Genomic DNA, 113134 nt, shown 5'->3' with positions numbered 1-113134 from the left:
GTCAGGCGGAAACGTCCCCGGGGCTTGCCGAAGCCCGTGGCGTTCTTCGCGCGCACGAGGGTGTCGCCGATCCCCACGCTGCAGTGCAGCCGGGTGCGCGCGAGCACCGCGTGCTGAAGGTTCTCGGCGTATGCCTCGGGATCGGCGGTGGCGACGCCGACGAACGCCTCGTCCCACCCGAGCACCTGCACCACGGCGTCCGGCTGCGCTCGCAGCGTCGCCATCACCTCGTCCGACGCGGCGGTGTACGCCGCGTGATCGACCGGGAGGATCACGGCGTCCGGCACCTTCCGTGCCGCGATCCGCAGCGGCATCCCCGACCCGACCCCGAACGCCCGCGCCTCGTATGACGCCGTCGAGACGACAGCCCGCTCGGTGGGATCGCCCCGCCCCCCGACGATGACGGGCTTCCCCGCCAGATCGGGACGCCGGAGCACCTCGACGGCGGCGATGAACTGGTCGAGGTCGACGTGCAGCACCCAGCGCGGCGTGTCGGTGGCGCGACCGGTCATCGGCGGCTCAGTCCCGGCTGACGGGCGGCGGGAACCCGAGCCGTGCGTGACGTTCGCGGGCGAAGTCCTGCGCCCGGGGTCCGGCGCCGAGGGCCCGGGTGGATGCCGCGAGGGCGACCCGGGCGAGGGTGATCACCGGCAGCGGCAGCCGGCGCAGCCCCAGGAGCTTCCGGTACTCACGGGGGAGGCTCGCCACCGCCGCGGCGAAGAGCAGACGATAACTGACCCCCATAGAGCCCGGGAGGGGCACGCGGCGCAGGAACCGCACCACCTCGTCGACCCGCTCGTCACGGCGGAGCGCACCGGTGAACGCATCGAGGCGTTCCCGCAGCTCCGCCTCGGTCTCGGGGGGTGCCGCGACACGCATGAGCCGCCCGGCCTGCGCCCACTCCCGCACGTAGGCGTCGCTGCCGCCCGGGATCGGCCCGCCCCAGATCTGGTGGGCGCCCAGGAACGCCTCGGTGAAGGCCAGGTGCACCCACTCGACGAGATGGGCGTCGTCGGCGCTGTAGGCGCGCTCGCCGTCCGCGGCGTCGTAGGTGCCCCGTACCCGCTGGTGCAGACGCCCGACCCGCGCGGTCTCGCGCTGCGCCTGCTCGGTCGAGCCGTAGGTGACGCAGAGGATCCAGCGGACCGTGCCCGAGAGGCGCCCCATCGGGTCATCGCGGTAGCGCGAATGGTCATGGACCCCCGCGAGTGCGCCCGGGTGGAGCGCCTGGATGAGCAGCGCCCGGATGCCGGCGATCAGTGTGCTCGTGCCGGCGTGCACCGTCCACACGGCCCCGCCGTCGGCGAAGTACCCCGCGTCGTCACCGTCGGCGAGGGCGCGCACCCACGGGGGAGTGCCGTTGGGGTCACCCGACAGGGCGGTGAGCAGGCGCGACCGCAGCGTCGACGAACGCGGGACGGTGAGCGATCCGGTGCCCATGCTTCCAGCGTGCCACGCCTCGGAAGGTCAGAGACCGAGTCGCGCGAGGTAGTCGCCGACGAACCGCCGGTCGGGGTCCAGGCGCCCCCGCAGGGCGGCGAAGTCGTCGAAACGCGGGTACCGCCGACGGATCTCCTCGCCCGGCAGGGTGAAGACCTTCCCCCAGTGCGGCCGGGTGGACGCCGGCAGCGCCGCCTCGAGCGCCGGGAGGAGAGCCCGGACCGCTTCCTCGTCGCGGTGCCAGGTGAAGTGGATGCCGACGGTGGGGCGGCCGTACGCGGGCGAGAGCCAGAGGTCGTCGGCCGCCATCGTCCGCACCTCGCAGGTGAGGAGGAGCGGGGAGATGCGCTCGGCGAGAGCGCGGACGGCCTCGATGGCGGCGACGGCGTCGGTTCGGGCGACGAGGTACTCCGACTGCAGCTCCTCGCCCGCCGACGGGGTGAAGGCGAGCCGGAAGTGCGGGAGGCGGTCGTACCAGGGCCCCGCGACGCCCTCCTGCGCCGTGCACGGGGTCGGGTCGATGCCGGGGATCGGATGCCGCGGACCGTCGGCCGCTCGCGCGCCGAACGCCGACAGATCGCCCGGGTGCGAGGTCGTCCGCGCCTTGACCCACACCTGATCGATGACGTCGGTGTCGGTCCACCGCGTGAACAGGCTCACGCTGTCGCCCGCGGCGGTGAGCTCGTCGTAGCGCGCCAGCGCGTCATCCCATCGCACCCCCTCGAAGACCGTCTGCGCAACGGTGTAGGCGGGCTCGACGTCGAGGTGAAAGTGGGTGACGACGCCGATCGCCCCCAGCCCGACGACGACGCCGGGGAAATCCTCGTCGCCGCGGCGGAGGATCACGCGTTCGCCGGAGGCGGTGAGAAGCTCGACGGCGGCGACCTGGGTGCCGAGCGCACCCACGCGGTCGCCCGATCCGTGGGTGCCGGTCTGCACGGCGCCGGCGACGGAGATGTGGGGGAGCGAGGCGAGGTTCGCCAGCGCCAGGCTCTCGTCTTCGAGCACCGGCACGAGGTCGCCGTAGCGGATGCCGGCGGGAACCCGCACGCTCGCCCGGTCGGACGCGACGCTCACCCGTTCGGTCGCCGCCAGCCCGGCGAGGGAGACGAGCACGCCGTCGGTGTCGGCGACGTCGTTGAAGGAGTGCCTGCTCCCGAGGACGCGGAGGGTGGTGTCGTCGGTCTGCGCCTGCGCGAGGATGCCGGTCAGCTCGGACTCGTCACGGGGTTCGACGATGCGCGCGGCGCGGTACGTGAGGTTTCCTGCCCAGTTGGTGGTCACCCCACAGGTCTACCCGACATCGGCGAGCGTCAGGGTCAGGTCGAGTGCATCGGCGGCGAGGGCGGCCGATGTGTCCGCGTCCTTCATCCACAGCGGAACCGTGCGGGCAGCGATGCCCGCGGCCTCGATTCCGGCGATCGCCTGGGCGTCCTCCTCCCCGACGAGCCAGCCGTCGAGCACGCCTCCGGCCCCTCGTGCGCCGTAGTGCCGTGCCACGGCACCGGCGTCGGCGGCGACGTCGATGACGGCGAGGCAGGCCTCGGCCATGCCGCGCACCGCAGCTCCGCCGATGATCGGCGAGACCCCGACGATGGGCGCCGACGCCGCGGCGAGCGCGTCGCGGACCCCGGGGATCGACAGCACCGGGCCGATGGAGACCACCGGGTTGGAGGGGGCGAGCAGGATGACGTCGGCGCCGGCGATCGCGGCGAGCGCCGCCGGGGAGGGGCGCGCGGCCTCGATCCCCTGCTGCACGAACTGCTCGACCGGCATTCGGGCGCGGTGCCGGGTCCACCACTCCTGGAAGTGCAGGCGCTCGCCGTCCGGCGTCACGATGTGGGTGTCGATCTCGTCGTCGGTGGCCGGGTGGAGGGTCACCCCGAGGTCCCATCGGGCGCCCAGGCGCCGGGCCACCTCCGTCGGCGTCTCGCCGGCGCGAAGCCACGCCGTCCGGGCGATATGCGTGCCGAGGTCGAGGTCGCCGAGGGTGAACCACTCGGGAGTGACGCCCCAGGTGCGAAGCTCCGCCGACACCCGCTCGCTCTCGCCGCGTCGTCCCCAGCCGCGCTCCTCGTCGTTCTGCCCGGCGAGGGTGTAGAGGATGCTGTCGTGGTCGGGCCAGATGCGAAGACCCGCGAGCCACCAGTCGTCCCCGGTGTTGACGACGACGTCGATGGTGTGTTCCTCGGCGCTGCGGCGAACGTGCTCGCGGACGCCGCGCACGAATCGGGCGCCGCCGACGCCCCCGGCGATGACGGTGATCTTCACCCGTCCACGCTACCCGCGCCGCGGGTCACAGCTCGACGAGCGTGACGTCGCGAAGCGCCCCGCCGTCGGCGATCGCGGTCATCAGGGTGTGGTGCGGCTGGCGCCGACGGTCGGTGGGTGAGCCGGGGTTGAGCAGGCGCAGCCCCGAGTCGGTGGTGGTGTCCCAGGGGATGTGGCTGTGCCCGAAGACGAGGACGTCGAGGGCGGGGTGGCGCTGCGTCATCCGCTTCTCCCGGCTCTTCGCATCCCCGGTCTCGTGGACGACGCCGACGCGGACGCCGTCGATCGTGCGCTCCACATACTCGGGAAGGCGCCCGCGCAGGTCGTCGCCGTCGTTGTTCCCGAACACGCCCAGCACCTCGCCGTGGCGCTCGAGGTCGTCGAGCACGCTCACCGACACCCAGTCGCCGGCGTGGATGATCAGATCCGAGGCGTCGGCCTCCCGCCGCACCGCGTCGGGGAGCGTCCGCGCCCGACCGGGGATGTGGGTGTCGGAGATCAGCAGCAGACGTGTCGGCATGCGTCGATTCTCACCGACCGTCGCCGCCCTCCGGGCGCTGTGTCTACGATGGGCACACCCTCGCCGTCGACATCGAGGAGGTCGGCATGGTCCAGGTCCGTGTGATCGGCGTCGCTCTCGACTCCGCGCGCCAGTACGTGATCCTGCTGCGACCGGTCGCCGACGAGGAGGACGGCGCCCGGATGCTCCCCATCTGGATCGGCGCCCAGGAGGCCACCTCCATTGCCATCGCCGTCGAAGGCGCCGAGCCACCCCGCCCCCTCACCCACGATCTGATGAAGACGCTCCTGGAGACGGTGTCGGCCACGGTCGAGCGGGTGGAGGTCACCCGCATCGACGACGGGACGTTCTACGCCGGGATCACCCTCCGGCTGCCGGGCGGCACGCGCGTGCTCGACGCCCGTCCGTCGGATGCCATCGCCCTCGCCTCGCGCGTCGGCGCCCCGATCTGGGTGGCCGACGAGGTGCTCGACGACGCCGGCATCCCGGTGTCGGCGATGGAGTTCCGGGAGGACGACGCGCTCGACGAGGAGAAGCTCGAGGAGTTCAAGCGGTTCCTCGAGGACGTCGACCCCGAAGACTTCCAGGGCTGACGGACGGGCCCTCACGGGGCCAGGTGGGGAAGGATGCGCGTGCCGAACTCGTGCCGCAGGGCGCTGCGCGCCGCCAGCCATCCCGCCATGCCGTGGACGCCCGGCCCCGGGCTCGTCGACGCGCCGCAGAGGTACACCCCCGGGATCGCGGTTCGCCAGGGTTCGGTCGAGATCGTCGGGCGGCCCAGGAGCTGACGCACGTCGGGGAGCCCGGCGGCGATGTCGCCGCCCGGGTAATTCGGGTTGTGCTGCTCCATGTCGACCGCCGTGAGGGTGGAGGTCGCGACGATCAGATCCCGGAAGCCGGGGGCGAACCGCTCGATCTGCGCGACGACGGCCTCGGTGGTGTCGACCGACGACCCCGCGGGGACGTGGGTGTAGGTCCACAGGGTGTGCATGCCGTCGGGGGCGCGACTGTCGTCGAAGGTGCTCGGCTGGGCAACAAGCACGTACGGCCGCTCGGGGACTCCGCCGCGCGCGACGACGTTCTCGGCTGCGGCCACCTCGGCGCGGGTGCCGCCGACGTGCACCGTTCCGGCGCGACGGACGGCCTCGTTCGTCCAGGGCACGGGTCCGGACAGGGCGAAGTCGACCTTCAGGACGCCGTTGCCGTACCGGAACCGCTCCATCCGGCGGCGGTAGCCGTCGGGCATCCGAGGGCCGGCCAGCCGGACGAGGGCGGCGGGGGTGACATCCAGCAGCACGGTGCGGGCCGGCGGGAGCTCGTCGAGGCTCGTGATCTCGGCGTCGGTGACGATCTCGCCGCCGTGCGCGACGAGGTCGTCGGCGAGGGCGTCGGCGATCGCCTGACTGCCGCCGATCGGAATGGGCCAGCCGCGGGCGTGGGCGTAGGTCGTAAGGGCCAGGCCCGCGGCGGCCGACGCCAGGCTCGGGAGCGGGAGGATCGTGTGGGCCGACACCCCGGTGATCATCGACGGAGCGGCATCCTCGACGAAGGGGGTGTTCCACCAGCGACCCGACTGCGACAGCGCGGCCAGGCCGAACCGCACGGGTGCCACGATGTGCGGGGGGACACGCACGAGGGGGTGGGTGGTGAAGTCGGCGATCTGGTCGGATGCCGCGACGAGGGGCCCGAGCAGAGCACGGTACGCCGCTCCGTCGCGGCCGAGGCCGTCGACGGTGCGCTCGAGGTCGCGATAGGCGACGCCCGCCCGTCCGCCGTCCAGGGGATGGGCGAATGAGATCTCCGGCACCTCGAAGTCGATGCGGTCGCCGAGCCCGAACTCGCGGAAGAACGGCGACGCCAGCGCGAGCGGATGCACCGCCGAGCAGACGTCGTGGCGGAACCCGGGGAGGGTGAGCTCGGATGTCGCGGTGCCGCCGCCGACGGCGCCGAGGCGTTCGTACACCCGGACGCCCAGGCCCGCCCGCGCGAGCGTGACGGCGGCGGCGAGGCCGTTGGGGCCCGCGCCGACGACGACGGCGTCGAGCTCTGCGCGGCCCCTCATCCGCGAGCCGCTTCCGCGGCCTCAGCAGCCTGCGCGGCCTCCTCGGCCTCGTGGTCGTCGGCGACGTCGGGGGAGGACGGGCGGCCCGCCTCCTCGTTCTCCTCTTCGGCGGTGGTCTCGCGGGTGCGGGCGTGGCGTCCTTCGGCCAGGTAGGCCAGCCGGTGGAGGGTCTCGGCGTTCCGGCGGTGAAGCAGCAGATCGAAGAGGAGATCGGGGAGGTACCGGGGAGGGCCGGCGATGGCCTCCTCCTGCAGACGGACGACGCTGCCCTCCCCGCGGGGCTTGACGTCGATGGAGATGCGGGCCTCGCCGATCGGCCACCCGGTGGCGACCATCACCGCACGCCGGGGCGGGTCCCATTCGGTGGAGACCGTCTCATCGTTGATGAGCACCGGCCAGGCGCCGAAGGAGTGGTGCAGGCGCGAACCGACGGCGGGCCAGTCGGCGTCGACGTCCCGCATGCGGGACGCCCCGACCACCCATGTCGGGAAAAGCCATCCCTCCGCCAGCACCTCGAAGACGCTCTCGGGTGCACACGCCATCTCCCGCACGTTGCGCGACATCGCCGCTCCCTTCCGGATGTCTCGACCGTAGAGCCATCGTGGCGTGGCGCGCACCCCGTTGACAGCTCACCTCTTGGGGCGCCGCCACCACCGCCGGGCAGGCGGCGGGTCGGCCGGCGGCGGTGTGCGGGCCACGCGTCGCGCCGTCCACGCCGCCACCTCGGCGTCGACGTCGTGAAGGGCGGTGACCACGGGCGGTCCCCCGAGAAGCTGCATGCGGGCCAGTTTCACCCTGCGGTTGAAGTCCTCCACGGCCTCGCGCACGTCCTCCTCCCGCGCGAGGGCATCCAGCCTGTCCGGCAGCTCGGCGTCTTCCACCCTGAGTGTCAGCGCCGGCGGCCCGAGCCCGGTCAGCTGCTCCCGCTCGATCTTGCGGCGGATCCACCAGTTCGGGTCGTGGGCGCGACCGAGATCGGGCAGGGGTTTCCCCGCACCCGGGAGATCGTCGAACTCTCCCCGCCGGATCGCCTGCTGGATGGCGACCTCGACATACGCGGCGCGCGCAGCAGGGGTGGGGGTCCGCGCCGGGTCGAGGGGCGCCGGCGACTCGGTATGCGACTCGGCATGCGGCCCGTCCGCGGCATCCGCCGCGACCTCGGCGTCGCCCGGCTCCTGCTCCTCAGCGAGGCGTTCCACCCGATACCGCGCCGCCTTCAGGCGAGGATCCTCCACGTCTCACCTCCCGTCATCCACGCTACGCGCGAACGCGGGGTGGTGGACGCGCCTCGTGCGCCCCCCACCCCACGTTCGTGGCGGCTCAGCCGCCGGTGACGTTGTCGTAGGCGCGCATCGCCGCCGCCTGCGCGTCGGCGAGCGCCTCCTCCGGCGTCTTGTCGCCGAGCAGCGCCGCGGTGACGGCGTTGTTCAGCTCGTTCTGGATCTCCTGGCCGACCGGCGACGAGCCGAACGACTGGCCGTAGTCGAGGACGTCGTAGTAGGTCTGGATGACCTGGTCGAAGTTCTCATTGCCCGACGGGACGACGTATTGCTCACGGATCGCCTGGTCGGGGCCGGGCGATCCGGTGAAGAGGCCGGTGTTGATGCCGCCGTCGGCCTCGCGCGTCGCCGCGCGGGCTTCGGCCGCCGCCATCCATGCGTCCTCGCTCGTCACCTGGATGAGCCAGTCGCACGCCGCCGCAGCGTTCTCGGCGCCGGCCGGGATGACGAACGCCTGACCGCCCGCGACGGCGAACGGGTTGCCCTCGCTGTCGAGGAACGGCACCGCCTGGATGTCGATCTCGTCGACATACGGCGACAGGACGTTGGGGTACCACTGCGCGTTCACCTGCGCGCCGACCTGACCGGCGACGAACTGGTTCTGATCACCAAAGGTGTCGAACGAGTCGGTGAAGCTCTTCACCTCAGCGAAGCCGCCCTGGGCGTCGCTGATCTGCTGAAGCATCTCGATGCCGGCGGTGTTGGCCGGGTCGTCCAGGGTGGGGACGCCGTCTTCATCAGTCAACTGCCCGCCCATGCCCAGGATCCACAGGGGCGCCTGGCCGGTGGCGACCGGGTCGAAGCCGAGGCGAGACGGCACACCGCCGGACTCCTGGTAGACCTTCGCGATCGCCTCGAGCAGGACGTCGGGCTGCGAGGTGTCGATCTCCTCGTTGGTCACCCCCGCCTCATCCAGCACTGCACGGTTCACGATGATCGCGGGCGGCTGGTAGAACTGCGGCACCCCCCACACCTGGTCCTCGTAACGCACGTCGTCGACGACGAACGGGTACCAGTAGTCGTCGGGGGTGACGTCATGCTCGGCGAAGCAGTCGTCCATCGGCAGTACGAGGCCCTGCGCCGCGTAGGTGGTGACGAAGCGACGGTCCATCTGCACGACGTCCGGCACGTCGCCGGAGGCGATGCGGGTGGTGAACTTCTGGGCGTCGAAGGCGGTGGCGTCGAGCTCGACCTCCACGTCGCTCAGCTGGTCTTCGGCGTAGTCCAGGCGCGCCTGGCCCACGTCGTCCGCATTCTCGAAGCCCCAGACGCTGAGGGCGCCGGTCGGCTCGGCGCCGAAGTCCACGTCTTCGGCCGTCGCACCGCCTCCGCCGCCACCGCAGCCGGTGAGGACGATGAGGGATGCCGCGCCGAGAACGGCGACGACTGTGCGCTGTCGAATCATGAGGTTCCTTTCCCTTGGTGGCACAGAGGCCCGTGGTGCTTTCGGCGAGGTCGGTTTGGCGTCAGCCCTTGCGCCCCTGAGTGGCGACGCCCTCGATGAAGTAGCGCTGCCCGAAGGCGAAGAGGATCAGCATCGGCAGCGTCACGAGAAGGGAGGCCACCATCACGTACTGGTAGTCGCCCTGGCCTCCCGCGGTGGGGCTGTACTTCGTCATGGCGTAGGCGATGCCCAGTGGCGCGGTGAAGTCCTCCACCCCGCCCGCGTTGAGGTAGATCAGTGCCGCCTGGAGGTTGTTCCAGCTGGCCTGGAACTCGAAGAGGAACACGATGATGAAAGACGGGACCGACAGCGGCATCGCGATGCGCCAGAACAGACCCCAGTTGTTGACGCCGTCGAGCTTGGCCGCCTCGAACAGCTCACGGGGAAGCCCGAGGTAGAACTGGCGCTGCAGGAAGATGTAGAACGCCGAGCCGAACAGGTTCATCCCCCACAGCGGCACCCAGGTGCCGAGGAATCCGGTCTCTTTCCAGATGAGGTAGATCGGGATCATCGTCACCGCACCCGGGAGCATCATGGTCGCGAGGACCAGGCCGAACAGCAGCCCGCGGCCGGGGAAGCGGAAGTACGCGAACCCGAAGGCGACGATCGAGCTCGATATCGCGACGGCGGTCGCCGCGAGGAGGGCGATCGCGATGCTGTTCCACATCCAGCTGAGGAGGGGCAGCTGGTTCCACACCTCGACGTAGTTCTCCGGCACGAAGGTGCGCGGGATGAGGGCGTTGTCGAAGACCTCGCCGCGAGGCTTCAGGCTTGCGGCGACGAGCCAGACGAACGGATACAGGAACAGCAGTGAGAAGAGGATCAGCGCGATGGCGAGGACGGCTCTGCCCGCCAGCGTCTTCGGCTGCGACACCGCGCGGCGCCACCGAGAGCGGGGGGCGGGTGCACCTTCGGCTGCCGCCGCGAGTTCGGGCGTGGGACGAGCGACGCCGGGCGTCTGAAGTGTCGCCGACATCAGCGGTCCCCCTCGTAGTAGACGAATCGGTTGCCGAACTTCACCTGGATGAGCGTGATGACCATGATGATGACGAACAGCAGCCATGCCATCGCCGCGGCGAAGCCGAAGTTGAACTGTCGGAACGCCTGCTGGAACAGGTAGATGGCGTAGAAGAGCGACGCCTCCGGGGAGGAGTTGCTCTGATCACGCCAGAACAGCAGATAGGCCTGATCGAAGATCTGGAACGCCGCGATCGAGAGCACGATCACGTTGAAGAACATCGCGCCCGAGATCATCGGAAGGGTGATCGAGAAGAACTTCCGGATCGGCCCGGCACCGTCGAGCGAGGCGACCTCGTAGAGCTCGACGGGCACGTTCTTCAGAGCCGCGAGGAAGATCACCATGGTGCCTGCGACCGTCCACAGCGTCATCAGGACGATGCTCGGCTTGACCCAGGCGGGGTCGACCAACCACTGCGGTCCCTGGATGCCGAAGATCCGCAGGAACTGGTTGATCGCGCCGGAGTTACCGTTCAGCAGGAGGAAGAACACCGCCGCCGTCGCTACCGCGGGCGTCATCTTCGGGAGGTAGTAGAGCGTCCGGAAGATCCCCGCACCGCGGCTCGCCCGCGCGAGGAGCATCGCGAGGAAGAGCGCGAAGATGATCTCCAGCGGCACCGCCATCACTACGTAGAAGAGCGTGTTGGCGAGCGAGACGCCGACCCTCGGGTCTTCGAAGAGGTTGGCGTAGTTGTCGAAGCCGACCGGCCGGGCGCTGTTCGTGGCGAGGTTGTAGTTACTGAAGGAGATGTAGAGGCTGTACGCCATCGCCCCGGCCGTGAAGATGAGGAACCCGAGGATCCACGGCGAAATGAACAAGTAGCCCGCGATGGCCTCGCGCCGGTTGTACCGGTCTCGCGCCGCAGGCGCGCGGCGGGTGATGAGGCTCATGGCCGCACCCGCGTCATCCGTCGGTGATGCATCGGTCCTCCTCGGGGATCCCTGGGACCGTAAGTGCACCGAAATCACGTCGGCAACGCGGTTGCCAACGAGGAGAAGATGTGTCTAGTTGCCGAACCGTACTTGTCGTCGGGGTCTCGCCACGGTGTCCACGACGCCCGCCAGCAGGACGATCGCCGCGGCGAGGAACGGGAGCGTGAGCGCGGCATCCGTCCCGAGGTATTCCGCGACGACGCCCGCCACCGCGGTCGAGGCCGACTGGCCGACGACGATGCCCGATCCGAGCATCGTCATCACCGTGGCGGAGCGCCCGGTGGGACTGCGATGGGCGGCGAGGCTGTACTGCGTCACGAGCGTCGGACCGATTCCGATGCCGATGACGAGGAGGGTGAGCGTCATCGCCACCACGCTCGTGACGAAGGGCAGCACGAGGGTGCCGGCGACGAGGATCGCGGCGAAGACGATCCAGCGCGCACCGAGGGGGAAACGAGCGGGGAAGGCCGCGACGCCCAGCGCGAGGGCTGCCGAACCCAGACCCATCGCGCCGTAGACGACGCCGGCCTGCTCGGCGACGCCGCGGTCGGCCATGAACGAGGTGAGCGAAGTGAGCATCGTGCCGAAGAACAGGCCCATGCCGAGTGCGCCGACGACGGGCGCAGCCACACGCGTCAGCTCGCGCACCGGAGCCGGTGCGGGGGCACCTTCCCGCACACCGGCCTCGATGCGGGCGGACGGATGCAGCGCGAAGGCCGACACGAAGATCACCGCCAGGGCGGCTGCACCGAGGACGGGTGCGACGGGATCGAGGGTCGCCGCGAGCACGCCCACGATGACAGGTCCGAAGACGAAGACGATCTCGTCCGCCGCCGACTCGTACGCCATCGTGCCGCTGACGACGGCGTTCCGACGGTCGGGATCGATGGCGCGCGCGATGATGCCCACCAGGCGGCTTCGAGACAGCGGCGCCACCTGGGGTGTGGAGGCGCCGATGAGGAAGCCGGCGGCCAGCACCGCCGCATCCGGCACGGGAGCGAATGCCAGCCACGCGATCGCGACGAGCAGCAGGCTGTTCGCGAGCCCCGCGCACAAGAGCACCCGTCGCTGACCGAACCGGTCGGCGGCCGCCCCGAGGAGCGGACCGAACATCGCGGTGCCGAGGCCGGTCACGGCGGCAGTGACGCCTCCGAGGGCCAGGGAATCGCGCGCGGAGACGACGAGGGTCAGAAGCCCGACGACCACCATCGCGAAGGGCAGGCGCGCGACGAGGGCGATGGGAAAGTACGACAGGCCGGCTGCCCGGATCAGAGACGTCGGGCGGGGCGCAGCAGAAGGAGGCATATGCATCAGGTCGATTCGGTCGGCCGCTCGGCTCGTCCGGCGGCGTTTCGTGCCGCCTTTGCGCGAAGCGCGAGGTGATGCACAGAGCGCCTCGAGTCTACCAAGGGCGCTCCGGGATGCCGTCCGAGGCCTTCAGGAAACTTTCAGGATGCCGCGACAGTCGCGAGATCACGGGGATGCGACGGGTCGGAACGGCTCGTCGACCGCGGACGTGCCCATCCGATCGCAGGGGTTCTCCGGATGACCCCACGTGCGGCGGAAGTCGCACACCACAGATGGAAGGAAATGAGAATGCGCAAGAACATCACTCGTGCCGGAGTCTTCACCGCGGGCCTGGGGATCGCCGCGCTGTCCGTGACGGGCCTTGCCCTGCCGGCCAACGCCGACACCGTGTCCAGCACCGACGAGACCCAGACGACCGTGTCGGCGCTGACGACCCTCGAGGCCTTCCGGGACATTCTGAACGACGCGCTGCAGGCCAGCGGCAACGCGGTCGAGACCGGCGACCTGAGCGTCGACGGTGTCGACGGCGGACTGGTCAACGGCCCGATCGTCAGCGGCTCTGTGATCGATGACGTTGCCAACGGTCCGATCCTCTCGGGCAACGACACCCCGATCGTCTCGGGTAACGAGGTGCAGGCGCCCGTCGCCTCGGGCAATGACACCGCCGTGGACGCGCCGATCGGTTCGGGCAACGAGGTCGGCTCGGGCAATGACACCGACCTGTCGATCGGCGACGTCGGGGCCTCGGTCGGCGACGTCGTGGGCGATGTCTCCGGCGAGGTCGACGGCCTGGTCAGCGGACTGCTCGACTGACCTACGGACGGCACGCCCCTCGTGGACGTGACGTTCCCTCGCAACACCGAAGCGGTGCCGGCGATCCCGGCGCCGCTTCGGCGTTTCGTGGGAAGCCTCGCCTCAGCGCGCGTCGCCCCGCCACGAGTGGCGAGGCTCGTAGCCGAGCAGGCGGCGCGCCTTGTCGATCGACAGCAGGGTGTCGTTCTCGCCGACCTCGCCCCGCACCGGGACGTCGGGGAACACCTCCCCGAGCAGTTCGGCGTTCGGGCGGCTCATCACGGTGTCGGCCGCGGCGATGATGAAGGCCTCGAACCCGGGCTCCGCGACCCGCAGGGCGCGTTCGATCGCCTGTGCACCGTCGCGCGCATCGATGTAGCCCCACAGGTTCCACTTCCGCCGTCGGGCATCGGCGTCGAACGAGGGGAACTCGGCGTAGTCCTCGGGAACCATGACGTTAGAGAACCGCAGCGCCGTGACCGACAGGTCGGGGTGCCAGCGGACGAGTTCGCGCGCCATCCGCTCCTCGAGCGTCTTCACGAGGGAGTAGACGCTCTCGGGGCGCGGCTCGTACTCCTCGTCGACCGGGACGTACGGCGGGGGAACGTCGAAGGGGAGTCCGAGCACCGTCTCGCTCGAGGCCGCGACGATCCGGCGCACTCCCACGCGGATGGCGGCGTGGAAGACGTTGAAGCTCGCCGTCATGTTGTTGTGGAAGGTCGCGACATCGCTGCGAAGCCCCGGTGCGGGAATCGCGCCGAGGTGAACCACAGCGTCGACCCCGTCGTGCTGGTCGTTGACCGCTCCGAGCGCGTCGACCACCTGGCCGTAATCGGTGAGGTCGACCTGGACGAAGCCCGGGCCCCGCTCGCCGGCGACATCGAGGCCGATGACCTCGATACCGCCGGCGCGCAGCTCACGGGCGACGACCGTGCCGAGCTTGCCGGAGGAACCGGTGAGGGCGATGCGCGTCACTGACATTGAGACTCCCTCTCGAAGGACTGAGATTCTCAAGGCTATGGGTCCTGGATAGGGGAGACGAACGGGGGTGGTACCGTCAGGCAATCGCCGGGGAGGCAGAGGTGAGCAGAACAGGGCGAACTCGACCCAGCATCTATGATGTCGCGGAGCGGGCAGGTGTCTCGCACATGACGGTCTCGCGTGTGTTGAACGGACATCCCAACATCCGTGACGCAACCCGTGACCGCGTGCTCCAGGCGATTCAGGAACTGAATTACACGCGAAGCGCGATAGCTCGCGCCCTCGCCACGCGCCGTGCGATGCGGATCGGCGTTCTCGTCGACAGCGCAGTGGAGTATGGGCCGAGCAGCACGGCGCGAGCGTTCGAACGCGCAGCCCGCGCTGCCGGGTACGCGATCACAACGGCGACAACACCGGGCGAGCCGGACGCGACGGTCGACGACGCGGCGATCTCCGCAGTTTCCCGCGACGTTGATGCGCTCTGCGTCATTGCCCCCCGGGCTTCCTCCCTTGAACTGGTCCAGCGCCGCGAAGCAGGAGTACCGACCGTGCTCATCACGCCGGAGCCTCATCCGGTGTTCGCGACAGTGGGTGTCGACCAACAGTTGGGTGCGCTCCTGGCGGTGAACCACCTTCTGTCGCTTGGGCATCGGGAGATCGTGCATCTCGGCGGTCCGCTCGATTGGTACGACGCCCGAGCGCGAGCGCAGGGGTGGCGTGTCGCGATGGAGCAGGCTGGACTCGCCCCGAAGCATCTGGCCCAGGGCGATTGGACATCCGATTCCGGGTACGCCTTCGCGCGCCGAATGGATCTCGCAAAGACGACCGCGCTCTTCGCGGCGAATGATCAGATGGCGCTGGGGGCGATACATGGTCTGGTCGACCGGGGCGTGTCGGTGCCACGGGAGATGAGCGTTCTCGGATTCGACGATGTTCCGGACGCTCGTCATTATCTTCCGCCGCTGACGACCGTTCGGCAGGACTTCGCAGCCCTCGGGGCTACTGCGCTCGAGGTTTTGGTCGAGTCCATTTGCGGCGATATTGCGTCGCGGCACGCAGCGGTCGAACCGCATCTCATCGAACGAGGATCCACAGGCCCGGTTCGCCCCGCGTGAATCAATCGCTCATCGTCTGGAGGTTGCGGCTCCATTGTGTTAGCGGACACAATGGAGCCTCAAGACTCCTGCCGACATGATCTCGGCACGACGAAGGGCGTTCCGATGACGGTGTACTCCGAAGATGTCCTCGCCACGATCGACGCGGTGCGGGCGGATGTCGCCGCCCTTCACGCGGAGTTGGTGCGGTACGGGCTTGTGGTGTGGACCGGGGGAAACGTCTCGGGGCGCGTGCCCGGAACGGACCTGTTCGTCATCAAACCCTCGGGGGTGTCGTACGACGATCTGGCGCCGGAGAACATGATCCTGTGCGAACTCGACGGCAATGTCGTGCCGGGGACCCCCGGCAGCGAGCGGTCGCCGTCGAGCGACACCGCGGCGCATGCGTATGTGTACCGCCATATGCCGGAGGTCGGCGGGGTGGTGCACACCCACTCGACGTACGCGGTGGCGTGGTCGGCGCGGGGTGAGGAGATCCCGTGCGTGATCACGGCGATGGCCGACGAGTTCGGCGGTCCGATCCCGGTGGGGCCGTTCGCGATCATCGGGGATGACTCCATCGGTCGCGGGATCGTGGAGACCCTCCGTGGGCATCGCTCGCGTGCGGTGCTGATGAAGAACCATGGTCCGTTCACGATCGGCGTCTCGGCGAAGGATGCGGTGAAGGCGGCCGTCATGGTCGAGGATGTCGCCCGCACGGTGCACATCGCCCGGCAGGGGGGCGACCTCGTGCCGATCGCGCAGGACGCGATCGACCGCCTCTACGACCGGTACCAGAACGTCTACGGCCAGGCCGGCGACGAGCGCCGGGCGGGAGAGACGGATCAGTGAGCGCCGAGGTGATTCGCGCCGGTCGTGCGGCGCTGGGGATCGAGCTGGGCTCGACTCGGATAAAGGCCTGCCTGGTCGATGCGGATGATCCGTCGCGGGTCCTCGCCTCCGGGTCTCACGCGTGGGAGAACCGGTGGGGGGACGGGAACTGGACGTACGCGCTCGACGACGTTTGGACCGGTCTGACCGCGGCGTACGCCGACCTCGTCGCCGACGCCGAACGGCGCCACGGCGTCGCACCCGACACGTACGCGGCGCTCGGCGTCTCGGCGATGATGCACGGGTACCTCGCGTTCGACGCCGACGGCGCGCTGCTGGTTCCGTTCCGCACGTGGCGGAACACCACGACCGGCCCGGCGGCGGCGGCCCTCACCGACGCGTTCAGGGTGAACATCCCGCTGCGGTGGTCGATCGCCCACCTGTATCAGGCGGTCCTCGACGACGAAGCCCACCTCTCCGACCTCGACCACATCACGACGTTGGCGGGCTACGTGCACGAGCAGCTGACCGGTGAGCGGGTGCTCGGCGTCGGCGACGCGTCGGGCGTGTTCCCCATCGCCCCGGACGGCTCCTCCTACGACGAGGAGCTGCTCGACCGCTTCGACGCCCTCGTCGCCGACCGGTCGCCGGCGCTGTCGGTGCGCACGGTGCTGCCCCGCGTGCTGCAGGCCGGCGAGCCAGCCGGGACGCTGACCGAGGCCGGTGCGCGACGGCTCGACCCGACCGGAGCGCTTCGCCCCGGCATCCCGCTCTGTCCTCCGGAAGGAGACGCGGGAACCGGCATGGTCGCCACGGGCGCCGTCGCACCGCGCACGGGCAATGTCAGTGCGGGCACGAGCATCTTCGCCATGGTGGTCCTCGAGCAGCCGATCGCCGGCATCCACCACGAGATCGACCTCGTCACGACCCCGGCCGGGGACCCGGTGGCCATGGTGCACTGCAACAACGGTGCGAGCGAGTTCAGTGCGTGGGCGGGGATGTTCACCCGCTTCGCGGCCGCGGCCGGGACGCCTCTCGATGCGGACGAGGTGTTCCGGGTTCTCCTGGAGGAGTCGCTCGCCGGCGAACCCGACGCCGGTGGCCTGCTGGCCTACAACCATCTCGCGGGAGAGCCGATCGCCGGTCTCGACCAGGGGCGCCCGCTGTTCCTGCGCACGCCCGACAGCCGGTTCACCCTGGCCAACGCCATGCGCGCGCAGGTCTACGGGATCTTTGCCACCCTGGCGCTCGGCATGCGCGTCCTCGAGGCGGAGGGCGTCGCGATCGACCGCATGTTCGGCCACGGCGGCATCTTCCGCACCGCAGGGGTCGCCCAGCGGTTCCTCGCCGGAGCGCTCAACGCGCCCGTCGCGGTCGGCGACACCGCCGCCGAGGGGGGTCCCTGGGGCATGGCGGTGCTCGCCGCATACCTCGGCCATGCCGACCGACCGTTGTCCACCTACCTGACCGATGACGTCTTCGCCGGCGCCGAGGTGACCACCGTCGCCCCGGATGCCGACGACGTCGCCGGCTTCGCCCGCTACCTGACGCGATACCACGACGGTCTCGCGGCGGAGCGGGCAGCCGCCGACGCGATCTGACGTTCCCCGTTCCCCACAAGAGAAGGACCTCATGACCCGCACCACGCTTTCGACGAGCTTCGACGACCTGGAGGTCTGGTTCGTCACCGGCAGTCAGAACCTCTACGGCGAGGAGACGCTGCGTCAGGTGGCCGAACAGTCCCAGCAGGTCGCCGCCGGCCTCGGACACCTCCCGGTCAAGGTCGTGTGGAAGCCGGTGCGGAAAGATCCCGACTCGATCCGGCGGCTCGCGTTGGATGTCAACGCGCGCGACAACGTCATCGGGGTGATCGCGTGGATGCACACCTTCAGTCCGGCGAAGATGTGGATCGCGGGTCTGGACGCGCTGCAGAAGCCGCTGCTGCACCTGCACACCCAGGCGAACGTGGTGCTGCCCTGGGCCGACATCGACTTCGACTTCATGAACCTGAACCAGGCCGCGCACGGTGACCGGGAGTTCGGGTACATCCAGACCCGTCTCGGAGTGGCGCGCAAGACCGTGGTCGGGCACGTGTCCAACCCGGCGGTGCGCCAGCAGGTCGAGGACTGGCAGCGCGCCGCGGCCGGATGGGCGGCGGTGCGGTCGCTGAAACTGGCCCGGTTCGGCGACAACATGCGCTACGTCGCGGTCACCGAGGGGGACAAGACCGAGGCGGAGCTGCGCTTCGGGGTGCAGGTGAACACCTGGGGTGTCAACGAGCTCGTCGAGGCTGTCGACGCCGCCGCCGACGGCGACATCGACCTGCTGGTGGAGGAGTACATCGACCTCTACGACATCGCCCCTCACCTGCGCCCGGGAGGCGAGCGTCACCAGTCGCTCCGCGACGGCGCCGCGATCGAGCTGGGGCTTCGCGCCTTCCTCGAGGAGGGCGGGTTCGGTGCGTTCACCACGAGCTTCGAAGACCTCGGTGGGCTCAGGCAGCTGCCCGGGCTCGCCGTGCAGCGGCTCATGGCCGAGGGCTACGGGTTCGGAGCCGAGGGCGACTGGAAGACCGCGATCCTCGTCCGGGTCGCGAACGTCATGGGCACCGGGCTCCCCGGCGGGGCCAGCCTGATGGAGGACTACACCTACGACCTCGTGCCGGGGGACGAGAAGATCCTCGGCGCGCACATGCTGGAGGTCTCGCCATCGCTGACGACGGCGCGACCGCGCCTGGAGGTGCATCCGCTGGGCATCGGGGGGAAGGACGACCCGGTGCGGCTGGTCTTCACCGCCGACTCGGGGCCCGCACTCGTCGTGGCGATGAGCGACATGCGCGACCGGTTCCGCCTCGTCGCCAACGTCGTGCAGAACATCGACTCTCCCACCCTCCCCAAGCTCCCGGTGGGGCGCGCGGTCTGGAAGCCGCAGCCCGACTTCGCCACCAGCGCCACCTGCTGGCTGGCCGCCGGCGCCGCGCACCACACCGTCATGACGACCCAGGTGGGCATCGAGGTCTTCCGCGACTTCGCCGACATCGCCGCCACCGAACTGCTCGTCATCGACGAGGACACCACCGTCCGCGGGTTCCAGCGCGAGCTGCGCTGGAACCAGGCGTACTACCGGCTCGCTCAGGGCTTCTGAACGAGCGCATCCCCCACCCGAGGAGGAACTCACCGATGAGTCCACGTCCTGTCGCGTCCGAACGGCCGCGGCGCTCCCTCCGACGCGCGGTCGCCGGCGGTGTCGCCGGCGTGCTCGCCGTGTCGATGCTGGGTCTGACAGCCCCCACGGCGGCGCTCGCCGCAGACGTGCCCGCCCCGACCGCCCACTACGACATGTCGCACAGCGGACAGACACTGCTGGATGTGTCGGGCAACGGCCGCAACGCCACGCTCACCGGCCTCACCGAGGCATCCTTCGTCGACCTCGCCGGCGATGACGCGCTGCGGTTCAAGGCGGACGGCTACGCGGCGCTGCCGAAGGGTCTGGTCACGGGAACGGACAACGACTTCACGGTGGAGTACACCGTCACGACCCAGACGGGGGCCAACCACTTCGGGTGGGTCATCGGCGACGGCGTCGGGCCGTGGAACACCACGCAGCTCGGCAACCACGTGTTCCTCAGCCCCCGCAACGCTCAGGGCGGATACACCAACCAGGTGCTCGCGGCCATCCGCGTGAAGGACTCCGGCAACGGCGAGTCCCGGATGCCCGCGGGCGGGGGTCTCAACCCCGGCTTCACCACCCTGACGATGGTCGGAAGCGGAAACACGCTGACCCTGTACCGCGACGGCGTCGTCATCTCGACCCTCACGCACTCCAAGTCGATGGCCTCGATCATCCCCAGCGGCTCGGTGCTCGGCTACCTCGGCCGCTCGCTCTATCAGGGCGACCCGCTGCTGCGGGCAGATGTGTCGGACGTGAAGTTCTGGGATGTCGCGCTCACCGGCGACCAGGTGTCGTCGAGCATGCCGACGGCCGAGCAGAAGGCGGCCTCGACCGCGGAGCTCATCCGTCTGGACATCGAACCCACCGTGCGCGCGGCCAACCCGTCGCTCGACGAGGTCACCAGCACGCTGACCCTGCCCTCCTCCCTGTACGGCGTGAGCCTGGCGTGGGAGTCGTCGGACCCCGACGTCGTCTCGACCGACGGCGAGGTCTCGCGGGCGATCACGGAGGACGCCCGCGTCACCCTCACCGCGACGACGGGCCTCGGATCGACCCTCACGTTCGAGGTGACGGTGCTCGCTCCCGTCGTGGGCGCCGACCTCGATGCGATCGTGCTGAAGCCGCGCACCACCGAGAACCTGCCGCTGGTGACCACCGGCACCGTCAACGGCGCGGAGATCACCTGGACCTCGTCCGACCCCGCTGTGGTCACCGCGACCGATCCGGGGTACGTCGCGCCCGCCGCAGGTGCCGCAGACCCCTTCCGCGGGGGTGGCATCGTCACCCGCCCCGGCTACGGCGAGGGTGACCGGGAGGTGACCCTCACGGCGTCGGCCGAGCTCAACGGGCAGACCCAGACCCGCGAGTTCGTCATCACCGTCGCCGAGCTCGGCCGCTCCGCGCCCGACGCGGGGTACGCGGCGGCGTACTTCAGGTCGGACTCCGACGAGAAGATCTACCAGGCCGCGACCTCCGGCAACGATTTCTTCACCTTCTCGCCCGTCAACGGCGGGCAGCCCACCATCACCTCCACCACCGACACGACGGGTCTTCGCGACCCGTACATCCTGCGCTCGGCGAACGGCGACAAGTACTACATGATCGCCACCGACCTGTGCATCGGGTGCGGCACGGGGTGGGGTCCTGCCCAGTCGAACGGCAGTCTGAAGGTGGAGGTCTGGGAGTCCGAAGACCTCGTGGAGTGGACGCGCACCAACGGCGAGAACACCGGCATCACCATCAACCAGCCGGCGGCCGGCATGACCTGGGCGCCCGAGGCGTACTGGGACGACGACCTGCAGTCGTACGTGGTGTTCTTCGCTTCGCGCCTGTACTCCGACGAGACGAAGTCGAACTCCGACAACCTGTACGCGCGGATGTTCTACGTCCTGACCCGCGACTTCACCACGTTCACGTATCCGCCGGCCAGTTGGCAGGACACCGGCTTCGCGCGGATCGACTCGACCGTGCAGAAGATCGGCGACTACTACTACCGGTTCACCAAGAACGAGGAGGGCGGCGGAGCCGACGGTCTCGAGGCGGGGAAGGACATCTTCCTCGAGCGCTCGACGGTGCTGACCGCGCCCACGTCGCGCTCGGACTGGAACGCCGACCCCGCGACATCCTGGCAGCTGACCGACACCCGCATGACGACGCTGGAGACGGGACAGGCGGGTGAGGGCCCGCAGATCATCAAGCTGAACGAGGGCGATCCGAACAACACCCCGGATGACGACGGCTACGTCTTCCTCGTCGACAACTACGGCGCCGGCGGATACCGGGCCTTCGTGACCACCGGCGACGAGATCGCCTCGAGCAGGCAGAGCGACCGCCTCTCGCAGCGATCGACCTGGAACGTCCGGGCCCCCGGCGGGCTTCCCGCCAGCCCCCGGCACGGGTCGTTCGTGAGCGTGTCGCAGCAGGTGCTCACCGCGATGCAGCAGTGGACGTCGGTGGCGGCAGCGGCCTCCGAGACCGCGCTCGTCGTCGACGACGGTGTGGCCACAGCGACCGTCACCGCGGCCGATGAGGGACAGGTCGCAGGGACCGTCACCTTCTCGGGCGACGACTGGACCGAGACCGTCCCCCTCGTCGCCGCCGACCAGGGCGTCGCCTCGATCGAGGTGCCGGCCGGGGTCGGCAGCGTCACCGCGAGCTACGACGGGTACCGCGACGGACTCGTCAGCGCCTCGACCTCGGAGGCCGTATCGCTCGGACTCGATCTGACGCTCACCACCGCCACGCGGTGCGTGGTCGGCAAGGTGGTGCAGGTCGTGAGCGTGACAAACGCCGACGATGTCGCCGCCACGGTGACACTGTCGGGCGCCTACGGCGGCAAGACGCTCACGGTGCAGCCGGGCAAGACGGTGGCGAGCTCGTTCTCGACGCGCCTGGTCTCGGCGCCCGAGACGCCTGTGACCGTCACGGCGACAGGCGCGGACGGCCGCACCCTCGCCACCACGGCGACGGTCGCCGCCGCCACCTGCGGCTGATCCACGCACGTGGGGGCCCGCGCATCTGTTGCGTGGGCCCCCACGTCTTGGGTCATACTCGAACGTCACCACACCCCAGGAGCATCGACATGGTCTCGCATCCCGTTTCCGGCACGCAGCACTCCCTTCGCGCGGGCGATTACGAGGCGTGCATCGCCAGCGTCGGCGCGACGCTGCGGTGCCTGACCTTCCAGGGCCGCGACCTCGTCGTCCCCTTCGGCGCCGACGAGGTGCGGCCGTCCTACCGCGGGGCCACGCTCGCACCCTGGCCGAACCGGGTCGTCGACGGCGTCTTCACCTTCCACGGCGTCGAGCGTCGCGTCGCGCTGACCGAGCCCGCGCGAGGGCACGCCCTGCACGGCCTGGCGTCGTGGCTCGACTTCGAGGCGATCGACAAGGGGCCGAGCCACGTCACCCTGGCAGCGACCGTCGTCGCGCAGACCGGCTACCCGTGGGAGCTGGGGATCGAGACGACCTTCCAGCTCTCCGCCGAGGGTCTCACCCAGACCGTCCGCGTGCACAACCACAGTGGCGAGCCCGCACCCTGGGGGACCGGACCGCACCCGTACCTCGTCGCCGGCCCCGGCCTCGTCGACGAGTGGACCCTCGAGCTTCCGGCCGATGAGGTGCTCACCGTCACCGACGACCGACTGATCCCCATTTCGCTCGAACCGGTCGACACCGCCGGCGCGGAGCGCTTCGACTTCCGTCGCGCGCGGCGGATCGGAGCGGTCGAGATCGATCACGCCTACACCGGCTTCGCCCGCGACGACGACGGCTTCGCCACGGTGCGCGTGACCGCCGCCGACGGCACCGGCGTCGCGATGACGTGGGACACCGCCTGCCCCTGGGCGCAGATCCACACCGCCGACAAGCCCGACCGCGCGGTCTCCCGGCTGGGGCTCGCGGTCGAGCCGATGACGTGCGCTCCCGACGCCTTCAACGACGGCCGCTACGACTTCGACACCGGCCTCATCGAGCTGGAGCCGGGCGCGTCGGCCGAGGCCTCCTGGCGGATCTCGGCGATCGCCTGAGCCTGGAGCCGGGGCGCCCGCTCACCGGCCGGTAGCCTGGAGGCGAGGGGGTGACGATGGGCAAGACCGCCGAAGCCATCGGCGAGGGGGTCTCGATCGCCGCCGCCGCCGCGCGCCTGACGGTGCGCAATCGCATCCTCGTCGAGACGATCGCCAACAACGAGACGTTCCAGTACGAACCGTTCGAGCACTTCGCGCGCGCCACGCTGCTCGCGCTCGCCGACGAACAGGACGCCGCCGCCGACCTCGCCCGCCGCCAGCGCAAGAAGGCGTGGGGCAAGTTCTCCGATCCCGACGGCACCCACGATTACCGCGACCGCGACACCCGCAATCTGCGTCGCCGGCGCCGCCAGTACGAGGGCGTCGCCAAGCGACTTCGCGAGATGGCCGAGGATCCCGAGGCGGTGCGCGACCTGGTCGAGAAAGCTCGGGATGCCGCGTGGGGCGACGTGGAATCGAACCTGCAGCGACGCCTGCGGGTCGAGGCGATGCGTCCCGACCTCGACCCGGATTACGAGACGATGCGAAGTGCGCGCATGCAGGCGCTGCGACTGGTCGACCTCCCGCGGCTGTCCGCACATCGACGGGCGCGCCGGCGGGAGAGCGATCCCTCGTGACCCGGCCCGCGCTCGATTCGCGGCGCCGCCCCCGGTGGGGTATTCTCATGTGGTGCTCGCGCGCCGGATTCGGCAGGGAGCGCGGGCGCCCGTAGCTCAATGGATAGAGCATCTGACTACGGATCAGAAGGTTAGGGGTTCGAGTCCCTTCGGGCGCGCACTGTGTTGAGACAGTGAGGAAGAGGTCCCCATCGGGGGCCTTTTCTGTTTCCCCGGGTGATATCCCCGGGTTGCGCGCGTTAGAGCGGGTCGGCGAGGTCAGTTCGGGGCGGATGCTGCGGTGCGGCCGTCGGCGAAACGGGCGCGGGCGCGATCATGCCGTCCCGTGACCGGGACGAGCGCGGTGGCAGCGGCCAGTCCCATCGGCTTCGTCGAGACGTACATGCTCTCGGCGCGATCGACGAGGAATGTCTCGTGCCAGATGCCGACCGCCCCGGGCGCCTTCCGCGCACGCTGGTTGAACGCCGTCCACGCGGGCCGGTGCAGATGGTCCATCGACGATGCGTAGGCGTAGAGCCTGTCGATCGACGACCAGTACTGCACGACGAACGGGCCGCCGGCGCCGAAGAGCAGCTGCGAGCCGAGCATGCCGGACTCCTCGTCGCTCATCTGCTCGCGGAGCATCCGCGGCATCGCGAGGAAGACCGGGAGCCACTGATCCACGCGCCACCAACGGTTGATCTGCATGCCGATGTGGAAAACGACGAGTTCGCCCTCGTGGTGGTGCGTCATCCGTCCCGCGACGATCCTGCTCATGATTCAGACCTCTCTGGATAGTGTCACTATCCAGTATGGATAGCGGTACTATCCAATGCAAGGGGGGCGATGAGGATTTCCGAGCTGGCCGCCGCCGCGGACGTCGCGGTGCCGACCATCAAGTACTACCTGCGCGAGGGACTGCTGCCCGAGGGGGTTCGCACGGCCGCCACGCAGGCGGAGTACTGCCCACGACACGTCGAACGACTGCGGGTGATCCGCGCGCTCATTGCCGCTGGGGTGAGCGTCGCCGAGATCCGCAAGGTGGTGACCGCGCTCGACGCCCCGCCGGCAGGTGCCTACGACCTGCTGGGGGTCGCCCATGCGGCGGTCACGCCCGCTGCACCGGAGGGCGCTGATACCGGCTCGGCGGAGGCGCTGTACGAGCGGCTCGGCGGGCGACCCGGCACGTGTGAGCCGGGTCTGCTCGGAGGTCTCGCGGTGGCGCTGGCAACCCTCGAGCGAGCCGGGTTCACCGTGCCATCCGCCGTCATGGACGAGTACATCGTCGCGGCGCGTCGGATCGCCGAGGCCGAGATCGCGGGCATCCCCGGCGACTCGCTCGAGGACGCGGTGCGATACGTCGTCCTCGGCACGGTCCTCACCGAGCCTCTGCTGCTGGCGCTGCGCCGGGCCGCGCAGCAGATCGTGTCATCGGAACGGTTCGCCGGCGACCCGTGAGCTCTCAGGCGGTGTCGGAATCGGGGAAACCGGTCGACTCGCGGCGCACCACCCGGAAGTCGGGCTTGTAGGTCTCGGGCGGGCGTCGCTCGCCCTTCTCCTTGATGCGCTCGATGAGCCGGTCGACCGCGATCGCGGCGATCTCGTCTCGACCCGTGTCGATGGTCGACATCGACGGAACCGAGTACTGGCTCTCGTCGATGTTGTCGAAGCCGATGACCGCGACGTCCTCGGGCACGCGCAGTCCCTCTTCGCCGAGCGCTCGCAGGACGCCGAGCCCGAGGGTGTCGGTGAGGGCGAACACGGCGTCGAAGTCCACCCCGTCGGCGACGAGGCGGTGCGTGGCCGCGGCCCCGCCCGCACGGTTCCAGTCAGACATCACCGCGGGCCGTACGAGGTCGGGATCGAACGCGATGCCCGCCTGCTCCAGGGCGCGCCGGTAGCCGCGCAGCCGCAGGTTCGCCGAGTTGGCCTCGTCGTCGCGGTGACGGGGATCGGCGCCGATGAGCGCGATGCGCCGTCTGCCGATTTCGATGAGATGCTCGGTGGCCGCCTGGGCCGACGACATGTTGTGCATCGTCACGTGGTCTGTGGGGCCGCCGAAGATCCGTTCGCCGAGAAGCACGAGGGGGCCGTCGACGGCGAGGAGCTCGGCGTCCTCCTGCCCGAGGCTGACGGGACTGAAGAGCAGTCCGTCGAGGAAGCGCGGACGACTGCGCGAGACGGCCCGCATCTCGGCATCCCGCTGGCCGCCGGTCTGCTCGACCATGACCCCGAGTCCGCGCTTCTCGGCGGCGCGGATCACCGCGTCGGCGAGCTCGGCGAAGTAGTTCTCACGGAGCGAGGGGACGGCCAGTCCGATGACGCCGGTGCGGCCCGACCGCAGGCCTCGGGCCGAGAGATTCGGTCGATAGTCCAGCTGCTGGATGGCGAGGTTCACGCGGTCCCGGGTGCCCGGGCGCACGTGCGGGTAGTCGTTGATGACGTTCGAGACCGTCTTGATGGACACGCCGGCCACCCGTGCGACGTCGTGCAGCGTGGGTCCCATCGTCGGTCCCGCCTTCCGTTCTCGATCTTCCTCCCACATCTTGACACGTCGCACGCGGAGTGCCATCGTTTGTGCAACGTTGCAAATACAACGTTGTAGTGCTCCCGGCGACGACGCCGACATGCGGCGTCGCCCGCACGGGAGCCGGTCGCGCACCGACGAAGAAGTCCCGCAGAACCGAAAGGAATCTCCAGTGAAGACGAAGCGAGTCCTTGCTGTCACAGCCACGATCGCGCTCGCCGCCGGGCTTGCCGCCTGTTCCAACGACGGCGGCGGGGGAGGAGGCACCGACGGCGGGAACGCCGACGGCGGCGCCGGCGCCAGCAATTGCGAGAACACCATCCCCAAGCCCGATCTCCCCGTCGTGACCCTCTGGGCGTGGTACCCCAACATGGAGGACGTCGCCGACAACTTCAACGAGGCCAACGACGAGGTCCAGGTCTGCTGGACGAACGTCGGCGCCGGCGGGCCGGCGTACGAGCGGATCCAGACCGGCGTCTCCGCGGGCAGCGGCCTCGCCGACGTGGTGATGGTCGAGGCCGACCGCATCCCCACGTTCCAGATCCAGGGCGCCCTGGTCGACCTCCGCGACCTCGGCTACGAGGACGTCCGGGACAACTTCAGCGAGGGCGCGTGGCAGGATGTCTCGGTCGGAGACGGCATCTACGGGGCGCCGATCGACGGCGGTCCGATGGGCATGATCTACCGCACCGACATCTTCGAGGAGTACGGCATCACTCCGCCGACCACATGGGAGGAGTTCGAGGCCGTCGCCCGCTCCACCCGAGAGGCCGGGGGGCCGTTCTTCGCCTCCTTCGCAGCCAACCAGCCGGCCTACGTGACGGCGCTCATGTACCAGACGGGTGCTCAGCCGTTCACCTACAGCCCCGATAACGAGGGCGAGATCGAGATCAACCTCGACGACCAGCGGATCAAGGACATGCTCGACTACTGGGCGAACCTCGTCTCCGAGGACCTGGTCGGCACGCAGGACCAGTTCACCCCCGAGTACATCTCGGGTGTGATCGGCGGCGACTACGCGACCTACCTCTCCGCCGCGTGGGCGCCGGGGTACCTGCAGGGTGCCGGTGTCGGCGAGGGTGCCGACGCCGGGGTCTGGGCCACGGCCCCGATGCCGCAGTGGGACACCGCCAACCCCGTCGCCATCAACTGGGGCGGCTCGGCGTTCGCGGTGACCAGCCAGGCCAGCGATCCCGAACTGGCCGCGCAGGTGGCCTTCGGGGTCTACGCCGACCAGGCATCCCTGGATCAGGGCTGGCAGGAGCAGATCATCTTCCCGCTGAACGTGAACGTCCTGGACTCGCCCGAGTTCCTCGACTACGAGGTGCCGTTCTTCAACGGGCAGCAGGCGAACAAGGACGTGTACGTCCCCGCGGCCAACGCCTACACCGGCATGGTCTACACCCCGATCGGGCAGTACTACTACTCCGCACTGACGGAGCAGATCGCCGCCATCAACGAGGGATCCATCACCGGCTCCGAGGCCGCCGACCGGCTGCAGGCCGACGTCGTCGCCTATGCCGAGGAGCAGGGGTTCACCGTCGTCGAGTGAGGTGGAGGGGGCCGGCCCGCGGCTCAGCCTCGGGCCGGCCCCCTCGCACCCGCGTACGGGAGAGAGACAATGACTGCCACACTCGCCACCTCCACACGTGAGAAAGCGACGCACGACAAGAAGGGTCGGCGTCGCTCCACCGCGACGCGTCAGAACCTGATCGGATGGCTCTTCGTCGGGCCGTTCGCGATCATCTTCCTGACGCTGCTCGTGCTGCCCATCGGGTTCGCGTTCTACCTGAGCATGTTCCAGTCCTCGCTGATCGGCGGGGAGCGGTTCGTGCTCTTCGACAACTACATCAAGGCCTTCCAGGACCCCTCGTTCCTCAGCGGCGCCTGGTTCGTCATCAGCTTCTCGCTGGTGCTGATCCCGCTGCAGATGGCGGTGTCGCTGGCGGTGGCCCTCATCCTCGACATCGTGACGACGCGGTTCGCCCGCTTCTCGCGACTGATGATCTTCATGCCCTACGCCATCCCCACCGTGATCGGCGCGCTGATGTGGGGATTCCTCTACAGCAGCAACTTCGGCCCCCTGGCGGAGATCTTCGGGCTCTTCGGCGCAGACGCCCCGAACTTCTTGAGCAGCAGCCTGATCTTCTACGGCCTGCTCAACATCGTCACCTGGCAGTGGGCCGGCTACTACATGATCATCCTCTACGCCGCCCTCCAGGGCGTCGATCCGGCGCTCTACGAGGCCGCGCGGATCGACGGGGCATCGCAGTGGCAGATCGTCCTGCGCATCAAGATCCCGCTCATCGCCCCGGCGCTGCTGCTCATCCTGGTGTTCGCGCTGATCGGCACGCTGCAGTTCTTCAACGAGCCGAAGATCCTCCAGCAGCTCGCGGCCGGCGCGATCCCCAACGACTTCACGCCCAACATGTACGCATACCAGCAGGCCTTCTCGCTGGCCAATTACAACTACGGCTCGGCGATCTCGTTCGCGCTGGGTGCGGTGGTCTTCATCTGCGTCTACATCTTCCTGTTCGCGACCCGCAAGCGAGGGAGCTTCTTCTCATGAGCGTCACACCGGTCGAACGACCCCCCGCGCAGCGTGCCCCCCGCAAGCTCGTCGAGCGCCGGTCGGACCCGAGACGGATCGGCGGTCGCATCCCGCTGAACATCGTCCTCGCGGGGTTGATGATCTACTTCCTCATCCCGTTCTGGTGGCTGATCGTCAACAGCTCCAAGGACGCTGCCAGCCTCTTCGGCGGCGGGAGCGCACTGTGGTTCAGCGGCGACATCGACTACGTCCAGAACTTCACCGACCTGTTCACCTACAGCGGGGGCATCTACGCCCGCTGGCTCGGGAACTCCGCGCTCTACGCCATCGCTGGCGGTGTGGGCGCGACGGTGCTCGCCGTGCTCGCGGGCTACGGGTTCGCCAAGTACAGCTTCGCCGGCCGTCGGGTCGGGTTCGCGGTGATCCTCGGCGCGGTGATGGTGCCGACGACGGCGCTGGTGATCCCCACCTTCGTCCTCTTCGCCGAGGTCGGCCTCACCAACACCATCTGGGCGGTGATCCTGCCCACCCTGCTCAATCCCTTCGGCGTGTATCTGATGTGCGTGTACGCTCGGGACGCGGTTCCGGACGAGCTGCTGGATGCCGCGCGCGTGGATGGGGCGGGGGAGTTCCGCACGTTCGTGACCGTCGCTCTGCCGCTGCTGCGCCCCGCCATGGTGACGGTGCTGCTGCTGTCGGTGGTGGCGTCGTGGAACAACTACTTCCTCCCGCTGGTGATGCTCTCGGACAACCGCCTGTTCCCCGTCACGGTCGGCATCGGCCTGTGGCAGTCCACGGCGTCGTCCTACGGCGCGGCGGGCGGGCAGACCCTGTGGAGCATCATCATCCTCGGCTCGCTCGTCTCGGTGATCCCGCTGATCATCGCGTTCCTCACCCTCCAGCGGTACTGGCGGGGCGGGCTCGCGATCGGAAGCCTGAAGTGATCCCGATCTCGCGCCGCACGTCCTGCTGAACCCGCGTTCCCCGAAAGAGAAGAATGATCCGCGCACATCTCACCATCGACCCGCACTTCACGGTCGGTCCCATCAACCGGCGCCTGTTCGGCTCGTTCGTCGAGCACCTCGGGCGGTGCGTCTACGACGGCATCTACGAGCCGGGCCACCCGGCCGCCGACGCCGAGGGCTTCCGCACCGATGTCATCGAGCTCGTACGGGAGCTCGGGGTCTCGACCATCCGTTACCCGGGCGGCAACTTCGTCTCGGGGTACCGGTGGGAGGACGGGGTCGGACCTCGGGAGGAGCGACCCCGGCGCCTCGACCTGGCGTGGCACTCCACGGAGACGAACGAGATCGGACTCGACGAGTTCGCGTCGTGGATGAAGAAGGTCGACGGCGAGCTGATGTACGCGGTGAACCTCGGCACCCGCGGGGTCCTCGAGGCGCTCGACGTGCTCGAGTACGCGAACCTCCGCGCGGGCACCCGCCTCTCCGATCAGCGCGTCGCCAACGGGCACCCCGAACCCCACGACATCCGCATGTGGTGCCTGGGCAACGAGATGGACGGTCCGTGGCAGCTGGGCTACAGCACCGCGGAGAACTACGCCCGACTGGCGGCGACGACGGCGCGCGCGATGCGGCAGTTCGATCCCGACCTCGAGCTCGTCGTGTGCGGAAGCTCGGGAGCGGGGATGCCGACCTTCGGCGAGTGGGAGCGAATCGTCCTGGAGGAGACGTACGAGAACGTCGACTACATCTCCTGCCACGCCTACTACGAACCGGAGGGCGATGACCTCGGCAGCTTCCTGGCATCGGGCGTCGACATGGACCGGTTCATCGAGGCGGTGGTGGCGACAGCCGATCACGTGAAGGCTCTGAAGCGCAGCGACAAGACCATCGACATCTCCTTCGATGAGTGGAACGTCTGGTACCAGTCCCGCTACAACGACGTCGACAAGATCACGGATGTCGCGGACTGGCCGGTCGCGCCGCGCCTGCTGGAGGACAGGTACTCGGTGCTCGACGCCGTCGTCTTCGGCAGCCTGATGATCTCGCTCATCCGCCACGCCGACCGGGTCACCTCGGCCAGTCTTGCGCAGCTGGTGAACGTGATCGCGCCGATCATGACCGAGCCGGGCGGTCCGGCTTGGCGCCAGACGACCTTCTACCCGTTCTCCCTGACCTCGCAGCTGGCGCGGGGGATCGCCCTCGAGCTGAAGCTCGACAGCCCCACCTACCAGACGTCGAAGTTCGGCGAGGTGCCCGTCGTCGACGCGGTCGCCACGCACGACCCCGACAGTGACGCGATCACGGTGTTCGCCGTCAATCGCAGCACCACCGATGCCGTCACCCTCGACATCGACGCCGCAGCGCTCGGGAAGGGGATCGCCTCCGCCGCCGCCACCTCGGTCTTCGACGACGACATCCACGCGGCGAACACGCTCGAGCAGCCCGACCGGGTGACGCCGAAGGCCAACGACTCGGTGACGGTCGCCGACGGCGTCGTCTCCGTCACCCTGCCGCCCTGCTCCTGGACGGTCCTCACCGCTGAATAGATCGATGCGTCGACTGCCCGCCCTGTTCGCTCACGGCGAACAGGGCGGGCATTAGCACTCTCTATGCCTGAGTGCTAATCTGGACCTACTTGAGTCGACGTGGCTCAAGTTCAGGAATTTCATCCAGTGAAGGAGACCGAACATGGCAACGTACGACCCGTTCCGTGACCTCGACCGTCTGGCGACGAGCTTCTTCGACGTGCGCCGCGGCCCGCGCCGCATGCCGATGGACCTCTACCGTGACGGCGATCACTACGTCCTCACCGCCGACCTTCCCGGGATCGACCCGGGCTCGGTCGACATCGACGTGGACGGCCAGCTGCTCACCATCCGCGCGGAGCGCACCCTCAGCGCCGGCGAGGGTGTCAAGTGGATCACCCGCGAGCGGGAGGCGGCCAGCTTCGTGCGGCAGCTGAACCTCGGTCAGGGCATCGACACCGACCGCATCTCGGCCAGCTACAGCAACGGTGTGCTCAGTGTCACCATCCCCGTGAGCGAGAAGGCCAAGCCGCGCAAGATCGAGGTCGCCACCGAGAACGGTGCGCAGGTGCTCCAGGCGCACGAGACCGCGTCGGCCTCGCCGTCGGCCGACCACCCGCAGCCGGTAGAGCAGTAGCGCTCAGCGGCTGAGAGAAAGCACTCGCGACCCCCGTCGGACTCAGCCGGCGGGGGTTCGCGCTGCGCGGAGCTTGGCTGTCAGCTCGCGCAGCTGCCTGAGCTCGTCCTCACTGAGCGCCGACATCCGCTCCGCGATGTGGGCGGCGTGAATTCGTGCCACCTCGCGAAACGCCCGCGCCCCGGCATCCGTGGCCCGGACGAGGGAGCCGCGACCGTCATCGGGGTCGGGGCACTTCGTGACGAACCCGCGCGCGACCATGCGGTCGACCAGTCGCGACACCGACGGCTGACTCACCAGCATCAGACGCGTGATGTCGCGCAGCCGCGCCGTCATGTCGGGTGCCCGGGTGACGGTCAGCAGCACGTCGTATTCGCCCTGCTGGAGCGGTGAGTCGGTGAAGTCGCGGCCGAGATCGGCGAACAGCTCATGCTGCGCACGGAAGAGGCTCTCCCACGCCTCCACGGCAAGGCGACGATCGTTCACCGCCCCAGGGTATCCGGTGACGACGGCGCCGCACCCTAGGCTGAGCGCATGCCGCGAACGCGTCGGATCACCGCCACCGTGCTGACGCTCCTCCTGGGGGTCCTCGCCCTCGCCGGTCTTCTCGTGCCGGGGCCGTCCGCGTCGGCGTCCGCGGCGGCACCGGCCTCGGCATCGGCCGCGGGCGATCTCGACGACTTCGTCTTCGAGCGCATGGACGCCGAGTTCACCCTCGGTCGCGAGGAGGACGACACCAGCACGCTGCGCGTCGTAGAGACCTTCGTCGCCGTCTTCCCCGAGAACCAGAACCGGGGGCTCCGCCGCGAAATCCCGACGGAGTACAACGGGCAGCCGACCTTCCCCGAGCTCGTCTCGGTCACCGACGAGGCGGGGAACCCGCGACCGGCCGAGGTCGAGACCGAGGGCGAGTGGATGACCGTCACCTCCCGCGCGGACGACTTCCTCTCGGGCCGCCAGACGTTCGTGTTCACCTACACCCTTCGAAACGTCACCGACTCGTTCGCCGACACCAGCGACGAGTTCTACTGGGACGTCAACGGCAACGGGTGGCGTCAGCCCTTCGGGGAGGTCACGGCGACGCTCATCGTCCCACCCGAACTCGCCGACGCGCTCACCGGCGCCGAGGCCTGCTACGTGGGCGCCTTCGGCGAATCCACCACCTGCCGGATCGAAGCGGCTGACAGCCCCGCCGGCGCCGTCATCACCGCGGGCGCACAGGATCTCGCGCCGACCGAGACCCTGACCATCGCGGTGGGTTTCGAGACCGGCACCTTCGCCCGCTTCGACGATTCCTACCTGGCGTCGGGATGGGGCTGGGCCCAGGGCGCGGCGGGCATCGCCGGGCTCGGCATGCTCGGCGCGGCGATCGCGGTGAACCGCCGATCGCTGCGCAACGCGCCGGGACGCCCGACGGTCATCGCGGAGTTCACCCCGCCTCCGGGTATCGATGCCCTTGAGAGCGCACTGCTGCTGGGCAAGACCGCCAAGGCGATCCCGGCCGAGGTGCTCGAACAGGCGGTGGTCGGCAGCATCCGGATCCTCGAGGGCGAGAAACGCTGGTTCGGCGGGGCGAAACTCCAGGCCGAGCTGATCGATGCCGGTCTCGCCGACCGGGATGGCCGGATGCTGCTGGAGGGCCTGTTCACGGACGGTCTCCGTCCCGGCGAGATCTACGAGTTCGGCGGCAACGACACCCATTTCTCCCGGACGGCCCAGAAGATCCTCGCCGCCGGGCGCGCGGAGCTGAAGAGCCGCGGGCTCTACCGCACCATCCCCGCGCGCGTCAGGGCGTGGCCGATCGTCGGCGCGATCGCCGTCGGGGTGCTGATCGTGCTCTTCGGTGCGTTCGCCCTCGCGGCGTCGGTCGACCCCCTCCTGCCGATCCTGCTCATCGTGCTGGGATCCGGCCTCACGATCGTGACGGTCGGCGTGCTGTCGGTCCAACCGCTGAGCGCGAAAGGTGCGGAGGTGCGCGATCACCTCCAGGGCTTGAAGATGTTCATCGAGTGGGCGGAGGCGGATCGCATCCGGATGCTGCAGTCCCCGTCGGGCGCCGAGCGCCGCCCGATCGACACCGCCGATCCCCGGGAGATGCTCCACCTGTACGAGCGCCTGCTGCCGTACGCGGTGGTGTTCGGCCAGGAGAAGGAGTGGGCGCAGCACCTCGCCGTCTACTACGGCGACCACACCCCCGGCTGGTACGTCGGCACCTCCGGCTTCAACGCGGCGGCCTTCTCGGCGGGGATCGGCAGCCTGTCGGCCACCGCGGCGTCGTCGTCGAGCTCCGGCGGATCCAGCGGCGGCGGATCGGCCGGGGGCGGCGGGGGCGGCGGTGGGGGCGGCGGCGTCTGATCCCGCGACGGCGGCCACCCGGCCCTAGCCGATCGTGAGGCGCAGCGGAACCCCTCCCGGTTCTCCGCTCGGGCGGGCACGGTGGAGTCATGGTCGTCATCGGATTCCACGCCTCGCACGAACAGATTCCGCCCAGCGCGCTGCTGCGCGATGTCCAGGGCGCCGAAGCCGCGGGCTTCGACGCCGCCATGTGCTCCGACCATCTGTCGCCGTGGGGCGTGAGACAGGGGGAGTCCGGCTACGCCTGGTCGTGGCTGGCCGCGGCCCTCGCGACCACCCGCATGTCCTTCGGCGTGGTGACGGCGCCGGGTCAGCGGTACCACCCGGTCGTCCACGCACAGGCCATCGCCACCCTCGGCGAGATGTTCCCCGGCCGCTTCTGGGCGGCGCTCGGCAGCGGGGAGGCGATGAACGAGCACGTCACCGGCGACCCGTGGCCCGAGAAGGATATCCGCAACGCGCGCCTGCTCGAGAGCGCGACGGTCATGCGCCGGCTCCTCGCGGGCGAGGAGGTGAGCCACGATGGTCTCATCCGCGTCGACCGCGCCCGCGTCTGGTCGCGGCCCGAGGCGCCGCCGCCCTTCTTCGCCGCTGCGGTGAGCACGCAGACTGCGCGGTGGGCAGGGTCGTGGGCCGACGGGTTCGCCACGGTCGCCCAGGCGCCCGACGTGCTGCGCGACGTGATCGACGCCTACCGCGAAGGAGGCGGCACCGGGCCCCTCGTGCTGCAGGTGCACGTCAGCTTCGCCGACACCGACGCCGAGGCGATCGCCCTGGCGAAGGACCAGTGGCCGAACGGCCTGGTCTCGCCGCCGGAGGCGTGGGACTTCGAGCAGCCCGAAGACTTCGATCGTGCCGTCGGTGATCCCGACGAGGCGGAGCTGCGCAGGGCGGTGCTGGTCGATCATGATCCTCGGGCGCTCGCCGGGCGGGTCGCCGAGCTCGTCGACATCGGCTTCGACCGCGTGTATCTCCACCACGTCGGGCGCGACCAGGCCGACTTCCTCGCGGCGTCCGAGCGCAGCATCCTTCCTCGCCTCCGGGAGCTCGTATGAGAATCACCGACACCAGCGACCTGTGGTGGAAGAGCGCGGTCATCTACTGTCTCGACGTCGAGACCTACCTCGACTCCGACGGCGACGGCATCGGCGACCTGCAGGGGCTCGCCGCCCGCATCGACTACCTGGCGCAACTGGGGGTGACATGCCTGTGGCTCATGCCGATCTACCCCACCCCCGACCTCGACGACGGCTACGACGTCGCCGACTTCTACGGCATCGACCCGCGCCTGGGCTCGTTCGGCGACTTCGTCGAGGTCGTGCGCACTGCGCGCGATCGGGGGATGCGGGTGATCGTCGACCTCGTCGTCAACCACACCTCCGACCGTCACCCCTGGTTCCTCGCCGCCAAGCGCAGCAAGAACTCGCCGTTCCGCGACTTCTACATCTGGCGGAGCGACCCGCCGCCGAAGAACCAGAAGAACCCGGTGTTCCCCGGCGAGGCCGACGGCATTTGGGAACTCGAGGAGAAGACGGGGGAGTGGTATCTCCACAGCTTCTACCCGCATCAGCCCGACCTGAACATCGCCAACCCGAAGGTGCGCGATGAGATCGCCAAGACCGTCGGGTTCTGGCTGCAGCTCGGGGTGTCGGGATTCCGCGTCGACGCGGTGCCCTCCCTCCTGGAGATCCCCGAGATGACCGACCCGCATCGTTACCTGCGGAACGTGCGGCAGTTCCTCCAGCGTCGCTCGAGCGAGGCGATCCTCCTGGGAGAGGTGAACCTCCCCTACGACGAGCAGGTGGTGTACTTCGGCGGTGAGGACGGCGACGAGCTCACCATGCAGTTCGACTTCGTCGCGATGCAGCGGCTCTACCTGTCCCTCGTGCGGCACGATCCCGCCCCGCTCATCGAGGCGCTCCGGTCGCGACCGGAGCTGCCGGTGGAGGCCCAGTTCGCCAACTTCGTGCGCAACCATGACGAGCTGACCCTCGACCAGCTGAGCGACGACGAGCGCCAGGAGGTCTTCGAGGCGCTCGCGCCCGACGAGAGCCAGCGGATCTACGGGCGCGGCATCGTGCGGCGGCTGCCGACGATGCTGGGCGGCGATCCCCGTCGCATCCGCATGGCATACAGCCTGCTGTTCACCCTCCCCGGCACCCCTGTCCTCTTCTACGGTGAGGAGATCGGCATGGGCGAGAACCCCGACGACAAGAGTCGCGAGGCGGTGCGGACGCCGATGCAGTGGTCGAGGGAGCGCAACGGCGGATTCTCGGATGCCGCGCCGTCGCGTCTTCCCGCGCAGCTGCCGGGCGACGGATACGCCCCCGAGCACGTCAATGTGGCCGATCAGATCGAGGACCGCGATTCGCTGCTGCACTTCGTCCGCGACCTCATCGCGCGCTACCGGATCTCGCCCGAGCTCGGGTGGGGCACGTTCGAGGTCATCGAGCACGACGTGCCTGCCGTCCTGGTGCACAGGCTCACCGCCGAGGTCGGGGCGATGGTGGCCGTGCACAACTTCGCCGACGTGCCGGCGACGATCTCGTTCGCCCTCCCCGACGAGCCGGACGGGACCCAGCTGGTCGATCTGCTGGCGGCGGACCGGATGCCGCTGGGGGAGAAGGGGCGCATCGGGATGGAGATCGCACCGTACGGCTTCCGGTGGCTGCGGGTGTCTCGGCCCGGCGACGGGCGGGTCAGCTGACGACGCTGGGGAGCGCGAGAGCGGAGTCATAGCTCTCTCCAAGGTGACGAGGACATGGTCGACACATCCGTGGCGGCGCATCGAGAACCGGGGAACACTATGACCATGACGGCACCCGCATCGCTGACCCGACCGGACGGAACGCCGATCCGCGCCCTCATCGTCGACGATGAGGCGAATCTGAGCGACCTGCTGCGCATGGCCCTGTCCCACGCGGGATGGGACGCGCGCACCGCCGGGAACGGTCAGGAGGCCTTGAACCTGGTGCGCGAATTCGGCCCCGACATCCTCGTCCTCGACATCATGATGCCCGGCCTGGACGGGATGGAGGTGCTCGCCCGCGTGCGCGCGAGCGGCAACGACGTGCCTGTTCTCTTCCTCACCGCGAAGGACGCCGTCGAGGATCGCATCGCCGGCATCGCCGCCGGCGGCGACGACTACGTCACCAAGCCCTTCAACCTGGAGGAGGTCGTGGTGCGACTGCGCAACATGGCCCGCCGGCACGTCGCGGTGGTGGCGGCGAACGACCCGCGACTGACGGTCGGCGACCTCACGCTCGACGAGGAGACGTACGAGGTCGAGCGCGGCGGCACCGCCATCAGGTTGACCGCCAAGGAGTTCGAACTGCTGCGCTACCTGATGCAGAACCCGCGGCGCGTGCTGAGCAAGGCGCAGATCCTCGACCAGGTCTGGAGCTACGACTTCGGCGGGAACTCCAGCGTGGTGGAGATCTACATCTCCTACCTGCGCAAGAAGATCGACACCCTCGGCGAACCGCTCATCCACACCGTGCGGGGGGTCGGCTACACGATCAAATCCGCGTCATGACGCGGCGTCGCTGGACGCTCCGGCGCACCCTCGTCGTCGGCACGGCGGGTGTCGTCGCCGCGGGGTTCATCGTCACCGGTGCCACGACGGTCGTCGCGCTCCAGTCGTTCGTGTACGAGCGACTGGATGCGCAGGTGCTGGAGGGACTCGATTTCGCGGTCGGCCGCAGCGACGAGGCGGTGCCGGAGGATTCCCGCACGCCGGGCCCGACCGACGGGCGGCCGGCCCCGGCGCCGCGCGCGGGAACGCTGCAGCTGGTCCTCGACGCCGACGGCGCCGTCGTCAGCTCGCAGTACGTCACACCGTCGGGAACCGACCTCGCGCTGACCGAGACGCAGATCGACATCATCGAAGCCGCCGATCTCTCCCCGCGGACCCCGACCACGGTCACCCTCGCCGACCTGGGCGCCTTCCGTGTGGCGGCCGACACGCATCGCGGAACGACGGTGGTCGCCGGGCTCCCCCTGGAGGAGGTCACCGCGACCACGTCCGCGTTGAGCGTCATCCTCGTCGCGGTCGCCGGCGGGTCTCTCGTCGTCGTCGTCATCGCCCTCTCGGTCTTCGTGCGCCAAACGCTCCGACCCCTCGACCGGGTCGCCGACGTCGCGCAGCGAGTGGCTTCCCGGCCGCTGTCGGAGGGTGAGGTCGACATCCCCGAGCGCGTCCCGTCGGGAGACGTCGACACCCACACCGAGGTGGGCCGCGTCGGGGCGAGTCTGAACACCCTTCTCGGCCATATCGAGGCCGCCCTGGCCGCACGCCATCAGAGCGAGGAACGGCTCCGCCGCTTCATCGCCGACGCCAGCCATGAGCTTCGCACGCCGCTGGCGTCGATCCGCGGATACGCGCAGCTCTCCCTCGGGGAGGCCGCGCCGATGACGCCGACCCAGGCGCGGTCTTTCGATCGGATCGCTGCAGAATCGGAGCGGATGGCATCGCTGGTCGACGACCTCCTCCTTCTCGCGCGGCTGGACGCCGGACAGCCGCTGCGGCGCGAGCCGGTGAGCCTCACCCTCCTCGCCATCGACGCGGTCAGCGATGCGCACGCCGCGGACCCCGCGCGTGAGTGGCGCCTGGACATCAGTGAGGATCAGATCGAGGTCCGCGGAGATGAGAATCGGCTGCGACAGGTCATCCTGAATCTGCTTCGGAACGCGCGCACGCACACCCCGGAGGGCACGATCGTCACGACGAGGCTGGCACGCGACGGCGATGAGGCGGTGCTCGAGGTCGAGGACGACGGCCCCGGCATCGACCCTGCCGTCCGCGAGGTGCTCTTCGAGCGCTTCGTGAGAGGCGATTCCTCCCGCAATCGGGATGCCGGGAGCACGGGCCTCGGGCTCTCGATCGCGCAGGCAATCATCGGTGCGCATGGCGGGACGATCGGCGTCCGCAGCGCGCCGGGTCGGACGGCCTTCTCGGTGCGGCTTCCGCTCTGACCGTCCGCCGGTAAGGGCCGCGCACAGCGGCATCCGCCGACCGCACCGGGGGAGGCGATCGACGGATGCCGGTCTGAGGGTCAGAGGCGCTGGCCGCCCCCTCCGGGTCCGCCGGCACCGCCGCCGGGCTGGCCGCCCGGGCCGCCCTGACCGATCGTCGCGGTGCCCTCGGTGACGGTGGTCACCGACTCGCCGGCCACCATGACGGTGTATTCGGCGTCGGCGACGAGATCGGGCGACGAGATGACGATCGTGCTGAAAGACACCTCCGCCGTGAGGGATAGCACGGTCTCGCCAGCGTCGTCGACGAGCTCGATGAGGTCGCCCGCGCTTCCCGATGCGGTGGCCGAGAGCCACGGCTGGGTCGAGCTGTCGCCCGATGCCTGTGCGACGCCCGCGCCGCCCACCGTCACGAGGGTCCCGCCGGTCACGGCGAAGGCGCCGTTGGCGTCCAGCGCGCCATCGCCCCGAGCCCCCTGCGGACCGAAGACCGTCAGCGAGCCGCCCGACATGGTCAGCGAGCCGTTCGAATCCAGTCCGTCGCCGCCCGCCCGGACGACGACGGTGCCCCCGTTGACGTCGATCGTCTCGCCGGTGTCAGCCATGCCGCCGCCGGTCGAGGTCGGGCTGGCGGCGTTGATGCCGTCGTCCGAGGCGGTGATGTCGATCTCGCCTCCTTCGATCGTGACGGCCGGGGCTTCCAGTGCCTCGTAGGACTCGGTGACGATGACCGTCCCACCGGCGACGACGAGCACGGAGTCGGCGTGCGCGCCGTCGCCCGATGCCGCCACCGAGAGCGTGCTTCCGGTGATGACGATGTCGGTGTACGCGTCGAGACCGTCGTCACCCGCCGTCAGATCGACCGCGCCGTCCTCGAGGAGGATGTAGCCGCGGGTGTCCTCCTCTTCGTTGTCGCTCTTGATCGCGTCCCCGCCGGCGTCGATGGAGACGGTGCCGCCCTCGATCGAGACCGAGTCCTCCCCCCGCAGACCGTCGTCGACGGCTGTGACGGTGATGGTGCCCGACAGGACGGCGAGATCGTCGGTGCCGGCGATGCCGTCGTTGCCGTTCCCCGCCACCGTCAACGAGCCGGTGCCGGTGATGGTCAGGTCGGCGGCGCTGTACAGCGCCGCGTTGGCATCGGCGTCGTCGGCGTAGGACGAGGCATCCGAGAGGGTGTTCGTGCTCCCCTCGGCGAGGGAGACGGCGACGTCGTCGGCGGTGACCACCTCGATGGCGGGTCCATCGGCGTTGGTGATGGTGACGCCGTCGAGGATCAGCACGACCAGAGCGTCGTCGGGGGCGGCGACCACCACCGAGCCCGTGAGGTCGCCGCTCAGGCGGTACACCCCGGATTCGGTGATCGTCACCGTGCCTTCCTCGGTGGTGACGCCGGAGGCGGAGGTCGTCGCCCCGTCACCGGTGAGGGTGATCTCGGACGCATCGCTCGCCGACCATTCGTCGTCGCGCACGACTGTCGCGTTCTCGTTGGCCGCGAGAACGGCCTCGGCGGTGGTGTCCGTCGTCGTGGCGACGGTCGTCTCGCTCTGGCTGGTCTGAGATCCTCCGGAGGTGTCGGACGTCTCAGTCGGAAGCGCGATGGTGGTCGCACAGCCGGCGAGGACGAGTCCGGCGAGGCTCAGCGGGATGAGGGGCAGGATCAGGCGGCGGGTGCGCATGGGGTCTCCTTCTGTCGGGTCGGGTGGTGGCGGATCGCGTCGGCGAACGGCCCGCGCAGGAGACGCGCCCACCGATTGCGGGGAAGGCCGGGGTGGAGCGCGGCGAGCCCCGTGGCGTACTTGCTGATGCTCACGGGACGGTGCCCGGCGCGCCAGAGCGCGCGGTCGAAGGCGGATGCCGCGGAGCCCGACTTCGTCTCGATCACCGCCAGGCGGGGGGTGAGGAGCGTCATCCCCTCGACGTCGACCCAGCGCAGCTCGGTGTCGAGCGTGCAGCGGGCCGAGCCGTCGGGAGCGACGAACGTCGCCCGCCGGTAGGTCGTGGTGAGCCGTGAACCGAGGTCGTCGGCCCGCTCCTCGGCGACACCGATGGCGGAAAAGCCCTCGGCGGCGTAGCTGCGGGCAAGGTCGGTGAGCGTGGTGCGCTCCGTGTGGGGGTATCGGACGCGCTCCTTCACGGTGGCGCTCCGCGCCCCGCGCGTCTTGAGCTCGAGGAAAGCCGCCTGCGCGTCGAGGTAGGTGCGGGTGCGGAGCTTGAAGCGACGTCGTCGCGGGTGCGCCGCCATGCGGAAACTGAGCAGGTCGGGGGTGTCGAAATACACCGATTCGTATCGGAAGGAGCGGATGCCGTGGGTGTCCAGAACGCGTGTGGCGTCGTCGAAGCCGGCCACAACGTGGCGTGCCGACTCCCGGCTGAGGACGTATTTGCGGTCGATGCGGGTCTGCAGCGACGCCTCGGCGATCAGGCTGTCGAGGTCGATCCCCTCGAAGCGGGCGAGGTCGAAGGACGTGGTCATCGTGCGCGCTCCAGGGTGGGGGAGTCCGCCGCTGTGCGCGTCGCCGTCGCCATCGGTCTCGTGTCGGGGTGCAGGCGGTAGCGGACGTCGACCAGCGTGGTGTCGTCGACCAGGTCGAGATGCTGAACGGTCAGGGATGTCACGGTGGCGCGCAGGCGGGACTCCAGCACGCGGCGGAGCTCGGCCTCGTCGGCGATGGCGCGATCGATCTGCACGGTCTGCTGGCGCGAGTGGCTGAGAAGCCGGGGGTGGTCTGCGACGGCCATCACGAGGAGGACAAGGCCCATCAGGGACACCGGGATCCACGGCTCGGTCGCGGGCAGGCCGCCGACGAGTCCGAGCGCGAGCGAGGAGAAGTAGTACGCGACTTCGCGTTGAGAGATCTCCGACGAGCGGAGCCGGATGATCGACAGCACGCCGAACAGCCCGAGTCCCAGTCCCACGGCCACCTCGGAGCTGCCGAGCACCACGGTCACCGCCAGCACTCCGACGTTCACCCCGAGGAAGGCCACGACGAGATCACGGCGGCGGTGACGCCGGTAGTAGAGGGCCAGGCTCAGGATGACGGCCGCGACGATGTCGGCGGCGATGAGCAGAAGGGTGGCGTTCATGGTGTCCTCTCACGGCAGGGGATGGTCAGATCCATCCGATCGCCGGGCGCTTCGGCGCTCCTTTGCCGTTCCTGTGACGGTGCCAAGCGTCGCCGACCATCCGGACCGGTCCGTCGGCCGGCGAAGACCACGCGGCGCTGCACCTGGTAGCTGGTGACCGCCAGCACCGTCTCGGTGACGACCTTCGCCGCGAGGAGGGGTAGGCCCAGGTCGGTGAGGAAGGTCATCCAGACGACGTTGGAGCCGAGCAGCAGCAGGGCGAGGGTCGTGTAGCCGAGTCCCTGCGCGACCAGCCGCTGCCGCCCACGTCGGCGGAAGACGAATCGTCGATTCACGACGAAGTTCACCGAGGCGCTCAGCACGCGGGCCCCGACGATCGACCCGATCAGCGAGCCGGTCAGCGCGGTGAGGACGAGGAGCGCGATCGTGTCGACGAGGAACGCCAGAAGCGAAGACGCGGCGAAGATCACGAGGGGAGCGGTCACCCGCACCGAGTCGACGAGGGGGCGGAAGTGGCTGGAGGCGTTGCTCTCGAGATAGAGCGTGTCGACGGCGACCTCCCGCGCCTCGAAACCCGCGCTCCGAAGGCGGAGCAGCATCTCGGTCTCGTACTCGAAGCGCTCGCCCGGCACGTTCAGGAGCCACGGGAGCATGTCCGCGGGGATGCCGCGAAGCCCGGTCTGGGTGTCGGACACCTTCCAGCCCGCGGCGATCTCGAACAGCCTCCGCGCGACGGAATTGCCCAGGCGGCTGCGCAGGGGCACGGTGCCGTGGAAGGCGCGGGCACCGAGCACGAGTGTCGGCGGGTGCGAGACGTCGGACGCGAGGGCGTCGGCGACGCGCTGGATGTCGTGGACGGTGTGCTGCCCGTCGGCGTCGGCGGTCACCACGTCGTGTCCGGGGAAGCGGGCGAGGATGTCGCGGATGCCCGTCTTCAGCGCCGCGCCTTTGCCGCGGTTACGCGAGTGGGTGATCACGGTCGCACCCTCTCGGGCTGCCTCGTCGAAGACCCCCGAGAAGGCGGAGCCGCTGCCGTCGTCGACGACCACGACGTCGGACCCGACATCCGCTCTTCTCAACCGACCCACGAGAACGGGCAGCGCCGCGCCGGGCTGATAGGCCGGCACCAGGACGATCATGCCCTCACCCCGCCACGTAGAGGATGTCGGAGGTGCCGCGCTCGCCGCCGTTGGAGGGCTGGTTCACGACCTCGCCGTTGAAGTAGAGCGTCGACGACCCGCCACCGTCGAGGTTGTAGGCGGTGGTCGCGCCGAGGCTCGTCATGATCTCGGCAAGCTCGGTGAGGGTCACGCCCGCGCTGTACCCGGGGGAGCGGCCGTCGACCACGACGAACAGGTAGTGATTGTCGTCGATGATGCCGACCGCGGTGCGCGGCTGGTCGCCCTGGATGGAGTGGTTTCCGACGTTGGTGTCGACCTCGACATCCTCGATGCCGGCGACCGTCTCGCCGTCCTCGACGATCGCCGGACCGAACGAGACGGTGTTCCAGACACCGGCGGCCAGCAGTTCCTCCGCGGTCGTCGTCGTCTCGTCGTACACCTCGACGTGCCCATCGAGGAAGAACGCCAGCCCCTCGCGCACTCCCTCGTCGCGGTAGATCACGCCGTTGCGGATCAGGATGCCCGTCGAGCGGAAGCCGTAGTAGTCGCCGTTGACGGCGAGGATCGCGTCGTTATCGGACGCGATCCGGCTGGTGGTCTCGGTGATGTTCTCGCCGAACTGGTCCTTCGCGAACGCGGAGCGCAGCTGCGTGGCATCCGTCACCGTCACGTCGGCGACGTAGTAGGTGACCGTGTCGTCCCCTGTTCCCGTCGTCACGGTGGAGATCGTGATCGAGCTGTCGTCGTCGGTGTAGGACGTGTCGGTGACGACCGCCGTCGCGGTGTCCGTGGCGGCGCTCCCGTCGGTGTCGGCGCCGTCGGTGCTGTCGTGGAGAGGGGAGTTCGCCTCCTCGTACGCCGAAACGTCGGCGATCTCGACGTGCTCGATGAGGAACCGGTCGACCGCCCAGGCGGTGGTTCCGCCGAGCGCCAGCGCCACGACGAGGACGGATCCGGTGACGGCGTTCCGCCACCGGCGCCTGCGTCGTACCCGATCGTCTGCCTGAGGGGCGGAGGGGGTGCGGAGTGGGGCGGTGACGGTGTTCGGCGAGCGCATGCTCCCAGGAATAGGGGCGGGGCATTGTCCGCACGTTCACGGACCCTGAGGATTTCCGAAGAGACGACGCGGCAGGACGGGCTCGGCGGCTAGCGTGGCCGGGTGGGAACAACCCGTCGCCGCCGTTCGAGATGGGTCTGGACCGGGGCCGCCCTCGCGATCGCGGTCGTGGCGGTGGCGCTCCCGCATCTCGACGTCCTCGTCGGGGGTCTGATGCCGGCAGCGCAGGCGCTCGTTCCGCTCGGAGCCGTCGGGCTGGTGGTGCTCGCCGTGGTGCCGCTGATCTTCCGGGCGTGGGCGGCCGCGGCGATCCTCGTCGTGGGTGCGGTGCTCGCGGGCCTTCCCACCCTCACCCCGCTGCGCGCGGACGCGGGGTGCGTCGAGGGGGCGCCTGTGACCGTCGTCGCCTTCAACGCCAAGTTCGCCGGGGCCGACCCGGGACTGCTCGCGGAGCGGATCGATCGGGCCCACGCTGACATCGTCGTACTCGTCGAGACCGACGAGGCGCACATCGCGGCGGTCCTGAGCGAACGAGGGCTGGCGGAGGCTCTGCCGCACCGCACCCGCGAGACCAGCGAGGGCGGGGTGAACGGCAGCGTCATTCTCTCCGCCTTCCCGCTCAGCGACGAGGAGGACATCGAGGGGAGCGTCTTTGATCAGGTCACCGCGGTCGCCGCCCTCCCCGGCGGGGAGGAGTTCCGGGTGGCGGCGGTGCACCCGCCGCCGCCCATCGGCCAGCCCGCCGATTGGCGGGCTGGCCTCCGTGCGCTCGAGCAGTGGATCCGGGAGACCCCCGATGAGCGTCTGATCGTGGCGGGTGATCTGAACGCGTCGTATGCGCACCCCGCGTTCCGCCACCTCGCGTCGACGCTGCGCACCGCGGCCGAGGCGGCGGGGCCGGTCCCCTGGCCGACCTGGCCCGAGGAGCGCCCGGTGCCGGCGTTCACCGCCATCGACCACGTCCTCGCCCGCGGTGCCGTCCCGACGGCGTGGGACAGCTTCGCGGTTCCCGGGAGCGATCACCGGGGAGTGGTGGGCGAGTGGTCGGTGTGCGCACCGTGATCACGCGCGCAGCGTGATCGCGGGCGCGCCGGGAGCGGGCACAAGTAAGGGCCGGTCGGAGAGGCTTCCGACCGGCCCTTGTCCCTTGCACCAAGAGTGTCCTGCAATCACATGTCGGCAGCTGCCACAGCAAAACAACTACCGTGCGAGCACTCTATAACGGGGAGATAACGAAAGGGAAGGGCTCGTCGTTACCTTTTCGTGATTCTCAGGGGATGTATAAGCCGAGCGGGCGCCGGCACAGAGTAAGGGCCGGTCGGTGAGGCTCCCGACCGGCCCTTGTCCCTTGCACCAAGAGTGTCCTGCAATCACATGTCGGCAGCTGCCACAGCAAAACAACTACCGTGCGAGCACTCTATAACGGCGAGGTAACGAAGGGAAGTGTTTCCGTTACCTTTTCGTGATCACCGTGAGCCGCGCGTCACGACAGCACGTCCTTCGTCGCGAATCGGAGGACCGCGGCGGCTCCGAACACCACGACGTACCCGGCCTGCAGGAGGGTGTTGGCCGCGAACGAGTCCCAGACGACGGGCGATCGGAGGAGGTCGCCGAAGTCGAGCCACCGATCGGTGAAGAGCCAGGGATGCAGGGCGTCGAGCTGAGGGATGGCCCCGACGATCTGCGCGGTGACGGCGAGGATCGCGGTCGCCGCCATCGCGCCGACCGGCACCGAGGTCAGCGTCGAGAGGAAGAGGCCGATGGCCGACAGGCCGATGAGCGAGATGGAGGCGTACGCCCCGACTGCGAGAAGTCGCAGCATCCCCTCGCCGATCGAGACCTGCGCCCCCGAGAGCAGTGTGATCGGCCCCACCGGGAAGAGGGCTGCCCCGACGATCGACCCGACGGCCACCACCGTGAGGGTCGCGGCGAGGCAGAACACGACGGCGCTGAGGTATTTGACCAGCAGCAGGCGGATGCGACCGGCCGGCGCGATCAGCAGGTACCGGAGTGTCCCATGGCTCGCCTCACCGGCGATGGCGTCGCCGGCGGTCACGCTGACCGTCAGCGGCAGGAAGAGCGGGATGGCGACGGTGAGGGCAGCCAGTCCGACGAACAGCCCATTGCCGGTGATCTGGTCGAGGAACGCCGGACCGCGTCCGGGGTCGGAGCCACCGAAGAAGCGGATCGCGACGCCGAGGAGGAGGGGGATGAGCGCCAGGGCTCCGAGCATCGCCCAGGTCCGCCACCGCCGGAACTGAACGGACAGCTCGTTGCCCAGCAACCGCAGCGTCCCCCATCCGGTGGGGCCCGCCGATCGCATCACGGCGTCCTCACGCGACGACATCGAAGCCCTCCCCGGTGAGCTCCACGAAGCGCTGCTCGAGGCTCTCGGTCAGGACGGCGAATCCCCGCACCCGCACGCCCGCGGAGACGAGGGCGGCCACGATCGCTTCCGGCGAGACGCCGGCGGGCATGACGCCGGTCGCGGTGTCACGGTCGTCCGCGGCCTCCCGACCTTCCGCTTCCACTCCGAAGGAGGCGAGCACGGCCCAGGCCGACTCGACGTCGGGGGTGCGCACCTGCACCCGCGACCGCGAACCCGAGCGACGGAACTCGTCGAGCGTGCCCTGCGCGACGAGGCGACCCCCGCTCATCACACCGACGTGCGTGCAGAGCTGCTCCACCTCGGCGAGCAGGTGGCTCGAGACGAAGACGGTCGTCCCGTCGGCGGCGAGCGACCGGATCAGCGCACGCACCTCGCGGGTTCCCTGCGGGTCGAGCCCGTTCGTCGGTTCATCCAGCACGAGGAGGTCACGGGGCATGAGGAGGGCCGTCGCGAGCCCCAGGCGCTGCTTCATCCCGAGCGAGTACGCGTGGGCCTTCTTCTTCGCCGCGTGGCTGAGGCCGACGCGCTCGAGCGCCCGGGCGACCCGCTCGCGGCGGGTGCGGCCGGACGAGTGCCTGTCGGCGGCGTCGAAGCGGAGGAGATTCTGCTCACCGGTGAGGAAGGGGGAGAACGCGGGACCTTCGACGAGGGCGCCGACCCGCGGCAGGACGCTGTCGAGCGAGCGCGGCATCGCCTCCCCGAGCACCATCGCCTGACCACCGCTCGGGCGGATGAGTCCCAGCAGCATCCGGATCGTCGTCGTCTTTCCCGACCCGTTGGGCCCGAGGAATCCGAACACCGCCCCGCGCGGCACCGCCACATCGATCCCGTCGACGGCGGTCTGCGTGCCGAATCGTTTCGTGAGGCCGTGCGTCTCGACGGCCAGGTCCGTCGTGCGGTCGGCGTCAGAGGGGATCGTCACCGGCGGGTGTCAGCGTCCGGCGACGTCGACCAGGCGCTGCGTCGGGACGGCGCCGACGAGGATGCGCCCGTCGTCGGCGATCATGACGCTCACCAGCGATGTCTGCAGCGCCCGGCCGCCGTCGACGGCGGTGGTGAGGCCGTCGATCATCGCCTGCTGTTCGGCGTCGATCCCCGGGGTCGGCAGTTCGACGACGGCCGACCAGCCCTCACCGATGACGGTCGGCGCGGCCGCATCCGGCGCGGAGGCGGAGCCCCGGTCGTCCTTCGCGGGCAGGGGCACGTCCTTCTCGGTCACGGTGATGTCGGCGCCGGGTGCGAAGGCGAAGACGGCGGGGTCGGGGGCGGAGAAATCGACCTCGGTGAAGGCGATCTCGAAGGCGGGTGCGGTGGCGGCGCGGGAACTGACGGATGCCGCGAGGGCGACGCCGGTCTCGCCGTCGACGGCGAATCGTACATCGCCGACCAGGGTGTCGTCGGTGCGGGGGGTCAGGATGAGTTCGTAGACCTCGCGACCGGCGACACGCGCGTCGGTGCCGACGGTCACCTCGGTGCTGTCATCCAGACGGGCGAGGGCCTGATCGAGCATCTCGTCGGGGGTCGGCAGAGCGCCTGGTCGGGGGGCCGTCGCGTCGCGTCCGTAGGCGTCCGCGAGATCGTCCTCGCTCGGGAGGATGAGCTTCGTCGCCGACAGGCTTTCGCTGTCGACGTACCAGACCTCGTCGGCAGCACCGTCGACGTAGACGTTCCGCTCGCCGAGTCGGTCGAGCACCTGAAGGCGCGCGCTGTCGCCGTCGAGATAGACCTTCGCCGTGTGCGATCCGGTGACGAGGGAGATGAGATCGTCGAGCTGCGCCGCCGATGCGTCGTCGTCGTCGCCGTCGGGGGAACCGGTGAGGGCGTCGAGATCGGGGAGGCCGAGCTCGGACGTCTGCTCGATGGTGCCGCTGAGGGCGTCGACGTCGCTCGCTTCGGCGAACGCGATGAGCTCTGCCGGGGTCTTGTCGGGGAGGTCGACCGCGCCGCTGGCTGCCATCGGCGCCGCGATCGCGGCACCCGCCAGGAGCGGCACCGCGATCACCGAGGTCCAGATGAGGGGACGACGGACGCGTGCGCCGGGGGCGGGCTTCATGCCACCAGGCTACGCCGGTCGGGCTCTCGCGACCCGGGTCACGGTGAACCCTCAGGATGCCGCGCGTCGCGGAGCGGTGAGACCACGACGACGAGGGCCGCGGCGGCGAAGATGACGGCGGCCACCCCGATCGTGGCCTGGTAGCCGAGCCAGGTCATGAGGATGCCGGCCAGGAGCGCTCCGACGAAGAAGACGACGCGATTCATCGTGCGGATCGTGGCGTTCATCCGGCCCTGGATGTCGTCGGGGGCGACGGCCTGACGGTAGGAGATGTCGTTCGCGTCTTCGAGTCCCATGCCGAGACCGTAGAGAAGCTGGGCGAGGCCGACCACGACGAGGATCGGGCCGGTGCCGCTGGCGGCGGTCAGCGGTGCCGCCGCGAGGACGAGCCAGGGGATGACGACCAGGGTGCGTCCGAGGAGGATCGCCCGTCCGGCGCCGAGGCGGGCCCCGACGCGCGGGGCGATGAGCGCGCCTGCGAAGCCGCCGGCACCACCGATGGCGAGGGCGAGACCGAACGCCCACGAGGGGAGCGCGAGCTCGCGGAGGACGTAGACCGCCAGCACGGTGGCGATGATGCTGTTGGCCAGGAACCACACGTGGATCGAGATCGCCAGGGGGCGGAGCGTGCGGTGCCGGTAGGTGTAGCGCATGCCGTCGGCGATGTCGTGTCCGACATGTCGCGCCGGTGCCCGCCGGGTGCTCGGCGGCTCGGAGACCGCGATGCGGGTTTGCAGCAGCGCGGCGAGCGCGTGGATGACCGCTTCGATGGTGAACAGGATCGTCGGCCCGACGAGGTTCAGCAGGAAGCCGCCGAGGGCGGGCCCCGCCGTTCCCGCGACGGTCTCGCTCTGTGCGAGGCGGGCGTTGGCGTGCACGAGGGAGCGGCGCGGGACGATCCGGGGGAGGAGCGGTTGTGCGGCGGAGTCGGCGAACAGGGTCAGCACTCCGACGACCAGCGTGACCGCGGCGAGGGACCAGAAGTCCAGGGCGTCGGTGGCGAGGAGGACCGCGACGACGGCGAAGGCGATGACCCGTCCGACGCTGGTGAGGACGAGGGTGCGCTGTCTCCGCCACCGATCCATGAGCGCACCGACGATGAGCCCGAGGAAGAGGTAGGGAACGACGCTGAGGGCACTGAGGATGCTGATCTGTGCGGGTGTCGCCTCGAGGACGGTGACGATGATGACCTGGAAGGCGATCGTCGCCATCGCGCCCCCGACCGCCCGCAGCGTCGACGCGCCCCAGAAGAAGGCGAAGGGTCGCAGCCGCAGGATCTCGCCGTCCCGACCGGCTCCGTCGCGCATCCCCACAGACTAGGCCGTGCCCGGAATGTCATCCTTTCGGGGGACGCGGACCGCTCCGGCCTCCTTCTAGCCTGGTTCGCATGACTGATGTCCTGGGCTGGGCAACCGTCGCGCTCGTGCTCTGCATTCCCGTCGTCTTCGTCGGCGTCGGGGTCGCCTCGCTGCGGCACCGAGATCAGACGGACGGCTCGACGCCGTCATCCGGGGGGCTTCTCGGTGTCGACGAACTGTTCCACCCGGCCGCGCACGAGGCGCGGCTGGCGTGGGAGACCGAGCAGCAGATCCCCGTTCCCGCACCCACGCCCGACAGGGGGCCGGGTGTCATCGCCGACGGGACGTCGATCGTGATCGAGGTCCGGGACTGATCTGCAGTTCCGGATGTCCGACCCGCGGACTACCGTGCCGTGCATGACGATCGATGAGCGCACTCTGGCGTGGATGCTCGACACCGACCCCGCACTGCGTTGGCAGGTGGAGAGGGATGTCGCGCACGCGCCTCCCGCGATTTGGGAGGCGACCCGCGAGCGCGTCGCTCACGAGGGCTGGGGGGCCCTGCTGCTGTCGAGGCAGGACGCCGACGGCCAGTGGGCGGGCGGGGCGTATTTCCCCGCGGGGTACTTCGACAGTGAGGAGGCGCAGCAGCCGGGTCAGCCTTGGAATGCGACGACCTGGACGCTGAAAGACCTGCGCGAGTTCGGCGTGCCCGCCGAGGCCCTCGGCGACACGGCCGAGAAGCTCGCGCGGAACAGCCGCTGGGAGTACGACGACCTGCCGTACTGGGGTGGGGAGGTGGATGTGTGCATCAACTCCTTCACGCTGGCCAACGGGGCATGGCTCGGTGTCGACATGTCCGGACTCGCCGCGTGGTTCCGCGAGCATCGCCTCGCGGACGGAGGGTGGAACTGCGAAGCCGAGGAGGGAGACTCGGTGCGCTCGTCGTTCCACTCGACGCTCAATGCCCTGCGCGGACTCCTGGCGTATCAGCGGCTGACCGGTGACCGGACGCTCACCGAGGTGCGTCGCACCGGTGAGGAGTACCTCCTGTCTCGCAGGCTGCTGTACCGGGCATCGACCGGCGAGCTCGTCGCCCCGTTCGCCACGCAGTTCCTCTATCCGAACCGGCACGTCTACAGCGCGCTCGCCGCCCTCGACTACTTCCGGGATGCGTCCGAGTTCGACGCTCTCCCCCCTGATGAGCGTCTCGACGAGGCCATTCAGGTCGTGCGCGACCAGCGTCAGCCCGATGGCACCTGGGTCCAGTCGCGTCGGCTGCCCGGCCGCGTCTGGTTCCACATGGATGTGCCCGAGGGCGAGCCCTCACCCTGGCTGACACTCATCGGCACGCGGGTGCTGGAGTGGTGGGATGCCGCGCACGACGTCGCGGTCGCGTGAGCCCGTCAGGTCTTCGAGCCCGTGAGGGCGAGCGTTCCGCCGAGGCCGATCATCATGACGCCGCCGGTGCCCGACAGCGTCGCCATCCGGCGGGGTGAGGTCGCGAACCACGCCCGCGCCGTCCCGGCCGCGAGCGCCCACGCGCTGTCGCGAAGCAGACGCGCCGTGCCGCCGCTCGGCGTCGAGGTCCGCCCGACGACGTCGTTGCGGTGCCGTATCGCCTGCACGCCGAGGTAGACGAGATAGAGGGCTCCGGCGATCTTCAGAACGGTGAACGCGACGACCGATGACGCCACGATCGCACCGACGCCGAACGCGACGGCGACGACCGCGGGCACCGTGCCGAGTGCGTTGCCGATCACGCTGAGCGCGCCGGCTCGACGCCCCAGGGCGATCGAACGGCCAATGACGAAGAGCACACTGGGCCCCGGGATGAGGATGATGGCGACCGAGGCGACGACGAAGGCCGCGACGTTCTCCCAGGGCATCATGCGCACACCCTAGCGCTCGGTGCGCGACGACCGTCGATCGCCGACACGCACGGCACCCGTCTCGTAGGCGACGACGACCGCCTGCACGCGATCGCGCACACCCAGCTTGCTCAGCAGACGAGTCACATGGGCCTTCACCGTCGCCTCGCTCAGGAAGAGCTTCCGACCGATCTCGAGGTTCGACAGCCCCTGCGCGATCAGCAGCCAGATCTCCGTCTCCCGCGGTGTCAGGTCGGTGGGGCCGGGGAGCGGCTGCGCCGGGGTCTCGAGGTACTTCTCGATCAGTCGCCGGGTGACGGTCGGGGCGAGCAGCGCTTCCCCCGCCGCCACGGTCTTCACGGCGTCGACCAGCCGGTCAGGCGGCGCGTCCTTCAGGAGGAACCCCGACGCTCCCGACTGCAACGCCCGGTAGACGTACTCGTCGAGGTCGAAGGTGGTGAGCACGAGCACCCGGGGCGGGTCGTCCGACGCCGTCAGGGCGGCCGTGGCCTCGATGCCGTCCATCCCCGGCATCCGGATGTCCATCAGCACCACGTCGGGTGACAGCTCCCGCGCGAGGGCGACGGCCTCCTGGCCGGTTCCCGCCTCACCGACGACGTCGAGGTCGGCTGCCTCGAGCAACGCGATGATCCCCGACCGCACCAGGGCGTGGTCGTCCGCGACGACGATCCGCGGGGACGCGGGGGACGCGGGGGACGGGGGAGGTGTCCCGATCATCTCGTCACCCCCAGCGGGAGGGTCGCGTGTACGCGCCACCCTCCCTCGGGTGTGGCCTGAGCGTCCAGGAGACCGCCGTAGAGTCGCACCCTCTCCCGCATGCCGGGCAGTCCGTTGCCGCTCCCGGTCGTCAGGGGCCGCGCATGCGCACTCGTCGGAGGTCCGTTGGAAACGGTGACCTCGACGAGGCGGTCGCCGCAGTCGACCACCACGTCGACCGCGGCGCCGGGGGCGTGCCGGCGGGCATTGGTCAACGCCTCCTGCACGAGTCGGTAGACCGTCAGCGCGGCGCCGTCGGGCAGCTCGTCGCCGCGCTCGGGGTGGGTGATCGTCAGGCGGCACGGATGACCGGCCGCCTCGGTCTCGGCGACGAGGTCGGGCAGCGCGGAAAGGCCGGGCTGCGGCTCATAGGTGGCGTCGTCCTCGCGCAGCACCTCGAGAAGGTGGCGCATCTCGTCGAGCGCGCTCTGGGCGGTGCGTCGCGTGTGATCGAGGTGCACGCGCGCGCGAGCCGGGTCGCGGTCCACGAACCGCTCGGCCGCCGCGGCCTGAAGCGCCACGATCGACAGCGAGTGCGCGACGATGTCGTGGAGCTCCCGGGCGATCCGTCGTCGTTCAGAGGCCGCCGCCTCGGCCGCACGTTGCGCGGCACCGGCTGCGGATGTCTGCGCAGACAGCGACCGGAGCCGGACGATACGGCCCGCGGCCCAGGTTCCTCCCACGAAGAAGAGCAGGAACACGACCCCCGCGGCCTCGATGCCCGGTGAGCCGAAGTAGCCGAGCTCTTCGGCGCCCAGCATCGCGGCGATCGGCACCACGCCGAGAAGGGCGGCGAGCCACCATCGAGCGACACGCTCGGCGACCGTGAACGTCGCCACGAGAAGGCTCGGGAACGGGTTGAACGTCGCGTCGGCGCCCGCCGTGGCGGCGTGCGCGACGAACGCCGCCGCGACGACGAGGAGCACGACCTCCGGCAGCCGTCGGCGCACGATCAGCGGCGCGGAGATCGCCACCGCGAAGGCCAGCTGCGCGATCGGCGAGTCCGAGGGGACGAGGAGCGCCTCGAGGATCGCCCAGACGCCGATCCCCCCGGCGATCGCGAGGTCGAGGGGTGTGGTCCAGCCGCGCCAGAGCGTCCCCCGAGCGGGGCGCGGGACCGGCGGCGCGGATGTCACGGCTCGATCGTAGGGGCCGGGCAGGCGCGCCCGACAGCGACCAAAGTCGCTATCCGACGTCGACCGTGGTGGGTGAGGTCCGCGACGAGCGGCGGATGCCCGCCGGTGCCCGGCCGCCATAGTTTCGCAGTCGTCGCCTCGGTGTCGGGGTGACCTGACCACGACTCGAAAGGCCTGACAATGGCTACCTCCACCACCTCTCCGGTCTCCGCCAGGGCGGAGACCGTCCCCGCGCCGCGCGACGGTCGACTCATCGGCGCCGTCAGCGCACGTTTCGCCGGCACGGCGGCGATCCTCGCCGGCGCCCTCTCGCTGATCACCGGGGTGCTCCAGATCGTCTTCCCGCAGGACGAGAATCCCGAGATCGATCCGCGCACGCGCATCATCCTGCTGATGTTCACCGTGTCGCTGTGGGCGCTCGCGGTGCTGTTCCTCGGACTGGCCCGCTACGGCCGATCGAGCTGGGGCGCCTTCGTCGGCGCGGCCGGCACCGTGCTCCTCACGACGGGTACGGTCACCAGTGCGATCAACGGCATCGACCTGGCGTTCTTCCCCATCGTCGCGATGGCCGCGAACGCCCTCTGGCTGGTGGGGGCGATCGGGCTCACGGTGACCCTCGCCCGCGCGCGCCGGGTGAGCCTGTGGCTCGTGCTGCCGCTCCCCTTCATCCAGCTGACCCTGGTCTTCTTCAGCCAGATGGGCGGGGGCGTCCTCAGCGGTGCGTTCCTGATCGCCTTGGGCGCGGTGCTCCTCGCCGGCCGCATCCAGTCCCGCGCCACGGCGCGTCTGCGTCGAGGCTGAGATCCGGCGCGGCCAGGCCGTCCGGCGGGTGATCTGTCGGGCGGCCTCGCCGTGCTCGGACGCCGCTTAGGGCGACAGGGGAGACCCGACGACGTCGAACCGGAATCCACCGAATTCGCCCGAGAGCAGGGGTCGTGCCTCGCCGATCTGCGCCTGCACCTCCGGAAGGGCCAGCGACGCACGGTGCGCCTCCGCACTCTCCCACAGCTCCATCACGAAGACCGTGTCGGGTTGGCTGTCATCGATCCCCACCTCGTAGGCCAAACAGCCGATGTCGCCGAGGCCGCTGCTGGGTCGGGTCAGCAGAGCGATCAGCTCATCGCGTCTGCCGGGCAGCGCACCCAGTGTTCCCACGTTCACGAAGGTCATGGCGGGGACGATACCGGCGACCACCCCCACGGGCCCCGACACGACCGGGGGTCCTCAGCTTCCCGCCGCCACCGCCCTGCGGATCAGTCCGCGGATCTTCGTCTCCGCCGCCTCGGTCATCTCGAGCAGGGCGAAGGAGACGGCCCACATCTCGCCGTCGTCGATCATCGCGTCCTCGGCGAAGTTCACGGTGCCGTAGCGGGTGTCGAACTTCGACGCCGGCTGGTAGAAGAGGATGTTCTTGCCGTCCTTGGCGTAGGTCGGGAAGCCGTACCAGGTCTTCGGGTCGAGGTCGGGCGCCTCCTCGCTCACCATGACGTGCAGGCGTTCGGCGATGACACGGTCGCCCTCGGGCAGCTCGGCGATGGCGGCGAGGCACGCCTCGAGCTCCTTCGCCTTCTTCGCGGCGCCCTTCACGCCCTTCATCGATCGCAGCTCCTCGGCGCGCTGCTGCATCGCCGCGCGCTCGGTGTCGCTAAACCCCGACTTCGTCTGAGACTTCTCCGGCGCCATCTCAGGCACCCCCCTTCTGCTGCAGGCGGATCAGATTGCCCGCCGGGTCGCGGAACGCCGCATCGCGGACGCCGTAATCCTGCTCGATCGGTTCTTGGACGATATCGGCGCCGGCCGCCTCGATGCGTTCGAAGGCCGCGTCGAGGTCGTCCGTCGCGAGATTCACCCCGAAGTAGCTCCCCTTGGCGATGAGGCCGAGCAGCATGTCGCGCTCGTCGTCGGAGATGTCGGTGCCGACAGCCGGCGGATGCAGCACGATGGCGGTGTCGGGCTGGCCGGCGGGTCCGACGGTGATCCAGCGCATGTCCTCGTAGCCGACATCCATCCGGACCTCGAAGCCGAGCACGTCGCGGTAGAAGATCAGGGATGCCTCGGGGTCGGTGTGCGGCAGGAAGCTCGAGTGAATCGTGATGTCCATGGCTTCACGCTAGGCCTGCCGTCACCGGCCCGCTTCTCGATTCCTGATCGGTCTGGTCACCTGTCGGGCGATGCAGGGGAGCATGCCGGGGCGGAACGGGGCGCCGCGCTCGCGGTAGACGCTCGGCGGAACGCCGACCAGCTCGGCGAAGCGGGTGCTGAAGGTGCCGAGAGACTGGCATCCGACCTCGAAGCAGACCTCGGTGACCGTCAGGTCGCCGCGGCGCAGGAGCGCCATCGCCCGTTCGATGCGCCGCGTCATGAGGTAGGCGTAGGGCGACTCGCCGTAGGCGCGGACGAACTGCCGGCTGAGGTGCCCTGCCGACATGTGCACGCCGCGCGCGAGCGAGGCGACGTCGAGCGGCTGAGCGTAGTCGCGGTCGATCCGATCACGCACCCGTCGCATCAGGACGAGTGTGTCGAGGTCGGGTGGCTTCCCCACGCCCCGATCATGCCACGCGGGGTTCACCGCGCCTACGCTGGCCGTAGACCCGATGAAGGAGCCTCATGAGCGCGAATGCCATGCCGAGCCGGCACCCGACACCTCAGCGGGGGACGTGGATGCCGACGAGCCGCTCGGATTCGTCCCAGAGGCGGCGGGCGTCATCGAGGCTTCGCAGCGGTTCCCACAGCTCGGTCTTCGTCGGTGCCCCGCCGATGAGGCGCTTCGGCCCGAAGAACTCGTCGCCCTGGGACTCGGGCCCGGTTGCGGCGAGAAGCGCCGGGAGCGCTGCGCTCTCGGGCGTCCCGGTCACCCCGATCCGGGCGAGGAGACCGATCACGCGGCGCTCGGGCGTCACGCGGGCCCGGCCCATCCCGGGCTGGGCGGCGAGCAGGTTGGTCGGCGAGACGCCGGGGTGCGAGAGGTTGCTGCTGATCCCCCACCCGCCGGTGCGGCTGCGCGCGTCCAGCTCGCGGGCGAAGAGGCCGACGGCGATCTTCGACGCGACGTAGGCGCGCATCGCGTCGTAGTGGTGCTCGGAGTTCAGGTCGCTCCACGCGATCTCACCGCTGCGCGCGGCGATGCTCGTCTGGTGGGTGACGCGGGCTGCGCCGGCTCGAAGCAACGGGAGGAGTCCGAGGGTCAGGGCGAAGTGCCCGAGGTGGTTCGTGCCCCACTGCAGCTCGAAACCGTCGGCCGTCACCTGACGGGTCGGCGGGCGCATGACACCGGCGTTGTTGATGAGGAAGTGGATCGGGCTGCCCTCGTCGCCCAGCTGTGCGGCGAGCGCGGAGACCGACGCCAGAGACGAGAGGTCCAGGGAGCGCGTGCTCACGGTCGCGCCCGGGACGGCCGAGCGGATGCGGCTGACCGCCGCGTTTCCCTTCGCGGCCGAACGCACCGGCAGGATGACCTCGGCACCGGCGTCGGCGAGACGCCGCGCGATGATGACGCCGATGCCGTCGCTGGCGCCTGTGACGACGGCGAGCTTTCCGGTGAGGTCGGGGATCGAGAAGTTCTGCGTGCGTGTCATGTCTTCGGCCCTTCGTTCCGTGGCCTCGTCCGAGGTCGTGAACCCATGATCGATCGGCCGCGCCGCGGCATCCAGGACCCGGCGATCAGCGGCTGAGCGGTCCACCCCTGCCGGATCCGGGGCCTCAGGTGGTGAACGCTTCGCTGCCCAGGACGGCCAGCAGTTGCAGCTTCTCGTGGGATTCGGTGCCGGGCTCGGCGGTGTAGACGAGCAGGCGGTGGGACTGATCGGGATCCAGGAGCGTCTGGCACGCCAACTCGAGGTGTCCCACCGACGGGTGGTGGAAGCGCTTGACCTCGGTCGGACGGGCGCCGACCTCGTGGGTGTCCCAGACCTCTCGGAAGAGGTCATTGTCCTGTAGCAGCGAGACCATCGCGGCCGCCCGCGACTGCGGGCCTCGGCGAGCGACCAGTTCACGCAGCCCCGAGGCGTACACCCGCGACAGGTGGCGCTGCTCGTCGGGGGAGTAGGCGGCCCGCGCGGCCGGAGCGGTGAACCAGCGGTACCCGATGCTTCGCGCGGGGCCGGTGCGCCCTGTGGCGTCGCCGAGCAGCGCGACGCCGAGGGGTGTCTGTCGAAGGGTTTCGCCGAGCTCGGTGACGATCTCGGCCGGGGTGTCGGTCAGGCGGTCGAGGATGCGCAGGAGCCCGGGACTGATGTGCTCGCTGGTGGTGTCGCGCAGGGGTGGTTGGTGGCCGGCGAGTCGGAACAGGTGATCGCGCTCGTCGAGCGTGAGGTGCAGGCCCTGGGCGATCGCGGCGATCATGTGCTCGGACGGGTGGGGGCCGGTGGCGCGTTCGAGCCGCGCGTAGTAGTCGGTCGACATGTGGCAGAGCGCGGCGACCTCCTCGCGCCGCAGGCCCTCTGTGCGCCGGCGGGGTCCGCGCGTGAGCCCGACGTCCTCGGGTTGCAGCGCTTCACGTCGTCGGCGGAGGAACTCCGCCAGCCCGTCCCGATCGATCACCGATCACCCCTTCCGACCGCCCCTTTCTACGCGAGAGTCCGCATCGTAGCCAGGACCTGTCAGTCCGCCCCTCTCTCGTTCCCGGGCAGCGACATCCACATTTCCGCCCACTGCGGCGCCGTCAGATCGCGCGGAAGCATCCGGTGCGCCACGCCCGCGCGCGCGAGCGCGTTCCGCGCGAGCCGCCGGTCGATCCTCGCGGCGCCGGCGACGATGTGGTCGAGGCTGCGCCCCCGGCCGGAGAACACCGCCGCCACGAACCGCTCGTAGCTCCGACGTGCTCGGGCAGGGAGCAACGGGTCGTCACGGCGAGTGATCGTGAGGATGCCGCCGTCCACGCTCGGCGCCGGGGTGAAACCCGACCGGGGGATTCTGCCGTGGAGCCCGAAGGAGAACCACGGGCCACTCTGCGCGGTCATCATGGTCTGCCCGCCGACGCCCGCCCGTTTCCGTGCCACCTCCCACTGGGTCACGAGCACGGCATCTCGCCAGTGCCGCTCGCCGAGCAGGCGTCGCAGGATCGGGGTGGTCAGGTGGAAGGGGATGTTGCCGACGATGACGGGGTCTGTGAGCGGATGCCGCAGGGCGTCGGCGTGACGGACGGAGACGCTCGGCAGGGACCGCGCGAGACCGCGTGCCCGGTGCTCGTCGATGTCGATGGCGGTGACCCGTCGACCGGTGGCTGCGAGCCGCCGTGTCAGGGCGCCGTCGCCGGCGCCGATCTCGAGGATGGGGCCTTGCGTCCTGCGAACGAGGGCGTCGATCCGGTCGATCGACGGCGTGTGGGTGAGGAAGTTCTGGCCGAGCTCATGGCGGCCGCCGTGGAGAGAACGAGGCATGGGCGTGCTCCGATGAAGAGGGGAGCACCCGGTGCGGGACGCGGAGAAGTGGAGAGAGCCCGAGCGTCCGTCCGAGTGCAGGAGGACTCGGAGGAGACGGCGCGATGCGACGGGAGCGGCGCGCCGTCAGGCGCGGCGGTCGCGGACCAGTGCGGTGAGCGCCATCACGGGCGCCACGTTTATCGTTCCCACGCGTCGACGGTAGCAGAGGGTGTCACTCGGGAGCGGCGCCGGTGACGATCTCGTCGGCGTGCTCGCCGATCCACGCCATGAGCGGCATCATCCGGGCCATCAGTTCTTCGCCGCGAGGAGTGAGGGAGTACTCCACGCGCGGAGGCACCTCGGGGTAGGACACCCGCAGCACGAGGCCGTCGCGTTCCAGCGTGCGCAGGGTCGAGGCGAGCATCTTCTCGCTGATGCCCTCGACGGTGCGGCGCAGCTGTGCCCACCGGGTCGTGCCGTCGGTGAGAGCGAGGAGGACGAGGACCCCCCACTTGCTCATCACGTGGTCCAGGACGACCCGGCTCGGACATGCCGCTTCGAACGCGCCCGGCGCGCGCTTCCGGATCTCCGCAAGACTTACGTCCACGTGGGTACCTTACCTGAAAGTGGGTACCCATCGAGGGGAATGCGAGCTCGGCCCGGGGTCTTCTCTCCCGTGTCGGCACAGCGCGTGCCGGTATCGAAAGGAACTCCCATGACCATCCTCGTCACCGCCGCGGGCGGACAGTTCGGCCACCTCGTCATCGACGCCCTCCTTCGCCGGGGTGTCGCGCCGGAGGAGATCGTCGCTGGTGCCCGCACCGTTTCGAAGGCCGACGACCTGGCGGCCCAGGGCGTCCGCGTCGTCCCCTTCGACTACGACACCCCCGAGAGCCTTGTTGCGGCGCTCGATGGTGTCGACACTCTCCTGCTGGTGTCGGGGTCGGAGCCCGGTGCGCGCCTGGCCGGTCACCGCAACGTGATCGCCGCCGCGAAGGAGGGCGGCGTGGGAAGGCTCGTTTACACGAGCCTGGCGCAGGCCGACACCAGCACGCTCGTCCTCGCCCCCGATCACGCAGCCACCGAGGAGGCGATCGCAGAATCCGGCATCCCGTCGACCATTCTTCGGAACAACTGGTACATCGAGAACTACCTCCCCAATGTCAGCCGAGCGGCAGAGACCGGCGTCATCGCCTCATCGGTCGGCGACGCCCGCGTCGCCGCGGCGGCTCGCGCCGACTACGCCGAGGCGGCAGCGGTCGTGGTGACCGAGGAGGGGCATGAGGGTCGCGTGTATGAACTGACCGGTGACAGGGCGTTCACCTATGCCGAGCTGGCCGCCGCAGCCTCGCAGGTGGTGGGGCGTGACGTCGCCTTCGTGTCGATGGACCGCGAGGCGTTCGAGAAGGCGATGACCGAAGCGGGACTCGACGCCGGCACCGCCGGGTTCGTCGGCGAGCTGGAGGCGGGGATCGCGCGGGGAGACCTCGCGCAGGTCGACCCGACCCTTGCTCGTCTGCTAGGCCGTCCGACGACGGGGCTCGTGGAGGCGCTGCGCGCGGCTCTCCCCACCCGCGCCTGATCCTCCGCCCCGCGAGGGTGCACTCCCCACCCGCGAGGGTGCACTCTCGCGGTGGGGAGGTGGGGACCCGGGGGCGCGGGAGGGCGGGGATGCGCCCGCTCAGCGCTGCGCGAAGCGCAGCCCCGCCGCGTCGAGCGCGCCATCGAGCGCGCGAAGCGCCGCTGGGCCGACGCCGTGCAGCGCGGCGACCTCGTCCCGGGGCCGGCCCGCGACATCCGCGAGTGTCTGGAGGCCGGCCGCGTTCAGAGCGCGCAACGCGGGCCGCGAAAGCCCCGGTGGAAGATCACCGTGAGCCGCCGACGACACCTCCTCAATCCCGGTGGCCGGACCCGGCGCCGTATCGAGCGGCGATCTCACTCGGGTCGATCCAGCGGGAGTAGGTCGGCTCCTGCGGCCAGCCGTCGGGGGAGTCCTGCCAATCCTCCTGTCGCCCCCAGGGCAGGAGGTCGACGAGCGCGAAGGTGTGACTGAGCTGCTCCGTGCCTCGCCCGTTGGTGTGCCACGTGCGATACACCGTGTCGCCGTCGCGGAGGAACACGTTCACCGCGAACCCGCCGCCGGCGGGCGCATCCATGTCGGCCCCGAAGGGGCTGTTCGCCGTGGAGTACCAGTCCATCCGATTGCCGACCTTCTCCCGGTAGGCCAGAGCTTCGTCGATCGCGCCCTGGGTGACGATGACGAACTGCGCGTCGTAATGGTCGAGGAACCCCATTCGCGTGAACTGGGAGGTGAACGACGTGCAGCCGCCGCATTGCCACTCGGCCCCCGGGTGCCACATGTGGTGGTACGTGATCAGCTGAGACCGGCCCGCGAAGATGTCGACGAGGCGGACAGGCCCGGCGGGCCCCTCGAGAACGTAGTCGGGCAGCTCCACCATCGGCAGTCGTCGGCGCTGCGCGGCGATCGCGTCCAGCTCGCGGGTGGCGGCCTTCTCCCGCACGCGCAGGGCGGCGAGCTCGCGCCGCCACTCGTCCTCGCTGACGACGGGCGGAAGAGCGGAAGTCACGGCGCTCACGGGGTGTTCCTTTCCTTGTGGGTCGGATGCGACGGTTCAGCGCACCGCCGAGCGCAGGTCTTCGCCGGCTTCGCCGAGGGCCGCCGCCCGCTCCGCGTCCGTCGCGGCCGACTCGGCCGAGAGCGGCGCCGGCGCGGCGGCGTACGCGCGCGACAGTCGTCGGTACGGCGCGGAGAAGAACGCCAGCAGCACGACGACCAGCAGGATGGCGCTCGCGGCGACGAAGACCAGCGCGATGCCGCGCGCTTCGCCCGGCCCGAGCAGCCACCCGAGCGATGATCGGCCCGCCTCGGAGTCCATGAACGGGATGAGCCAGAACTGCGCGAGCGGTCCGACGATGAATGCCGATACGGGCGCGGCGGCCGACTCGACGCTCGCGGCGAAACCGAAGACACGCCCCTGCGTCTCGTAGGGCACGACCCGCTGGATGATGGTCTGCTCGGAGGCCTCGGCGATCGGCATGAGGCACATGAAGACCAGCAGCCCCAGGGCGTACAGCCACCACCACTCGCGGATCGCGAACGTCATGCCGAGGATCGCGATGGCGACGTTGACGAGCAGGAGGGTGCGCACCGGATTCCTGCCGAGGCCGAACTTCGCCACGAGGCCGCCCCCGATGATGAAGCCGAAGCTCGTGATGCCGAGGATGATGCCCCACACCTCCACGGAGAACAGCTCAAGGCCGTACGGGTCCATGAGCGCCATGAACACGCCGCCGACGAGGTTGTTGAAGGTGGTGAACAGGATGAGGGCGAGGAGCCCGGGAACGACGATCACCGCCGGGATGACACCCCGGAACCCGGTCTGCGGAACCACGCCCTCCACGTGCACGACGCCTCGCTCGGGGATCGGCACGAAGAGGAGGTGGGTGAGGGCCACGGCGGTCGCCGCGATCGCGATCACCACCGTCCACCCCATTCCGAGCAGGCCGACCGACAGGCCCGAGAACACGCTCGTGACCATGAACGCGATTCCGTGGACGGCGCCGACGAGTCCGTTGGCGCGATCGCGCCGGTCGCCCGGGATCAGGAGGGTGACGGTGGTCGACAGCGCGATGTTGCGGAGGTTCTCCACCACTCCGCCGATGAGGATGACGCCGGCGAACAGCCAGAACCAGGGCCCGCCCCAGTCGACGAGCACGCTCTCGGGGAAGGACAGGTACAGCGCGCCGGCGAGCAGGTAGGTCACGAGCGTCACGGTGCTCGAGAGCAGCATGACCGCCTTCTTCTTCATGCGGTCCACGAGCACGCCGAACACCACGCCGAGGAGGGCGACGAGCAGCATGTACGACCCGCCGATGATCGAGGTCGCGAGCACCGACCCCGTCTCGAGATACGCCCAGAACGTCAGCGCCCACCACAGATAGCTCGATGTGACATTCGCGACGGCGGTGTTGACGAGCACCTGGTAGAACGCGCGGATCGTTCGAGGGCTCGGTGCGTACGCCGCGGCATCGGTCGTCTGCGCGCTCATCGTCCTCGTTCCCGTCGTGCTTGTTCCGTCGATCTTGGGCCGACCGTTCCCGGTGCTGCGGTAGACTAATGTTCACACCGTGAACATCGGTGGTGGCGCCAATCTACACACCCTGGGCGGAGGAGGCAATGGCCGCTTCCGCACGCACGTATCATCACGGCGACCTCCGACACGCGCTGGTGCAGGAGGGTCTCGCCCGCGCGCGGGAGGGCGGTCCGGGCGCGGTCTCGCTCCGTGAGATCACGCGGGCGGTCGGTGTCTCTCCGAACGCCGCGTATCGTCACTTCGCCGACCGCGACACGCTCGTGCGTGCCGTGGCGGGCCACGCGCAGCGCCTGCTGGCGGAGGCGATCGCCGCGCGGGTCGCCGACACACCGTCCGCGCTCGGCCGCGCCGCGGCATCCATCGAGCGACTGCGTCGCGTGGGCCTGGCCTACATCGCTTTCGCCGTCGACGAGCGCGGCTGGTTTGAAACCGCCTTTTTCACGCAGGACACCCGCGCCAGCGAGGGCATCGTCACCCTCGATGACGAGATCGTCGCGCCCTTCCGACTGCTGATGGACGTGCTCGATGAGATGGTGGATGCCGGTGCGCTCGCCCCCGAGCGGCGGAGCCTCGCCGAGTGGCCGTGCTGGTCCGCCGTCCACGGCTTCGCCGACATCGCCGTCCACGGTCCGGTGCGCTGGCAGTCGCGCGAGGTCATCGACGCCCTTGCGGCCAGCGTCGTCGACGCGGCCATCGTGGGTGTGCGCGGCACCACCGACCCCGCCGACGGAGCATAGGCGAAGATGCGCGTGGCGTCACCCCGGTGCACGGCCCCTGCGATCCGCGGTGTACTCGGGTGTCACCACCGAGGAGAAGAGGATCACGATGAGCGGATTCAGCGAGACCACCCCCGACCGCGATGACGCACCCGGCCTCGAGGTGGTCGGCGAGACGAGCCCCGGTGTCGCCGACACCACCGTGGGGGGAGAGGACGACCTTGCGCAGCTCGAGTTCGAGGGGCGGCTGCCCGACGCCGACACCGTCGCCGCCGGCGCACCCGAAGAGGCCTATCCCGATGAGGTGCTTCAGCCCGAGACCCAGGGTGAAGACCCTGTCGCCGCCGAGCTCGGCGACGAGGGACAGGGCGATCTCGCACCCGAGGACCTCTGACTGCGCCGCCTGAAGAGGCGGAAGTCAAGAGCGGGAGGGGATGCCGCGCCGCGGCCAGAATGGGGACATGATCTCCATCCCCACCGTGACCCTCAACGACGGCGTGTACTTCCCCCAGGTGGGACTCGGCACCTACAACCTGCGCGGAGCCGCGGGATCGGACGCGATCGTCGCCGCCCTCGACACCGGCTACCGCCTCCTGGACTCCGCGGTCAACTACGAGAACGAGCGCGAGGTCGGCGAGGCCGTGCGGCGGTCATCCGTGCCGCGTGACGAGATCCTCGTCACCTCCAAGATCCCCGGTCGCGAGCACGGCCGCAGGGAGGCGGTGCAGAGCATCCGGGACTCTCTGGACCGCCTCGGTCTCGAGCGCATCGACCTTCACCTCATCCACTGGCCCAATCCGAGCGTCGGGAAGTACGTCGACACGTGGCGGGGCATGATCGAGGCGCGGGAGGAGGGTCTCGTCCGCTCGATCGGAGTGTCGAACTTCACCGAGGAGATGCTCACCGAACTCGTGGAGGCGACCGACGTGATCCCGGCGGTCAACCAGGTCGAGCTGCATCCCTACTTCCCCCAGGCGAAGCTTCGCGCCTTCCACGCCGAGCTCGGCATCCGCACCGAAAGCTGGAGCCCGCTCGCGCGCCGCAGCGAGCTGCTCACCGAACGGGTGATCGTGCGCCTGGCAGAGGCTCACGGCAAGACGCCGACGCAGATCGTTCTGCGGTGGCACGTCCAGCTCGACAGCACGGCCATTCCGAAGTCGGCCGACCCCGAGCGCCAGCGCGAGAACGCCGACCTGTTCGACTTCTCCTTGAGCGCCGACGAGGTCGCCGAGATCAGCGGGCTCGAGCGGGGCCGGCTCTGGGACGGCGACCCGCTCACTCACGAAGAGATGTGAGCCACTCCGCATAGGTCTGATACCCGCGTCGGGGCTCGCCGACGGGGAGTCCGAGACCATCGCGCAGGGCCTTCATCTGCTTTCCCGGCAGGCTCACGGACGGCGTCCACACCCGCTCGCCGCGCGTTCGGGCGTAGTCGGCGACCATGCGATCCAGCGCCTCCTCGAGCGGGCCGGCGATCTCCTGCGCCCGCCCTCGGGGGGCGCCGACGGCGACCTCCGCGAGGTAGCCGCCGACCTCGGCCGCGGCGACCGGCTGCAGACGTGCCCGCGGCGCGAGGTGTATCGGGCCGATGGCGGCCTGCCGAAAGATCTGCGCCGCGAACTCGTGGAACTGGGTCGCGCGGACGATGCTCCAGGGCACCTCCCCCGCGGCGATCAGGCGCTCCTGCGTCACCTTGCCGGCGTAGTAGTCGTGGGGCATCCGATCCACCCCGACGATCGAGAGGATCACCAGGTGCGACACCGCGGCGCGCTCGGCCGCGGCGAGGAGGCGCCGGGTGCCGCCCTCGAAGAACGCCACCGATGCCCTGGCCGACAGGGTCGAGAGGTTCGTGGTGTCCACCACCGCATCGACCCCGGCGAGGGCCTCATCCAGTCCGTCGCCGGTGGTGACATCCACCCCGCTCGCCCGACTGAGCGCGACGGCGTCGTGCCCCTTCTCGCGCAGAGCACGCACGGTGTGCGCGCCCACGGTTCCCGTTCCTCCGACGACGGCGACCAGCATCGGCACCCCTCTCCTCGTCCACAGCATGCCGCACCCCACAGGCCGCGTCCGCGAGGCGCTCGGTTAGCGTGGGGGGATGCCCACCCCCTTTGATGTCCTCGACGACTTCATCGCCCTTCCTCGCGTGGAGGGGCTCGCCCTCTCGCCCGACGGCACGACCGCCGTTCTCACGGTGGCGGCGCTGAAGAAGGATGCCACGGGGTACGAGCGCTCGCTCTGGGCGGTGCCGACCCGCGGAGACGGTGCTCCCCGGCGCCTCACCCGGTCGGCGAAGGGCGAGAGCGGGGCGGCGTTCACGCCGCAGGGCGACATCCTTTTCGTCTCGGCGCGCGATGACATCGAATCGGATGTCGACGACGAACCTGGCCAGCTCTGGCTGCTCCCCGCGCGCGGTGGCGAGGCCCGCCCGGTCACTCGGCTCGCCGGCGGCGTGAGCGGCATCGCTGCGACGGCGGAGCAGGCCGGCCGCGTCATCGTCTCGGCACCGCTTCTCCGATCGGCCGCGTCGATCGAGGACGACGCGGCCCGGCGCGCGGAGCGGACGAAGAAGAAGGTCTCCGCCATCCTGCACGACACGTATCCGGTGCGCTTCTGGGACCACGATCTGGGTCCCGCTGAGCCGCACCTTCTCGACATCGACCTCACCGGTCTCGCCGACACCCTCGCCGCGGCCGTGGAAGACACCGCGATCGAGGAAGCCGAGGCCGCCGCCGACGCGGCGGGGGAAGCGGCGCCGGCCCCGTACCCGGCGACCCTGCCCCGGCCCGTCGATCTCATGCCCGCCCCCGGTCGCGCTCTCCGCCACGCCTCGGCCGCCCTGAGCCCCGACGGGGCCACCCTCGTGGTCTCGCTCGACCGCCCCGAGTCACGCGGCGGTCGCCGCATCCTGGTGCGCATCGACACGTCGACCGGGAGCTCCACTGTCCTCCGCGACGAGGACGGATACGACATCGAAATGCCCGCGTTCAGCCACGACGGCACGCGCATCGCCTACGTCCGTACGGCGATCCGCACCCCGGAAGGCCCGACACCCGAAGAGCTCTGGGTCTCGCGGGTCGACGGGGCCGATGCTCGGCGGGTCGCTGCGGGCTGGGACCGCTGGCCCTCATCGATCGCCTTCGCCGCAGCGGATGACGCGCTCATCGTCACTGCCGACGACAACGGAAGGGGCCCGATCTTCCGGGTATCCCTCGACGCCCGCGAGGAGGACGAGACGGGTGTCACACCGATCGTCTCGGACGACTTCACCTACTCCCACGTCCGCGTCGACCGTTCCGGCGGCGGATTCGTCGCACTGCGGTCGTCGTGGCTCGTGCCGCCGCACCCGGCGAGGATCGACGCCTCCGGTGAGGTGACCGCCCTGGCGACCCCCGCACCCGCGCCCGCTCATCCGGCACGGATCACCGAAGTCGAGGCGACCGCCGACGACGGGGCGCGTGTGCGCTCCTGGCTTGTCCTTCCCGAGGGCGCGTCGCCGGACGCCCCCGCTCCACTCCTGCTGTGGATCCACGGTGGGCCGTTGAACAGCTGGAACGCGTGGAGCTGGCGGTGGGCTCCGCTGGTGGCAGCGGCGCGCGGTTATGCCGTGCTGCTTCCCGACCCGGCGCTGTCCACCGGCTACGGACTGGACTTCATCGCCCGCGGCTGGAACAGCTGGGGCGGGAAGCCCTACACCGACCTCATGGCGATCACCGACGCCGCCGTCGCCCGTGACGACGTCGACGCGTCGCGCACCGCGGCCATGGGCGGATCGTTCGGCGGGTACATGGCGAACTGGGTCACCGGGCACACCGACCGGTTCCGCGCGATCGTCACCCACGCGAGCCTGTGGGCCCTGGACCAGTTCGCCGGCACGACCGACAGCTCCGACTACTGGCAGCGCATCTTCACACCCGAGGCGATGATCGAGCACTCCCCGCACCGCTTCGTCGCCGACATCCGCACACCGGTGCTCGTCGTTCACGGCGACAAGGACTACCGGGTGCCGATCGGCGAGGGCCTCCGGCTCTGGTCGGATCTCGCCGAGCACCACGCCGACCCCGACGGGCGCATGCCGCACCGCTTCCTGTACTTCCCCGACGAGAACCACTGGGTCCTGAAGCCCCAGCACGCCGTGGTCTGGTACGAGACGGTGTTCGCGTTCCTCGCCGAGCACGTCCTGGGCGAAGACTCCGCACCCCCGGCCGTCCTCGGCTGACGATGGGGCCCGGTCGCGCTCGACCTTCGATGCTGCCCGGAGCAGCCGCCTACAGGCGGGCGCCGTCGTCGTCGGGGTCGTTCAGCCCGACCTTCTGACCGCGCCACGACTCGTAGGCGATGAGCCAGCCGATCGACACAGCCGCCGCGACGGCGAGCCCGAGACCGACGGAGCCCCAGATCAGTCCGAACAGCGCCCCGCCGGCGAAGATGAGAATGCTGCCGATCACCCAGTTGGTGCGGCCGCGGGGCCAGCCGGTGCGAGAAGCCATGCGCTCAGCCTACGGCGGTCGAACAGGGACGGGAGGGCGTGCGACGCCTGAGCGTCCACCTCTGAGCGTCGGCCCCGAGCGTCCGCACTCGAGCGTCGTCCGCGACCGACATCGGCGGCCGACGATCACTCCTCGTCAGGCCCCCGCGAGAGCATCCAATCGATGCCGAAGCGGTCGGTGAGCATCCCGAACCGTCCGCCCCACGGCGGAGTCTCGAACGGGGCCGTCACGGTGCCGCCGTCGGCGAGCGCGTCCCAGTATCCCTACAGCTGCGCCTCGTCGCTGCCGCTCACAGACACCGCGATCCCGGCGGGCTCGCGGTACGGCATGCTGGTCGGGGTGTCGGAGGCCATGAGGACCAGACCGTCCGGTGTGCGCAACTGGGAGTGCATGACCAGGTCGGACTCGGCCGGGTCCTGGGTCATCCCCTCCCACTGGCCGAACGTGTCGATCGACAGGTCGCCCCCGAAGACCCCGTGGTAGAACTCGATCGCCTCCCGGGCGTTGCCGCGGAACTGCAGGTACGGGTTGAGTGTGGTCATCGCTGATCCTCCGTAGGGTTCGCAGCCCCAGACCCCCGGAGTCGCCCGATGCCAGTGTGCCCATCCCCTCCGACATCGCGCCCTCACCGGTCGCGGTGGTCTTCGGGGTGCACCCGCGGGCCGCGCCGCGGCTCGTGCACCCCGCTCAAGCCGATGAGGCGGATGACCCGCTGGCGGTGGCCCTTCCAGGGCGCGAGCAGTTCCAGCATCCCCTCGTCGTCCGCCCGCGTGCCGGTGAGGGCGAAACCGACCTCGTGGGCGACGTGATAGTCGCCCACGCTCACGGCGTCCGGGTCTCCGAAGGCGCGGATGCGCGTCTCGGCAGCGGTCCAGACACCCACCCCGGGCAGACTCGTGAGCACGCGATCGCGCTCATCGCCGGTGGCCGCGGCGTGGGTGGCCCGTTCGATGCGCGTCCCCCGCTGCGCGGCGGCGACGAGGGTCCGGGCCTGCGGAGGTTCGAGTCCGGCGCGATGCCACGCCCAGGACGGCACGTGTCGCCAGCCGTCGACCGAGGGCGGCGCGTACATCGGCGCCGGGGTGGGACCGGGAGCGCGCTCGCCGAAGCCCCGGACGATCCGCCGCCAGGCGGCGAAGGCCTGCTTGCCGGTGACCTTCTGCTCGATGATCGCGCCCGCGAGCGCATCGAAGACCAGGTCGGTGCGGCCGAGGCGGAGTCCCGGGTTCCGCCGATGCGTCTCGGCGATGAGCGGGTGCAGTGACGCGTCGAACCCCTCGAGGTCGTCGTCCCTGCCGCAGAGCGCCGGCAGCTGCGCGATCGCCCACTCCGCTCCCGGTCCCCATGCGGCCCCGCGCACCGCACCGCCGGCGACCTCGCGGATCGCGATCGTCGCCACGCCCTCGGGTGTGCGACATGCGCGCCAGATGACCGGCTGGCCGTCGATATGGGTCGGGTCGCCGTAGCCGCGGCGCTGGAACAGCAGCACGCGGCGGAGGTCGAGCGGATGGCGCGGGCGATACTCGGTCTCCCGCGGCGGACCGCTCGGCACGCCGCCGGCAGCCGCCCGCGCGTCGCCAGGAAATCGCATGCCCGATCGCCGCGGAAGCCGGGGTGGAACGGGCGAGGTCACCCCTTCACGCTACGCGCGTCCACCGACATCCGTCGCCGTGTCCGGGAGGGGTCCGACGTCGCTTATGCTCGCCCGAGGAAAGGAAGGTGTCAGTGATCACTCCCGTCGTACCCGCAGTGAGAATCGTCATCCCCTGGCGTCCGGCGCCGTCGCGTCTGGACGCCTTCGACCGGGTCGTCGCCTGGTATCAGCAGAACCTCCCCGGGGTGCCGATCCTCACCGTCGACACCGGCGATGATCCGTTCGTGCTGGCGGCGTGCCGCAACGCCGCGATGCGGGATGCCGCGGTCGACGAGGTGGTCGTCATCGGCGACGCCGACACCATCCCCGAGCGTGAGCCCCTGCTCGCCGCGATCCGTGCGGCGGCGACGAGCAACCTGGTGCATCTGCCCTATGACGAGTACCGCTGGCTCGGCCGCACCGGGTCGGCGGACCACGCCGCGGGCACGGCCCTCGAACACTGCACCGTCGAGCAGCTCGTCGACGGGGCCTGCTCGGGCATCTACGTGGCGACACCTCGCACGTGGGCGGCGCACGGCGGTCAGGACGAGGGCTTCCGCGGCTGGGGCTTCGAGGATGCCGCGTGGTACCTCGCGCACACGACGCTCCTGGGCGCGCCGCCGCGCCGCCACCGCGGCCGGGTCTATGCGCTGCACCACGTCGGTGAGGCCCGCGCCGGCTCCGCGTATGACGCCAATGCCGCGCGCATGGAACGCTACCGCGACGCGGCGGGCGATCCCGAGCGAATGGCCGCGCTGGTGTTCGGCTACGAGGATCTGGATGCCGCGGTGCTCGCCGAACTGGACGGCGAACCCGGCCCTGTGCCTGACGCTGTCAGCTGAACACCGCGCCACCAGCGGAATCAGCCGGCGTTGGGCGCAAGGGTCGCGTAGGCGATCCGCGGTCCCGGGTGCGTGCGCTGCGCCTCCGCGATGCGGCGGAGGAGCGCCCGACCCGCGAACGCCGGATCGGCGACCTCGCGCAGCGCCTCCGCGAGCCCGTCCACGTCGTCGCGATTGGGATCGAGCGCGCGGCCGACGCCGGAGCGCTCGATGGCCGCCGCGCCGGCGAACTGGTCGGTCGAGAACGGCAGCACCACGAGCGGCACGCCCTGACCGACCGCCTCGGTGACGGAGTTGTTCCCGCCGTGGGTGACGGCCGCCGCGGCGGAGCCGAGCAGGCGGACCTGGGGAAGGTAGTCGGCGACGAGCCATCCCTCCGGCAGGTCGCCGAGGGCTGAGGCGGGCGTGGTGCCGGTCGCGATCGCGGCGCGAAGACCCGCCGCGCGAAGGGCGTCGGCGACGCGTGCGAGCACGTCGTCGCGCACCGACAGGAAGCTTCCGAGACTGACGTACACGAAGGGCTCGCCGCGCGCGATCCACGCGTCGACACCGGCGTCAGCCGGCTCCTCGCGGGGTGTAGACCCGAGGAAGCGGTGGGGCGGCAGCATCCGGCCATCGCCGGCGGCGAGCTCGGCGGGGTAGTTGAACAGCACCGTGTCGCCGTGAACCATGAAGGCGTCGTCGACGGTCACGGCATCGGCGTCGAGGGTAGCGGCCGTGGTGTTCCACTGATCGGTGAAGCGGCGCGCGACCTCGTCGCAGAGCGCTCGCAGGTCGACGAGTTCGTCGGCGCGCGGCTGCAGTGCCGCCGGCCATGCCGGCGGGTAGCCGTACACCTCGCCGGGCACCGGGAGGGCGCTCGGGTGGCCGAGCACGACATCGCCGTACGCGATGCCGGCGGTGTGCAGCGCGAGCCGCGCGCTGAAGGCCAGGTGATCCACGAGGATCGCGTCGGGCGCCACCTCGTCGACCACCGCCAGCGTCGCGCGCGCACGGTCCACCGGCTGCCACATGAGGTCGGTCAGTCGCTCACGTGCCTGGTAGGTCAGCGTCGGCACCATGCCCCGCCGGGTGGCGGCGAAGAATCCCTCCAGAGACGCCGCCTCCGCGGCATCCTGTTCGGATGATCGGATGACGCGGGCGTTGGCCCCGCGCCCGAGGGGGAGGTCGACACGGCGATAGCCGAACTCCGCCACGATCGGCGCCGTCGCGGGGCCCGTGGCCACCACGACGTCATCGCCCGCGTCGCGCCACGCCGTCGCGAGGGCGGCGAGGGGGAGGAGGTGCGAGGCGTAGTCGGGACTGATGACGAGGAGCGTCACGTCAGCAGTCCCGCGGTGCGCCGCAGCTCCGCCTCGTGCCGGGCGACGTTCAGGTACATCGGGGTGAGAGTGGCCGCCATTCCCTGGATCGTGAAGCGCTCGGCCACGAGGGTGCGCGACCGTTCGGCCCGGCGCGGGTCGCCGTCGGCGGCGGCGTCGAGCGCCCGGCCGATCGCGGAGACGAGGGCCGCGGGATCGGCGGTGTCGGTGAGGAAGCCGGTGTCGCCGTCATCGACGTAGGTGGCGGGCCCGCCGCTGTCGGGGGCGACCACGACGAGCCCCGTGGCCATCGCCTCGAGGATCGCCAGGCCGAACTCCTCCTTCACGCTCGCGCAGACGTAGGCCCCACCCGGCGCGATGGTGCCGGGGATGCCGAACCGGGCGGCGGCGAGCCAGGCGGCTGCGACGTCGTTCGAGCGGTGCCCCGCGATGACGAGGCCCCGCTCCGCGCGCTCCGGCGCGGGAACCGCGGCGTCGATCAGATCGAGCTGGTGACGCTCATCGCTCGACGGATCGGCGAGATCCCCGCCGACCACGAGCAGGTTCGCACGATCGGCCAGGTCGGAACCCGCCCAGGCGCCGACGAGCGCCGCCATCCCCTTGATCCGGTGCATGCGGCCGACCGTGACGAGCAGCGGGAGCTCCCGGCGGGCGGGGGAGAGACCGTCGATGAGGGCCGCCAATTCGGCGAAGGGGCCCTCGGGTCGGGCGCCGGCGGCCACGGCGACAGCGCGGCTCAGGGCATCGTCGACGATGGCGAGGTCGACGCCTTCGGCGACGACCGTGTGGCGTTCGGGGTGGGAGGTGATGTCGATGCCGATGAGCGCGCGCATGTCGCGCTCGAGCTCGGGACGGGGGAAGAACACCGAGTGCGCTGCCGACGCCGCGAGGCTCTGCACGAGGTGACTGCGGAACCAGAAGTGCTCGGTGCGGTCGACCTCGCCGAAGTCCTCGCGCGACAGTCGTCCCGATCGCTCGAGCGAGGCGATGACACTGTGCGGATCGGGGGCGACGGTGAACACCGTCGGGATCCCGAGTTCCCGTGCCACATCGGCGGCGGCCAGGCTCCCGACATCCGCCATCCTCAGGTGCAGCACGTCGACGCGCCCCGCGGCGCGCAGAAGACGGCGGATGCCACGGCGCACGGTCACGCGCAGATGCCAGGCGGTCGCCGACGACGCCGGGATGCTCGTCAGGGGGACGTGTCCGTAGAGGTGGCCGCGTTCGCCGCCGGCCATCTGCAGGAGGTCGGGGCCCGCCTGGGCGACGGTGCCGCGCGAGAGGGTCAGCACGCGGTCGACCACCGAGCCGTCGGAGATGAGGGCGTCGCCCAGACGCACCAGCAGGGTCGCGATGCCACCGTTGTCACCGGCGCCGGACGCCGAGAGGGCGGGGTCGATGTCGGCGTGGAGGAAGAGCTGCGCGACCGTCAGGCCGCCGTCGCCCCCGGCATCGTCCGCCGTTGTGCGGGTGCGCGGCGGGTCGGCGTCGATGAGAGCGAGCCGAGCGAGATCGCCGATGAGGCCTCCTTCGGCGACGAGGTCTTCGAGGTGGGCGATGACGTCCGCATCCGCGCGCTGCCCGAGCGCGGCGACGGCCGCTTCGCGGACGGCGGGGGGAGCTGTCGTGTCCGAGGCCAGGGTGCACAGCGGTGCGGTCGTGAGCGGATGGCGCACCAGCCCGAGCGTCTCGGCGAGGCGCACGCGTGCCTCGACGCCCACCTCGCCGGTGGCGGCGCTCAGGAGGGCGACGGCGAGGAGCTCGCCGCTGCCGGCCGCCCACTTCTCCAGGGTGTGCTGGGCGAGCATTCCGGTGAACCCGCCGGCGATCACAAGCGAGATGAGCGGCGCGATGGCGGCGGGGCGGGCCGGTCGGCGGCCGAGCGCCCACGCGGCGTGCTCGACGATGAAGCGGCGCTCGTCGTCGAGGAGGGTCACCAGCAGCGCACCCGCGGCTTCGTCGTTCATCTCGGCCAACGCGTGCACGGCGGCGATCGCCGCGATGTCGTCGGAGCCGACGAGCGCTGCGGAGAGGACCCGGAGGGTGCGCACACCGGGATCGCGCCCGGCCTCGAAGGCGACGTCGTCGGCGGCCTGGAGAGCCTGCACGATGGTGGGTGCTTCGGTGATGCGGTCCATCGCCGTCTGGATGCCCATCGCTGCCTCCGATGCGGTCACCGCCCGACCGGCGATCGGACGAGGTGCGGCGACCCGTTCGGAAGTCTACGGTTGTCCGGGTGCCGGAGGACCGGCTTGACGTGAAGGGACCGCGTGTGAACGTACTGACCATCGGCGACATCGGGGTGCTCGGCGGCATCATCCACATCGGTGATGAGGCGATGTTCGAAGCGGCGGCCGACGAACTGTCGGCCCGTGGAGGGCGCGTGGTCGGGGTGTCCTCCGCTCCGGATGAGTCGGCGGCGCGGTACGGCGTCGACGCGGTCGGTCGCCTGGGCTTCGTGGGCCTCGACCGCGAGGCTGCGCGGGAGCGCGCGGCCATGCTGCGCGCGGCGGCCGCGGGGGAGATCCGACTCGCCGAGGGCGATCCCGCGCGCGGGGCGCTCGACGCGCTGGATGACGCTTCCGGCGTGCTCATCGCGGGCGGGGGCAACCTCGCCTCGCGTTGGCCGGTGCACGTCTATGAGCGCACCACCCTCGCGGTGATGGCCCGCGCGCGGGGGCTCCCGGTGGTGGTGAGTGGGCAGACGTTCGGCCCCGATCTCGACGACGAGGATGCGGAGCGGGTCGCCGCCATGACCCGGGACGCGGCGTGGACGGGAGTGCGGGAGCACGACTCCGCCGCACTCGTCCGGGGGTGGGGCGCACGGGTGCACGACGGTGTCGACGACGCCTCGTTCCTCGCCGGCAGTGACGACGCACCCGCCGAGCCGTACGTTCTGGTGAGCCTGTCGGGATGGTTCGCGGGACGGTCCGCCGACGTGGTCGAAGCGGGCATCGCGCGGCTCCTGGACGCGGCTGCCGACACCGTCGGCCCCGTGGTCTTCCACGCGCATTTCGGCCCGGTCGCCGCCGGCGCCGAGCCGATGGGCGACGCGGCGCTGCACGAGCGGGTGCGGGAGCGGATGACGCGCGAGAGCAGCGTGCTGCCGAGCGGCGACTCGCGGAGGGCGGCGGCGCTCGCGCGCCGCGCTCGGCTGCTCGTCACGAGCAGATACCACCCGGCGGTCTTCGCCGCGCCGGCCGGGGTGCCGATCCTCGGTCTCGCCGCCGATGACTACACGCGCATCAAGCTCAGCGGTGCTCTCGGGCACTGGGGTCAGGAGGGGGTCGTCGACCTCGACGACCTCGGCGGCGCGCCGGATCGCCTCCGCGAGCTCGACGCGCGGCGTGGGGCGATCGGAGAGGGTGCGGCGGCCCGGTTCGAGGCGCACCGCGCCGATGCGGCGGGGTGGTGGGACACGGTCGCCGAGAGCCTCCGATAGGAGAGTCGGCCGCGCCGGTTCCCGGAGCCCGGGGTCAGAAGCGGTCGGGCGAGGGCGTGCCGTGGCCGAAGCGGATGACGACGTCGGCGTGACGGTCGAAGCGGTAGCCGACGCCGCGGACGGTGCGGACGATGTCCTCGTACCGACCGAGCTTGGCGCGCAGACGCCGCACGTGCACATCGATGGTGCGCTCGCCCGGGGCATCCTGCTCCTCGGCACCCTGCCAGAGCGACGAGACCAGCTCGGCGCGCTCGATCGTGCGTCCCTCGCGAAGGACGAGGTACTGCAGCAGCTCGAACTCCTTGAAGGTCAGCGCCGCTGATTCGCCGTCGATGACGACGCGCTTGCGGGAGATGTCGACGACCACGCCGCGGGCGGTCTCGTCGTCCTCCTCCGGCTCCTCGGGCTTGGTGCGGGCGACGGCGGCGGGCTCCTGCAGCGCCAGACGCACCACGTCGACATCGCGCCCGCCGGCGCCGGCCGGCGCCAGCGCCACGGTGGCGTAGGTCTCGGCGTCGGGGGCGAGCTCGGCGAGCGTGCGGCGCAGGGCATCGACGAGGACGGGGAGGCTCACCCCCGAGGCCTGGGCCTTGGCCTCGTCGAAGCCGACGTAGAGGGCGAAGCCGCGGGGCGCGGTGCCGGGGGGAAGGTGGCGCTGGGGTGCCGGGGCGGCGGGCTTGGTGGCGGCGGGTTCGGCGGCGGCAGGGGCCACGTCTTCGGCGGGTCGCGGAACGGCGCGGAGGTGACGGGCGGGGGCGGGGCGGTCGAGAAGGGCGGTGGTCGACATGATGATGTTCCTCGAGGGAGCGGAACCCGCGGAGTCGGGGTTCGGGGAGTGCTGCGAAATCGGCCGGTGAGGCCGGGCTCGAGACATCCGCTGCGCATCGTGGTGCGCGAGAACGGCGGCGTCTCGGGGGACGTGTCGGGCGTCGCCTGCGCGGGTAAGCGGAGCGGCGACGCTGATGTCCGGCGGGATTACCGAGTCAGCGGCACATTCGACAACACATGACAACGCGGCCGGCCACCATCATGCCGGCAGTCCTGTTCGCCTCCCAGGCGGACAGAGAGCGTGCGTCGTCAGTCATGCGGCTGATTATGGCCGATGGCCCCTGTCGTTGGCAAATTCGCCGCGGCGCGGCATCCGTTCTCGCGGTTCTTCGCTCGTCTCGCCTGCACGCATCGGCGGGTCTCAGAGCCGACGCGCCGCGGTGGCGGCGGAGGTGCCGGCGCGTCATCCCGCATCCCCGCGGTTGCGTACACGGCGCGGCGCGAAGGCGAGGGGAGCGGATGCGGCAGGGCGACGGCACAGGGGTTTGTTGCGAATTGCACCAAACCCCTTGTGTGAGTCGGAACCATGTGTCACCATCGTCGAAACGCTTCCGCGAAGCGCTTCGACAACCCGAACCAGACACCAACCAGACGACGGAGTCCCGATGGCGAAGATCGATGAGGTGGCCAAGGCCGCCGGTGTCTCGATCAGCACCGTGTCGTACGCCCTCAGCGGCAAACGGCCCGTCTCGGCCGACACCCGCCGACGCATCGAAGAGGCGGTCGAGCGCCTCGGGTACAGCCCGAACGCCGGAGCCCGCATGCTCGCCGGCCGGCGCACCCGCATCTTCGCCCTCACCGAGCCGCTGCGGAAGGACACGCACGCGCCCACCCACATGGCGTTCGTGCTCGCCACGGCCGTCGCCGCGCGCCGCAACGACTACGACGTCCTCCTGCTCACCGACGAGGACGCGCAGGCGGGCATGCGCCGCGTCGCCTCCAATCGTCTGGTCGATGCGATCCTCGTGCTCGATGTCGCCCCCGACGACCCGCGCGTCGCGCTGGCGCGCGAGATCGAGACGCCCACCGTCTTCATCGGCGTGCCGAACGACAACGAGGGACTCGTCTGCGTCGACCTCGACTTCGAAGCCGCGACCCGCGAGGCGGTCGGACGGATGGCGCGGGCCGGCCACTCCCGCATCGGGCTCGTCGGTCAGCCCGAGGTGTCGTACTCGCGTTCCAACTTCCCCCCGCGCGTGCGGGACGAGTTCTTCGCCGCGGCGGGGATGTTCGCCGTCGCCGCCGAGTTCCGCGCCACCGGGCACGAGCACGCCACCGACGCGAGCGTCCGCGCGGCCGCAGCCGAGCTCCTCGACGCCGGCGCCACGGCCCTCGTGCTGCACTGCCCCGAGGAATCGCACCGCGCGGTCCTCGCCGAGCTCGACGCCCGCGCACTCCGCGTCCCCGACGACGTCTCGGTGATCTCCGTCGCGCCGACCTTCGACACCGCCGCGCTCCCGCGTCCCCTCGACGCGCTGCCGCTCGTCCCGCAGGCCTCGTGCGACCTCGCCGTCGACCTCGCCCTGACGTTCTTCGACGGGGACCGCCCGGCCCCCGGCATCCGCTTGATCCCACCCGCCTATCTCGACCACGGCTCGCTCGCGCGCGTTCCCGACGCTCCCAGAGCGGCCGTGGCCGGTCCCGTCGTCGACTGACGCCGAACCTCCCGTCCGTTTCCGCTCGCGCGATTTCGAAGCGCTTCGACAGCTCCACGCACCACTCACATGCACATCCGACCGACGAAGGTCACCGAGAAAGGAGTGCCACCGATGGCACGCATCACACGTAAGACGACGGCGCGAGCGGCCACGGCCGCCGGCGCGCTCGCCGCGACCGCGCTCGTCCTGTCCGCCTGCGCGGGAGGTTCGGGGGGCGAATCCGACGACACCCTGACCCTCTGGCACTACGAGGGCGAGAACAGCGCCATGGGCATCGCCTGGGACGAGGCGATCCGCATCTTCGAAGAGGAGACCGGTGCGACGGTCGAATTCGAGGAGCGCAGCTTCGAGCAGATCCGCTCCACCGCCAGCCAGGTCCTCAACTCCGACGAGGCGCCCGACCTCATGGAGTTCAACAAGGGCAACGCCACGGCCGGGTTCCTCGCCAGCCAGGGCCTCATCACCGACATCACCGAGGCCGTCGAGGAGTACGGCTGGGACGACCAGCTCGCTCCGGCGCTGCAGACCACCGCGCGCTACAGCGAGGAGGGCGTGATGGGGTCGGGTGCCTGGTACGGCGTTCCGAACTACGGCGAGTTCGTCACGGTCTACTACAACAAGGATGCCTTCGCCGAGGCGGGGCTCGAGGTCCCGACGACCTACGACGAGTTCATCGCGGTGCTCGACGCCTTCGTCGCGCAGGGCATCACCCCGCTCGCCGAGGGTGGGCTGGAATACCCGCTCGGGCAGCTCTGGTACCAGCTGGCCCTCAGCCAGGCCGACCGCCAGTGGGTCAACGACTACCAGCTGTACGAGAACCCGGTCGACTGGAGCGGCGAGGAGATCACCTACGCGACCGAGACGCTCAAGGAATACCTCGACGCGGGCTACTTCTCGCCCGACGTGACGGGCATCGCGGCGGAGGACGCGGGCCTGTCGTTCATCAACGGCACGTCGCCGATCTTCGTGTCGGGCAGCTGGTGGTACGGCCGCTTCGTCGACGAGATCACCGATTTCGAGTTCGGCGTCTTCCCCTTCCCGGGCAGCGACCTGAGCCTCGGCTCGTCGGGCAACATCTGGGTCGTGCCCGAGCGCGCGGCGAACAAGGAGCTCGCCTACGAGTTCATCGACATCACGTTGCGTCCCGAGGTGCAGGCGCTGATCGGCAACAACGGCGGGCTGCCCGTCGCCGCCGATGAGGCCGACATCACCGATGAGAAGAGCCTCGAGCTGATCCAGGCGTTCAACGCCGTCAATGAGGCCGACGGACTGTCGTTCTACCCCGACTGGCCCACGCCCACCTTCTACGACGCCCTCGTCGCCGAGCTCCAGGAGCTCGTCAACGGCACGAAGACGCCCGCCGAGGTGCAGCAGTCGCTCGGCGAGGAGTACGACTCCTACGTGGCGGACTTCCGCTGATCGAACCGGCCGGGGTGCCGTCTGCCACACGGCGGCGCCCCGGCTCCCACCCCGGCACACACCAGGAGTCCCCGCGATGTCCGCTGTCCCCTTCGTCCGCGCTCCGCGGACCAAGCTCCCTCCCGAGGAGCCGCTGATCCCGCAACGGCGGGGCGGCGGCACCGCCGGCTACTGGCTCTATCTGATCCCCGGCCTGGTGCTGGTCACCGTCATCGTCGTGGTGCCGCTGGTGTGGAACATCTACCTCAGCTTCACCGACTGGCGCGGCATCCGTCCGCCGGAGTTCATCGGCCTCGAGAACTGGATCGAACTCTTCGGCGACGCGACGTTCTGGACCTCGTTCATCAACAGCGTCTGGATGATCGTGGCGATGGTCATCTTCCCGACCCTCATCGGCCTGGTGCTGGCGGCCCTGTTGTTCGACGTGATCGGTCGGAAGTACGGCGGGCGCCTCGCGAGCTTCCTGCGCGCCACCTATTACCTCCCTCAGATCCTCCCCGCCGCGATCGCCGGCATCGTGATCGGCTGGATCCTCCGCCCGCAGGACGGGGCGCTGAACACCATCCTCGAGAGCATCGGCCTCGGCTTCCTCGCCCAGAACTGGCTCGGCTCTCCCGTCACCGCGCTCGGCAGCATCATGGTGGTGCTCGTCTGGATCCAGATCGGCTACCCCGTCGTGGTCTTCATGGCCGCGCTCCAGCGGGTCGACCCCGAGCTCTACGAGGCCGCCGAGCTCGACGGCGCGAACTGGTTCCAGCGGTTCCGGGCGATCACCGTCAGCATCATCCGCCCCGAGATCTACGTCGTCACCCTCACCTGCACGATCGCGGCGCTGAAGGTCTTCGGCCCCGTCTACGTGCTCACCCGCGGCGGCCCCGGCGATTCGACGATCGTGCCGGCGTACTACGCCTACAGCGAGTTCTTCCAGTCGCAGCAGGTCGGCTACGGCGCGACCATCGCCACCGCGCTGACGGTCGTGATCGCGGTCGTGTCGATCCTCTTCATCCGCGCGCAGAACGCCGCGGAGCGCAAAGAAAGGGCGGGACTGTGATGGCCACGACCCTCGCCGTGACGACGGCCCCGAAGACAGGACGCCGTTCGAATCGTCCGCCGAAGGCGCGCGGTGGAATGACCCGCAAGAACGGTGTCGACTGGCTGATGCTCGCCTTCGCGATCGTCGCTGCGATCCTCATCGCCGCACCGTTCTACCTGATCCTCATCAACTCGTTCAAATCGCCCGCCGACTACTCCACGGGTGGTCCGCTCGCGCTTCCCTCGGCGATGTACCTCGACGGAATCGCCGCGTTCTGGGAGCGGGTCAACTTCCCCCAGAAGGTGTGGAACTCGGTGTTCATCTCGGGCACCGTGGCGATCCTCGCCGTGCTGATCTCGGTGCTGAACGCGTTCGCGATCGGGATCGGGCGGGTGCGCGGCCGCTCCTGGATCGTGCTGCTGTTCCTCCTGGCGAACCTCCTGCCGCAGGAGGCCCTGCTCTACCCGCTGTACTACATGTTCCGAGAGGTCGGGCTGTACAACAACGTGTGGTCGGTGATCATCGTCTTCACCGTCATCCAGGCCGCCTTCGGCACCTACCTGCTCTCGGCCGTCTACGGCACCTTCCCGAAGGAGGTGCTCGAGGCCGCCGCGATCGACGGGGCGAGCCGGTGGCAGATCCTGTGGCGCGTGATCTTCCCGATCAGTCGTCCGACGCTCTCGGTGCTGCTGATCTTCTTCTTCATCTGGACCTGGAACGAGTTCCTGATCCCCCTCACCTTCCTCGTCTCCAACGAGAACCAGACGGTGCCGGTCGCGATCAGCCTGCTGCAGGGGGAGCGGCTGATGGATGTCACGACGACCAGCGCCTCGGCCCTCCTCGGCCTCATCCCCACCCTCCTCTTCTTCCTCATCTTCCAGCGCACCCTCACCCGGGGCATCACGGCAGGAGCAGTCAAGTAATGAAGTTCACCGACGGGTTCTGGCAGCTGCGCCCCGGCGTCACCGCGCTCTACGCCGCGGAGGCGTACGACATCCGGCAGACGGATGACGGTGTCGACGGCGCCGCACTCGAGATCACCGCCCCGACCCAGGTGATCGCCCGCCGCGGCGATGTGCTCAACCGCACCACCCTGACCACCACGGTGTCCTCGCCGATCGAGGGTGTCATCCGGGTGCGGATCGCCCACCACATCGGCGGCCGGTGGCATGGAGGGTTCGCCCTGCCCGGCGCGGGGGAGCGCGGAACGGGAGCAGGGGTCGCCGATGCCGGGGCCGGGACGCTCGTCAGCGGCCCGCTCACCGCCCGGATCGCGCCGGGGGCACCGTGGTCGCTGTCGTTCGATGTCGACGGTGTGCGGGTGACCGGCAGCGGACACAAGGCGCAGGCCTTCGTGCGCCTCGGCCCCGAGGCCGCGGTCGAGCACGGCATCGTCGGCAACGCCCGCGCCGAGACCGGCGTGCCGCCCGAGCGCGCGTTCGTCCACGAGCAGCTCGACCTGGGGGTCGGCGAGACGATCTACGGGCTGGGCGAGCGCTTCGGTCCGCTGGTGAAGAACGGTCAGACCATCGACGTGTGGAATGCCGACGGGGGCACGTCCAGCGAGCAGGCATACAAGAACGTGCCGTTCTACCTCTCCTCGCGCGGGTACGGTGTGCTCGTGAACGACCCCGGTCACGTCTCTTTCGAGGTCGGATCGGAGGCCGTCGAGCGCGTGCAGTTCAGCGTGCCCGGCGAGGTGCTGGAGTACTTCGTCTTCGCCGGCCCGACGCCCAAGGACGTGCTGACCCGGTACACCTCCCTCACCGGACGCGCCCCCGTCGTGCCCGCCTGGTCGTACGGCCCGTGGCTGTCGACGTCTTTCACGACCGACTATGACGAGCAGACCGTCACCTCGTTCATCGAGGGGATGGCCGAGCGTGACATCCCGCTGTCGGTGTTCCACTTCGACTGCTTCTGGATGCGCGAGTTCAACTGGTGCGACTTCGAATGGGACCCCCGGGTCTTCCCCGACCCCGACGGCATGCTCCGTCGCCTTCACGACCGCGGGTTGAAGGTCTCGGTGTGGATCAACCCCTACATCGCCCAGCGCTCGCCGCTGTTCGCCGAGGCGGCCGCCGCCGACTACCTCGTGCAGCGCGGCGACGGGTCGGTGTGGCAGTGGGACCTCTGGCAGGCCGGGATGGGCCTGCTCGACTTCACCAATCCCGCCGCGGTGCGCTGGTACCAGGACAAGCTGCGAGTGCTCCTCGCGCAGGGCGTCGACTGCTTCAAGACCGACTTCGGCGAGCGGATCCCCACCGATGTCGTGTGGCACGACGGGTCCGACCCCGCCCGCATGCACAACCTGTACGCGCAGCTGTACAACCGGGCCGTCCACGACGTCCTCGTCGCCGAGCGCGGCGAGGGCGACGCGGTGCTGTTCGCCCGCTCAGCCACCGCCGGCGGCCAGACGATGCCGGTGCACTGGGGCGGCGACAACACATCGACGTTCCCCTCGATGGCGGAGAGCCTGCGCGGCGGCCTGTCGCTGGCGATGAGCGGCTTCGCCCACTGGAGTCACGACATCGGCGGGTTCGAGGGAACCCCCGATCCGGCGGTGTTCAAGCGGTGGGTGGCCTTCGGCCTGCTCTCGAGTCACAGCCGCTTCCACGGGTCGGACTCGTACCGGGTTCCGTGGGCGTTCGACGATGAGGCCGTCGACATCACGCGCCGCTTCGCGCAGCTAAAGATGCGGCTCATGCCCTACCTCTTCCAGGCAGGCATCGACGCCGCCCGCACGGGTGCCCCGATCATGCGCCCGATGCAGCTGGAGTTCCCGGATGACCCGGCGGTGGCCTACCTCGACCGGCAGTACCTTCTCGGCTCCGAGCTGCTGGTCGCCCCGGTTTTCTCCGAGACGGGTGTGGTCGATTTCTACCTGCCTGCGGGGGAGTGGACGAGCCTCCTCACGGGCGAGACGGTGACCGGCGGCGGCTGGCGCCGCGAGGTGCACGGCTTCGACAGCCTGCCGCTGTATGCCCGGCCGGGCGCGGTCATCCCGTGGGGGGCGCGCGACGACCGGCCCGACTACGACTACCACGACGGCCTCGCCCTCCGGGTGTTCCCCGGCAGGAGCGGGATGCGCAATGTGACCGTCACGGCTCCCGACGGGGCGTCGCGGGACTATAGCGTTGACCTGACGGACGTGACCGGATGACGGTGGGAGTCGGCGGAGTCCAAGGGGGAGCAGCCATGGTCGAGGGACGAGCGGACTATCGCGACGCGGGGCTGGTGTTCCCGCCCGGCTTCACCTTCGGGTCGGCGACCGCCTCGTATCAGATCGAGGGGGCGGCGACGGAGGACGGGCGTGGCCCGTCCATCTGGGACACCTTCTCCAAGACCCCCGGCAAAGTCTGGAACGGCGACACGGGCGACGTCGCGTGCGACCACTACCACCGGTGGGAGAGCGACCTCGACCTGATGAAGGACCTCGGTCTCGAGGCATACCGCTTCTCGATCGCGTGGCCCCGCATCATGCCCACGGGCACCGGCGAGGTGAATCAGGCGGGCCTGGATTTCTACGCGCGGCTCATCGATGGACTCCTCGCCCGCGGCATCCGTCCGGTCGCCACCCTCTACCACTGGGATCTCCCTCAGGCTCTCGAGGATGCCGGGGGCTGGCCGGCCCGCGCGACGGTCGACGCCTTCGCGCGCTACGCCGAGGTGGTCGGCGAGGCGTTCGGCGACCGGGCGCACACCTGGACCACTCTGAACGAGCCGTGGTGCTCGGCCTACCTCGGGTACGGGCAGGGCGGCCACGCGCCCGGCCGGCACGAGCCGGCCGCGGCGCTCGCAGCCGTGCACCACCTGAACCTGGGGCACGGCCGGGCGTTGCAGGCGCTGCGGGCGACCTCGACCGGAACGCCGGAGTACTCCGTCACCCTCAACTTCCACGTGCTCCGCGGGGTCGGCGACGGGGCAGGCGAGGCGATGCGACGGATCGATGCGCTGGCCAATCGAGCCTTCACCGGGCCGATGCTGCGCGGCGAGTACCCCGAAGATCTGCTGCAGGACACCGCAGGGGTGACCGACTGGGCCTTCGTGCAGGACGGCGACCTCGCCGACATCCATCAGCCGATCGATGTGCTGGGCGTCAACTATTACTCCACGGCAACCGTGCGCCTGTGGGACGGGGTGTCGCCCAAGCAGATGAACGACGGGCACAAGGGGGTCGCCGGCGGGACCGCGTGGCCCGGGAGCGACCAGGCTGTGGAGTTCGTGGAGCAGCCGGGACCGTACACCGCCATGGGGTGGAACATCGCGCCCGAGGGCCTCGAGGAGCTTCTGGTGTCGCTGTCGGAGCAGTTCCCCGAGCAGGCGCTCATGGTCACCGAGAACGGTGCCGCCTTCGACGACGAGGTCGCCCCCGACGGGTCGGTTCCCGACCCCGAGCGACTCGACTATCTGCGTCGGCACTTCACCGCGGCGCACCGGGCGATGGCTCGGGGAGTCGACCTGCGCGGATACTTCGTCTGGTCGCTTCTGGACAACTTCGAATGGGGCTACGGCTACGCCAAGCGGTTCGGCATCGTGCGGGTCGATTTCGACACGCTCGAACGGACCGTCAAGGACAGCGGCCGGTGGTATCGGGAGCTCGTGCGCACCCGGGCGATCCCGGAGTGAGCGCCCGGCGTTCCTTCAGCGCCGCTCCAGCGAACCGGGCGTACCCTGACGTGGTGACCGAACTGCGCTTCACCGACGAGAGGGACGCCTCGCGGTACACGTTGCACCGCGGCGACGACCTCGTCAGCGTCCTCGACTACAAGGACGACGGCCGCACCGTCGCCATGACCCGGGCGTACACGATCCCGACCTTCCGCGGAAAGGGCTACGCCGGAGAGCTGGTCGACCGGGCCGTCGCGCACCTCGAAGCCGAGGGGGGCCGCCAGGTGATCCCGGTGTGCTGGTACGTCGCCGACTGGTTCGATCTGCACCCCGACCGCGCGGGTATCCTGCGGCAGCGTTCCACGGCCTGAGCCCTCCCGCCTTCCGCGTCGGCGCGCTCTACACTGGGCGCGTGCGGCTCCAAGAGGTCTTCTCCGGCGTCGCCGTCGCCTTCGAGGCGGCCGGCGCCGCCGCCATGATCGTCGGCTTCGTGATCGCCCTTGTGCTGGGTGCGCGGTCGCTGCGTCGCCGCGAGGGCGGCCGGGCCGCGTTCTCGGTGCTGCGGAACGCACTCGGCGCGGCGATCCTGCTCGGCCTGGAGATCCTCGTCGCCGCCGATCTCATCCGCACCATCACCTCCAAGCCGTCGATCGAGGATGCCCTGATCCTCGGCCTCATCGTGCTGATCCGGACCGTGCTGTCGATCTCCATCCAGATCGAGATCGAGGGGGTGCTGCCCTGGCGCCGCGCGCTGCTGACCAGCGGCGGACAGCTGCTCGGCGATGCGGTGCGACGAGATCGCGCCGCGCAGGCCGGCACCGACCGCTAGCGACGCCGCGGCCAGCCGTCAACCCCGCGCCGGGCGTGGACGCGGGGAGCAGGATGGCGGCATGGACGACAAGGACCTGCCCGAGGGCGTGATCAACGCCGACCCCGCGGGGGGCTACGGCGACCAGCACGACAGTGCGGCGAAGGAGCGCAGCAGCGCCGGCGCCGATCCCGAGGCGCTGGACCGCTCCGGCCTGGCGGTCAACCCTGAGACGATCCCCGACGGGGAGGTCGAGAGCGACGTGCCGACGCAGGGGCTCGACCCCGACCTCTCCACCGACAGCCAGACCGAGGAGGACTGATGGGCGACCGGCGCGAACCCGACCACGAGGCAGTCGGCATCGGCGTTCCGCCGGCCGAGCCGCTGCACCCGCCGCAGGGCGCCTCGACCGATACATCCACCCCTGACCAGCCGGTCGAGGCTGCCGGGACGGACGACGATGTGGCCGAGCGCGCCGTCGCGGCGGCCGAGGCGCGCGCCGAGGCGTCGGATCCCGAGCCCGAGAAGGTCGAGGACGACCTGCGCGAGCGGGTCGAGGATGTCGGCGGCCAGGCCTCGGACGAGGAGGTCGACGACCTCGCCGAGCAGGTGACGACGGGCGACGAGGAGGCCTGAGGACTCAGCGGCCCTCGAGGAACGCGCGAATGAGGGTGGCGGTGGGTCCGGCGTTTCGGATCATCGTCTCGTGGCCGAATTCGGCGACCTCGCGCAGTTGCCCGTCGGACAGCGCATCGGTGAGCTGACGGGCCCATTCCACCGGCACCAGGATGTCGCGCTCCCCGCGGATCACGAGCGTGGGCGCATCCACCCGCCGGGCCGTGTCTTCCGGACGGTGCGCCATCACCGCGCGAACCTTCGCCAGAAGCCGCGGTCCGGCGCGGAGGTATTCCCGCGCCCCGACGGCGATCACCCGGGGGCTCTCGGGGATGATGTCGCGGATCAGTCGCCAGAGCTGACGGATCGTCGACCGCGCGCCCGGCTCCACCGTCGGACCGACGAGAACCAGTGCGTCGACCAGGTGCGGATGCCGCGCCGCGACCTCGAGCGCCACCTGGGCGCCCATGGAGTGGCCGAGGACGACGACGCGGGGACGCTCATCACCGGCGGTGAGGTCGGCGAGGTAGGCGGCGACGACGTCGGCGTTCTCCTCCATCGACAGCACCCGTCCGGGTTCGGGCGTCTCGCCGTACCCCGGGAGGTCCACGGCGACCACGCGGGCGAGGTCGTCGAGGAGTCCCTCCAACTCGGCGAAGGCGGATCGACCCATGCCGATCCCGTGGATGAGGACGAACAGATCGCGCCCCTCACCGGACTCCTGTGCGACGAGCGTCGCCCCGGCGTGGGTGAACCGCTCGATCGCGAAGGTGGGGGCGTCGCTCATTGCTCCCGACCCTAGGTGAGACCTGTGTTTCCGGGCGAACCGCGGGGCCGCAGCGGGGCGATGTCGGCGGGGGCGCTTACGGTGTGGGACATGCGGATCCTGCACACCTCGGACTGGCACATCGGGCGGTCGTTCCACGGCCATTCCACCCTCGATGCGCTGCGCGGAGTGCTCGACGCCCTCATCGTCCAGGTGCGTGAGAACGACGTCGATCTGGTGATCGTCGCGGGGGACGTGTTCGACTCCGCCGCCCCGGCGGCGGACTGCTACCGCCTGCTCACCGATGCTCTCCGAGGGATCAGCGACGCGGATGCCCGAGTGGTCGTCACCAGCGGCAACCACGACTCCGCCGCGCGGCTGGGCTTCCAGGCGGGTCTGCTGCGCCAGGGCATCCACGTTCTCACCGATCCCGCCGCGATCGGCACGCCCGTGACGATCGACGACGAGCACGGCCCCGTGCACGTGTACGGCATCCCCTTCCTCGAGCCGTCGCTCGTGCGCCACCTCTGGCCGGGGGTGGAGGTGCGCACCCAGGCGCAGGCGCTGGACCAGGCGCTCGGTCTGGTCCGCACCGACGTCGCCGCGCGCGGGGGGCGGTCGGTGGCGATCGCCCACTGCTTCGCGGCGGGTGTCGAGCCGACGACGGGCCTGGAGCGCGACATCCAGCAGGGCGGCCTCGACGTGGTGCCGCTCGCCGCGTTCGACGGGTTCGACTACGTCGCGCTCGGCCATATCCACGGACGCCAGCGACTGTCCGACGCGGTGCGGTACGCGGGGGCGCCGCTTCACTACAGCTTCGGCGAGGCCGACAAGCCGCGGGGCTCGTGGCTGGTCGACCTCGACGGCGACGGGCTCGCCCGGGTCGCCTGGCTCGAGCTCCCCGTGCCGCGGCGGCTGGTCACGCTCCGGGGGCGGCTCGACGACCTGCTCAGCGCTCCCGCGCACGCCGAGTGGGAAGACGCGTGGGTGTGCGCGCAGTACACCGATCCGACGCCGCAGAGCGATCCGATGCGGCGCCTGCTGGCACGCTTCCCCTACTGCGCCACCGTCGTGCACACACCGGAGGGGGCGCGAGCGGACGACGGCTCGACGTACGCCCGGCGGGTGCGTGCCGCCCGCAACGACGGCGAGCTGATCGACGCTTTCCTCGCTCACGTCCGCGACGGCGAGGGTGCGAGCGAGCGCGAGCGCGAGATCATCGCCGCCGTCGTCGAGGAGCGCGTCGGCGCGGAGGTCTCCGCGTGAAACTTCACCGCATCGAGCTCGAGGGATTCGGTCCCTTCCGTGAGCGCCAGGTGGTCGACCTCGATGCCTTCGACGTCGACGGCATCTTCCTCATCTCCGGCCGCACCGGCGCCGGCAAGTCCAGTGTGCTCGACGGCATCTGCTTCGCCCTCTACGGGGGTGTGCCGCGCTATGACGGTGCAGAGAAGCGGCTGCGAAGCGATCACTGCGGGCCGGATGATCCGACGAGCGTCGCGGTGGAGTTCACCACCGCCGGTCGACGTTTCCGCGTCACCCGGTCGCCCGACTACCCGCGACGCAAGCGCCGGGGGGAGGGGTTCACGGTCGTCGCGGCCGACGCGGAGCTCGCCGAGCTCGTCGACGGTCAGTGGCAGGGACGCGCCAGCGGGCCGCGTCACGTCGGGCTCGAGCTCGATGAGATCCTGGGGCTCAGCCAGCAGCAGTTCCTGCAGGTGATCCTCCTTGCCCAGAACCGCTTCGCCGAGTTCCTCCTGGCCAAGAACGACGACCGGCAGAAGCTGCTGCGGCGCCTCTTCGGCACCCGCACCTACGAGGACTACCTCCACGCCTTCGAGGAGCGCCGTCGAGCGACGGAGCGCGACGTGGCCGACGCGACCGGGGCGGCGGCTCTTCTCCTCGGCGAAGCGGAGCGGCTGCTGCCCTCCGACGAGTCGGCCGACCTCGAGACGGCGGCGGCGGGGGGAGCGACGGCCGGCGTGCGTCTGGATGTCGTCGAACGCGGGGCGCAGCGTGCGGACTACCGGGCCGAATCGCTCCGCCTCGCGCGTGACGCCGCCGAGACGGCGCACCGCGCAGCCGAGGACCACCACGCCGCGATGCGGCGCCTGCGGCAGGCGCAGGAGGAACGCGCACGGTCGCGGGCCGCGTTGGCGGCGCTCGAGGCCGAGGCCCCGACCGTCGACGCCGCGCGACGAGAGCTCGTCGCCGCGCGCGACGCCGAAGCGCTGCGTGCGCCGCTCGAGGCCGCCGAGGTGGCCGAGACCGAGCGGGCGGCCGGGCTTGCGGCAGTGCGCGCCGTCGTCGACGACCTCGGGCTGAGCGACGCCGACCTCGCCACGCTGCCGCTCGAGGCGCTCGATACCCTCGTGCTGCAGCTCACCGGAGAGCTGGCGGTCTGGCGCGACGCGCAGAACGTGGAGAAGGCACTGGATGCCGCCGAGCAGGCGTTCACCGCAGACGTGGCGCGCATCCGCGAGGAGGAAGAGCTCATCGCCCGCCTGGACGCCGATCGGGCGCGCATCCCCGTTCAGCGCGCCGCGGTCGAGGCCGAGCTCGCGCCCGCGCGCGATGCCGCTGCGGGTGCGGATACCGCGCGGACGCGCCGGGACGAAGCCCGCGCGCGCCACGACGCGGCTGCCGAAGCCGTCGACCTCGCGCAGCGCACGCTCGCTGCCGAGCAGGAATCGCTCGCCGCAGCCGAGATGGCGGCCGCGGCCAACGATGCGGTGGTGTCGTTGCTGCGCCGCAGGGCCGCAGACCGGGCGGGCGGGCTCGCGGCCGACCTCGTCGACGGCGAGGCGTGTCCCGTGTGCGGCTCGGTCGAGCACCCTCACCCGGCCGAACCGACCGGCGACCCCGTCTCCGACGACGACATCGCACGCGCCGAGGCGGCGCAGCAGACGGCGTCGGACTCCGCGCGCCAGGCGGCGGAGGTGTTCCGCGCGGCGCGCGAGGCCGAGGCTCACGCCGCTGCCCGCGCGGGCGGCCTCGATCTCGAGGCCGCGTCGGCTGCGCTGCTCGAGGCGGAGGCAGCGCTCCGAGCCGGCGAGGCCGCCGTCGTCGAGCGGGATCGGCTGCTCGCGACCCTCGATACCCTCGCCCTCCTCGACGCGGAGGCCGCGCAGGAGCGCGACCGGCTCACCGCACACCTCGCGACGCTCCGAGAAGACGTCTCCGCCCGCGAGGCCGAGCTCCGCGAGAAGCGCCGCGTGGTCGCCGCGGCCCGCGGCGACCACGCCTCCGTGTCCGCCCGCATCGAAGCGGCCAGCCTCCGACGCGATCGCGCCACCCGGCTCGCCGCCGTCCACCGCGCGGCCGACATCGCCACCGCCGCAGCCGAGCGCGCGGCGGCCGACCGGGACGACCGAGTCGCGGCATCCGGTTTCGGCGACCTGCGCGCGGCACGCGAAGCCCTTCGCACCGCGCCCCAGCGCGAGGCCCTCGAAGAACGCATCCGCACCCATGAGGCGGCGCTCCGCGCGGAGCGCGACCGGCTCCGCGACCTCGAACTCGCGCTGGCGGGCGAGCCGGAGGAACTCGTCGACGTCTCGGCCGCGGAGTCCGCCCTCGTCGCCGCGCGGGAGGCGTGGGTGGCGGCCGTCGACGCGGCCGCCGATGCCGCAGCGACGGCCGCGCGCCTGCGCACCCTGCTCGAGCGCGCCCGGGAGGCACTCGGCGACGTCACCGCGCTCGCAGAGGAGCAGCAGGTGGTCGCGCGCCTCGCCGACACCATCGCCGGGCGGGCGCCGAACACGCACCGGATGACGCTGGAGTCCTTCGTGCTCGCCGCGGAACTCGAGGAGATCGTCGCGGCGGCGAACCTGCGGCTCAGCGACATGTCGTCGGGCCGCTACCAGCTGCGGCACACCGACGCGCTCGCCGCCCGGGGTGCGGCCTCAGGGCTCGGCCTCGAGATCCTCGACGCGCACACCGGTGCGGCGCGCCCCGCGCAGTCGCTGTCAGGCGGCGAGACCTTCCTCGCCTCGCTCGCGCTCGCGCTCGGCCTCGCCGAGGTCGTGACCGCGCGTGCCGGCGGGGTGAGACTCGACACCCTCTTCATCGACGAGGGCTTCGGCTCCCTCGACGACGACACGCTCGAACTGGCGATGACGACCCTCGATGAGCTCCGCCAGGGCGGCCGCACCGTCGGACTGATCAGTCACGTCGCGACCATGAAGGAGCGGATCCCCGCCCAGCTGCACGTTCAGGCCACCCCGCAGGGGCCCAGCATCATCCGCCAGGACGCCTCGGCCGCGGCATCCCTCCTGCCGGCGTGATCGCCCCCGGGCAGTGGGTCACGGCGCGTCCCGCCCGCGCAGCCGGGCGTAGGCTATGCGGGTGAACAAGGGCACGATCTGGACCATCCTCGGAGTGATCGTCGCGATTCTCATCGCGTGGTTCCTCGTCAACATCCTCTTCTCCGTGCTGGCCTTCGTCTTCAAGCTCGCCGTGGTCGCCGTGGTGGCGGTGATCGTCTTCTTCATCCTCCGCGCCGTCTTCAGCCGAGACGGGTCGGAGCGGCCGTGACGACGAGCGCGCCGACGACTGCAATCATCCCGCTCTCGAACGCCCGCAAGTGGCAGGCGTTCTGGGTGTGCGTCGCCGTGGCCGCGCTCACCATCCTCGACCTCACGAAGGTCAACGTCGCCCTTCCCTCGATCGAGACGGGGCTCGGGGCAGGGTCGACCGAGGTGCAGCTGATCGTGTCGGGCTTCGTCCTGACCTTCGGCCTCACCCTCGTCCCCATGGGTCGGCTGGGTGACCAGCGCTCGCGCCGCACGCTGTTCGTGGTGGGTTTGGCGCTCTACACCCTCACCAGCATCCTGTGCGCGCTCGCGCCCAACGCGCTCGTGCTGCTCATCGCGCGCCTGCTGCAGGGTGTCGCCGCCGGCATCCAGATGCCGCAGGTGCTGGGCACCGCTCAGGAGCTCTTCCAGGGCAAGGAGCGCGGCCGCGCCTTCGGCCTCTTCGGCGCGACGATCGGCATCGCGACCGCCTTCGGTCCCACGATCGGGGGTCTCCTCATCGCCCTGGGTGGCGAGACCGACGGGTGGCGGCTGATCTTCTGGATGAACGTGCCGCTGTGCCTGATCGCCATCGCACTCGTCCTGTGGCTGCTGCCCGACACCCGCACCCGTTCGGCGCGGAAGGTGCAGCTCGACCCGGTCGGCCTGCTGCTGTTCGGCCTCACCGTGCTCTCGCTCATGTGGCCCTTCCTGTTCACGACCGGAGCGCCCACCGACGACCCGGCCCGGTGGTGGCTGCTTCTCGCCTTCGCGGCCTTCCTCGCGCTGTTCCTCCTCTGGGAGCGCCGGTATGAGGCGCGCGGGGGCCAGCCGCTCATCCCGCTGAAGCTCTTCCGGGTCAGCTCGTACCGCAACGGCACGATCATCCAGACGACCTACTTCACCGCCCTGCCGGCGCTGTTCCTGCTCACCACCCTCTACCTCCAATTCGGCCTCGGGCTCGAACCGGTCTTCGCCGGCATGGTGTCGATCGGTTTCGCGCTGGCGAGCGCGGTGGCGTCGTGGGTCGGCGGGAACCTCGTGATCCGCTTCGGGCGACCGGTCGTCGTCTTCGGTGTCGTGGGTGTGCTGATCGCCGTGGTCGGACTCGTCACGGCGGCGGTGTTCTCCGCGCCGGCCCTGACCCCGTACCTGATGGCGGCGGTCATGGTGGTCGGCGGTTTCGGCGGTGGCCTCGTCATCGCCCCCAACCAGACACTCACCCTCGCCGAGATCCCGGTGAAGCAGGGCGGGGTCGCCGGTTCGGTCGGTCAGCTCGGTCAGCGCATCGGGACCGCCGTGGGCACCGCCGTCGCGCTCTCGCTCTTCTACGCCACCATCTATCGCGAGCAGGGCAACGCCGACGACCTCGTCGTCTACCACGACGCGTACCTGTACGGGATGCTGTCGGTCGCCGGCTTCCTCACGCTCGCCCTCATCGTGTCGATCCTCGACCTCGCCAAGCGCAAGGCCGCCGCGGAGGGCTGACGCGCCGCTCCTCTCGCGAGGCAGCCGAACTTCGGAGAATCGCGCCTACGTCGGATCGGATCGGCCATCAGGCTCCGCAGATCGCGCGATTCTCCGAAGCGGGAGCGCTGTGCCGCGGCCGTGGACGCGCCGCGCCGGCGCCGCGGATCAGGTGAGGCGGTAGCCGACGCCGCGCATGGTCTCGATGCGGCCGGGGCCGAGCTTCTGGCGGAGATACCCGATGTAGACGTCGACGACGTTCGAGCCGGGATCGAAATCGAACCCCCAGACGCGGCTGAGCAGCTGTTCGCGGCTGAGCACCTGCCCGGCGTGGCGCACCAGTTCCTCGGCCAGGGCGAACTCGCGCGCTGAGAGCTCCACAGCAGCGCCGCCCACATGGGCGCGACGGGTGCGGATGTCGAGCATCAGGTCGCGGTGACTCAGCTGGGTGGGAGCGGCCGCCTCCTCCCGCCGCATCCGCAACCGGATCCGCGCGACGAGCTCGTCGAAGCGGAAAGGCTTGCCGAGGTAATCGTCGGCGCCGCCCTCGAGACCGGCCACGGTGTCTTCGAGCTCCACCCGAGCGGTGAGCATGATGACGGGCATCGACGATCCGCTGCCGCGAAGCTCCTCGAGCACGCGGAATCCGTCCATGCCGGGCAGGTTCACGTCGAGCACGAGAAGATCGAACTCGCCGCTGAGGGCGAGGTGCAGCGCCTCGGGGCCGGTCGGCGCGACGCGCGTCGCGAAACCGGCCGCGCGCAGTCCCTTGTCGATGAAGCCCGAGATCCGCGCCTCGTCATCGGCGATCAGAATGGATGCCACGTCGTCCTCCTCACGCGCTCACACCGGCGCCGGGCCGCTCCGGCTCCGTGGGCTGCCGACCGTCTGCGCCGCCCGCGGACGCGGCCCACGCGGGCAGGGGTGGCCGGGGCGGAACGATCAGCCGCGGTGCCGCGGTGTCGGCCACGGGGAAGGTCATCACGAAGAGGGCGCCTCCGCCCGCGGCATCTTCCACCCTCGCCCGACCTCCGTGCGCGCGCGCGATCACCTGCACGATGTTCAGGCCCAGCCCGCTGCCCGCCCGCTCGGCAGACGCCGCCCCCCGATGGAACCGGTCGAAGACCGCGGACTTCTCGTCGTCGGGAACTCCCGGACCGAAGTCGCGCACCGAGATCTCCAGCTCGTCGCCCACGCGCCGGCTCGACAGCACCAGGCGTCCGCCGCCATGGGTCACCGCGTTCTGAGCCAGCTGCAGCACCGCCTGGGTCACCCGTGCGGGGTCGAGGACGGCGACCACCTCGGCGAACCCGCCGACGCCCACTTCGGCGCCCGCGATCCCCTCCGCTTTCCGGGCGATCTGGCGCATCAGGTCGGCGGCGTCCAGGGGCACGGGTTTCACCGGTGCCGGACCGTGCAGGGCCGCAGCCGCGGCGAGGTCCTGAACGAGCCGGCCCATCCGCTCGAGCTCGTCGACGGCGAGATCGCGGGTCTCGCGCACATCGGCGGGGCTGTCGGGGTCGACGACTTCGAGGTATCCGCGCACGATCGTGATCGGGGTCTTCAGTTCGTGACCGACGTCGCTGAGCAGTCGCCGCTGCGACTCCAGCGCCTGGTCGAGCCGGTCGAGCATGTCATTCATGGTTCGCGCGAGCTCTGAGACATCGTCGCGTCCCGACACCGGCAGCCGCTCCGACAGCGATTGGGCCGAGACGCGCTCGGCGGTCTCGCGCATCTGGCGGAGGGGGCGCAGAAGCCGACCGGTGACGAGGGCGGCGACGGCGCCGATGACGATGAGCGTGATGGTGCTTGCGATGATCCACACCCGGGCAGCGGCGTCGATCTCGGCGAGCTCGGCATTCAGGTCGTACGCGATGACGAACACCGCGTCCTCGCCGCTGCCGGTCACCGCGCTTCCCTCGACCGAGACGCCGATCGGGGTGGCAAGGAACCGCCAGGCCACCCCGTCTTCGGCGTACGTGCCGATGTAGGGCGATCCCGTCGCGGTCACCTCGTTCACGTGCGCGACGAATCCGGGCGCATCGCGCAGGTCGACATCGAGCGGCACCCCCGGCACGAGGCGCGGTTCGCCCGCCACGAGCCCCATCACACCGGTGTTGTCGTCGGGCGCCGCGCGCTGCACGACGGCGGCCAGGGCGCTCTCGGTCGAGGCCCAGGTGCCGGTGTCGGCGTCGCCCTGCTCGACGAGGAATCGCGCGGCATCGAGATTCGCCCCCAGCAGGTCATCGACCTGGCGGAGGATCCGCCCGCGCTCCTCGAGGTACACCGCCGCGCCCACGACGACCATGCCGAGGCCCGCGACGAGCGTGATGACGAGGATGATCCGCGCCCGCACCGACAGCACCGGCAGCCGGCGACGGGTCGGCGGGGTCGGCTCGGCGGTCACCCCTCCAGTATCGAGGTGCGCCCCGCCCGGCCGCCGAAGCCTAAGAGAGGTCTCATGACCGGCCCGCGGCATCCGTGCTGGAATTTCGAGATGACCCTCTCCACCGCCGCGAGTGAAGCCGAGCTGCTGCGCGATGCCCTCGACCTCGCGGTCGACACGCCGGTGGCGCTTCTCAGTCGCGAGCCGTTCGGCGATGGGGCGATCGCGGGCTTCGAGGTCGCGCCGCCGGGCGCCGCCCCCCTGACCTACTTCGTCGACACCTCGCGTCGCGTGGTACCGCAGGAGACGGGGATGCTGCTGGGCAGCCCCACCGCGCCCGAGTGCCGTATCTGGGTGCACCCCGCCGACCCGTACCTGCCGGCCCTCGCGCCGGCGGCGTTCTCGCAGGCAGCCGAGACGCTGCTCGCCCGCCTCGGTGTCGTCGCGATGGAGCCGCCGCACATCGTGGGCTACCGCGCCGGACGTCGTGCGGTGCTGCGCGTGGCCGTCCGGGGCGGAGTGAGATGGATCAAGGTCGTGCCGCCCCGCCGGGTCGAGCGCATCGTCGACACCCACCGTCGCCTCGCCGACGCGGGCCTCCCGATGGCGGACCTGGTCGGCTGGTCCGCCGACGGTCTGGTCGTGCTCGATCAGGCGAGGGGGATGGGAGCGCCGGATGTCGCGTGGCGACCAGAAGCCCTGCTCGACGCGGTCGACAGGCTGCGTCAGGCGCTCGCCGCGGTGCCGCTCGAGCATGCGGCGCGTGTGGGGCTCGCCGAGCGGCGCGACTGGTACGCCGCGCGGTTCCGCGACGGGGGTGACTCCGCTCGCGCGGCGCGGGTCGCCGATCTGCTCGAAAGGGTGGGCCGGGCGTGGCGCGACGATGAGCCGCGCAAGACCATCCACGGTGATCTCCACTTCGGTCAGCTCTTCCTCGACGGTGGCGGCGGTATCTCCGGACTCATCGATGTCGACACCACGGGTCGAGGCGACCCTGACGACGACGCGGCGGCGTTCATCGCCCACGCCGTCGCGAGCGCCTATCTCACGCCCGAGGGTCGTGACGCACGGGTGTGGGAGCTCGCGCGCGGGGCCCTTGCGCGGTGGGGGAGCGGACCGGTGCGGGCACGGGCGACGACCCTCCTTCTCGGGCAGATGCTCGGCGCGCAGGAACGTGGCCGTGACGATGCGGCGGCAGACCTCCTCGCCCTCGCCGAGGGGGTGCTCGACCCCGCCCGCCCGATCGACCGACCCCGACATGAGCCAACGTAAGAGCTGTCTCATGAACCCCTTGGAAACGGCTTAGTCGGGGCCGCGATTCTGGAATCACCGCCGGGGCCGACCCCCCGGAGCCCCGGCGGACAGACGAAGGAGAACGAGATGAACGACAAGAAGAAGTGGCTCACCTACGGCATCGCCGGCGCCCTGGGGCTCACCCTCGTCGGCGGCGCGGCCGCTGCCACCGCCGCCTCGATGAACCTGCAGTCCACCGACGGAAGCACCGTGCCCGGCGGATCGATCGTGGGCCCCGGCGGATCCGTCCTCGACCGCACCGGTGTGCAGATGAGCGTCACCGACACCTCGGCCACCGTGGTCTCGGCGATCTCGCCGACCCCGTCGCCCACGACGGTGCCCTCGCCCACGAGCCCGCCCGCCCCGTCGAGCACCGTCTCGGTCGTGAGCGCCCCCACCCCGGTGCCTCCGCCCGCCCCGGCTCCCGCCCCGGCACCGCCCGCGCCGGCTCCCGCTCCCGCTCCGGCCGACTCGCCGGCTTCGGCGCCGTCCGCGGCGTCGGTGGCTTCGGCGAACAGCTGAGCCCAGCCCCCCACAGAGCAGAGGGGATGACCGCGAGGTCATCCCCTCTGTGCGTGTCCGCGCGGTGAGTGCGTTACGTTCTCGTTGCGACTCGCGAACGTTCCGCGCCATCGGGCGGGCGCCGACGTAATGTGAAGCATGGTGTCACTATCCGCTTCCGGAACCGTCGTCGCCGTCGTGGGCACCGCGTCCGAAGAGGCGCTGCACGTTCTCAGCAGCGTCCCGGGCGTGGAGACCCTCAGCCTCCAGGGGAGCGAGCCCGCCCTCGGCGCGCGGCGCATCGCCGCGGCATCCGCTCCTCTCGTGGTCCACGATGCCGACCCCCTCGAGCACGTCGCGGCCGCCTGGGTCGAACTGTTCGAGGCGCGCTCGACCCTCGGGGTGCTCGAGGTAGAGGTCGAGAACGCGCTCGCCCAGTTCGAGGACGGCGCGGCGATCATGCCCGACTACTACATCGTGCTCGACCCCGCCGAGGCCGACGACACGTGGCGGCACTGGTGGTGCGGTGCACTCGGGTACCGGGCGCCGCGTCGGGTGCTGCCCGCGGCGGCGCCGACGTCGCCGAGGGATGCTGCGCTCCGACGTCTCCTCGCCGCCCTGCCGTCATCCCGGCCCTGGCCTGAGCCCGAGACGTGGCTGCCACGCCTCGCCTTCGACATCCCCGACCGCGTCGGGGTGCGCGACACCGGCCTCTGACCCGCGGCGCACGGCGGCCCGGGCCGGAGCCCCCGCCTCCGCGTCGGCCCCGTGCGCAACTGCGGGGATGAGGGCCGACACGCCGACCCCTGGCGCCGCTGCGCGGCGTGTCGCCGCCGATCCCCGCCGCTGTGCACGCGCACCGGCGCCGCAGGCGCAGGCGCCCCCTCAGTCGCCGGCGAACTGCGGCAACGCGGCGTCGAGCTCGGCGAGCCACGCGGCCGCGTTGCCGTCGGACGGTGCGCGCCAGTCGCCGCGGGGCGAGAGCGACCCCGCGGGCGAGACCTTCGGCCCGTTCGGGATGGCCGACCGCTTGAACTGCGCAAAAGCGAAGTAGCGCTGAAGGAAGTTCCGCAGCCACCGGACGATCTCGGGGAGCTCGTAGGCGTAGCGTTCGTCGGCGGGGAAGCCCGGGGGCCACGCCCCGGCATCCCGATCGGACCACGCCCGCTCGGCGAGGAAGGCGATCTTCGACGGCCGCAGGCCGTAGCGCAGCACGTGGAACAGTGTGAAGTCGTTGAGCGAGTAGGGGCCGATCTTGTCCTCGGTCGACTGGATCTCACCGTCCTCTCCCGCCGGCACCAGCTCGGGGCTGATCTCGGTGTCGAGCACCGACTGCAGTACGTCGATCGCCCGGTCGGAGAGCTCGGTCGACCCGCCCTCGGTCGCCGGCCGCGAGATCACCCATCGGATGAGGTGCTGGATGAGTGTCTTCGGCACCCCGGCGTTGACGGCGTAGTGACTCATCTGGTCGCCGACGCCATAGGTCGCCCACCCGAGCGCGAGCTCGGACAGGTCGGAGGTGCCGATGACGATGCCGCCGTTCTGGTTGGCCAGCCGGAAGAGGAAATCGGTGCGGATCCCGGCCTGCACGTTCTCGAACGTGACGTCGTACACCGGCTCGCCCCCCGAGAACGGATGACCGATGCCCTTCAGGATCTCGGTCGCCGCCGGCCTGATGTCGATCGTCTCGATCGACGCACCGATGGCCTCGGCGAGGGCGATCGCGTTGGATTTCGTGTGATCCGAGGTCGCGAATCCCGGCATCGTGTAGGCGAGGATGTCGCTGCGCGGGCGTCCCATCCGATCCATCGCCCGTGCCACGACGAGGAGCGCGTGGGTGGAGTCGAGGCCGCCGCTCACCCCGATGACGGGCTTCGGGCCGCCGATCGCGCGCATTCGCTGCTCCAGGCCCGACACCTGGATGTTGAACGCCTCGTAGCAGTCCTGCGCCAGACGCGCGGGGTCGTCGGGCACGAAGGGGAACCGGTCGAGCGTGCGCCGCAGACCGATGTCGCGCGCGGGCGGGTCGAGGCGGAAGTGCACGGTGCGAAACAGCGCGTCGGCGTGCTGGGTGCGGCGATTGTCGTCGAACGTGCCCTGCCGCATCCGATCCTGACGCAGCCGGTCGAGGTCGATGTCGGCCACAGCGTGGCGCGGACCGTCGGGGAAGCGCTCGGTCTCGGCGAGGAGGTTGCCGCCTTCGTAGATCATCGTCTGGCCGTCCCACGACAGATCGTTGGTCGACTCTCCCTTCCCTGCCGCGGCATACACGTATCCCGCGAGGCAGCGCAGCGACTGCGACTGGCAGAGGTCCTTCCGGTCCTCGGCGCGCGCGATCGTGATCGGGCTTCCCGACAGGTTCAGCAGCACCGTGGCGCCTGCGAGCGCTGCCGACGAGGACGGCGGGATGGGCACCCACACGTCCTCGCAGACCTCGGCATGGATCACGAGGTCGGGCACGTCGAGAGATTCGAAGAGCAGGTCGGGCCCGAAGGGCGCCTGGAGTGACCCGACCTGAATGTCCTCCCCGCGCTGGTCGTCGCCGGGCGCGAACCAGCGCCGCTCGTAGAACTCGCGGTAGGTCGGCAGATACGACTTCGGGGCGACGCCGAGCAGTTCACCGCGGTGGATCACGACGGCGCAGTTGTACAGGCGGTTGCGGTGGCGAAGCGGGGCACCGACCACGAGCACGGGCATGAGATCTTCGGATGCCGCGACGAGCCCTTCCACGGCGGTGACGACGCCGTCGAGCACCGCATCCTGCAGGAACAGGTCGTCGATGGCGTACCCGGTGAGACACAGTTCGGGAAAGACCGCGACGGCGACGGCGTCACCGTCGAGCGCGCGGGCGGTGTCGAGCACGGCGGTGGCGTTGGCCGCCGGGTCGGCGATCGCGACCGGGATGGTGCAGGCTGCGACGCGGGCGAAGCCGTGACGGTAGGCGCTCTCGAACGGCAGGCTCATGCGCCCAGTCTGGCAGGCGGGGTTCCGCGGGCGCTCCCCCTTGCCTCGGGCGCGGGCCTACCCGCATTCACGACGCCTGCACCCAGTGGCGAACCGACTCGTCGCGCGCGACGAGGAATCGGTCGTCCTCGGGGTAGAACACCGCGACATCGATGTCATCGCCGGCGAAACCCCGTATCGAGGCGAGGGAGTCCCAGCGCGAGACCGTCACGATCTCAGTGGTGCCGTCGCCCAGGTCGCGCGTGAGGATCCACGCGTCGAGATTGCCGGGGGTCGAACGATACGCCCTCATGCCGGTTCGCTCGACGTAGGCGACGTACTGCGCGGCCTCTTCTGTCCGCACCGCACCCCGCCACATCCTGACGACCGCGCGATTCTCATCCATGGGTCACACCCTCCGGGTTCCGATGGTCTCGCCGAACAGCTCGCCGGTCTTCTGAAAGCCGACGCGGAGATAGAACCCTTCCGGGCCGTCGGGCGCAGGATCCCACAGAACCGTGATCTCGTCGTAGCCGCGTCGCCGCGCTTCCGCCGCGACCTCCTCGACCGCGAAGCGTCCCACGCCCCGACCCTTGGCGTCATCCGCGATGTTCAGGCGCCAGATCCCACCTCGGAACGCGGGGATCTCGTTGTCGGGATCCCAGTTCGCCATGACGAATCCGACCACGGCGTCTCCGTCGAGAATGACGCGCGGCCAGGCTGTCGGAGTGACGTAGGCCTCGGCGATGGAGTACACCACCGGCGCGACATAAGCCTTCTCGCCCACTGCCGGGGGGATCTGGATCACCGCCGGAAGGTTGTCAGCGTCGAGTTCGGCCAGTCGGAGTTCACCCATGCCGGAACGGTAGTGCCGGGCTCCGACATCACCGCACGACTCTCTCCGGAGCTGCACGATGCGAGACTCTCCGGCGGGAGAGTGGCGCGTCCCGTGCGGTCGATCATCTCGCGTCGGCCGACCGCCGTCCACCGTCAGCCGATGACGGCCATCGACGCGTCAATCGGACCGGGCGAGCCCGTCGCGGATGACCTGCCGAATCCGCCAGATCGGAAACCCGCTGATCTGCTCGATCAGATCGACGTCGAACCCGTGCACGATGTAGGCCTCGCGCACGGCGCGGATCCGGGTGGGGGTGTCGGCGAAGGCCAGCGCGAACTCGGTCGCGTAGCGCTCCCACACGCTGATCTCGTACTGTGGTGCGGTCACGGTGCGTCACCTCGTCTCCGCTGGGTCGGGCGCCCCACGCGGCATCCCTCTCGGATGCTACGGCGCGCGCGTTACAGCCAGACGACACGCAGATTCCGTGCTCGCGACATGCCGAGGTGAACGCCGCCTCCCGCTCGGACGACGCCCCGCCCGTCGTCACGCGTGTTAGCGTGAGCGGGTCCAGGGGAGGGAGCGGCGCGATGCTCGACGCGGTCACGTCCTTCTTCCAGGTGCTGCTCACGCTGTCGGGCGTGATCGCCCTGAGTCCGTCGGACTCCGCGGCGGTGTGGGTCATCGTCGCCGCGTCGGCACTTCTCGTCGCGCTGCTTCTGACGACGGCCTCCCTGCCGTCGCGCGGGGCCTCACGCGATCGTGCGGAGCGCGCCATCGACGTCTCGGTGACGGTCGCGCAGAGCGATCCGGATGCTGCGGGCCACACCCGTTCGCGCGCTCCCGGGCTCGCGGCTCCGGCCGCGTAGCACCTCGACGTCCACCGCCCGCAGCAGGCGGGTGATCTCTGTGTTTGTCGATGTCCGTCGCGGCCGTTCCGCGACCCATCCCATCGACGAACGGACGACACCGTGGACCTCCTTTCCTTCCCTCCCCTTGCGGCGACCCTCGATGCGGCGTACGCGCTGCTCATGGGACTCGCCGACCTTCTGCAGCCCGTTGCCGGCGCGCCATCCGCTGCTCTCGCCGTCATCGTGCTGACGCTGCTGGTGCGAGCCATCCTCATCCCCACCGGCGTCGCTCAGGCCAAGGCCGAGCAGACGCGGGCTCGACTGGCGCCGAAGCTGCGCGAGATCCAGCGCCGGTTCACCGACGACCGCGAGCGGATGTCGCGCGAGACCATGAAGCTCTACGCCGACGAGAAGGCCTCGCCCTTCGCGGGCTGCGCCCCCGTGCTGGTGCAGGCGCCGATCGTCGGTATCGTCTACGCGCTGTTCCTGTATCCGGCGATCGCCGGGCACCCGAACGCCCTCCTCACCGAGGAACTCCTCGGCGTGCCGCTCGGCACGAGCCTTGCCGGGTCGATCCTCGGCGGCGCGGCCACGGGTGAGGTCGCCCTCGTCTTCGGGGTCGTCGTGACGCTCATCCTCGCTGTCGCGGAGCTCACACGGCGGCTGTTGCGCCCCGCGACCGGATCCGCGGACGCTGCACCCGGGGGTGAAGCGCTCATCCGAATGGCCGGGTTCCTGCAATTCGGCACGGCCGTGGTCGCCCTCTTCGTCCCTCTCGCCGCGGCGCTGTATCTTCTCGTGACCGTCAGCTGCACGCTCGTGCAGCGGCTGATGCTGCGCCGGCGGTTCCCGATCGAGGTCGGCGTCAGAGAGTGAGGAGCCTCGGATGCCGCGCCGCGGCGTCCCCCGGCGCCTAACGTGAAGACGTGAGCGACCTGACGTACGACGAGATGGGCGCGACCGGGGGCGACCTCCCCGCCGGCTACCACCACACGCGGATGAAGCGGGTGGTCGGGCACGGGCGCGCCGACTTCGAGCGTGCGGCGGACCTGCTCTTCGCCGGCGAGGTGCAGCGCCGAGCGGGCGCCGAGGTGCGGATGTCGGAGGACCCCCTTCGCGAGGGGACGCGCGTGGAGATGCGGGTGCGCCTCGGCCCGCTGGTCTTCCGCATCCCGTGTCTTGTCGTGTACGCGGCGCGGACGCCCGACGCGTGCGGCTTCGCCTACGGGACGCTCCCCGGGCACCCCGAGAGAGGGGAGGAGCGATTCGAGCTGCGACTCGCTCCCTCGGGCGACGTCGTCTTCACGATCATTGCCTTCTCGCGCCCGGGCCGGTGGTTCACGCGGCTCGGAAGGCCTGCGGCTCGCCGGTTCCAGGCATGGATGACCCGTCGGTACCTCGCCGCGCTCGACGCTCCGGGCTTCAGCGGGCGGGCCTGACCATCGCGGTGGCATCCGGGGCTGCGAATCCGAACTGCGCATAGAGGCCGTGCGCGTCTCCGGTGAACAGGACCCAGCGGAAGTTCCTCCCCGGCCCGTCGTCGATCATCCGACGAACGATTCGCTTGCCGAGCGCCGCGCCGCGGTGAGGTGCCGTCACGAAGACATCGGCGAGGTAGGCGAAGGTCACACCGTCGGAGACGGCGCGCGCGAAGCCCACCTGTTCGCCCGTGTCGGCGCGATACGCTCCGACCACCCGCCAGGCGCCGGCGATCTGCGCCTCGACATCGGCGCGCCTCCGCTGCCGGCCCCAGTACGCCTCCGTCGACAGCCACGCCCAGACGACATCCGGTTGGATGCGGGCGGGATCGTCGTCGATGTCGTACTCCATGCGTTCATTCTCAGGGGAGTGACGGATGCCGCGACCGGGCCGGTTCGCACACGGTGGCCGCACACGCAAGTGCCTACGTCGCGAAGACGTGCAGCCCGAGGTCGTCGCTGAGCACCTCGCTCGCGATCCGGCCGCGCACGCTCGTGCCCTGATCGTCGAGCGGTGGACTCAGCACGGCGGCCCCGAGCGTGCGAGGCGCGGCGAGCACGACGGCCCCCGACACGCTGGATTTCGCGGGGACGCCGACGCGTCGCATCCATGTTCCCGATCCGTCGTAGACCCCGCAGGTCGCCATGACCGAGACGACATCGCGCGCGACGGACGCGGGGAGGACGCGTTCCCGCGTCACCGGGTTCACCCCACCGAGCGCGAGGGTCGCGCCCATCACCGCGAGGGCTTCGACGTCGACGAGCACGGCGCATGCCCGTCCGTAGACCTCGACGGCGTCGTCGGCGGTGACGTGAAGGGTGTCTTCGGCGCGCATGAGATGCGCGAGCGCGTGGTTGCGTTCGCCGTGCTCGCGCTCCTCCTCGGCCGTGCGCTCGTCGATCTCGAGCGGCCGGCCGGCGAAGGCGGAGAGCCCCTGCAGAATGCGGTTCGATCTGGCCTTGCCGTCGTCGCCGTCGACGAGGGAGGCGGTCAGAAGCGCGCCGGCGTTGACCATCGGGTTCGGCGGGCGGCCGGTGCCGCTTTCGAGCTTGATCGCATCGAACGCCTCGCCGGTCGGCTCGATCCCGACGCGGTGGAGCGCGTCACCGTCGGTGTCGAGGAGGGCGAGGGCGAAGAGGAAAGGTTTCACCGACGACTGCATGGTGAAGGCCGTGTCGGAGTGCGAGCTGCCGCGCACCGTGCCGTCGGGCAGTGCGAGAGCGATGGCGCAGAGCCTCGGGTCGGCTGCCGCGAGGCTGGGAATGCTGTCGTCGACGGCGCCCTCGTCGTGGGGGAGGACGCGCGAGCGCAGCGCGTCGAGGTCGTACGAACCCGGGTCTGCGGTAACGGTCATGGTTCGACCCTGTCACGGCCGGGGTGCGGATGTCGCCGGCCGCGCAGGTCACCGGCGGTTGTCAACCCCGTCGGATGCCGCGGGGATGCGAGAGACGCTGGGACTGTCCAACAGAAAGGCGCTCATCATGACGCAGGATTCGCACGACCACGGCTCCCTGGCAGCGGAGGAAGAAGGATACGAAGGACCGGACGTCGAGATGCCCCTGGGCGAAGACCAGCCCGACCCTTCCGAGTCGAAGGCGGATGCCACGAGTGCCGACAGTGCGGACGGCGAGGAGAAGTCGGACGGCCTCGGTCAGGACGGGACCATCCCCGATGAGCCCGATGGGGTCGCTGCCGGTCACACGGGGGAGCCGTCCAGCTTCGAGCCAGAGGAGGACGAGCGGGCGCAGGCCTGACGGCGGCGCGATGGGCGCATGCCGCCGGTGATCACCGCGGTGTGTGATCCTGGTGGGATGCCACTCGCCTTACCCGACGCGTTGATGCCGGTCCTCTTCCGATCGATGCGCGCCAATCGCACCTTCGTGACGGCCGGAGGCGCGAGGCGACGCCCCCGAGAGCGGGAGTTGCGTCCGAAACCGTACGGGCCGCCATCGCGATTGCGGCCCGGCATCCGTGTCGACGTGGAACAGGTAGACGGCTGGCCTGTCCACGGATGCCATAGATCCGAGCCTGTCCGCAGGCATGCCGTGGCGTCAACAGGCGGACACGACAACGGAGCACTTCGGTTGTCATCACGCGCCCACAGGGCGAAGCCACCACTCCGGACGCCGAGCGGGGGAGCGGTGACCGGTGTACCAGCGGGCGGCGGGGCGCTCCTGGATCACCCATGCGTTCCCGGCCGGGTCTGAGAAGAAGACGAAGACGTTCCAGTCTCCGCCGCGACCCTCACGGAACTCGCCGTCTTCGAACCGCATGACGGCGCTCACGTCCACGCCCCGCTCCGTCAGTTCAGCGCGCGCGGTGTCCACATCATCGACGACGAGTTGCAGCCCGTCTATGCGTGTGCTTCCTGTTCTGAGGTGGATGCTGCTTGCCGAGCCCCGCGGCGTGAGCTGCACGACGCGGCCGGTCGCGCCGATCTCGAGATCGAGATCCACGTGGAACCCGCCTCGTAGAAGATCTTGGCTTCGTCGATGTCGTCGACGCAGACAGGAATGACTTCGAGGCTCCACTGCACACCCGCACCTTATCCGCGCACCGCGGTTCGCCGGAGATGCTCGCGACCCCCGATCGACGTCGGCGGCCCCGGTTAGGGTCGTGGGGACGGTTCTCCGGATGAGCCGGCGGGAAGGGCAGAGTGCGGTACATCGAAGACGAAGGCCGGATCGTCTGGAGCGCGAGCGACCTGAAGGCGGCCGCCGAATGCGAGTTCGCGTGGCTGCGCGCGATCGATGCCAAGCTCGGTCGCGTCGACCCGGTCGAGGAGCCGGATGACCCGACACTGCGTCGCGCGGGCGAGCTTGGCGGCGAGCACGAGCGCCGCGTTCTGGCCCGCTACCGCGAGCAGTTCGGCGACGGGGTCGTCGAGATCCCCGAAACCCGTTCCTCCGACGCCGACGCGCTCGCCGCGGCGGTGCGGCTCACCGACGCGGCCCTGAACTCCGACGCCGACGTCATCTACCAGGCCACCTTCGCCACCCACGACTTCGTCGGATTCGCCGACTTCCTCGTCCGCGACGAGTTCGGCGCGTGGCTCGTGCAAGACACCAAGCTCGCCCGTCACGCCCGGGTCACCGCGCTCATGCAGCTCGCCGCCTATGTCGTCCAGCTCGATCGGCTGGGCATCCCACGGTCCGATCGCGTCGAACTCCTTCTCGGCGACGGCACCACCAGCAGCCACGAGGTCGACGACCTCCTCCCCGTTTTCCAGCTGCGCCGCGACCGCCTGCAGGCCCTCATCGCCGACCGTCGCCTCGACCTCGGCCCGACCGGCGACCCCATCGGGTGGGGTGACCCGCGCGGCGATCTGGGCGTCGTCGCCTGCGGCCGCTGCGCGACGTGCGACCTCGAGGTCGCGGCATCCGGTGACCTCCTCCTCGTCGCGGGCATGCGGCCGGTGCAGCGCGAACGACTCCGCGCCGCAGGCGTGGAGACGATCGACGATCTGGCGGGCCTCGAGACCGCGCCGGCGGGAATGAATCCCGACACCATCGCGCTGCTGCGCACTCAGGCGCGGCTGCAGCTGAGCTCGCCCGGCGACATCCCGAAGTACGAGGTCGTGCAGCCGCAGGCGCTCGGCGCCCTTCCGCGCCCGAGCCAGGGCGACATCTTCTTCGACTTCGAAGGCGACCCGCTCTACACCGAGGGGGAGGGCACCACCTGGGGAATCGACTACCTCTTCGGCTGGGTCGACATGGGCGAGCAGTACTCGGCGCTGTGGGCGCACTCCTTCGCCGAGGAGAAGGAGGCGCTCGAGCGGTTCCTCGACATGGTGGCCCTCCGGCGCAGGACCCATCCCGACCTGCACATCTACCACTACGCGCCCTACGAACCCACGCACCTCCTGGCGATGGCGGCGCGCTACGGCGTGCGCGAGTCCGACGTCGATCAGCTCCTGCGCGACGGGGTCTTCGTCGACCTCTACCCGATCGTGCGTCGGGCTCTTCGCGTCGGCTCGCGCTCGTACTCCATCAAGAAGCTCGAGCCGCTCTACATGGGCGACGAGGTGCGCACGAGCGACGTCCAGAAGGGCGACGACTCGATCGTCAAATACGTGCAGGCCCGGGCGCTGCAACAGGATGGACCGGATGCCGCGGCCGAAGCCGCCCGCATCCTCGACGACCTGGCCGATTACAACCGCTACGACTGCGTCTCGACCCTGCGCCTTCGTGACTGGCTCGTCGACCGCGCGCGCGAGGCGCAGCTGCGCCCCACCCCGAACCCCGATCCCGACGAGCACGCCTACACCCCGTCCGAGCGCGCCGATCGACTGAATGCCCTCGCCGCCCAGCGCGACGCCGGATCGGCGGAGTCGCGGGCGCTCCGGCTCGGCGCGGCTGCGATCGACTACTACCCGCGCGAGGCCAAGTCGTTCTGGGCCACCCACTTCCTGCGCCTGCGCGAGCCGGCGTCGGTGTGGGAGGAGACAAGAGATGTGGTCATGCTCGACTCCTCGCGCTGCCGCGTCGTCGACGACTGGTATCAGGAGGAAGGAAAGCGCACCCTCCGCCGCCGCCTCGAACTGCGCGGCGAGCTCGCGCCCGGCACCCGCATCAGCGAGGGCAGCGAACCGTTCGCGCTCTACGAGCTGCCGGTGTCGTTCCCCTTCGCCGACAAACCGCGCTGGATCCACGCCGACCACCGGGTCGCCGTCATCGAGGCCCTCGACGACGGCGCGATCGTGGAGGAATTCGCCATCGACGGCGAGACCTGGACCGAGCTCCCCGTCGCGCTGACTCCACCTGCACCTCCCCGCGCGCTGAATCAGCAGACCGCGATCGACGCCTGGGCCGATGCCGTCGCCGCCGCTGCGCCGAAGCTGCCGTACGACCCGGCTACCGACATCCTGCTCCGCCGTCCGCCGCGCACCCGCACCGGCGCACTCCCGCCGCAGACCGGCGACGACATCGGCGACATCACCGCCGCTCTTCTCGACCTCGACCGCAGCTACCTCGCCGTGCAGGGGCCGCCCGGAACGGGAAAGACCTTCGTCGGCTCGCATGTCACCGCCCGCCTCGTCGCCGAGCACGGCTACAAGGTCGGCGTCGTGGCCCAGTCGCACGCGGTCGTCGAGCATATGCTCGACCGGATCGTCGCGGCGGGCGTGCCCCCGCAGCAGGTGGGCAAGGCGCTGAAGAAGCCGGATGACGCGGAGCGGGTGCGCTTCACGCCGATCCCCAAGAACGGGGTCGCGGCCTTCACGGCCGAGCACGCGGCATCCGGATTCGTCGTCGGCGGCACGGCGTGGGACTTCGCTCATGAGGGTCGCATCCCGCGGGGGAGTCTCGACCTCCTCGTCATCGACGAGGCCGGGCAGTTCTCCCTCGCCTCGACGATCGCGGTCTCGCTCGCGTCGTCGCGCCTGCTCCTTCTCGGCGACCCGCAGCAGCTGCCGCAGGTGAGCCAGGGCACCCACCCCGAGCCGGTCGACACCTCGGCGCTCGGGTGGGTCATGGACGGGGCCGACGTCATCCCGCCGGACTATGGGTTCTTCCTCGCCCAGTCGTGGCGCATGCATCCCGCCGTGGCCCGCGCCGTCTCCGACCTGTCCTACCGGGGCGAGCTCGCCGCCCAGCCGGCGACCGCGATGCGCGTGCTCGAGGGGGTGATCCCGGGCCTTCATCCGCTACCGCTGCGCCACCGCGGCAACGCCACCCGGTCGCCGGAAGAGGCGGCGGTCGTCGTCGAGCTCGTCCGCGACCTCGTCGGGCGGGAGTGGACCGGGATCGACATCGACGACACCGGCGGTGCGGCCGTGACGCCCCCACGAGCCGTCGTGGAGAAGGACATCATCGTCGTCACCCCGTACAACGCCCAGCAGGTGCTGGTGGAAGAGGCGCTCGCCGCCGCGGGGTTCCACGGCGTCCCGGTCGGGACGGTCGACAAGTTCCAGGGGCAGGAGGCGGCGGTCGCGATCGTGTCCCTCGCGGCATCCTCCGGGCGTGACGCGCCCCGGGGCCTGGAGTTCCTCCTCCTTCGCAACCGCCTGAACGTCGCCATCTCGCGGGCGATGCACACCGCGTATCTGGTCTACTCGCCGGGTCTCCTCGACGACCTGCCGCGCACTCCGGAGGGCGTCGCGCGCCTCAGCGGTTTCGCGCGGCTGGTCGGCGCGCACACCGCCGATCCCGGTCCGACGCGCGCCGCGGGCGCGGAGCGCAACCCCGTTCAGCCGGCGATGGCCGCCCAATAGACTCGCCAGACGCCCCACCCCCGGCGAGGAGGAACTGCCGCATGTCCGACCAGGTGCCCCGTCAATTCGAGATCGACCTGCCGCCCGACCTCATCGGCGGAAACTACGCCGACTTCGCCAACGTCTGGCACAGCTCGACGGTTTTCGTCATGGACTTCCTGACCCTTGCCCAGCCGCCCCACGACGAAACCGATCCCGAAACCGGCGAGCGTCGCACGATCGTGCCCGCGCGCGTGGTCAGCCGAATCCGCATCCCCCCCGAGCAGGTGTTCGAGCTCGCCAAAGCCCTCACGCAGCAGCTCGAATTCTGGGAGCAGGAGACCGGCCGTAAGCCTCCGACCGAGCCCGTGATCCCCGACTGAATCCGCTGCGGCGGTTAGCCCCTTCGGGGGGCGGATGTCAACCCCCTGAGAAGCGGGATCAGCCTCGTCATACCCTTGAATTCGCGCCGCAAGGCGCAGGCGCGGTATCCGTTCGGCGAGGGGCGGATGCCGCGCCACACTCGTCTCACGGCCCGGAAAACCGCGGTTTCCCGCTGATGGAGTGGGTCAGACGGTGCCGTACAGGCGGTCGCCGGCGTCACCGAGACCGGGGACGATGTACCCCTTCTCGTTGAGCCGCTCATCGAGCGCGCCGAGCACGAGCGTGACGTCCTTGTCGCCGACCTGACGCTCGATCGCCGCGACCCCTTCGGGAGCGCCGAGGAGGCAGATCGCCGTGACGTCCTGCGCCCCTCTCTTGAAGAGGAACTCGACGGCCGCGCCCAGCGACCCGCCTGTCGCGAGCATGGGGTCAAGGACGAAGCACTGCCGATCGGAGAGGTCATCGGGGAGGCGCTCTGCGTAGGTGGTGGGCTCGAGCGTCTCCTCGTTGCGCACCATCCCGAGGAATCCCACCTCGGCGGTCGGAAGAAGCTTGACCATGCCCTCCAGCATCCCGAGTCCGGCGCGGAGGATCGGCACGACGATCGGGCGCGGCTCGCTGATCTTGACGCCCATCGTCAACGACACCGGCGTCTGGATCTCGATCGGGTCGACCTTCACCGACCGCGTCGCCTCGTAGGCGAGGAGCGTGACGAGCTCCTCCGTCAGCTGACGGAACACCGGCGACGACGTCGTGTGGTCACGCAGCACCGTGAGCTTGTGGGTGATGAGCGGGTGGTCGGCGACGTGGAGGCGCATGGGTCCCAGGGTACCCGCGGCGAGCGCATCGATCCGTACGCTGGGAGCGTGCAGCCCGACCCCGCCGACGATGCCGCGATGACGCGCGCGCTCGTGCTGGCCGCCCATGCGGCGGCCCAGGGCGAGGTGCCGGTGGGAGCGGTGGTGACGGATGCCGCAGGGAACGTCATCGGTGAGGGAAAAAACCTGCGCGAGACCACCGCGGACCCCACCGCCCACGCCGAGGTGATCGCGCTGCGCGCGGCCGCGGCATCCCTCGGCTCCTGGAATCTGACCGGGTGCACGCTCGTGGTCACTCTCGAGCCGTGCGTGATGTGCGCGGGGTCGGCGTTGCAGTCGCACGTGAGCCGGGTGGTGTTCGGCGCGTGGGACGAGAAGGCCGGCGCTGCCGGGTCGGTGCACGACGTGCTGCGCGATCGTCGCCTGCCGGTGCGCGCCGAGGTGGTCGGGGGTATCCGAGCCGATGAGGCTGCCGAGTTGCTGCAGAAGTTCTTCGCCGCGAAGCGCTAACGGGACTGCTCGTCGCCGAATGTCGGGGCGACGCTCAGTGGGGGAGCGCCGGGAGCACCGCCTCGCCGACGTAGTCGACATGGGCGACGTCCTCGTTGTCGAGGAACTGGAAGTACACCCGCTCGATGCCGAACGAACGCCAGCGCTCGACGCGCTCGGCGATCTCCTCGGGTCCGCCGACGAGGTTGACCCCGTCGCGCACCTCGTCGAGTGTCTTGCCCAGGCGTCCCGCGCGCCGTGTGAGTCCGGCGTCGTCCGGCCCGGCGATGACCGACATCGCCACCGACAGACGCACCGTGGCAGGGTCACGACCCACCCGGTCGCAGGCGGCGTGGAGGTTGTCCAGGCGCTCGGAGATCTGCGCGTCGGTGGGGAACCCGAGGTTGTACTCGCGGGCGAATCGGGCGACGAGCTCGGGAGTGCGGCGTCGACCGGCGCCACCGATGATGACGGGCACGGGCGTCTGCACGGGCTTGGGCAGAGCCGGAGCATCCGTCAGTCGGTAGTTCGCACCCGCGAAGCTGTATGTCGCGCCGACCGGTGTCTCCCAGAGGCCGGTGATGATCTCCAGCTGCTCCTCGAGCAGATCGAACCGGCGCGGCGGGAACGGGATGCCGTACGCCTCGTGCTCCCGCTCGAACCATCCGGCGCCGAGGCCGAGCTCGACCCGTCCGCCCGACATCGCGTCGACCTGAGCGACCTGGATCGCAAGGATGCCGGGGTGGCGGAACGTCACGGGGGAGACCAGGGTGCCCAGACGCACCCGGCTCGTCTCGCGGGCGAGACCGGCCAGCGTGGTCCACGCGTCGGTGGGGCCGGGAAGTCCGTCACCACGCCCGTTCAGGTAGTGGTCGGAGCGGAAGAATCCGTGGAAGCCGTGGCGCTCCGCAGCCTGGGCGAAGGCGAGCTGATCGTCGTAGCTCGCGCCCAGCTGCGGCTCGGTGAAGACGCAGTACTCCATCGCGTGGGTTGACGCGCCGTGTCAGTCCGCCGAGCGGATGACGATCGCCTCGGTGGGCGGTGCGTCGGGGCGATCGCCGGTGTAGCCGATGGTGAGGAGCAGGGCCCGGCGGAACTCATCAGGGCGCTCCAGATGCGGGGCGTGACCGGTGCCCTCGAGCTCGACCTCGGTGACATCGCCGCCGCGTGACTGATACGTCTTCAGCACGTCGCGGGTCTGCGAGATCATCTCCTGCGCGGGAGCGACGTCGGCGCCCGGC

General features: G+C 70.4%; 113 protein-coding genes, 1 tRNA gene and 1 pseudogene (2 of these 115 running past the window's edge). 56 read left to right on the top strand and 59 right to left on the bottom strand.

Annotated elements, in window-relative coordinates:
• The 5 genes in view from MA875_RS12955 to MA875_RS12935 are tightly spaced (at most 27 nt apart) and all read right to left on the bottom strand, a layout consistent with a single transcriptional unit that may run on beyond the window.
• Positions 1-512, bottom strand: the beginning of a protein-coding gene (locus MA875_RS12955) for a DNA polymerase IV (RefSeq protein WP_248242664.1). 577 nt of this gene lie to the left of the window's left edge; only the first 512 of its 1089 coding nucleotides appear in the window; its start codon is at positions 510-512; its stop codon lies off the left edge, out of view.
• A 7-nt stretch (positions 513-519) separates the two neighbouring features.
• The gene (locus tag MA875_RS12950) at positions 520-1440 is read right to left on the bottom strand and encodes an oxygenase MpaB family protein (protein ID WP_248242663.1); all 921 of its coding nucleotides are present in this window, start codon (positions 1438-1440) and stop codon (positions 520-522) included.
• Between the two features lie 27 nt (positions 1441-1467).
• The gene (locus tag MA875_RS17835) at positions 1468-2724 is read right to left on the bottom strand and encodes a D-arabinono-1,4-lactone oxidase (protein ID WP_248242662.1); all 1257 of its coding nucleotides are present in this window, start codon (positions 2722-2724) and stop codon (positions 1468-1470) included.
• Positions 2725-2733: 9 nt separating this feature from the next.
• Positions 2734-3711, bottom strand: a complete 978-nt coding sequence (cofD, locus tag MA875_RS12940) for a 2-phospho-L-lactate transferase (RefSeq protein ID WP_248242661.1) — start codon at positions 3709-3711, stop codon at positions 2734-2736.
• A gap of 25 nt (positions 3712-3736) precedes the next feature.
• The gene (locus tag MA875_RS12935; RefSeq protein ID WP_248242660.1) at positions 3737-4231 is read right to left on the bottom strand and encodes a metallophosphoesterase family protein; all 495 of its coding nucleotides are present in this window, start codon (positions 4229-4231) and stop codon (positions 3737-3739) included.
• An 86-nt stretch (positions 4232-4317) separates the two neighbouring features.
• Between MA875_RS12935 and MA875_RS12930 the strand changes: the two genes are divergently transcribed.
• A complete protein-coding gene (locus tag MA875_RS12930) occupies positions 4318-4824 on the top strand; it encodes a bifunctional nuclease family protein (protein ID WP_248242659.1) in 507 nt (168 codons plus the stop codon).
• An 11-nt stretch (positions 4825-4835) separates the two neighbouring features.
• Here the strand turns inward: MA875_RS12930 and MA875_RS12925 are convergent, their stop codons facing one another.
• The 7 genes from MA875_RS12925 to MA875_RS12895 all read right to left on the bottom strand — a co-directional run bounded on the left by MA875_RS12925 (position 4836) and on the right by MA875_RS12895 (position 12278).
• Complete coding sequence (locus MA875_RS12925) at positions 4836-6293, bottom strand: phytoene desaturase family protein (protein WP_248242658.1); 1458 nt, start codon at positions 6291-6293, stop codon at positions 4836-4838.
• Positions 6290-6856, bottom strand: a complete 567-nt coding sequence (locus tag MA875_RS12920) for an SRPBCC family protein (protein ID WP_248242657.1) — start codon at positions 6854-6856, stop codon at positions 6290-6292. Before MA875_RS12920 ends, MA875_RS12925 begins: the two co-directional genes overlap by 4 nt.
• 66 nt (positions 6857-6922) lie before the next feature.
• Positions 6923-7528 carry a DnaJ family domain-containing protein gene (locus MA875_RS12915; protein ID WP_248242656.1) on the bottom strand — a complete coding sequence of 202 codons (606 nt, stop codon included), beginning with the start codon at positions 7526-7528 and terminating at the stop codon, positions 6923-6925.
• A gap of 85 nt (positions 7529-7613) precedes the next feature.
• Positions 7614-8978: an ABC transporter substrate-binding protein gene (locus MA875_RS12910; protein ID WP_248242655.1), complete on the bottom strand. Its 1365-nt coding sequence runs from the start codon at positions 8976-8978 to the stop codon at positions 7614-7616.
• Between the two features lie 61 nt (positions 8979-9039).
• A complete protein-coding gene (locus MA875_RS12905; protein WP_248242654.1) occupies positions 9040-9993 on the bottom strand; it encodes a carbohydrate ABC transporter permease in 954 nt (317 codons plus the stop codon).
• Positions 9993-10925 carry a carbohydrate ABC transporter permease gene (locus MA875_RS12900; RefSeq protein ID WP_248242653.1) on the bottom strand — a complete coding sequence of 311 codons (933 nt, stop codon included), beginning with the start codon at positions 10923-10925 and terminating at the stop codon, positions 9993-9995. The genes MA875_RS12905 and MA875_RS12900 overlap by 1 nt, the downstream gene beginning before the upstream one ends.
• A gap of 114 nt (positions 10926-11039) precedes the next feature.
• On the bottom strand, positions 11040-12278 hold the full coding sequence (locus MA875_RS12895) for an MFS transporter (protein ID WP_248242652.1): 1239 nt from the start codon (positions 12276-12278) through the stop codon (positions 11040-11042).
• A 285-nt stretch (positions 12279-12563) separates the two neighbouring features.
• On the opposite strand from MA875_RS12895, the gene MA875_RS12890 reads away from it, so the two are divergent.
• Positions 12564-13088, top strand: a complete 525-nt coding sequence (locus MA875_RS12890) for a hypothetical protein (protein ID WP_248242651.1) — start codon at positions 12564-12566, stop codon at positions 13086-13088.
• 102 nt (positions 13089-13190) lie between these two features.
• On the opposite strand, the gene MA875_RS12885 is transcribed toward MA875_RS12890, so the two are convergent.
• A complete protein-coding gene (locus MA875_RS12885) occupies positions 13191-14048 on the bottom strand; it encodes an NAD-dependent epimerase/dehydratase family protein (RefSeq protein ID WP_248242650.1) in 858 nt (285 codons plus the stop codon).
• Positions 14049-14149: 101 nt separating this feature from the next.
• Here MA875_RS12885 and MA875_RS12880 point away from each other — a divergent pair, with 101 nt between their 5' ends.
• The 8 genes from MA875_RS12880 to MA875_RS12845 all read left to right on the top strand — a co-directional run bounded on the left by MA875_RS12880 (position 14150) and on the right by MA875_RS12845 (position 23946).
• The gene (locus MA875_RS12880) at positions 14150-15163 is read left to right on the top strand and encodes a LacI family DNA-binding transcriptional regulator (protein ID WP_308221529.1); all 1014 of its coding nucleotides are present in this window, start codon (positions 14150-14152) and stop codon (positions 15161-15163) included.
• Between the two features lie 105 nt (positions 15164-15268).
• Positions 15269-15994, top strand: a complete 726-nt coding sequence (locus tag MA875_RS12875) for an L-ribulose-5-phosphate 4-epimerase (protein ID WP_248242648.1) — start codon at positions 15269-15271, stop codon at positions 15992-15994.
• Positions 15991-17574, top strand: coding sequence for a xylulokinase (locus MA875_RS12870; RefSeq protein WP_248242647.1), 1584 nt, complete (start codon positions 15991-15993; stop codon positions 17572-17574). The genes MA875_RS12875 and MA875_RS12870 overlap by 4 nt, the downstream gene beginning before the upstream one ends.
• Before the next feature lie 31 nt (positions 17575-17605).
• Positions 17606-19117, top strand: coding sequence for an L-arabinose isomerase (araA, locus tag MA875_RS12865; RefSeq protein WP_248242646.1), 1512 nt, complete (start codon positions 17606-17608; stop codon positions 19115-19117).
• Between the two features lie 35 nt (positions 19118-19152).
• Positions 19153-22137: an immunoglobulin-like domain-containing protein gene (locus MA875_RS12860; protein ID WP_248242645.1), complete on the top strand. Its 2985-nt coding sequence runs from the start codon at positions 19153-19155 to the stop codon at positions 22135-22137.
• Between the two features lie 89 nt (positions 22138-22226).
• Positions 22227-23171 carry an aldose 1-epimerase family protein gene (locus MA875_RS12855; protein ID WP_248242644.1) on the top strand — a complete coding sequence of 315 codons (945 nt, stop codon included), beginning with the start codon at positions 22227-22229 and terminating at the stop codon, positions 23169-23171.
• Between the two features lie 56 nt (positions 23172-23227).
• Positions 23228-23788 carry an asparagine synthase gene (locus MA875_RS12850; RefSeq protein WP_248242643.1) on the top strand — a complete coding sequence of 187 codons (561 nt, stop codon included), beginning with the start codon at positions 23228-23230 and terminating at the stop codon, positions 23786-23788.
• An 85-nt stretch (positions 23789-23873) separates the two neighbouring features.
• A tRNA-Arg gene (locus MA875_RS12845) sits at positions 23874-23946 on the top strand.
• A 100-nt stretch (positions 23947-24046) separates the two neighbouring features.
• On the opposite strand, the gene MA875_RS12840 is transcribed toward MA875_RS12845, so the two are convergent.
• Complete coding sequence (locus MA875_RS12840) at positions 24047-24544, bottom strand: DUF4188 domain-containing protein (RefSeq protein ID WP_248242642.1); 498 nt, start codon at positions 24542-24544, stop codon at positions 24047-24049.
• Positions 24545-24613: 69 nt separating this feature from the next.
• Between MA875_RS12840 and MA875_RS12835 the strand changes: the two genes are divergently transcribed.
• Complete coding sequence (locus MA875_RS12835; RefSeq protein ID WP_248242641.1) at positions 24614-25225, top strand: MerR family transcriptional regulator; 612 nt, start codon at positions 24614-24616, stop codon at positions 25223-25225.
• Between the two features lie 4 nt (positions 25226-25229).
• On the opposite strand, the gene MA875_RS12830 is transcribed toward MA875_RS12835, so the two are convergent.
• Positions 25230-26273, bottom strand: coding sequence for a LacI family DNA-binding transcriptional regulator (locus MA875_RS12830; protein ID WP_248242640.1), 1044 nt, complete (start codon positions 26271-26273; stop codon positions 25230-25232).
• 193 nt (positions 26274-26466) lie between these two features.
• On the opposite strand from MA875_RS12830, the gene MA875_RS12825 reads away from it, so the two are divergent.
• The 5 genes from MA875_RS12825 to MA875_RS12805 all read left to right on the top strand — a co-directional run bounded on the left by MA875_RS12825 (position 26467) and on the right by MA875_RS12805 (position 31973).
• Positions 26467-27846, top strand: coding sequence for an ABC transporter substrate-binding protein (locus MA875_RS12825; RefSeq protein ID WP_248242639.1), 1380 nt, complete (start codon positions 26467-26469; stop codon positions 27844-27846).
• A gap of 69 nt (positions 27847-27915) precedes the next feature.
• Entirely contained in the window at positions 27916-28863 is a 948-nt protein-coding gene (locus MA875_RS12820; RefSeq protein ID WP_248242638.1) for a carbohydrate ABC transporter permease, read from the top strand.
• On the top strand, positions 28860-29789 hold the full coding sequence (locus tag MA875_RS12815; RefSeq protein ID WP_248242637.1) for a carbohydrate ABC transporter permease: 930 nt from the start codon (positions 28860-28862) through the stop codon (positions 29787-29789). Before MA875_RS12820 ends, MA875_RS12815 begins: the two co-directional genes overlap by 4 nt.
• Positions 29790-29842: 53 nt before the next feature.
• Complete coding sequence (gene arfA, locus MA875_RS12810; protein WP_248242636.1) at positions 29843-31357, top strand: arabinosylfuranosidase ArfA; 1515 nt, start codon at positions 29843-29845, stop codon at positions 31355-31357.
• 142 nt (positions 31358-31499) lie between these two features.
• On the top strand, positions 31500-31973 hold the full coding sequence (locus MA875_RS12805; protein ID WP_248242635.1) for an Hsp20/alpha crystallin family protein: 474 nt from the start codon (positions 31500-31502) through the stop codon (positions 31971-31973).
• A gap of 42 nt (positions 31974-32015) precedes the next feature.
• Here MA875_RS12805 and MA875_RS12800 read toward each other — a convergent pair whose 3' ends face one another.
• Entirely contained in the window at positions 32016-32459 is a 444-nt protein-coding gene (locus tag MA875_RS12800) for a MarR family winged helix-turn-helix transcriptional regulator (RefSeq protein ID WP_248242634.1), read from the bottom strand.
• A gap of 48 nt (positions 32460-32507) precedes the next feature.
• On the opposite strand from MA875_RS12800, the gene MA875_RS12795 reads away from it, so the two are divergent.
• From MA875_RS12795 to MA875_RS12775, 5 genes are all read left to right on the top strand, one after another.
• On the top strand, positions 32508-34328 hold the full coding sequence (locus MA875_RS12795) for a DUF2207 domain-containing protein (protein WP_248242633.1): 1821 nt from the start codon (positions 32508-32510) through the stop codon (positions 34326-34328).
• An 89-nt stretch (positions 34329-34417) separates the two neighbouring features.
• A complete protein-coding gene (locus MA875_RS12790) occupies positions 34418-35383 on the top strand; it encodes a TIGR03885 family FMN-dependent LLM class oxidoreductase (RefSeq protein ID WP_248242632.1) in 966 nt (321 codons plus the stop codon).
• Positions 35380-37035 (top strand): alpha-amylase family protein, encoded by a 1656-nt coding sequence (locus MA875_RS12785; protein WP_248242631.1) that lies wholly within the window; start codon positions 35380-35382, stop codon positions 37033-37035. Before MA875_RS12790 ends, MA875_RS12785 begins: the two co-directional genes overlap by 4 nt.
• A gap of 105 nt (positions 37036-37140) precedes the next feature.
• Positions 37141-37863 carry a response regulator transcription factor gene (locus MA875_RS12780; protein WP_443677186.1) on the top strand — a complete coding sequence of 241 codons (723 nt, stop codon included), beginning with the start codon at positions 37141-37143 and terminating at the stop codon, positions 37861-37863.
• Entirely contained in the window at positions 37860-39302 is a 1443-nt protein-coding gene (locus MA875_RS12775) for a sensor histidine kinase (RefSeq protein WP_248242630.1), read from the top strand. Before MA875_RS12780 ends, MA875_RS12775 begins: the two co-directional genes overlap by 4 nt.
• An 80-nt stretch (positions 39303-39382) precedes the next feature.
• Here the strand turns inward: MA875_RS12775 and MA875_RS12770 are convergent, their stop codons facing one another.
• From MA875_RS12770 to MA875_RS12750, 5 genes are read right to left on the bottom strand one after another with little or no spacing between them, the layout of a single operon-like run.
• On the bottom strand, positions 39383-40981 hold the full coding sequence (locus MA875_RS12770) for a carbohydrate-binding domain-containing protein (protein WP_248242629.1): 1599 nt from the start codon (positions 40979-40981) through the stop codon (positions 39383-39385).
• On the bottom strand, positions 40963-41778 hold the full coding sequence (locus tag MA875_RS12765) for a polyphosphate polymerase domain-containing protein (RefSeq protein ID WP_248242628.1): 816 nt from the start codon (positions 41776-41778) through the stop codon (positions 40963-40965). Before MA875_RS12765 ends, MA875_RS12770 begins: the two co-directional genes overlap by 19 nt.
• Positions 41775-42389, bottom strand: coding sequence for a DUF4956 domain-containing protein (locus MA875_RS12760; RefSeq protein WP_248242627.1), 615 nt, complete (start codon positions 42387-42389; stop codon positions 41775-41777). The genes MA875_RS12765 and MA875_RS12760 overlap by 4 nt, the downstream gene beginning before the upstream one ends.
• Complete coding sequence (locus MA875_RS12755; RefSeq protein ID WP_248242626.1) at positions 42386-43528, bottom strand: GtrA family protein; 1143 nt, start codon at positions 43526-43528, stop codon at positions 42386-42388. Before MA875_RS12755 ends, MA875_RS12760 begins: the two co-directional genes overlap by 4 nt.
• Before the next feature lie 4 nt (positions 43529-43532).
• Positions 43533-44567, bottom strand: coding sequence for a phosphodiester glycosidase family protein (locus tag MA875_RS12750; protein WP_248242625.1), 1035 nt, complete (start codon positions 44565-44567; stop codon positions 43533-43535).
• 102 nt (positions 44568-44669) lie between these two features.
• Here MA875_RS12750 and MA875_RS12745 point away from each other — a divergent pair, with 102 nt between their 5' ends.
• On the top strand, positions 44670-45629 hold the full coding sequence (locus MA875_RS12745) for an endonuclease/exonuclease/phosphatase family protein (RefSeq protein ID WP_248242624.1): 960 nt from the start codon (positions 44670-44672) through the stop codon (positions 45627-45629).
• Between the two features lie 421 nt (positions 45630-46050).
• Here the strand turns inward: MA875_RS12745 and MA875_RS12740 are convergent, their stop codons facing one another.
• The 4 genes from MA875_RS12740 to MA875_RS12725 are packed head-to-tail and all read right to left on the bottom strand — an operon-like array spanning position 46051 to position 50316.
• Positions 46051-46914, bottom strand: coding sequence for an ABC transporter permease (locus MA875_RS12740; protein ID WP_372492578.1), 864 nt, complete (start codon positions 46912-46914; stop codon positions 46051-46053).
• On the bottom strand, positions 46901-47878 hold the full coding sequence (locus tag MA875_RS12735; protein ID WP_248242623.1) for an ABC transporter ATP-binding protein: 978 nt from the start codon (positions 47876-47878) through the stop codon (positions 46901-46903). Before MA875_RS12735 ends, MA875_RS12740 begins: the two co-directional genes overlap by 14 nt.
• Before the next feature lie 9 nt (positions 47879-47887).
• On the bottom strand, positions 47888-49009 hold the full coding sequence (locus tag MA875_RS12730) for a LolA family protein (RefSeq protein WP_248242622.1): 1122 nt from the start codon (positions 49007-49009) through the stop codon (positions 47888-47890).
• A 38-nt stretch (positions 49010-49047) separates the two neighbouring features.
• Positions 49048-50316 carry an MFS transporter gene (locus MA875_RS12725; RefSeq protein WP_248242621.1) on the bottom strand — a complete coding sequence of 423 codons (1269 nt, stop codon included), beginning with the start codon at positions 50314-50316 and terminating at the stop codon, positions 49048-49050.
• An 80-nt stretch (positions 50317-50396) separates the two neighbouring features.
• Here MA875_RS12725 and MA875_RS12720 point away from each other — a divergent pair, with 80 nt between their 5' ends.
• Both MA875_RS12720 and MA875_RS12715 read left to right on the top strand, forming a co-directional pair.
• On the top strand, positions 50397-50681 hold the full coding sequence (locus MA875_RS12720) for a hypothetical protein (RefSeq protein WP_248242620.1): 285 nt from the start codon (positions 50397-50399) through the stop codon (positions 50679-50681).
• 43 nt (positions 50682-50724) lie between these two features.
• Positions 50725-51708, top strand: coding sequence for a squalene cyclase (locus tag MA875_RS12715; RefSeq protein ID WP_248242619.1), 984 nt, complete (start codon positions 50725-50727; stop codon positions 51706-51708).
• A 5-nt stretch (positions 51709-51713) separates the two neighbouring features.
• Here the strand turns inward: MA875_RS12715 and MA875_RS12710 are convergent, their stop codons facing one another.
• From MA875_RS12710 to MA875_RS12700, 3 genes are read right to left on the bottom strand one after another with little or no spacing between them, the layout of a single operon-like run.
• Positions 51714-52199: a LysE family translocator gene (locus MA875_RS12710; RefSeq protein WP_248242618.1), complete on the bottom strand. Its 486-nt coding sequence runs from the start codon at positions 52197-52199 to the stop codon at positions 51714-51716.
• A gap of 9 nt (positions 52200-52208) precedes the next feature.
• Complete coding sequence (locus MA875_RS12705; RefSeq protein ID WP_248242617.1) at positions 52209-52916, bottom strand: response regulator; 708 nt, start codon at positions 52914-52916, stop codon at positions 52209-52211.
• Positions 52913-54091: a sensor histidine kinase gene (locus MA875_RS12700; protein WP_248242616.1), complete on the bottom strand. Its 1179-nt coding sequence runs from the start codon at positions 54089-54091 to the stop codon at positions 52913-52915. Before MA875_RS12700 ends, MA875_RS12705 begins: the two co-directional genes overlap by 4 nt.
• Before the next feature lie 180 nt (positions 54092-54271).
• Here MA875_RS12700 and MA875_RS12695 point away from each other — a divergent pair, with 180 nt between their 5' ends.
• Complete coding sequence (locus MA875_RS12695) at positions 54272-54892, top strand: hypothetical protein (RefSeq protein ID WP_248242615.1); 621 nt, start codon at positions 54272-54274, stop codon at positions 54890-54892.
• A 66-nt stretch (positions 54893-54958) separates the two neighbouring features.
• Here the strand turns inward: MA875_RS12695 and MA875_RS12690 are convergent, their stop codons facing one another.
• The 8 genes and pseudogenes from MA875_RS12690 to MA875_RS12655 form a co-directional block, all read right to left on the bottom strand.
• Positions 54959-55261: a putative quinol monooxygenase gene (locus MA875_RS12690; protein WP_248242614.1), complete on the bottom strand. Its 303-nt coding sequence runs from the start codon at positions 55259-55261 to the stop codon at positions 54959-54961.
• Positions 55262-55315: 54 nt separating this feature from the next.
• Entirely contained in the window at positions 55316-55774 is a 459-nt protein-coding gene (locus MA875_RS12685; protein WP_248242613.1) for an iron chaperone, read from the bottom strand.
• A gap of 1 nt (position 55775) precedes the next feature.
• The gene (locus MA875_RS12680; protein WP_248242612.1) at positions 55776-56192 is read right to left on the bottom strand and encodes a VOC family protein; all 417 of its coding nucleotides are present in this window, start codon (positions 56190-56192) and stop codon (positions 55776-55778) included.
• A gap of 21 nt (positions 56193-56213) precedes the next feature.
• Positions 56214-56597 (bottom strand): helix-turn-helix transcriptional regulator, encoded by a 384-nt coding sequence (locus MA875_RS12675; protein WP_248242674.1) that lies wholly within the window; start codon positions 56595-56597, stop codon positions 56214-56216.
• 139 nt (positions 56598-56736) lie between these two features.
• The gene (locus tag MA875_RS12670; protein WP_248242611.1) at positions 56737-57666 is read right to left on the bottom strand and encodes an SDR family oxidoreductase; all 930 of its coding nucleotides are present in this window, start codon (positions 57664-57666) and stop codon (positions 56737-56739) included.
• A gap of 124 nt (positions 57667-57790) precedes the next feature.
• Complete coding sequence (locus MA875_RS12665; protein ID WP_248242610.1) at positions 57791-58630, bottom strand: helix-turn-helix transcriptional regulator; 840 nt, start codon at positions 58628-58630, stop codon at positions 57791-57793.
• A gap of 95 nt (positions 58631-58725) precedes the next feature.
• A pseudogene (erm, locus tag MA875_RS12660) lies at positions 58726-59469 on the bottom strand (23S ribosomal RNA methyltransferase Erm); the annotation flags it as partial.
• 214 nt (positions 59470-59683) lie between these two features.
• Positions 59684-60058, bottom strand: a complete 375-nt coding sequence (locus MA875_RS12655; RefSeq protein ID WP_248242609.1) for a winged helix-turn-helix transcriptional regulator — start codon at positions 60056-60058, stop codon at positions 59684-59686.
• Positions 60059-60166: 108 nt separating this feature from the next.
• Between MA875_RS12655 and MA875_RS12650 the strand changes: the two genes are divergently transcribed.
• Positions 60167-61033, top strand: coding sequence for an SDR family oxidoreductase (locus tag MA875_RS12650; RefSeq protein ID WP_248242608.1), 867 nt, complete (start codon positions 60167-60169; stop codon positions 61031-61033).
• Between the two features lie 99 nt (positions 61034-61132).
• Here the strand turns inward: MA875_RS12650 and MA875_RS12645 are convergent, their stop codons facing one another.
• From MA875_RS12645 to MA875_RS12635, 3 genes are read right to left on the bottom strand one after another with little or no spacing between them, the layout of a single operon-like run.
• Positions 61133-61288, bottom strand: a complete 156-nt coding sequence (locus MA875_RS12645) for a helix-hairpin-helix domain-containing protein (RefSeq protein WP_248242607.1) — start codon at positions 61286-61288, stop codon at positions 61133-61135.
• A gap of 55 nt (positions 61289-61343) precedes the next feature.
• On the bottom strand, positions 61344-62048 hold the full coding sequence (locus MA875_RS12640; RefSeq protein WP_248242606.1) for a DUF899 domain-containing protein: 705 nt from the start codon (positions 62046-62048) through the stop codon (positions 61344-61346).
• Positions 62049-62084: 36 nt separating this feature from the next.
• Complete coding sequence (locus MA875_RS12635) at positions 62085-63521, bottom strand: MFS transporter (RefSeq protein ID WP_282449000.1); 1437 nt, start codon at positions 63519-63521, stop codon at positions 62085-62087.
• A gap of 128 nt (positions 63522-63649) precedes the next feature.
• On the opposite strand from MA875_RS12635, the gene MA875_RS12630 reads away from it, so the two are divergent.
• The 3 genes from MA875_RS12630 to MA875_RS12620 all read left to right on the top strand — a co-directional run bounded on the left by MA875_RS12630 (position 63650) and on the right by MA875_RS12620 (position 65577).
• The gene (locus MA875_RS12630) at positions 63650-64303 is read left to right on the top strand and encodes a TetR/AcrR family transcriptional regulator (protein WP_248242605.1); all 654 of its coding nucleotides are present in this window, start codon (positions 63650-63652) and stop codon (positions 64301-64303) included.
• An 88-nt stretch (positions 64304-64391) separates the two neighbouring features.
• Positions 64392-64676, top strand: coding sequence for a hypothetical protein (locus MA875_RS12625; RefSeq protein WP_248242604.1), 285 nt, complete (start codon positions 64392-64394; stop codon positions 64674-64676).
• A gap of 67 nt (positions 64677-64743) precedes the next feature.
• The gene (locus tag MA875_RS12620) at positions 64744-65577 is read left to right on the top strand and encodes an aldo/keto reductase (RefSeq protein ID WP_248242603.1); all 834 of its coding nucleotides are present in this window, start codon (positions 64744-64746) and stop codon (positions 65575-65577) included.
• On the opposite strand, the gene MA875_RS12615 is transcribed toward MA875_RS12620, so the two are convergent.
• Positions 65558-66304: an SDR family oxidoreductase gene (locus tag MA875_RS12615; protein WP_248242672.1), complete on the bottom strand. Its 747-nt coding sequence runs from the start codon at positions 66302-66304 to the stop codon at positions 65558-65560. The genes MA875_RS12620 and MA875_RS12615 overlap by 20 nt on opposite strands.
• Positions 66305-66380: 76 nt before the next feature.
• Between MA875_RS12615 and MA875_RS12610 the strand changes: the two genes are divergently transcribed.
• A complete protein-coding gene (locus MA875_RS12610; RefSeq protein WP_248242602.1) occupies positions 66381-68501 on the top strand; it encodes a S9 family peptidase in 2121 nt (706 codons plus the stop codon).
• A gap of 49 nt (positions 68502-68550) precedes the next feature.
• Here the strand turns inward: MA875_RS12610 and MA875_RS12605 are convergent, their stop codons facing one another.
• The 3 genes from MA875_RS12605 to MA875_RS12595 form a co-directional block, all read right to left on the bottom strand.
• Complete coding sequence (locus tag MA875_RS12605; RefSeq protein ID WP_124294127.1) at positions 68551-68772, bottom strand: hypothetical protein; 222 nt, start codon at positions 68770-68772, stop codon at positions 68551-68553.
• Positions 68773-69035: 263 nt separating this feature from the next.
• The gene (locus MA875_RS12600) at positions 69036-69314 is read right to left on the bottom strand and encodes a VOC family protein (RefSeq protein ID WP_372492577.1); all 279 of its coding nucleotides are present in this window, start codon (positions 69312-69314) and stop codon (positions 69036-69038) included.
• An 83-nt stretch (positions 69315-69397) separates the two neighbouring features.
• Complete coding sequence (locus tag MA875_RS12595; protein WP_248242601.1) at positions 69398-70363, bottom strand: DNA-3-methyladenine glycosylase family protein; 966 nt, start codon at positions 70361-70363, stop codon at positions 69398-69400.
• Between the two features lie 134 nt (positions 70364-70497).
• Between MA875_RS12595 and MA875_RS12590 the strand changes: the two genes are divergently transcribed.
• Positions 70498-71247, top strand: coding sequence for a hypothetical protein (locus tag MA875_RS12590; RefSeq protein ID WP_248242600.1), 750 nt, complete (start codon positions 70498-70500; stop codon positions 71245-71247).
• Positions 71248-71267: 20 nt separating this feature from the next.
• Here the strand turns inward: MA875_RS12590 and MA875_RS12585 are convergent, their stop codons facing one another.
• Together MA875_RS12585 and MA875_RS12580 are read right to left on the bottom strand one after the other, a co-directional pair.
• The gene (locus MA875_RS12585; protein ID WP_248242599.1) at positions 71268-72569 is read right to left on the bottom strand and encodes a nucleotide disphospho-sugar-binding domain-containing protein; all 1302 of its coding nucleotides are present in this window, start codon (positions 72567-72569) and stop codon (positions 71268-71270) included.
• On the bottom strand, positions 72566-74746 hold the full coding sequence (locus MA875_RS12580; protein ID WP_248242598.1) for a glycosyltransferase: 2181 nt from the start codon (positions 74744-74746) through the stop codon (positions 72566-72568). The genes MA875_RS12585 and MA875_RS12580 overlap by 4 nt, the downstream gene beginning before the upstream one ends.
• A gap of 95 nt (positions 74747-74841) precedes the next feature.
• Here MA875_RS12580 and MA875_RS12575 point away from each other — a divergent pair, with 95 nt between their 5' ends.
• Positions 74842-76011 (top strand): polysaccharide pyruvyl transferase family protein, encoded by a 1170-nt coding sequence (locus MA875_RS12575; RefSeq protein ID WP_248242597.1) that lies wholly within the window; start codon positions 74842-74844, stop codon positions 76009-76011.
• A gap of 34 nt (positions 76012-76045) precedes the next feature.
• On the opposite strand, the gene MA875_RS12570 is transcribed toward MA875_RS12575, so the two are convergent.
• Positions 76046-76798: a winged helix-turn-helix domain-containing protein gene (locus MA875_RS12570; RefSeq protein ID WP_248242596.1), complete on the bottom strand. Its 753-nt coding sequence runs from the start codon at positions 76796-76798 to the stop codon at positions 76046-76048.
• Positions 76799-77444: 646 nt separating this feature from the next.
• On the opposite strand from MA875_RS12570, the gene MA875_RS12565 reads away from it, so the two are divergent.
• The 10 genes from MA875_RS12565 (at position 77445) to MA875_RS12520 (ending at position 87001) form a co-directional block, all read left to right on the top strand.
• Complete coding sequence (locus MA875_RS12565) at positions 77445-78494, top strand: LacI family DNA-binding transcriptional regulator (RefSeq protein WP_248242595.1); 1050 nt, start codon at positions 77445-77447, stop codon at positions 78492-78494.
• Between the two features lie 114 nt (positions 78495-78608).
• The gene (locus MA875_RS12560) at positions 78609-79916 is read left to right on the top strand and encodes an ABC transporter substrate-binding protein (RefSeq protein ID WP_248242594.1); all 1308 of its coding nucleotides are present in this window, start codon (positions 78609-78611) and stop codon (positions 79914-79916) included.
• Positions 79917-79992: 76 nt separating this feature from the next.
• The gene (locus MA875_RS12555; RefSeq protein WP_248242593.1) at positions 79993-80967 is read left to right on the top strand and encodes a carbohydrate ABC transporter permease; all 975 of its coding nucleotides are present in this window, start codon (positions 79993-79995) and stop codon (positions 80965-80967) included.
• Positions 80968-81044: 77 nt separating this feature from the next.
• On the top strand, positions 81045-81872 hold the full coding sequence (locus MA875_RS12550) for a carbohydrate ABC transporter permease (RefSeq protein WP_372492576.1): 828 nt from the start codon (positions 81045-81047) through the stop codon (positions 81870-81872).
• On the top strand, positions 81872-84109 hold the full coding sequence (gene yicI / locus MA875_RS12545; RefSeq protein WP_248242591.1) for an alpha-xylosidase: 2238 nt from the start codon (positions 81872-81874) through the stop codon (positions 84107-84109). The genes MA875_RS12550 and yicI overlap by 1 nt, the downstream gene beginning before the upstream one ends.
• Positions 84110-84144: 35 nt before the next feature.
• Entirely contained in the window at positions 84145-85575 is a 1431-nt protein-coding gene (locus tag MA875_RS12540) for a GH1 family beta-glucosidase (RefSeq protein ID WP_248242590.1), read from the top strand.
• 53 nt (positions 85576-85628) lie between these two features.
• A complete protein-coding gene (locus MA875_RS12535; RefSeq protein ID WP_248242589.1) occupies positions 85629-85928 on the top strand; it encodes a GNAT family N-acetyltransferase in 300 nt (99 codons plus the stop codon).
• 41 nt (positions 85929-85969) lie between these two features.
• Positions 85970-86386 (top strand): DUF1622 domain-containing protein, encoded by a 417-nt coding sequence (locus tag MA875_RS12530; protein ID WP_248242588.1) that lies wholly within the window; start codon positions 85970-85972, stop codon positions 86384-86386.
• A gap of 61 nt (positions 86387-86447) precedes the next feature.
• Complete coding sequence (locus MA875_RS12525) at positions 86448-86687, top strand: hypothetical protein (RefSeq protein ID WP_248242587.1); 240 nt, start codon at positions 86448-86450, stop codon at positions 86685-86687.
• Positions 86687-87001, top strand: a complete 315-nt coding sequence (locus MA875_RS12520) for a hypothetical protein (protein WP_248242586.1) — start codon at positions 86687-86689, stop codon at positions 86999-87001. The genes MA875_RS12525 and MA875_RS12520 overlap by 1 nt, the downstream gene beginning before the upstream one ends.
• Positions 87002-87005: 4 nt before the next feature.
• Here the strand turns inward: MA875_RS12520 and MA875_RS12515 are convergent, their stop codons facing one another.
• Positions 87006-87767 (bottom strand): alpha/beta fold hydrolase, encoded by a 762-nt coding sequence (locus MA875_RS12515; RefSeq protein WP_248242585.1) that lies wholly within the window; start codon positions 87765-87767, stop codon positions 87006-87008.
• Between the two features lie 90 nt (positions 87768-87857).
• Here MA875_RS12515 and MA875_RS12510 point away from each other — a divergent pair, with 90 nt between their 5' ends.
• The 4 genes from MA875_RS12510 to MA875_RS12495 all read left to right on the top strand — a co-directional run bounded on the left by MA875_RS12510 (position 87858) and on the right by MA875_RS12495 (position 93745).
• Positions 87858-89012 carry an exonuclease SbcCD subunit D gene (locus tag MA875_RS12510; RefSeq protein WP_248242583.1) on the top strand — a complete coding sequence of 385 codons (1155 nt, stop codon included), beginning with the start codon at positions 87858-87860 and terminating at the stop codon, positions 89010-89012.
• Positions 89009-92029, top strand: coding sequence for an AAA family ATPase (locus tag MA875_RS17830; protein WP_248242582.1), 3021 nt, complete (start codon positions 89009-89011; stop codon positions 92027-92029). Before MA875_RS12510 ends, MA875_RS17830 begins: the two co-directional genes overlap by 4 nt.
• Before the next feature lie 61 nt (positions 92030-92090).
• Positions 92091-92279: a hypothetical protein gene (locus MA875_RS17825; RefSeq protein ID WP_248242581.1), complete on the top strand. Its 189-nt coding sequence runs from the start codon at positions 92091-92093 to the stop codon at positions 92277-92279.
• The gene (locus tag MA875_RS12495; RefSeq protein ID WP_248242580.1) at positions 92276-93745 is read left to right on the top strand and encodes an MFS transporter; all 1470 of its coding nucleotides are present in this window, start codon (positions 92276-92278) and stop codon (positions 93743-93745) included. The genes MA875_RS17825 and MA875_RS12495 overlap by 4 nt, the downstream gene beginning before the upstream one ends.
• A gap of 147 nt (positions 93746-93892) precedes the next feature.
• Here MA875_RS12495 and MA875_RS12490 read toward each other — a convergent pair whose 3' ends face one another.
• Both MA875_RS12490 and MA875_RS12485 read right to left on the bottom strand, forming a co-directional pair.
• Complete coding sequence (locus MA875_RS12490) at positions 93893-94549, bottom strand: response regulator transcription factor (protein WP_248242579.1); 657 nt, start codon at positions 94547-94549, stop codon at positions 93893-93895.
• A 10-nt stretch (positions 94550-94559) separates the two neighbouring features.
• Complete coding sequence (locus MA875_RS12485) at positions 94560-96131, bottom strand: sensor histidine kinase (protein WP_248242578.1); 1572 nt, start codon at positions 96129-96131, stop codon at positions 94560-94562.
• Between the two features lie 90 nt (positions 96132-96221).
• On the opposite strand from MA875_RS12485, the gene MA875_RS12480 reads away from it, so the two are divergent.
• The 3 genes from MA875_RS12480 (at position 96222) to MA875_RS12470 (ending at position 98621) form a co-directional block, all read left to right on the top strand.
• Entirely contained in the window at positions 96222-97382 is a 1161-nt protein-coding gene (locus MA875_RS12480) for a phosphotransferase (RefSeq protein ID WP_248242577.1), read from the top strand.
• Between the two features lie 108 nt (positions 97383-97490).
• Complete coding sequence (locus MA875_RS12475) at positions 97491-97925, top strand: hypothetical protein (protein ID WP_248242576.1); 435 nt, start codon at positions 97491-97493, stop codon at positions 97923-97925.
• Between the two features lie 138 nt (positions 97926-98063).
• The gene (locus tag MA875_RS12470; protein WP_248242575.1) at positions 98064-98621 is read left to right on the top strand and encodes a hypothetical protein; all 558 of its coding nucleotides are present in this window, start codon (positions 98064-98066) and stop codon (positions 98619-98621) included.
• A gap of 168 nt (positions 98622-98789) precedes the next feature.
• On the opposite strand, the gene MA875_RS12465 is transcribed toward MA875_RS12470, so the two are convergent.
• The 4 genes from MA875_RS12465 to MA875_RS12450 form a co-directional block, all read right to left on the bottom strand.
• Positions 98790-100868 (bottom strand): NAD(+) synthase, encoded by a 2079-nt coding sequence (locus MA875_RS12465; RefSeq protein ID WP_248242574.1) that lies wholly within the window; start codon positions 100866-100868, stop codon positions 98790-98792.
• Between the two features lie 67 nt (positions 100869-100935).
• Positions 100936-101253: a hypothetical protein gene (locus MA875_RS12460; RefSeq protein WP_248242573.1), complete on the bottom strand. Its 318-nt coding sequence runs from the start codon at positions 101251-101253 to the stop codon at positions 100936-100938.
• Positions 101254-101256: 3 nt separating this feature from the next.
• Entirely contained in the window at positions 101257-101703 is a 447-nt protein-coding gene (locus MA875_RS12455) for a GNAT family N-acetyltransferase (protein ID WP_248242572.1), read from the bottom strand.
• Positions 101704-101862: 159 nt separating this feature from the next.
• On the bottom strand, positions 101863-102072 hold the full coding sequence (locus MA875_RS12450; RefSeq protein ID WP_248242571.1) for a hypothetical protein: 210 nt from the start codon (positions 102070-102072) through the stop codon (positions 101863-101865).
• Between the two features lie 200 nt (positions 102073-102272).
• Here MA875_RS12450 and MA875_RS12445 point away from each other — a divergent pair, with 200 nt between their 5' ends.
• The 3 genes from MA875_RS12445 (at position 102273) to MA875_RS12435 (ending at position 103972) form a co-directional block, all read left to right on the top strand.
• On the top strand, positions 102273-102551 hold the full coding sequence (locus MA875_RS12445) for a DUF6412 domain-containing protein (protein ID WP_248242570.1): 279 nt from the start codon (positions 102273-102275) through the stop codon (positions 102549-102551).
• A 102-nt stretch (positions 102552-102653) separates the two neighbouring features.
• Entirely contained in the window at positions 102654-103409 is a 756-nt protein-coding gene (locus tag MA875_RS12440; protein WP_248242569.1) for a YidC/Oxa1 family membrane protein insertase, read from the top strand.
• 50 nt (positions 103410-103459) lie between these two features.
• Positions 103460-103972, top strand: a complete 513-nt coding sequence (locus MA875_RS12435) for a DUF1990 domain-containing protein (protein ID WP_248242568.1) — start codon at positions 103460-103462, stop codon at positions 103970-103972.
• Here MA875_RS12435 and MA875_RS12430 read toward each other — a convergent pair.
• Positions 103956-104363 carry a GNAT family N-acetyltransferase gene (locus MA875_RS12430; protein ID WP_248242567.1) on the bottom strand — a complete coding sequence of 136 codons (408 nt, stop codon included), beginning with the start codon at positions 104361-104363 and terminating at the stop codon, positions 103956-103958. The two genes, MA875_RS12435 and MA875_RS12430, sit on opposite strands and share 17 nt — an antisense overlap.
• Before the next feature lie 73 nt (positions 104364-104436).
• Complete coding sequence (glsA, locus tag MA875_RS12425) at positions 104437-105366, bottom strand: glutaminase A (protein WP_248242566.1); 930 nt, start codon at positions 105364-105366, stop codon at positions 104437-104439.
• Between the two features lie 127 nt (positions 105367-105493).
• On the opposite strand from glsA, the gene MA875_RS12420 reads away from it, so the two are divergent.
• Positions 105494-105766, top strand: coding sequence for a hypothetical protein (locus MA875_RS12420; protein ID WP_248242565.1), 273 nt, complete (start codon positions 105494-105496; stop codon positions 105764-105766).
• 336 nt (positions 105767-106102) lie between these two features.
• On the opposite strand, the gene MA875_RS12415 is transcribed toward MA875_RS12420, so the two are convergent.
• Entirely contained in the window at positions 106103-106468 is a 366-nt protein-coding gene (locus MA875_RS12415; protein ID WP_282448998.1) for a VOC family protein, read from the bottom strand.
• 200 nt (positions 106469-106668) lie between these two features.
• On the opposite strand from MA875_RS12415, the gene MA875_RS12410 reads away from it, so the two are divergent.
• On the top strand, positions 106669-110223 hold the full coding sequence (locus tag MA875_RS12410; RefSeq protein ID WP_248242564.1) for a TM0106 family RecB-like putative nuclease: 3555 nt from the start codon (positions 106669-106671) through the stop codon (positions 110221-110223).
• A 41-nt stretch (positions 110224-110264) separates the two neighbouring features.
• Positions 110265-110585 carry a DUF3467 domain-containing protein gene (locus tag MA875_RS12405; RefSeq protein WP_248242563.1) on the top strand — a complete coding sequence of 107 codons (321 nt, stop codon included), beginning with the start codon at positions 110265-110267 and terminating at the stop codon, positions 110583-110585.
• Between the two features lie 186 nt (positions 110586-110771).
• Here MA875_RS12405 and upp read toward each other — a convergent pair whose 3' ends face one another.
• Complete coding sequence (gene upp / locus MA875_RS12400; protein ID WP_248242562.1) at positions 110772-111404, bottom strand: uracil phosphoribosyltransferase; 633 nt, start codon at positions 111402-111404, stop codon at positions 110772-110774.
• Positions 111405-111482: 78 nt separating this feature from the next.
• Between upp and MA875_RS12395 the strand changes: the two genes are divergently transcribed.
• On the top strand, positions 111483-111914 hold the full coding sequence (locus MA875_RS12395) for a nucleoside deaminase (RefSeq protein ID WP_248242671.1): 432 nt from the start codon (positions 111483-111485) through the stop codon (positions 111912-111914).
• Positions 111915-111948: 34 nt separating this feature from the next.
• On the opposite strand, the gene MA875_RS12390 is transcribed toward MA875_RS12395, so the two are convergent.
• The gene (locus MA875_RS12390; RefSeq protein WP_248242561.1) at positions 111949-112875 is read right to left on the bottom strand and encodes an LLM class F420-dependent oxidoreductase; all 927 of its coding nucleotides are present in this window, start codon (positions 112873-112875) and stop codon (positions 111949-111951) included.
• 21 nt (positions 112876-112896) lie between these two features.
• On the bottom strand, positions 112897-113134 hold the 3' portion of the coding sequence (locus MA875_RS12385; protein ID WP_248242560.1) for an alpha/beta hydrolase. It continues 887 nt past the right edge of the window; 238 of the gene's 1125 nt are visible here — the last part of the coding sequence; its start codon lies beyond the right edge, outside the window; it ends in the stop codon at positions 112897-112899.

Source organism: Microbacterium kunmingense, assembly GCF_023155745.1.
GTDB lineage: Bacteria > Actinomycetota > Actinomycetes > Actinomycetales > Microbacteriaceae > Microbacterium > Microbacterium kunmingense.
Note: the sequence above shows the minus strand (reverse complement) of the source record. Positions and strands in the feature narration are given on the sequence as shown.

Excerpts from the sequence above, each read along its gene's own strand:
- MA875_RS12950 (WP_248242663.1), bottom strand. The coding sequence starts at position 1,440 with ATGGGCACCGGATCGCTCACCGTCCCGCGTTCGTCGACGCTGCGGTCG.
- MA875_RS12935 (WP_248242660.1), bottom strand. The coding sequence starts at position 4,231 with ATGCCGACACGTCTGCTGCTGATCTCCGACACCCACATCCCCGGTCGG.
- MA875_RS12930 (WP_248242659.1), top strand. The coding sequence starts at position 4,318 with ATGGTCCAGGTCCGTGTGATCGGCGTCGCTCTCGACTCCGCGCGCCAG.
- MA875_RS12925 (WP_248242658.1), bottom strand. The coding sequence starts at position 6,293 with ATGAGGGGCCGCGCAGAGCTCGACGCCGTCGTCGTCGGCGCGGGCCCC.
- MA875_RS12920 (WP_248242657.1), bottom strand. The coding sequence starts at position 6,856 with ATGTCGCGCAACGTGCGGGAGATGGCGTGTGCACCCGAGAGCGTCTTC.
- MA875_RS12910 (WP_248242655.1), bottom strand. The coding sequence starts at position 8,978 with ATGATTCGACAGCGCACAGTCGTCGCCGTTCTCGGCGCGGCATCCCTC.
- MA875_RS12905 (WP_248242654.1), bottom strand. The coding sequence starts at position 9,993 with ATGTCGGCGACACTTCAGACGCCCGGCGTCGCTCGTCCCACGCCCGAA.
- MA875_RS12900 (WP_248242653.1), bottom strand. The coding sequence starts at position 10,925 with ATGAGCCTCATCACCCGCCGCGCGCCTGCGGCGCGAGACCGGTACAAC.
- MA875_RS12895 (WP_248242652.1), bottom strand. The coding sequence starts at position 12,278 with ATGCATATGCCTCCTTCTGCTGCGCCCCGCCCGACGTCTCTGATCCGG.
- MA875_RS12890 (WP_248242651.1), top strand. The coding sequence starts at position 12,564 with ATGCGCAAGAACATCACTCGTGCCGGAGTCTTCACCGCGGGCCTGGGG.
- MA875_RS12885 (WP_248242650.1), bottom strand. The coding sequence starts at position 14,048 with ATGTCAGTGACGCGCATCGCCCTCACCGGTTCCTCCGGCAAGCTCGGC.
- MA875_RS12875 (WP_248242648.1), top strand. The coding sequence starts at position 15,269 with ATGACGGTGTACTCCGAAGATGTCCTCGCCACGATCGACGCGGTGCGG.
- araA (WP_248242646.1), top strand. The coding sequence starts at position 17,606 with ATGACCCGCACCACGCTTTCGACGAGCTTCGACGACCTGGAGGTCTGG.
- MA875_RS12860 (WP_248242645.1), top strand. The coding sequence starts at position 19,153 with ATGAGTCCACGTCCTGTCGCGTCCGAACGGCCGCGGCGCTCCCTCCGA.
- MA875_RS12855 (WP_248242644.1), top strand. The coding sequence starts at position 22,227 with ATGGTCTCGCATCCCGTTTCCGGCACGCAGCACTCCCTTCGCGCGGGC.
- MA875_RS12850 (WP_248242643.1), top strand. The coding sequence starts at position 23,228 with ATGGGCAAGACCGCCGAAGCCATCGGCGAGGGGGTCTCGATCGCCGCC.
- MA875_RS12840 (WP_248242642.1), bottom strand. The coding sequence starts at position 24,544 with ATGAGCAGGATCGTCGCGGGACGGATGACGCACCACCACGAGGGCGAA.
- MA875_RS12835 (WP_248242641.1), top strand. The coding sequence starts at position 24,614 with ATGAGGATTTCCGAGCTGGCCGCCGCCGCGGACGTCGCGGTGCCGACC.
- MA875_RS12830 (WP_248242640.1), bottom strand. The coding sequence starts at position 26,273 with ATGGGACCCACGCTGCACGACGTCGCACGGGTGGCCGGCGTGTCCATC.
- MA875_RS12820 (WP_248242638.1), top strand. The coding sequence starts at position 27,916 with ATGACTGCCACACTCGCCACCTCCACACGTGAGAAAGCGACGCACGAC.
- MA875_RS12815 (WP_248242637.1), top strand. The coding sequence starts at position 28,860 with ATGAGCGTCACACCGGTCGAACGACCCCCCGCGCAGCGTGCCCCCCGC.
- arfA (WP_248242636.1), top strand. The coding sequence starts at position 29,843 with ATGATCCGCGCACATCTCACCATCGACCCGCACTTCACGGTCGGTCCC.
- MA875_RS12805 (WP_248242635.1), top strand. The coding sequence starts at position 31,500 with ATGGCAACGTACGACCCGTTCCGTGACCTCGACCGTCTGGCGACGAGC.
- MA875_RS12795 (WP_248242633.1), top strand. The coding sequence starts at position 32,508 with ATGCCGCGAACGCGTCGGATCACCGCCACCGTGCTGACGCTCCTCCTG.
- MA875_RS12790 (WP_248242632.1), top strand. The coding sequence starts at position 34,418 with ATGGTCGTCATCGGATTCCACGCCTCGCACGAACAGATTCCGCCCAGC.
- MA875_RS12785 (WP_248242631.1), top strand. The coding sequence starts at position 35,380 with ATGAGAATCACCGACACCAGCGACCTGTGGTGGAAGAGCGCGGTCATC.
- MA875_RS12780 (WP_443677186.1), top strand. The coding sequence starts at position 37,141 with ATGACGGCACCCGCATCGCTGACCCGACCGGACGGAACGCCGATCCGC.
- MA875_RS12775 (WP_248242630.1), top strand. The coding sequence starts at position 37,860 with ATGACGCGGCGTCGCTGGACGCTCCGGCGCACCCTCGTCGTCGGCACG.
- MA875_RS12770 (WP_248242629.1), bottom strand. The coding sequence starts at position 40,981 with ATGCGCACCCGCCGCCTGATCCTGCCCCTCATCCCGCTGAGCCTCGCC.
- MA875_RS12765 (WP_248242628.1), bottom strand. The coding sequence starts at position 41,778 with ATGACCACGTCCTTCGACCTCGCCCGCTTCGAGGGGATCGACCTCGAC.
- MA875_RS12760 (WP_248242627.1), bottom strand. The coding sequence starts at position 42,389 with ATGAACGCCACCCTTCTGCTCATCGCCGCCGACATCGTCGCGGCCGTC.
- MA875_RS12755 (WP_248242626.1), bottom strand. The coding sequence starts at position 43,528 with ATGATCGTCCTGGTGCCGGCCTATCAGCCCGGCGCGGCGCTGCCCGTT.
- MA875_RS12750 (WP_248242625.1), bottom strand. The coding sequence starts at position 44,567 with ATGCGCTCGCCGAACACCGTCACCGCCCCACTCCGCACCCCCTCCGCC.
- MA875_RS12740 (WP_372492578.1), bottom strand. The coding sequence starts at position 46,914 with ATGTCGTCGCGTGAGGACGCCGTGATGCGATCGGCGGGCCCCACCGGA.
- MA875_RS12730 (WP_248242622.1), bottom strand. The coding sequence starts at position 49,009 with ATGAAGCCCGCCCCCGGCGCACGCGTCCGTCGTCCCCTCATCTGGACC.
- MA875_RS12725 (WP_248242621.1), bottom strand. The coding sequence starts at position 50,316 with ATGCGCGACGGAGCCGGTCGGGACGGCGAGATCCTGCGGCTGCGACCC.
- MA875_RS12720 (WP_248242620.1), top strand. The coding sequence starts at position 50,397 with ATGACTGATGTCCTGGGCTGGGCAACCGTCGCGCTCGTGCTCTGCATT.
- MA875_RS12715 (WP_248242619.1), top strand. The coding sequence starts at position 50,725 with ATGACGATCGATGAGCGCACTCTGGCGTGGATGCTCGACACCGACCCC.
- MA875_RS12710 (WP_248242618.1), bottom strand. The coding sequence starts at position 52,199 with ATGATGCCCTGGGAGAACGTCGCGGCCTTCGTCGTCGCCTCGGTCGCC.
- MA875_RS12705 (WP_248242617.1), bottom strand. The coding sequence starts at position 52,916 with ATGATCGGGACACCTCCCCCGTCCCCCGCGTCCCCCGCGTCCCCGCGG.
- MA875_RS12695 (WP_248242615.1), top strand. The coding sequence starts at position 54,272 with ATGGCTACCTCCACCACCTCTCCGGTCTCCGCCAGGGCGGAGACCGTC.
- MA875_RS12690 (WP_248242614.1), bottom strand. The coding sequence starts at position 55,261 with ATGACCTTCGTGAACGTGGGAACACTGGGTGCGCTGCCCGGCAGACGC.
- MA875_RS12685 (WP_248242613.1), bottom strand. The coding sequence starts at position 55,774 with ATGGCGCCGGAGAAGTCTCAGACGAAGTCGGGGTTTAGCGACACCGAG.
- MA875_RS12680 (WP_248242612.1), bottom strand. The coding sequence starts at position 56,192 with ATGGACATCACGATTCACTCGAGCTTCCTGCCGCACACCGACCCCGAG.
- MA875_RS12675 (WP_248242674.1), bottom strand. The coding sequence starts at position 56,597 with ATGCGACGGGTGCGTGATCGGATCGACCGCGACTACGCTCAGCCGCTC.
- MA875_RS12670 (WP_248242611.1), bottom strand. The coding sequence starts at position 57,666 with ATGACACGCACGCAGAACTTCTCGATCCCCGACCTCACCGGAAAGCTC.
- MA875_RS12650 (WP_248242608.1), top strand. The coding sequence starts at position 60,167 with ATGACCATCCTCGTCACCGCCGCGGGCGGACAGTTCGGCCACCTCGTC.
- MA875_RS12635 (WP_282449000.1), bottom strand. The coding sequence starts at position 63,521 with ATGAGCGCGCAGACGACCGATGCCGCGGCGTACGCACCGAGCCCTCGA.
- MA875_RS12630 (WP_248242605.1), top strand. The coding sequence starts at position 63,650 with ATGGCCGCTTCCGCACGCACGTATCATCACGGCGACCTCCGACACGCG.
- MA875_RS12625 (WP_248242604.1), top strand. The coding sequence starts at position 64,392 with ATGAGCGGATTCAGCGAGACCACCCCCGACCGCGATGACGCACCCGGC.
- MA875_RS12620 (WP_248242603.1), top strand. The coding sequence starts at position 64,744 with ATGATCTCCATCCCCACCGTGACCCTCAACGACGGCGTGTACTTCCCC.
- MA875_RS12615 (WP_248242672.1), bottom strand. The coding sequence starts at position 66,304 with ATGCTGGTCGCCGTCGTCGGAGGAACGGGAACCGTGGGCGCGCACACC.
- MA875_RS12610 (WP_248242602.1), top strand. The coding sequence starts at position 66,381 with ATGCCCACCCCCTTTGATGTCCTCGACGACTTCATCGCCCTTCCTCGC.
- MA875_RS12605 (WP_124294127.1), bottom strand. The coding sequence starts at position 68,772 with ATGGCTTCTCGCACCGGCTGGCCCCGCGGCCGCACCAACTGGGTGATC.
- MA875_RS12600 (WP_372492577.1), bottom strand. The coding sequence starts at position 69,314 with ATGACCACACTCAACCCGTACCTGCAGTTCCGCGGCAACGCCCGGGAG.
- MA875_RS12595 (WP_248242601.1), bottom strand. The coding sequence starts at position 70,363 with ATGCGATTTCCTGGCGACGCGCGGGCGGCTGCCGGCGGCGTGCCGAGC.
- MA875_RS12570 (WP_248242596.1), bottom strand. The coding sequence starts at position 76,798 with ATGTCGACCACCGCCCTTCTCGACCGCCCCGCCCCCGCCCGTCACCTC.
- MA875_RS12565 (WP_248242595.1), top strand. The coding sequence starts at position 77,445 with ATGGCGAAGATCGATGAGGTGGCCAAGGCCGCCGGTGTCTCGATCAGC.
- MA875_RS12560 (WP_248242594.1), top strand. The coding sequence starts at position 78,609 with ATGGCACGCATCACACGTAAGACGACGGCGCGAGCGGCCACGGCCGCC.
- MA875_RS12555 (WP_248242593.1), top strand. The coding sequence starts at position 79,993 with ATGTCCGCTGTCCCCTTCGTCCGCGCTCCGCGGACCAAGCTCCCTCCC.
- MA875_RS12550 (WP_372492576.1), top strand. The coding sequence starts at position 81,045 with ATGACCCGCAAGAACGGTGTCGACTGGCTGATGCTCGCCTTCGCGATC.
- yicI (WP_248242591.1), top strand. The coding sequence starts at position 81,872 with ATGAAGTTCACCGACGGGTTCTGGCAGCTGCGCCCCGGCGTCACCGCG.
- MA875_RS12540 (WP_248242590.1), top strand. The coding sequence starts at position 84,145 with ATGGTCGAGGGACGAGCGGACTATCGCGACGCGGGGCTGGTGTTCCCG.
- MA875_RS12525 (WP_248242587.1), top strand. The coding sequence starts at position 86,448 with ATGGACGACAAGGACCTGCCCGAGGGCGTGATCAACGCCGACCCCGCG.
- MA875_RS12520 (WP_248242586.1), top strand. The coding sequence starts at position 86,687 with ATGGGCGACCGGCGCGAACCCGACCACGAGGCAGTCGGCATCGGCGTT.
- MA875_RS12515 (WP_248242585.1), bottom strand. The coding sequence starts at position 87,767 with ATGAGCGACGCCCCCACCTTCGCGATCGAGCGGTTCACCCACGCCGGG.
- MA875_RS12510 (WP_248242583.1), top strand. The coding sequence starts at position 87,858 with ATGCGGATCCTGCACACCTCGGACTGGCACATCGGGCGGTCGTTCCAC.
- MA875_RS12480 (WP_248242577.1), top strand. The coding sequence starts at position 96,222 with ATGACCCTCTCCACCGCCGCGAGTGAAGCCGAGCTGCTGCGCGATGCC.
- MA875_RS12475 (WP_248242576.1), top strand. The coding sequence starts at position 97,491 with ATGAACGACAAGAAGAAGTGGCTCACCTACGGCATCGCCGGCGCCCTG.
- MA875_RS12470 (WP_248242575.1), top strand. The coding sequence starts at position 98,064 with ATGGTGTCACTATCCGCTTCCGGAACCGTCGTCGCCGTCGTGGGCACC.
- MA875_RS12465 (WP_248242574.1), bottom strand. The coding sequence starts at position 100,868 with ATGAGCCTGCCGTTCGAGAGCGCCTACCGTCACGGCTTCGCCCGCGTC.
- MA875_RS12460 (WP_248242573.1), bottom strand. The coding sequence starts at position 101,253 with ATGGATGAGAATCGCGCGGTCGTCAGGATGTGGCGGGGTGCGGTGCGG.
- MA875_RS12455 (WP_248242572.1), bottom strand. The coding sequence starts at position 101,703 with ATGGGTGAACTCCGACTGGCCGAACTCGACGCTGACAACCTTCCGGCG.
- MA875_RS12445 (WP_248242570.1), top strand. The coding sequence starts at position 102,273 with ATGCTCGACGCGGTCACGTCCTTCTTCCAGGTGCTGCTCACGCTGTCG.
- MA875_RS12430 (WP_248242567.1), bottom strand. The coding sequence starts at position 104,363 with ATGGAGTACGACATCGACGACGATCCCGCCCGCATCCAACCGGATGTC.
- glsA (WP_248242566.1), bottom strand. The coding sequence starts at position 105,366 with ATGACCGTTACCGCAGACCCGGGTTCGTACGACCTCGACGCGCTGCGC.
- MA875_RS12420 (WP_248242565.1), top strand. The coding sequence starts at position 105,494 with ATGACGCAGGATTCGCACGACCACGGCTCCCTGGCAGCGGAGGAAGAA.
- MA875_RS12405 (WP_248242563.1), top strand. The coding sequence starts at position 110,265 with ATGTCCGACCAGGTGCCCCGTCAATTCGAGATCGACCTGCCGCCCGAC.
- upp (WP_248242562.1), bottom strand. The coding sequence starts at position 111,404 with ATGCGCCTCCACGTCGCCGACCACCCGCTCATCACCCACAAGCTCACG.
- MA875_RS12395 (WP_248242671.1), top strand. The coding sequence starts at position 111,483 with ATGACGCGCGCGCTCGTGCTGGCCGCCCATGCGGCGGCCCAGGGCGAG.
- MA875_RS12390 (WP_248242561.1), bottom strand. The coding sequence starts at position 112,875 with ATGGAGTACTGCGTCTTCACCGAGCCGCAGCTGGGCGCGAGCTACGAC.